General features: G+C 70.8%; 102 protein-coding genes and 2 tRNA genes (1 of these 104 cut by a window edge). 50 read left to right on the plus strand and 54 right to left on the minus strand.

Annotated features, from left to right (window positions below; genetic code table 11):
* Positions 1-82: 82 nt before the first annotated feature.
* Together dnaN and dnaA are read right to left on the minus strand one after the other, a co-directional pair.
* Positions 83-1,213: a DNA polymerase III subunit beta gene (gene dnaN, locus ACZ7FF_RS10435; RefSeq protein ID WP_208033201.1), complete on the minus strand. Its 1,131-nt coding sequence runs from the start codon at positions 1,211-1,213 to the stop codon at positions 83-85.
* A gap of 906 nt (positions 1,214-2,119) precedes the next feature.
* Positions 2,120-4,075 (minus strand): chromosomal replication initiator protein DnaA, encoded by a 1,956-nt coding sequence (gene dnaA / locus ACZ7FF_RS10440; RefSeq protein WP_470811112.1) that lies wholly within the window; start codon positions 4,073-4,075, stop codon positions 2,120-2,122.
* Between the two features lie 396 nt (positions 4,076-4,471).
* On the opposite strand from dnaA, the gene rpmH reads away from it, so the two are divergent.
* The 9 genes from rpmH (at position 4,472) to ACZ7FF_RS10485 (ending at position 11,461) form a co-directional block, all read left to right on the plus strand.
* On the plus strand, positions 4,472-4,609 hold the full coding sequence (gene rpmH, locus ACZ7FF_RS10445) for a 50S ribosomal protein L34 (RefSeq protein WP_003956500.1): 138 nt from the start codon (positions 4,472-4,474) through the stop codon (positions 4,607-4,609).
* 21 nt (positions 4,610-4,630) lie between these two features.
* Entirely contained in the window at positions 4,631-5,002 is a 372-nt protein-coding gene (gene rnpA, locus ACZ7FF_RS10450; RefSeq protein WP_470811114.1) for a ribonuclease P protein component, read from the plus strand.
* On the plus strand, positions 4,999-5,373 hold the full coding sequence (gene yidD / locus ACZ7FF_RS10455) for a membrane protein insertion efficiency factor YidD (RefSeq protein WP_470811116.1): 375 nt from the start codon (positions 4,999-5,001) through the stop codon (positions 5,371-5,373). The genes rnpA and yidD overlap by 4 nt, the downstream gene beginning before the upstream one ends.
* Before the next feature lie 3 nt (positions 5,374-5,376).
* Positions 5,377-6,687, plus strand: a complete 1,311-nt coding sequence (gene yidC / locus ACZ7FF_RS10460; RefSeq protein ID WP_470811118.1) for a membrane protein insertase YidC — start codon at positions 5,377-5,379, stop codon at positions 6,685-6,687.
* 15 nt (positions 6,688-6,702) lie between these two features.
* Positions 6,703-7,215: a Jag family protein gene (locus tag ACZ7FF_RS10465; protein WP_470811119.1), complete on the plus strand. Its 513-nt coding sequence runs from the start codon at positions 6,703-6,705 to the stop codon at positions 7,213-7,215.
* 118 nt (positions 7,216-7,333) lie between these two features.
* Positions 7,334-8,050: a 16S rRNA (guanine(527)-N(7))-methyltransferase RsmG gene (gene rsmG / locus ACZ7FF_RS10470; protein ID WP_470811121.1), complete on the plus strand. Its 717-nt coding sequence runs from the start codon at positions 7,334-7,336 to the stop codon at positions 8,048-8,050.
* Between the two features lie 290 nt (positions 8,051-8,340).
* Positions 8,341-9,414, plus strand: coding sequence for a ParA family protein (locus ACZ7FF_RS10475; RefSeq protein ID WP_470811457.1), 1,074 nt, complete (start codon positions 8,341-8,343; stop codon positions 9,412-9,414).
* A complete protein-coding gene (locus ACZ7FF_RS10480) occupies positions 9,411-10,511 on the plus strand; it encodes a ParB/RepB/Spo0J family partition protein (protein WP_470811123.1) in 1,101 nt (366 codons plus the stop codon). Before ACZ7FF_RS10475 ends, ACZ7FF_RS10480 begins: the two co-directional genes overlap by 4 nt.
* 332 nt (positions 10,512-10,843) lie before the next feature.
* A complete protein-coding gene (locus tag ACZ7FF_RS10485) occupies positions 10,844-11,461 on the plus strand; it encodes a GNAT family N-acetyltransferase (protein ID WP_470811124.1) in 618 nt (205 codons plus the stop codon).
* A 74-nt stretch (positions 11,462-11,535) separates the two neighbouring features.
* Here the strand turns inward: ACZ7FF_RS10485 and trxA are convergent, their stop codons facing one another.
* The 7 genes from trxA to ACZ7FF_RS10520 all read right to left on the minus strand — a co-directional run bounded on the left by trxA (position 11,536) and on the right by ACZ7FF_RS10520 (position 21,311).
* Positions 11,536-11,865, minus strand: a complete 330-nt coding sequence (trxA, locus tag ACZ7FF_RS10490) for a thioredoxin (protein ID WP_470811126.1) — start codon at positions 11,863-11,865, stop codon at positions 11,536-11,538.
* Between the two features lie 46 nt (positions 11,866-11,911).
* Positions 11,912-12,883, minus strand: coding sequence for a thioredoxin-disulfide reductase (gene trxB / locus ACZ7FF_RS10495; RefSeq protein WP_470811128.1), 972 nt, complete (start codon positions 12,881-12,883; stop codon positions 11,912-11,914).
* A gap of 153 nt (positions 12,884-13,036) precedes the next feature.
* Positions 13,037-13,924, minus strand: a complete 888-nt coding sequence (locus ACZ7FF_RS10500) for an anti-sigma factor family protein (RefSeq protein WP_470811129.1) — start codon at positions 13,922-13,924, stop codon at positions 13,037-13,039.
* Positions 13,921-14,670, minus strand: coding sequence for an RNA polymerase sigma factor SigM (sigM, locus tag ACZ7FF_RS10505; RefSeq protein ID WP_470811131.1), 750 nt, complete (start codon positions 14,668-14,670; stop codon positions 13,921-13,923). The genes ACZ7FF_RS10500 and sigM overlap by 4 nt, the downstream gene beginning before the upstream one ends.
* Positions 14,671-14,698: 28 nt before the next feature.
* The gene (locus tag ACZ7FF_RS10510) at positions 14,699-16,420 is read right to left on the minus strand and encodes a protein kinase family protein (protein ID WP_470811133.1); all 1,722 of its coding nucleotides are present in this window, start codon (positions 16,418-16,420) and stop codon (positions 14,699-14,701) included.
* A 118-nt stretch (positions 16,421-16,538) separates the two neighbouring features.
* Positions 16,539-18,899 carry a murein biosynthesis integral membrane protein MurJ gene (gene murJ, locus ACZ7FF_RS10515; protein WP_470811135.1) on the minus strand — a complete coding sequence of 787 codons (2,361 nt, stop codon included), beginning with the start codon at positions 18,897-18,899 and terminating at the stop codon, positions 16,539-16,541.
* 45 nt (positions 18,900-18,944) lie between these two features.
* A complete protein-coding gene (locus ACZ7FF_RS10520; RefSeq protein WP_470811137.1) occupies positions 18,945-21,311 on the minus strand; it encodes a DUF6049 family protein in 2,367 nt (788 codons plus the stop codon).
* A gap of 276 nt (positions 21,312-21,587) precedes the next feature.
* On the opposite strand from ACZ7FF_RS10520, the gene ACZ7FF_RS10525 reads away from it, so the two are divergent.
* Complete coding sequence (locus ACZ7FF_RS10525) at positions 21,588-23,030, plus strand: CCA tRNA nucleotidyltransferase (protein ID WP_470811139.1); 1,443 nt, start codon at positions 21,588-21,590, stop codon at positions 23,028-23,030.
* 74 nt (positions 23,031-23,104) lie between these two features.
* Here ACZ7FF_RS10525 and ACZ7FF_RS10530 read toward each other — a convergent pair whose 3' ends face one another.
* The 3 genes from ACZ7FF_RS10530 to ACZ7FF_RS10540 form a co-directional block, all read right to left on the minus strand.
* Positions 23,105-24,409, minus strand: coding sequence for an MFS transporter (locus ACZ7FF_RS10530; RefSeq protein ID WP_470811140.1), 1,305 nt, complete (start codon positions 24,407-24,409; stop codon positions 23,105-23,107).
* Between the two features lie 102 nt (positions 24,410-24,511).
* Positions 24,512-25,594 carry an inositol-3-phosphate synthase gene (locus ACZ7FF_RS10535; RefSeq protein WP_470811142.1) on the minus strand — a complete coding sequence of 361 codons (1,083 nt, stop codon included), beginning with the start codon at positions 25,592-25,594 and terminating at the stop codon, positions 24,512-24,514.
* 43 nt (positions 25,595-25,637) lie between these two features.
* Positions 25,638-26,321, minus strand: a complete 684-nt coding sequence (locus ACZ7FF_RS10540; protein WP_470811144.1) for a PadR family transcriptional regulator — start codon at positions 26,319-26,321, stop codon at positions 25,638-25,640.
* A gap of 395 nt (positions 26,322-26,716) precedes the next feature.
* On the opposite strand from ACZ7FF_RS10540, the gene ACZ7FF_RS10545 reads away from it, so the two are divergent.
* Positions 26,717-29,458, plus strand: coding sequence for a transglycosylase domain-containing protein (locus ACZ7FF_RS10545; protein ID WP_470811146.1), 2,742 nt, complete (start codon positions 26,717-26,719; stop codon positions 29,456-29,458).
* Positions 29,459-29,587: 129 nt separating this feature from the next.
* On the plus strand, positions 29,588-31,129 hold the full coding sequence (locus ACZ7FF_RS10550; protein WP_470811148.1) for a glycosyltransferase family 87 protein: 1,542 nt from the start codon (positions 29,588-29,590) through the stop codon (positions 31,127-31,129).
* A gap of 121 nt (positions 31,130-31,250) precedes the next feature.
* Here the strand turns inward: ACZ7FF_RS10550 and ACZ7FF_RS10555 are convergent, their stop codons facing one another.
* The 3 genes from ACZ7FF_RS10555 to ACZ7FF_RS10565 all read right to left on the minus strand — a co-directional run bounded on the left by ACZ7FF_RS10555 (position 31,251) and on the right by ACZ7FF_RS10565 (position 33,982).
* Positions 31,251-32,282, minus strand: a complete 1,032-nt coding sequence (locus ACZ7FF_RS10555; protein ID WP_470811150.1) for an alanine racemase — start codon at positions 32,280-32,282, stop codon at positions 31,251-31,253.
* An 84-nt stretch (positions 32,283-32,366) separates the two neighbouring features.
* Positions 32,367-33,488 carry a peptidoglycan bridge formation glycyltransferase FemX gene (gene femX / locus ACZ7FF_RS10560; RefSeq protein WP_470811152.1) on the minus strand — a complete coding sequence of 374 codons (1,122 nt, stop codon included), beginning with the start codon at positions 33,486-33,488 and terminating at the stop codon, positions 32,367-32,369.
* Positions 33,489-33,670: 182 nt separating this feature from the next.
* Entirely contained in the window at positions 33,671-33,982 is a 312-nt protein-coding gene (locus tag ACZ7FF_RS10565; protein ID WP_470811154.1) for a hypothetical protein, read from the minus strand.
* A gap of 264 nt (positions 33,983-34,246) precedes the next feature.
* On the opposite strand from ACZ7FF_RS10565, the gene rpsF reads away from it, so the two are divergent.
* The 4 genes from rpsF to rplI all read left to right on the plus strand — a co-directional run bounded on the left by rpsF (position 34,247) and on the right by rplI (position 35,959).
* Entirely contained in the window at positions 34,247-34,537 is a 291-nt protein-coding gene (gene rpsF / locus ACZ7FF_RS10570; RefSeq protein ID WP_009189556.1) for a 30S ribosomal protein S6, read from the plus strand.
* A gap of 75 nt (positions 34,538-34,612) precedes the next feature.
* On the plus strand, positions 34,613-35,200 hold the full coding sequence (locus ACZ7FF_RS10575) for a single-stranded DNA-binding protein (protein WP_470811156.1): 588 nt from the start codon (positions 34,613-34,615) through the stop codon (positions 35,198-35,200).
* Between the two features lie 57 nt (positions 35,201-35,257).
* Positions 35,258-35,494 carry a 30S ribosomal protein S18 gene (gene rpsR / locus ACZ7FF_RS10580; protein WP_003949403.1) on the plus strand — a complete coding sequence of 79 codons (237 nt, stop codon included), beginning with the start codon at positions 35,258-35,260 and terminating at the stop codon, positions 35,492-35,494.
* A gap of 18 nt (positions 35,495-35,512) precedes the next feature.
* Positions 35,513-35,959 carry a 50S ribosomal protein L9 gene (rplI, locus tag ACZ7FF_RS10585; protein ID WP_470811157.1) on the plus strand — a complete coding sequence of 149 codons (447 nt, stop codon included), beginning with the start codon at positions 35,513-35,515 and terminating at the stop codon, positions 35,957-35,959.
* A 98-nt stretch (positions 35,960-36,057) separates the two neighbouring features.
* On the opposite strand, the gene ACZ7FF_RS10590 is transcribed toward rplI, so the two are convergent.
* The gene (locus ACZ7FF_RS10590) at positions 36,058-37,395 is read right to left on the minus strand and encodes an MATE family efflux transporter (RefSeq protein ID WP_470811158.1); all 1,338 of its coding nucleotides are present in this window, start codon (positions 37,393-37,395) and stop codon (positions 36,058-36,060) included.
* Positions 37,396-37,877: 482 nt separating this feature from the next.
* Here ACZ7FF_RS10590 and dnaB point away from each other — a divergent pair, with 482 nt between their 5' ends.
* Together dnaB and ACZ7FF_RS10600 are read left to right on the plus strand one after the other, a co-directional pair.
* The gene (gene dnaB / locus ACZ7FF_RS10595; protein ID WP_470811160.1) at positions 37,878-39,356 is read left to right on the plus strand and encodes a replicative DNA helicase; all 1,479 of its coding nucleotides are present in this window, start codon (positions 37,878-37,880) and stop codon (positions 39,354-39,356) included.
* A gap of 52 nt (positions 39,357-39,408) precedes the next feature.
* Positions 39,409-40,794 carry a serine hydrolase domain-containing protein gene (locus tag ACZ7FF_RS10600; protein WP_470811162.1) on the plus strand — a complete coding sequence of 462 codons (1,386 nt, stop codon included), beginning with the start codon at positions 39,409-39,411 and terminating at the stop codon, positions 40,792-40,794.
* A gap of 70 nt (positions 40,795-40,864) precedes the next feature.
* On the opposite strand, the gene ACZ7FF_RS10605 is transcribed toward ACZ7FF_RS10600, so the two are convergent.
* Positions 40,865-41,317 (minus strand): GNAT family N-acetyltransferase, encoded by a 453-nt coding sequence (locus ACZ7FF_RS10605; RefSeq protein WP_470811164.1) that lies wholly within the window; start codon positions 41,315-41,317, stop codon positions 40,865-40,867.
* A gap of 9 nt (positions 41,318-41,326) precedes the next feature.
* Complete coding sequence (locus ACZ7FF_RS10610) at positions 41,327-41,785, minus strand: MarR family winged helix-turn-helix transcriptional regulator (protein ID WP_470811165.1); 459 nt, start codon at positions 41,783-41,785, stop codon at positions 41,327-41,329.
* A 142-nt stretch (positions 41,786-41,927) separates the two neighbouring features.
* Between ACZ7FF_RS10610 and ACZ7FF_RS10615 the strand changes: the two genes are divergently transcribed.
* A complete protein-coding gene (locus tag ACZ7FF_RS10615) occupies positions 41,928-43,136 on the plus strand; it encodes an MFS transporter (protein ID WP_470811167.1) in 1,209 nt (402 codons plus the stop codon).
* A 100-nt stretch (positions 43,137-43,236) separates the two neighbouring features.
* Positions 43,237-43,656: a GlcG/HbpS family heme-binding protein gene (locus tag ACZ7FF_RS10620; RefSeq protein ID WP_470811169.1), complete on the plus strand. Its 420-nt coding sequence runs from the start codon at positions 43,237-43,239 to the stop codon at positions 43,654-43,656.
* A 67-nt stretch (positions 43,657-43,723) separates the two neighbouring features.
* Here the strand turns inward: ACZ7FF_RS10620 and ACZ7FF_RS10625 are convergent, their stop codons facing one another.
* Positions 43,724-44,590 carry a GNAT family N-acetyltransferase gene (locus ACZ7FF_RS10625; RefSeq protein ID WP_470811171.1) on the minus strand — a complete coding sequence of 289 codons (867 nt, stop codon included), beginning with the start codon at positions 44,588-44,590 and terminating at the stop codon, positions 43,724-43,726.
* Positions 44,591-45,012: 422 nt separating this feature from the next.
* On the opposite strand from ACZ7FF_RS10625, the gene ACZ7FF_RS10630 reads away from it, so the two are divergent.
* The gene (locus ACZ7FF_RS10630; RefSeq protein ID WP_470811173.1) at positions 45,013-46,275 is read left to right on the plus strand and encodes a globin domain-containing protein; all 1,263 of its coding nucleotides are present in this window, start codon (positions 45,013-45,015) and stop codon (positions 46,273-46,275) included.
* Between the two features lie 5 nt (positions 46,276-46,280).
* Here ACZ7FF_RS10630 and ACZ7FF_RS10635 read toward each other — a convergent pair whose 3' ends face one another.
* The 5 genes from ACZ7FF_RS10635 to ACZ7FF_RS10655 all read right to left on the minus strand — a co-directional run bounded on the left by ACZ7FF_RS10635 (position 46,281) and on the right by ACZ7FF_RS10655 (position 50,119).
* Complete coding sequence (locus tag ACZ7FF_RS10635) at positions 46,281-46,763, minus strand: NUDIX domain-containing protein (protein ID WP_470811175.1); 483 nt, start codon at positions 46,761-46,763, stop codon at positions 46,281-46,283.
* A 124-nt stretch (positions 46,764-46,887) separates the two neighbouring features.
* On the minus strand, positions 46,888-47,793 hold the full coding sequence (locus ACZ7FF_RS10640) for a LysR family transcriptional regulator (RefSeq protein WP_470811177.1): 906 nt from the start codon (positions 47,791-47,793) through the stop codon (positions 46,888-46,890).
* Positions 47,794-48,049: 256 nt separating this feature from the next.
* Entirely contained in the window at positions 48,050-49,195 is a 1,146-nt protein-coding gene (locus tag ACZ7FF_RS10645; protein ID WP_470811179.1) for a cystathionine gamma-lyase, read from the minus strand.
* Positions 49,192-49,734, minus strand: a complete 543-nt coding sequence (locus ACZ7FF_RS10650; RefSeq protein WP_470811181.1) for a low molecular weight protein-tyrosine-phosphatase — start codon at positions 49,732-49,734, stop codon at positions 49,192-49,194. Before ACZ7FF_RS10650 ends, ACZ7FF_RS10645 begins: the two co-directional genes overlap by 4 nt.
* 7 nt (positions 49,735-49,741) lie before the next feature.
* The gene (locus ACZ7FF_RS10655; protein WP_470811183.1) at positions 49,742-50,119 is read right to left on the minus strand and encodes a phage holin family protein; all 378 of its coding nucleotides are present in this window, start codon (positions 50,117-50,119) and stop codon (positions 49,742-49,744) included.
* Positions 50,120-50,178: 59 nt separating this feature from the next.
* On the opposite strand from ACZ7FF_RS10655, the gene ACZ7FF_RS10660 reads away from it, so the two are divergent.
* From ACZ7FF_RS10660 to ACZ7FF_RS10675, 4 genes are all read left to right on the plus strand, one after another.
* A complete protein-coding gene (locus tag ACZ7FF_RS10660; protein WP_470811185.1) occupies positions 50,179-50,496 on the plus strand; it encodes a cupin domain-containing protein in 318 nt (105 codons plus the stop codon).
* 136 nt (positions 50,497-50,632) lie between these two features.
* Complete coding sequence (locus tag ACZ7FF_RS10665) at positions 50,633-50,845, plus strand: DUF5326 family protein (RefSeq protein WP_470811186.1); 213 nt, start codon at positions 50,633-50,635, stop codon at positions 50,843-50,845.
* A 198-nt stretch (positions 50,846-51,043) separates the two neighbouring features.
* Positions 51,044-51,928, plus strand: a complete 885-nt coding sequence (locus ACZ7FF_RS10670) for an IclR family transcriptional regulator (protein WP_470811188.1) — start codon at positions 51,044-51,046, stop codon at positions 51,926-51,928.
* Positions 51,929-52,027: 99 nt separating this feature from the next.
* Complete coding sequence (locus tag ACZ7FF_RS10675) at positions 52,028-52,465, plus strand: SsgA family sporulation/cell division regulator (RefSeq protein ID WP_470811189.1); 438 nt, start codon at positions 52,028-52,030, stop codon at positions 52,463-52,465.
* Positions 52,466-52,697: 232 nt separating this feature from the next.
* On the opposite strand, the gene ACZ7FF_RS10680 is transcribed toward ACZ7FF_RS10675, so the two are convergent.
* Complete coding sequence (locus ACZ7FF_RS10680; RefSeq protein WP_470811459.1) at positions 52,698-54,296, minus strand: YibE/F family protein; 1,599 nt, start codon at positions 54,294-54,296, stop codon at positions 52,698-52,700.
* A 250-nt stretch (positions 54,297-54,546) separates the two neighbouring features.
* On the opposite strand from ACZ7FF_RS10680, the gene thiC reads away from it, so the two are divergent.
* Positions 54,547-56,349, plus strand: coding sequence for a phosphomethylpyrimidine synthase ThiC (gene thiC / locus ACZ7FF_RS10685; RefSeq protein ID WP_470811191.1), 1,803 nt, complete (start codon positions 54,547-54,549; stop codon positions 56,347-56,349).
* Between the two features lie 112 nt (positions 56,350-56,461).
* Here the strand turns inward: thiC and ACZ7FF_RS10690 are convergent, their stop codons facing one another.
* The 3 genes from ACZ7FF_RS10690 to ACZ7FF_RS10700 form a co-directional block, all read right to left on the minus strand.
* On the minus strand, positions 56,462-57,325 hold the full coding sequence (locus ACZ7FF_RS10690) for a hypothetical protein (RefSeq protein ID WP_470811193.1): 864 nt from the start codon (positions 57,323-57,325) through the stop codon (positions 56,462-56,464).
* A gap of 181 nt (positions 57,326-57,506) precedes the next feature.
* Positions 57,507-58,586 (minus strand): metallophosphoesterase, encoded by a 1,080-nt coding sequence (locus tag ACZ7FF_RS10695; RefSeq protein ID WP_470811195.1) that lies wholly within the window; start codon positions 58,584-58,586, stop codon positions 57,507-57,509.
* A gap of 362 nt (positions 58,587-58,948) precedes the next feature.
* Positions 58,949-60,061 carry a LacI family DNA-binding transcriptional regulator gene (locus ACZ7FF_RS10700; protein ID WP_470811197.1) on the minus strand — a complete coding sequence of 371 codons (1,113 nt, stop codon included), beginning with the start codon at positions 60,059-60,061 and terminating at the stop codon, positions 58,949-58,951.
* A gap of 419 nt (positions 60,062-60,480) precedes the next feature.
* Here ACZ7FF_RS10700 and hisC point away from each other — a divergent pair, with 419 nt between their 5' ends.
* Positions 60,481-61,560: a histidinol-phosphate transaminase gene (gene hisC / locus ACZ7FF_RS10705; protein ID WP_470811199.1), complete on the plus strand. Its 1,080-nt coding sequence runs from the start codon at positions 60,481-60,483 to the stop codon at positions 61,558-61,560.
* 33 nt (positions 61,561-61,593) lie between these two features.
* Here hisC and ACZ7FF_RS10710 read toward each other — a convergent pair whose 3' ends face one another.
* The gene (locus ACZ7FF_RS10710; RefSeq protein WP_470811201.1) at positions 61,594-62,004 is read right to left on the minus strand and encodes a cyclophilin-like fold protein; all 411 of its coding nucleotides are present in this window, start codon (positions 62,002-62,004) and stop codon (positions 61,594-61,596) included.
* Between the two features lie 209 nt (positions 62,005-62,213).
* Between ACZ7FF_RS10710 and ACZ7FF_RS10715 the strand changes: the two genes are divergently transcribed.
* The 3 genes from ACZ7FF_RS10715 to cydD are packed head-to-tail and all read left to right on the plus strand — an operon-like array spanning position 62,214 to position 68,332.
* Positions 62,214-63,722 carry a cytochrome ubiquinol oxidase subunit I gene (locus ACZ7FF_RS10715; protein ID WP_470811202.1) on the plus strand — a complete coding sequence of 503 codons (1,509 nt, stop codon included), beginning with the start codon at positions 62,214-62,216 and terminating at the stop codon, positions 63,720-63,722.
* A 15-nt stretch (positions 63,723-63,737) separates the two neighbouring features.
* Positions 63,738-64,742 (plus strand): cytochrome d ubiquinol oxidase subunit II, encoded by a 1,005-nt coding sequence (cydB, locus tag ACZ7FF_RS10720; protein ID WP_470811203.1) that lies wholly within the window; start codon positions 63,738-63,740, stop codon positions 64,740-64,742.
* A 59-nt stretch (positions 64,743-64,801) separates the two neighbouring features.
* Entirely contained in the window at positions 64,802-68,332 is a 3,531-nt protein-coding gene (gene cydD, locus ACZ7FF_RS10725) for a thiol reductant ABC exporter subunit CydD (protein WP_470811205.1), read from the plus strand.
* Positions 68,333-68,358: 26 nt separating this feature from the next.
* Here cydD and ACZ7FF_RS10730 read toward each other — a convergent pair whose 3' ends face one another.
* The 6 genes from ACZ7FF_RS10730 to ACZ7FF_RS10755 all read right to left on the minus strand — a co-directional run bounded on the left by ACZ7FF_RS10730 (position 68,359) and on the right by ACZ7FF_RS10755 (position 74,739).
* Positions 68,359-69,246, minus strand: coding sequence for an HAD hydrolase family protein (locus ACZ7FF_RS10730; protein WP_470811207.1), 888 nt, complete (start codon positions 69,244-69,246; stop codon positions 68,359-68,361).
* A 79-nt stretch (positions 69,247-69,325) separates the two neighbouring features.
* Entirely contained in the window at positions 69,326-70,228 is a 903-nt protein-coding gene (locus ACZ7FF_RS10735) for an LLM class flavin-dependent oxidoreductase (RefSeq protein WP_470811209.1), read from the minus strand.
* Between the two features lie 116 nt (positions 70,229-70,344).
* Positions 70,345-70,893, minus strand: a complete 549-nt coding sequence (locus ACZ7FF_RS10740) for an RNA 2'-phosphotransferase (protein ID WP_470811211.1) — start codon at positions 70,891-70,893, stop codon at positions 70,345-70,347.
* Positions 70,894-71,015: 122 nt separating this feature from the next.
* Positions 71,016-71,963, minus strand: a complete 948-nt coding sequence (locus ACZ7FF_RS10745; protein ID WP_470811212.1) for a MerR family transcriptional regulator — start codon at positions 71,961-71,963, stop codon at positions 71,016-71,018.
* Positions 71,964-72,145: 182 nt separating this feature from the next.
* Positions 72,146-73,900 carry an SDR family oxidoreductase gene (locus ACZ7FF_RS10750; protein ID WP_470811214.1) on the minus strand — a complete coding sequence of 585 codons (1,755 nt, stop codon included), beginning with the start codon at positions 73,898-73,900 and terminating at the stop codon, positions 72,146-72,148.
* On the minus strand, positions 73,897-74,739 hold the full coding sequence (locus ACZ7FF_RS10755; RefSeq protein WP_470811216.1) for a M24 family metallopeptidase: 843 nt from the start codon (positions 74,737-74,739) through the stop codon (positions 73,897-73,899). The genes ACZ7FF_RS10750 and ACZ7FF_RS10755 overlap by 4 nt, the downstream gene beginning before the upstream one ends.
* 231 nt (positions 74,740-74,970) lie before the next feature.
* Between ACZ7FF_RS10755 and ACZ7FF_RS10760 the strand changes: the two genes are divergently transcribed.
* The 6 genes from ACZ7FF_RS10760 (at position 74,971) to ACZ7FF_RS10785 (ending at position 79,286) form a co-directional block, all read left to right on the plus strand.
* Positions 74,971-75,936, plus strand: coding sequence for an ABC transporter ATP-binding protein (locus tag ACZ7FF_RS10760; RefSeq protein WP_470811460.1), 966 nt, complete (start codon positions 74,971-74,973; stop codon positions 75,934-75,936).
* The gene (locus tag ACZ7FF_RS10765) at positions 75,926-76,834 is read left to right on the plus strand and encodes an ABC transporter permease (RefSeq protein WP_470811218.1); all 909 of its coding nucleotides are present in this window, start codon (positions 75,926-75,928) and stop codon (positions 76,832-76,834) included. The genes ACZ7FF_RS10760 and ACZ7FF_RS10765 overlap by 11 nt, the downstream gene beginning before the upstream one ends.
* Positions 76,831-77,742: an ABC transporter ATP-binding protein gene (locus tag ACZ7FF_RS10770; protein ID WP_470811220.1), complete on the plus strand. Its 912-nt coding sequence runs from the start codon at positions 76,831-76,833 to the stop codon at positions 77,740-77,742. The genes ACZ7FF_RS10765 and ACZ7FF_RS10770 overlap by 4 nt, the downstream gene beginning before the upstream one ends.
* Before the next feature lie 10 nt (positions 77,743-77,752).
* Positions 77,753-78,472 (plus strand): ABC transporter permease, encoded by a 720-nt coding sequence (locus ACZ7FF_RS10775; RefSeq protein ID WP_470811221.1) that lies wholly within the window; start codon positions 77,753-77,755, stop codon positions 78,470-78,472.
* Between the two features lie 98 nt (positions 78,473-78,570).
* The gene (locus ACZ7FF_RS10780) at positions 78,571-78,822 is read left to right on the plus strand and encodes an SGM_3592 family protein (protein WP_470811223.1); all 252 of its coding nucleotides are present in this window, start codon (positions 78,571-78,573) and stop codon (positions 78,820-78,822) included.
* Between the two features lie 376 nt (positions 78,823-79,198).
* A tRNA-Ser gene (locus ACZ7FF_RS10785) sits at positions 79,199-79,286 on the plus strand.
* A gap of 33 nt (positions 79,287-79,319) precedes the next feature.
* On the opposite strand, the gene ACZ7FF_RS10790 is transcribed toward ACZ7FF_RS10785, so the two are convergent.
* The 9 genes from ACZ7FF_RS10790 to ACZ7FF_RS10830 all read right to left on the minus strand — a co-directional run bounded on the left by ACZ7FF_RS10790 (position 79,320) and on the right by ACZ7FF_RS10830 (position 89,182).
* Complete coding sequence (locus ACZ7FF_RS10790; RefSeq protein WP_470811225.1) at positions 79,320-80,129, minus strand: HAD family hydrolase; 810 nt, start codon at positions 80,127-80,129, stop codon at positions 79,320-79,322.
* Positions 80,126-81,403: a serine--tRNA ligase gene (gene serS / locus ACZ7FF_RS10795; protein ID WP_470811226.1), complete on the minus strand. Its 1,278-nt coding sequence runs from the start codon at positions 81,401-81,403 to the stop codon at positions 80,126-80,128. Before serS ends, ACZ7FF_RS10790 begins: the two co-directional genes overlap by 4 nt.
* Positions 81,404-81,933: 530 nt before the next feature.
* Positions 81,934-82,866, minus strand: coding sequence for a prephenate dehydratase (gene pheA / locus ACZ7FF_RS10800; protein WP_470811228.1), 933 nt, complete (start codon positions 82,864-82,866; stop codon positions 81,934-81,936).
* Positions 82,867-82,982: 116 nt separating this feature from the next.
* Positions 82,983-84,263 carry an iron uptake transporter deferrochelatase/peroxidase subunit gene (gene efeB / locus ACZ7FF_RS10805; protein WP_470811230.1) on the minus strand — a complete coding sequence of 427 codons (1,281 nt, stop codon included), beginning with the start codon at positions 84,261-84,263 and terminating at the stop codon, positions 82,983-82,985.
* A gap of 7 nt (positions 84,264-84,270) precedes the next feature.
* Entirely contained in the window at positions 84,271-86,202 is a 1,932-nt protein-coding gene (locus tag ACZ7FF_RS10810) for a copper resistance CopC/CopD family protein (RefSeq protein WP_470811232.1), read from the minus strand.
* Positions 86,203-86,215: 13 nt separating this feature from the next.
* The gene (locus tag ACZ7FF_RS10815; RefSeq protein WP_470811234.1) at positions 86,216-86,695 is read right to left on the minus strand and encodes a copper chaperone PCu(A)C; all 480 of its coding nucleotides are present in this window, start codon (positions 86,693-86,695) and stop codon (positions 86,216-86,218) included.
* Positions 86,692-87,345, minus strand: coding sequence for an SCO family protein (locus tag ACZ7FF_RS10820; RefSeq protein ID WP_470811236.1), 654 nt, complete (start codon positions 87,343-87,345; stop codon positions 86,692-86,694). Before ACZ7FF_RS10820 ends, ACZ7FF_RS10815 begins: the two co-directional genes overlap by 4 nt.
* Positions 87,346-87,436: 91 nt before the next feature.
* Positions 87,437-88,186 carry a YcnI family copper-binding membrane protein gene (locus tag ACZ7FF_RS10825; protein ID WP_470811237.1) on the minus strand — a complete coding sequence of 250 codons (750 nt, stop codon included), beginning with the start codon at positions 88,184-88,186 and terminating at the stop codon, positions 87,437-87,439.
* A 144-nt stretch (positions 88,187-88,330) separates the two neighbouring features.
* Positions 88,331-89,182 carry a hypothetical protein gene (locus ACZ7FF_RS10830; RefSeq protein WP_470811239.1) on the minus strand — a complete coding sequence of 284 codons (852 nt, stop codon included), beginning with the start codon at positions 89,180-89,182 and terminating at the stop codon, positions 88,331-88,333.
* A 186-nt stretch (positions 89,183-89,368) separates the two neighbouring features.
* Between ACZ7FF_RS10830 and ACZ7FF_RS10835 the strand changes: the two genes are divergently transcribed.
* Both ACZ7FF_RS10835 and ACZ7FF_RS10840 read left to right on the plus strand, forming a co-directional pair.
* Positions 89,369-89,815, plus strand: coding sequence for an ATP-binding protein (locus ACZ7FF_RS10835; protein ID WP_470811241.1), 447 nt, complete (start codon positions 89,369-89,371; stop codon positions 89,813-89,815).
* 20 nt (positions 89,816-89,835) lie between these two features.
* Positions 89,836-90,399 (plus strand): GNAT family N-acetyltransferase, encoded by a 564-nt coding sequence (locus tag ACZ7FF_RS10840; protein WP_470811243.1) that lies wholly within the window; start codon positions 89,836-89,838, stop codon positions 90,397-90,399.
* A 22-nt stretch (positions 90,400-90,421) separates the two neighbouring features.
* On the opposite strand, the gene ACZ7FF_RS10845 is transcribed toward ACZ7FF_RS10840, so the two are convergent.
* The 4 genes from ACZ7FF_RS10845 to ACZ7FF_RS10860 all read right to left on the minus strand — a co-directional run bounded on the left by ACZ7FF_RS10845 (position 90,422) and on the right by ACZ7FF_RS10860 (position 96,274).
* Positions 90,422-91,636 carry an MFS transporter gene (locus ACZ7FF_RS10845; protein WP_470811245.1) on the minus strand — a complete coding sequence of 405 codons (1,215 nt, stop codon included), beginning with the start codon at positions 91,634-91,636 and terminating at the stop codon, positions 90,422-90,424.
* Positions 91,637-91,691: 55 nt separating this feature from the next.
* Complete coding sequence (gene pdxR, locus ACZ7FF_RS10850; protein ID WP_470811246.1) at positions 91,692-93,065, minus strand: MocR-like pyridoxine biosynthesis transcription factor PdxR; 1,374 nt, start codon at positions 93,063-93,065, stop codon at positions 91,692-91,694.
* A gap of 66 nt (positions 93,066-93,131) precedes the next feature.
* Entirely contained in the window at positions 93,132-94,616 is a 1,485-nt protein-coding gene (locus ACZ7FF_RS10855; RefSeq protein ID WP_470811248.1) for an aminopeptidase P family protein, read from the minus strand.
* A gap of 149 nt (positions 94,617-94,765) precedes the next feature.
* Positions 94,766-96,274 carry a PP2C family protein-serine/threonine phosphatase gene (locus ACZ7FF_RS10860; RefSeq protein WP_470811461.1) on the minus strand — a complete coding sequence of 503 codons (1,509 nt, stop codon included), beginning with the start codon at positions 96,272-96,274 and terminating at the stop codon, positions 94,766-94,768.
* A 492-nt stretch (positions 96,275-96,766) separates the two neighbouring features.
* Here ACZ7FF_RS10860 and ACZ7FF_RS10865 point away from each other — a divergent pair, with 492 nt between their 5' ends.
* Positions 96,767-97,432, plus strand: a complete 666-nt coding sequence (locus ACZ7FF_RS10865) for a bifunctional DNA primase/polymerase (RefSeq protein WP_470811250.1) — start codon at positions 96,767-96,769, stop codon at positions 97,430-97,432.
* A gap of 55 nt (positions 97,433-97,487) precedes the next feature.
* Positions 97,488-98,084, plus strand: coding sequence for a hypothetical protein (locus ACZ7FF_RS10870; RefSeq protein WP_470811252.1), 597 nt, complete (start codon positions 97,488-97,490; stop codon positions 98,082-98,084).
* A 244-nt stretch (positions 98,085-98,328) separates the two neighbouring features.
* Here ACZ7FF_RS10870 and ACZ7FF_RS10875 read toward each other — a convergent pair whose 3' ends face one another.
* The 3 genes from ACZ7FF_RS10875 to ACZ7FF_RS10885 form a co-directional block, all read right to left on the minus strand.
* Entirely contained in the window at positions 98,329-99,294 is a 966-nt protein-coding gene (locus ACZ7FF_RS10875; RefSeq protein ID WP_470811254.1) for a DUF5926 family protein, read from the minus strand.
* Between the two features lie 203 nt (positions 99,295-99,497).
* Positions 99,498-100,136: an ATP-binding protein gene (locus ACZ7FF_RS10880; RefSeq protein WP_470811256.1), complete on the minus strand. Its 639-nt coding sequence runs from the start codon at positions 100,134-100,136 to the stop codon at positions 99,498-99,500.
* Positions 100,137-100,219: 83 nt separating this feature from the next.
* Positions 100,220-101,047, minus strand: a complete 828-nt coding sequence (locus ACZ7FF_RS10885; RefSeq protein ID WP_470811258.1) for a glycerophosphodiester phosphodiesterase — start codon at positions 101,045-101,047, stop codon at positions 100,220-100,222.
* 317 nt (positions 101,048-101,364) lie between these two features.
* On the opposite strand from ACZ7FF_RS10885, the gene ACZ7FF_RS10890 reads away from it, so the two are divergent.
* Entirely contained in the window at positions 101,365-102,828 is a 1,464-nt protein-coding gene (locus tag ACZ7FF_RS10890) for a S1C family serine protease (RefSeq protein ID WP_470811260.1), read from the plus strand.
* A gap of 106 nt (positions 102,829-102,934) precedes the next feature.
* Positions 102,935-103,021 (plus strand) — tRNA-Ser (locus ACZ7FF_RS10895).
* An 82-nt stretch (positions 103,022-103,103) separates the two neighbouring features.
* Here ACZ7FF_RS10895 and ACZ7FF_RS10900 read toward each other — a convergent pair.
* On the minus strand, positions 103,104-103,388 hold the full coding sequence (locus tag ACZ7FF_RS10900; protein WP_470811261.1) for a hypothetical protein: 285 nt from the start codon (positions 103,386-103,388) through the stop codon (positions 103,104-103,106).
* Between the two features lie 160 nt (positions 103,389-103,548).
* On the minus strand, positions 103,549-104,421 hold the full coding sequence (locus ACZ7FF_RS10905) for a bifunctional DNA primase/polymerase (RefSeq protein ID WP_470811263.1): 873 nt from the start codon (positions 104,419-104,421) through the stop codon (positions 103,549-103,551).
* Positions 104,422-104,784: 363 nt separating this feature from the next.
* On the opposite strand from ACZ7FF_RS10905, the gene ACZ7FF_RS10910 reads away from it, so the two are divergent.
* The 8 genes from ACZ7FF_RS10910 (at position 104,785) to ACZ7FF_RS10945 (ending at position 112,582) form a co-directional block, all read left to right on the plus strand.
* Positions 104,785-105,096, plus strand: a complete 312-nt coding sequence (locus ACZ7FF_RS10910; RefSeq protein WP_470811265.1) for a hypothetical protein — start codon at positions 104,785-104,787, stop codon at positions 105,094-105,096.
* 211 nt (positions 105,097-105,307) lie between these two features.
* A complete protein-coding gene (locus tag ACZ7FF_RS10915) occupies positions 105,308-106,459 on the plus strand; it encodes an acyl-CoA dehydrogenase family protein (RefSeq protein WP_470811266.1) in 1,152 nt (383 codons plus the stop codon).
* A gap of 143 nt (positions 106,460-106,602) precedes the next feature.
* Entirely contained in the window at positions 106,603-107,451 is an 849-nt protein-coding gene (locus ACZ7FF_RS10920; RefSeq protein ID WP_470811462.1) for a bifunctional MaoC family dehydratase N-terminal/OB-fold nucleic acid binding domain-containing protein, read from the plus strand.
* Position 107,452: 1 nt separating this feature from the next.
* Entirely contained in the window at positions 107,453-108,478 is a 1,026-nt protein-coding gene (locus tag ACZ7FF_RS10925) for an acyl-CoA dehydrogenase family protein (protein ID WP_470811268.1), read from the plus strand.
* Positions 108,479-108,481: 3 nt separating this feature from the next.
* Entirely contained in the window at positions 108,482-108,898 is a 417-nt protein-coding gene (locus tag ACZ7FF_RS10930; protein ID WP_470811270.1) for a MaoC family dehydratase, read from the plus strand.
* A complete protein-coding gene (locus ACZ7FF_RS10935; protein WP_470811272.1) occupies positions 108,895-110,061 on the plus strand; it encodes a lipid-transfer protein in 1,167 nt (388 codons plus the stop codon). The genes ACZ7FF_RS10930 and ACZ7FF_RS10935 overlap by 4 nt, the downstream gene beginning before the upstream one ends.
* Positions 110,062-110,253: 192 nt before the next feature.
* Positions 110,254-110,811 (plus strand): SigE family RNA polymerase sigma factor, encoded by a 558-nt coding sequence (locus ACZ7FF_RS10940; protein WP_470811273.1) that lies wholly within the window; start codon positions 110,254-110,256, stop codon positions 110,809-110,811.
* A gap of 115 nt (positions 110,812-110,926) precedes the next feature.
* A complete protein-coding gene (locus ACZ7FF_RS10945) occupies positions 110,927-112,582 on the plus strand; it encodes a long-chain fatty acid--CoA ligase (RefSeq protein ID WP_470811275.1) in 1,656 nt (551 codons plus the stop codon).
* Positions 112,583-112,644: 62 nt separating this feature from the next.
* Here ACZ7FF_RS10945 and ACZ7FF_RS10950 read toward each other — a convergent pair whose 3' ends face one another.
* Positions 112,645-113,168, minus strand: the 3' end of a protein-coding gene (locus tag ACZ7FF_RS10950) for an MFS transporter (RefSeq protein ID WP_470811277.1). The gene runs 703 nt beyond the window's last position; 524 of the gene's 1,227 nt are visible here — the last part of the coding sequence; its start codon lies beyond the right edge, outside the window; its stop codon occupies positions 112,645-112,647.

Below are 113,168 nucleotides of genomic sequence, written 5' to 3' on the forward strand. Positions count from 1 at the left end.
CCCTCGGCCGTCCACAGCTGTGGACAGTGGTTCCGGGACCCGGCGCCGGCACCCACAGGGGGCACCGGCGCTGTGGACGACGTCAGCCGCTGAGCCGCACCGGCATGATCAGGTACTTGTAGGCGTCGTCCGCCTCCGCGTCCAGCGCCGGCTTGCCGCTCAGCAGCGCCGGCTTCGTGGAGGTGGTGAACGACAGCTGGGCCACCGGGGAGTCGATCGCGCTCAGACCGTCCAGCAGGAACGTCGGGTTGAAGGCGATCGAGATGTCGTCGCCCTCCAGCTGCGCGTCGACCCTTTCCACAGCCTGTGCGTCGTCGCTCGAACCGGCCTCGAGGATGAGCACGCCCTGCTCGAAGCTCAGCCGCACCGGGGTGTTCCGCTCGGCGACCAGGGCCACACGCTTGACCGCCTCCACGAAGGGCGCGGTCTCGATCACGGCGACGGAGTTGAACTCGGTCGGGAACAGCGTCCGGTACTTCGGCAGGTCGCCTTCCAGCAGCCGCGTGGTCGTACGGCGCCCGGCGCCCTCGAAACCGATCAGGCCCTCACCGGCACCGGAGCCGGACAGCGCCAGCGTGACGCTGTCACCGGCACCCAGCGACTTGGCGGTGTCCAGCAGCGTCTTCGCCGGGACCAGGGCGACCGCGGACGCGTCCGGGTTCTCCGGCTTCCACAGGAACTCGCGGACCGCGAAGCGGTAGCGGTCGGTGGACGCCAGCGTGACGGTGTCGCCCTCGATCTCGATGCGCACACCGGTGAGGACGGGCAGCGTGTCGTCACGGCCGGCGGCGATGGCCACCTGGGACACGGCGGCCGCGAACACCTCGCCGGGGACGGTGCCGGTCGCGTTCGGCATCTGGGGCAGCGCCGGGTACTCCTCCACAGGCAGGGTGTGGAGTGTGAACCGCGAGGAGCCGCAGACCACGGTCGCCCGTACACCGTCTGTGGAAATCTCCACCGGCCGGTTGGGGAGGGCGCGGGAGATGTCGGCGAGCAGGCGGCCGGAGACCAGGACGGTCCCCTCCTCCTCGACCTCGGCCTCGACGTTCACGCGAGCGGAGACCTCGTAGTCGAAGCTCGACAGGCTCAGCTGGCCGTCCTCGGCCTTCAGCAGCAGGCCGGCGAGGACAGGCGCCGGCGGACGGGCCGGGAGGCTGCGTGCCGCCCAGGCCACTGCCTCCGCGAGTACGTCGCGTTCCACCCGGATCTTCACCGTAAGCCGCCTCCTGCTGTTGCTACTGAGTCCTCCGACTCGATGTCACCGCCCACTGCGAAGGGCAGGACACCGGGGACCAGTCTGACGCACCGCACTGACAGTAGGTGCCCGTCGGGGTCAAGTCGGTCCGGGAGGCAGCCGGACGCGAAACCGCGAGTTGTGCACAGCCCCCGCTTCAAAGTGATTCCCGGACTCTCTCTAGTCGGGAGTAGTAGTAGGGGCTGTGGATACCGTGGATAACCACGTTTTCCCAGCTCAGCGCAGGAATTTTGTCCACCGGCCCTGTGGGTGGAGGCGGTGGACAACCCGGGCTCTCTGTGGAGAACGGAAAGTTCTGCACACCTCGCCCACAGCCCGAGGGTAGTTCTCCCCAGCTGTGTCCCCAGGAATACCCAGGTTTCCCACACCCCAACCCGGCACCTTCGTGTGACGGCTTTCACTCGACGCGGTGATCGGGTGCGTCGGGTTGCCGAACAGTGGACAGCCATGTGGAGAAGCCGGCCATCGCTGGGGACAACCGCCCCCAGCCTGTGGGTTGCCGGTGGACAACTCCGTGCACAGCCTGTGGATCCCCGCTTCGTCCACAGTCTGTGGAGATCGTTCGTCCACGATTCCACAGGGCACTGAGCTGGGCAGACGCCATATCGTGGGGCTCCCTGTGGACACCGTTCGGGACAACTTCGCAGTCCCCAGGATGTGGAGGGAAGAAAGTCACCGAATCTGTGGAGAGTGGCCGTAACCCGGCACTTAATCGAACAACCGGTGGCGGGCGGGGATCACTCCACCGCTCCGGGAGCGCCGCCCACAGGGCCCTGGACGGCCTGCGAGACCCCTTGAAAACGCCGGAGGGCGCCGCCGGGACCTGATCCCGGGGGCGCCCTCCGCGCGGTCGTGCGGCCGGCGTCAGCCGTTCTTGATGCGGTTCGTCAGCTCCGTCACCTGGTTGTAGATGGAGCGCCGCTCGGCCATCAGCGCGCGGATCTTCCGGTCGGCGTGCATGACGGTCGTGTGGTCCCGGCCGCCGAACTGCGCGCCGATCTTCGGCAGCGACAGGTCGGTCAGCTCACGGCACAGGTACATGGCGATCTGCCGCGCGGTGACGAGCGCGCGCCCGCGCGAGGTGCCGCACAGGTCCTCCACCGTCAGCCCGAAGTAGTCCGCGGTGGCCGCCATGATGGCCGTGGCGGTGATCTCCGGGGCGCTGTCCTCGCCGCCGGGGATCAGGTCCTTCAGCACGATCTCGGTGAGCCCGAGGTCCACCGGCTGCCGGTTGAGCGAGGCGAACGCCGTCACCCGGATCAGCGCGCCCTCCAGCTCACGGATGTTCCGCGAGATCCGGGAGGCGATGAACTCCAGCACCTCCGGGGGGGCGTTGAGCTGCTCCTGCACCGCCTTCTTGCGCAGGATCGCGATGCGCGTCTCCAGCTCGGGCGGCTGGACGTCGGTGATCAGGCCCCACTCGAACCGGTTGCGCAGCCGGTCCTCCAGCGTGACCAGCTGCTTGGGCGGCCGGTCGCTGGAGAGCACGATCTGCTTGTTGGCGTTGTGGAGCGTGTTGAAGGTGTGGAAGAACTCCTCCTGCGTCGACTCCTTGTCCGCGAGGAATTGGATGTCGTCGACGAGCAGGATGTCCATCTCGCGGTAGCGCTTGCGGAAGCTGTCGCCCTTGCCGTCGCGGATCGAGTTGATGAACTCGTTGGTGAACTCCTCCGAGCTGACGTACCGCACGCGCGTGCCCGGGTAGAGGCTGCGCGCGTAGTGCCCGATCGCGTGCAGCAGATGCGTCTTGCCGAGCCCCGACTCCCCGTAGATGAAAAGGGGGTTGTAGGCCTTCGCCGGCGCCTCGGCGACCGCCACGGCGGCCGCGTGCGCGAACCGGTTGGAGGCGCCGATGACGAACGTGTCGAAGAGGTACTTCGGGTTCAGCCGGGCCGTCGGCTCGGCGGGACCGCCCGCGGGCGCGGGCTGCGCGGCCAGCGGGCCGGGGGCACCCGCCGAAGGGGCGTCCGGCCGGCCGTGGCCCTGACGGTGCGCCGGGCCGCCGCCCATCGGCTGCTCCGGCGGCTCGCGCCGGACGGGGTCGCGCTGGTCGTACTCGGTCCGGGACGGCTCGTACTCGGAGCGCTGCGTCTCGTAGTCCCGGCGGGGCGGCTCGTAGTCCGCGCGCGGGTTGTCGTACTCGGAGCGCTGCTGCTCGTAGGAGGGGCGGTCCATGCCCCCCGGGCGGTAGTCCGGGGCGGGCTTGCCGTAGGCGTCCGCACCGGAGCCGTAGGGGTCCTGGGAGGAGGGCGAGGCATAGGGATCGCGCTCGGGGAAGCCGAGCCGCGGCTGCTGCCAGCCGTACTCGTCCTGCCCGGAGCGCGGCCAGGCGCCGGGCTCCGGACGCTGGTACTCGGACGGGTAGGCGGGCCGGGCCATGGGCAGCTGGTCGGAGCGCGACGGCGGCTCGGCGCCCGGGACCTGGTCGGCGCGGTGCCGGCCGTAGCCCTCGTACGACGACGGCCCGGAGGGCAGCTCCGGCTCCTCGTAGCGCGGCTTGGGGGCCTGCTGCGCGGGGGGCGCGGCGGGTGCCGGCGGCTCGCCCGCGGAGTCGTCGACGGTGATCGCGATGCGGATGGGGCGGCCGCACTCGCGGCTCAGCGTCTCGCTGACGATCGGCGCGAGACGGCCCTCCAGTACGTTCTTCGCAAATTCGTTCGGTACGGCGAGCAGGGCGGTGTCCGCGACCAGCGCCAGCGGCTGGCAGCGCCGGATCCAGTGCTCGTCCTTCGACTCGACGCCCTGTCCACGGCCCTCCCCGAGGAGCTGCTCCAGTACTCGTGGCCACACTGCGGCAAGATCGGCAGGTACGTCAGCCACAGGGCACGCTCTCTCACAGGTCCCACGAACGTGTGATCGCGGGACGGGTCGGGGTGTACGTCGGGTGCTCGGCGGGGCAAATCCGCCGGGGCGGGGGACAAAAGAACGAATGGGAGTTCAGCCACGGTAGTCAGCGCGGCCGGTAGGGTTCAAGTTGTTGTCCCCAGCCTGTGGATAGTGTCCCTCAGTGACCCCCGGTTTGACCGGATGGCGTAGCCCCGCGTACCGTGACCAGGTCGAGTTGTCGATGGCTGCTGCCGCCTGCCTCCGATGGGCACAGGTCACTTCAGGTGATTGGGAAGCGGTGCACTCGGGCGTGACGCGAGCTACTCGTGGGCGCACGGTGACAGCCAGGACGGCACCCCGCAACTACCGATTTATTTCTGGAGCCCCCGAGTGAGCAAGCGCACCTTCCAGCCGAACAACCGTCGTCGCGCGAAGACCCACGGCTTCCGGCTGCGTATGCGCACCCGTGCCGGCCGCGCGATTCTCGCGTCCCGCCGTAGCAAGGGTCGCGCCCGCCTGTCCGCCTGATCCCGATCAGGTCATGACGTCGTGCTGCCCACCGAGAACCGGCTGAGGCGGCGCGAGGACTTCGCGACCGCGGTACGACGAGGTCGTCGGGCAGGTCGTCCGACCCTCGTCGTCCACCTTCGTAGCGGTGCCACGGACCCGCACGCGCCTGGGGAGAGCGCTCCTCCGACGCGTGCGGGTTTCGTCGTGAGCAAGGCCGTGGGTGGCGCGGTCGTGCGCAACAAAGTGAAGCGCAGACTGCGCCATCTGATGCGTGACCGAGTCGTCCTGTTTCCCCCCGGTAGCCTGGTAGTCGTACGAGCGCTGCCCGGAGCGGGCGACGCAGACCACGCACAGCTGGCCCGAGACCTGGACGCCGCCCTGGAGCGGCTGATGGGAGGGGGCGCGCGATGAAGTACCCACTGCTGGCCCTGATCAAGCTGTACCAGTGGACGATCAGTCCACTGCTGGGGCCGGTGTGCAAGTACTACCCGTCGTGCTCCCACTACGGCTACACGGCCATCGACCGGCACGGTGCGATCAAGGGAACGGCACTCACCGCCTGGCGCATCCTCCGGTGCAATCCGTGGTCGCTCGGCGGTGTGGACCATGTCCCGCCGCGCAAGCGCCCGCGGTGGCACGAAATGCTGCGCGACGCCTGGCGCGCACGCAAGGGCGGGCCCTCCGCCGCCGAACCGGCCACCGAAGCGAAGCCCGGGGATTCCTCTTCCGAGCTTCCTGCGAGCCCGGCCGCAGAGACCTCGTCCCATGCCCAAGGAGCATGATTAGTGGACACGATTGCCAGCCTCTTCAGCTTCATCACGACACCTGTCTCCTGGGTCATCGTCCAGTTCCACACGGTGTACGGCGCCATCTTCGGCCCCGACACCGGATGGGCCTGGGGCCTGTCCATCGTGTCTCTGGTGATCCTGATCCGCATCTGCCTGGTCCCGCTCTTCGTGAAGCAGATCAAGGCGACCCGGGCCATGCAGACGCTCCAGCCCGAGATGAAGAAGATCCAGGAGCGCTACAAGAACGACAAGCAGCGTCAGTCCGAAGAGATGATGAAGCTGTACAAGGAGTCGGGTACCAACCCGCTCTCCTCGTGCCTTCCCATCCTGGCGCAGTCCCCGTTCTTCTTCGCCCTGTACCACGTGCTCAACGGCATCGCCTCGGGCACGACCATCGGCGTCATCAACGAATCGCTGCTCGCCAGCGCTCGTCAGGCGCACATCTTCGGTGCCCCGCTCGCCGCGAAGTTCAAGGACAGCGCCGCCACCGTCCACGCTCTGGGCGCCACGGTCACCGATGTGCGGGTCGTCACCGCGGTCATGATCATCATGATGTCGGCGTCGCAGTTCTACACGCAGCGCCAGCTGATGACGAAGAACGTCGACACCACGGTCAAGACGCCGTTCATGCAGCAGCAGAAGATGCTGATGTACGTCTTCCCGGTCATGTTCGCCGTCTTCGGCATCAACTTCCCGGTCGGTGTCCTCGTCTACTGGCTGACCACCAACGTGTGGACCATGGGCCAGCAGATGTACGTCATCCACAACAACCCGACCCCGGGTTCCAAGGCCCAGGCCTCCTACCTGGAGCGTCTGACCAAGCACGTCACGCACCACGGCAAGATCCGCCGGCGCAGCGAGAAGAACATCGTCAAGGCGATCGTCGCCAAGGGCCGCGACCGCAACGAGTTCGAGCGCAAGTTCATCAACTCCCTGAGCAAGGCCGGCCTCTCCGCCCAGGCGGACGGCACCGTGACGAAGAGCGTGGCCCAGACCGCCGAGCAGACCGAGGACGGCGAGGCCACCACCACCGCCACCGGTGCGGCCGCCCGGCGCCAGCAGCCCAAGCGTCAGTCCAAGGCCCAGCGTCAGTCCGGCGGGACCAAGCAGACGGGCGACTCCCCCTCCTTGGAGAAGTCCGACTCCGTGGAGCAGTCCGACTCCCTGGAGGAGTCTGACGAGCCGCAGGACACCAAGCCCGCCGCTGCCAAGCAGGCCGGGAAGCCCGCCTCCGGCACCCGCAGCAAGGCCCAGTCCGGCCAGCGCAAGGGTGGCCCGCAGCGGCCCAAGTCCCCGTCCAAGAAGTAAGAAGGAGCCCATCCCGTGACGGAAGGCACCACCTCCGCCGCTGCCGAGGGTGCAGACACCCTCTCCCGCCTCGAGCAGGAGGGTGAGATCGCGGCGGACTACCTGGAGGGTCTGCTGGACATCGCCGACCTCGACGGCGACATCGACATGGACGTCGAGGCCGACCGCGCCTCCGTGTCGATCATCAGCGACACCGGCGGCCGCGACCTGCAGAAGCTGGTCGGCCGGGAAGGCGAGGTGCTGGAGGCGCTGCAGGAGCTGACGCGCCTGGCCGTGCACCGGGAGACCGGCGACCGCAGCCGGCTGATGCTGGACATCGCGGGTTACCGGGCCAAGAAGCGGACCGAGCTGTCCGAGATTGGCGCCAAGGCCGCCGCCGAGGTGAAGAGCTCGGGCGAGCCCGTGAAGCTCAAGCCGATGACCCCGTTCGAGCGCAAGGTCGTGCACGACGCGGTCAAGGCCGCCGGACTGCGCAGCGAGTCCGAGGGCGAGGAGCCGCAGCGGTTCGTCGTCGTGCTGCCGGCCTGATCGGCCTCCTTTGTTTCACCGGCCCCGTCTGTTGAGCAGACGGGGCCGAACTTTGTCAGCCTGGTAGTTCTGGTGGCCGGTGCGCGAAGCGCCGGTGCTGTACGGAAGGACGGTTCCCGTGACGGAGGCAGCGGAGCTTCCCCCCGCGCCCGAGCAGGCGCGCGAAGTGTTCGGTGATCGTTTCGCCGATGCGGTCCGCTACGCGGAACTGCTCGCCGAGGCGGGCGTGCAGCGTGGCCTGATCGGCCCGCGGGAGGTGCCCCGGCTGTGGGAGCGGCACCTGCTGAACTGCGCGGTGCTCTCCGAGGCGGTTCCCGAGGGGGTGACGGTCTGCGACGTCGGCTCCGGTGCCGGACTGCCCGGCATCCCGCTCGCCCTGGTCCGGGAAGACCTGAACATCACGCTGCTGGAGCCCCTGCTGCGGCGCACCAACTTCCTCACCGAGGTCGTCGAGCTGCTCGGCCTGGACCACGTCACCGTAGTGCGTGGGCGGGCCGAGGAGGTCCTGGGGAAGCTGCAGCCGGTCCATGTGGTGACGGCCCGGGCCGTGGCCCCGCTGGACCGCCTGGCCGCCTGGGGGATCCCGCTGCTGCGCCCGTACGGCGAGATGCTGGCACTCAAGGGTGACACTGCCGAGGAGGAGCTGAAGGCCGCGGGGACCGCGCTCAGCAAGCTTGGTGCGGTGGAGACGTCGATCCTTCACGTGGGTGACGGCATCGTCGACCCGCTGTCGACGGTGGTGCGGGTCGAGGTCGGGGAGAGTCCCGGCGGGGTCCGCTTTGCCGCCAAACGGGCGAAGGCGGCACGAGCCGGGCGCGCTCGTCGCCGACGCTGAGTGAGTCGATGACGGCGCGGTCCTGATCCGTCCTGACGACGAGACGTACTCCACACAAGCTGCCAAACCTACGCAGACGGAGTGTCGCGAAGATCCGGTCGCCGCGGCTGTGCATCGTGTTTCACGTGAAACGTCGCTCACTGCTGCACGGCATCATCAGTCGGGGCCGCGCTGCGGCCGAACCCCGTGACCGGAAGCCTCTCGGCGCACTCGGAGAGGCCCCGGAGTTGTCCACAGAGGTGGATTTCTCCACAGAAGAACCGGCCTCACTGGTTCACGACCCCGAAGACATGGGAGGCTCTGTTCATTGCGAGCCTGAAGTCGAGGAGAGTGAATCCGTGCGGTCCGACGCCAACATCGCGGGACCGATGACCGATCCGGTCCCCGGTCCCCGTACCGAGTCGCTGGGGGTGGATGTTTCACGTGAAACACCGCCCCCGATGGACGACACTCCCATCGGTCGTGCGGCCCAACTGGCGGTTGAGGCTCTCGGCCGCGCCGGCGAAGGCCTGCCTCGGCCGGAGCAGACCCGAGTCATCGTTGTCGCCAACCAGAAGGGTGGCGTGGGCAAGACGACGACGACCGTCAACCTTGCCGCTTCGCTGGCTCTGCACGGCAGCCGTGTCCTGGTGATCGACCTCGACCCGCAGGGCAACGCGTCCACGGCCCTCGGGATCGACCACCACGCCGAAGTTCCCTCGATCTATGACGTGTTGGTGGAGAGTAAGCCGCTCGCCGAGGTCGTCCAGCCCGTTTCGGACGTCGAAGGCCTTTTCTGCGCCCCCGCCACCATCGATCTGGCCGGTGCCGAGATCGAGTTGGTGTCCCTCGTGGCGCGGGAGAGCCGCCTGCAACGCGCCATCCAGGCGTACGAGCAGCCGCTGGACTACATCCTCATCGACTGCCCGCCCTCGCTCGGCCTGCTGACGGTCAACGCGCTGGTCGCGGGCCAGGAGGTCCTCATTCCGATCCAGTGCGAGTACTACGCGCTGGAAGGCCTGGGTCAACTGCTGCGCAATGTCGACCTGGTCCGGGGGCACCTCAACCCCGACCTGCATGTGTCGACCATCCTGCTCACCATGTACGACGGCCGGACGCGACTTGCCTCCCAGGTCGCGGAAGAGGTGCGCAGCCACTTCGGTGACGAGGTGCTGCGGACGAGCATTCCCCGCTCGGTCCGTATCTCCGAGGCGCCGAGCTACGGGCAGACGGTGCTGACTTACGATCCAGGATCGAGCGGCGCCCTCTCGTATCTTGAGGCGGCCCGAGAAATCGCGCTGAAGGGCATCGGCGTCAGCTATGACGCGAGCCAGGCCCATATCGGCGCCCAGAACGATCCGAGCATGGTGGAGGGGATCCAGTGAGTGAGCGACGAAGGGGGCTGGGCCGTGGTCTCGGTGCGCTGATCCCTGCTGCCCCGGTCGAGAAGAACCCGGCTCCGTCCGCGATGGGGGGCGCAACGCCCACCTCTTCCGCAGGCACTTCGGTGCTGGCGACCGACCGCGGGGTGGCCGCCGCCAAGGTGACCACGCTGCCGCCTGTTGCCCAGGAGCCCGAGGAGTACCCGGCGAGCCCGGTCGTGGAGACGCCCGCCCCGCCGATGGGTGCCCATTTCGCGGAGATCCCCCTCGACGCCATCACGCCGAACCCTCGCCAGCCGCGCGACGTCTTCGACGAGGACGCCCTCCAGGAGCTGGTCACCTCCATCAAGGAGGTCGGTCTCCTCCAGCCCGTCGTCGTACGGCAGCTGGGCCCCGGCCGCTATGAGCTGATCATGGGCGAGCGCCGTTGGCGTGCGTGCCGTGAGGCCGGCCTGGAGGCCATCCCGGCGATCGTCCGGGCCACGGACGACGAGAAGCTCCTCCTGGACGCCCTGCTGGAGAACCTGCACCGTGCACAGCTGAACCCGCTGGAAGAGGCCGCGGCCTACGACCAGCTCCTGAAGGACTTCAACTGCACGCACGACCAGCTGGCCGACCGGATCGGGCGCTCCCGTCCCCAGGTCTCCAACACCCTGCGTCTGCTGAAGCTTTCGCCGACGGTACAGAAGAGGGTCGCCGCCGGAGTACTCTCCGCCGGACATGCCCGGGCTCTGCTGTCCGTCACGGATTCGGAGGAGCAGGACCGGCTGGCTCACCGCATCGTCGCCGAAGGGCTGTCGGTGCGGGCCGTCGAGGAGATCGTGACCCTCATGGGTTCGCGTCCCCAGAAGCCTCAGAGGGCCAAGGGGCCGCGCGCCGGCTCCCGGCTCTCCCCGGCCCTGAACGAGCTGGCGACGCGGCTGTCGGACCGCTTCGAGACCCGGGTGAAGGTCGACCTCGGGCAGAAGAAGGGCAAGATCACCGTCGAGTTCGCCTCTGTGGAGGACCTGCAGCGGATCCTCGGCACCCTCGCCCCGGGTGAGGGACCGGTGCTCCACAACGAGCTGCCGGACGACGAGGGGGAGGACCAGGACGACTGACCCCGTGCGACCCCGCTGGGTCGCCGTTCGGTCGTGCGGGAGCGGGCCGTGTTCCGGTGAGTACCGGAACACGGCCCGCCCTTTGCTTCAGGCGGTATCGAGTGAATCGCTTCGTGGATACGATGCGAACGGGTATGGCACATCCACCGGACAGCAGCTGCATCTCTGAATGGGGAGACCGGGGCCATGCAATCGATGAGCCGCACCGGACTGGTGAGCGCGGGCCTGAGCCTCGGAGCGGTCGGCGGATTCGTCGGCAGCCTGCTCAGGGAACGCAGCGCTCTGACAGCCGCGCGTGATGCGGCCGGCGAAGGAAGCGAGGAACAGCCTTCATGGGGCGTCGGCTCGTGCCGCTCACGCTGGACAACCTTCAGGACCTTCCCAGGCGGTGCCGCTCGTGTGTCTTCTGGGAGCTGGATCCTGTCAGCGGCGAGGCGGCTGTAAGAGCGGGAAGAGCGGCTGCGGAGAAGGAAGCCTGGATCTCCGCCGTGCTGCTCGACTGGGGATCGTGCGGCCGGCTGGTCTATGTCGATGACGTGCCGGTGGGATTCGTGCTCTACGCCCCTCCGGCCTATGTGCCGCGCTCGTCGGCCTTCCCCACCAGCCCGGTCTCCTCGGACGCCGTCCAGTTGATGACGGCCTTCGTCATGCCCGGATACCAGGGACAGGGGCTGGGCCGGGTGTTGGTGCAGACGGTCGCCAAGGATCTGCTGCGCCGGGGCTTCAAAGCCATAGAGGCGTTCGGTGACGCCCGCTGGAAGGAGCCGGCCTGTCTGCTGCCGGCCGACCATCTCTTGGCCGTGGGTTTCAAGACGGTCCGGCAGCACCCCACGCATCCCCGGCTGCGGCTGGAGCTGCGATCGACGCTCTCCTGGAAGGAAGACGTCGAGATGGCGATCGACCGGCTACTGGGCGCGGTCCAGAAGGAGCCGGTGCTGAGGCCGCTGTAGTCGACGCTCAGCGGAGGACATAAACGAATGGGCCAACCCGAGCGGGTTGGCCCATTCGTGTTTCACGTGAAACGTCACTCGGCGATGAACTCTTCGAGGTCCCGGACGATCGCGGCCTTGGGCTTGGCGCCGACGATGGTCTTGGCGACCTCGCCGCGCTGGTAGACGTTCAGCGTCGGGATGGACATGACGCCGTACTTGGCGGCCGTACCCGGGTTCTCGTCGATGTTGAGCTTGACGATCTCGATCTTGTCGCCGTACTCCTTGGCGATCGCCTCGAGCGAGGGCGCGATCTGGCGGCACGGACCGCACCAGGCAGCCCAGAAGTCCACCAGCACGGGCTTGTCGTTCTTCAGGACGTCCTGCTCGAAGGAGTCGTCGGTCACGTTCTTCAGGTCGGCCACGGCGGGCTCCTTTACTTGGTCGTGCAGTGGGGCGAGGAAGGGAAGGTCAGACGGCCGCGGTCTTCTCGGGCTCCGCCTTGTCCTCGTCCGCGAGAGCGGCGAGGAAGCGCTCGGCGTCCAGAGCGGCGGAGCAGCCGGTGCCGGCCGCGGTGATGGCCTGACGGTAGGTGTGGTCGACCACGTCACCGGCGGCGAAGACACCGGTGACGTTGGTGCGGGTGGACGGGGAGGCGACCTTCAGGTAGCCCTCCTCGTCCAGGTCCAGCTGGCCCTTGAAGAGCTCGGTGCGCGGGTCGTGGCCGATCGCGATGAACAGGCCCGTCACGGGGAGCTCGGACAGCTCTCCGGTCTTGACGTTCCGCAGCTTAAGACCCGAGAGCTTCTGCTCGCCCTGTACCTCGGCGACCTCGCTGTCCCACACGAACTTGATCTTCGGGTCGCCGAAGGCGCGCTCCTGCATCGCCTTGGAGGCGCGGAGCGTGTCACGGCGGTGCACGATCGTCACGGACTTGGCGAAGCGCGAGAGGAAGGTGGCCTCCTCCATCGCGGTGTCGCCGCCGCCGATCACGGCGATGTCCTGGTCCTTGAAGAAGAACCCGTCACAGGTGGCGCACCAGGAGACACCCCGGCCGGAGAGCGCGTCCTCGTTCGGCAGACCGAGCTTGCGGTGCTGGGAACCCGTGGCGACGATGATCGCCTTCGCCCGGTGAACCGTGCCTGCGGTGTCCGTGACCGTCTTGATCTCACTGGTGAGGTCGACCGAGACGATGTCGTCCGAGATCAGCTCGGCGCCGAAGCGCTCGGCCTGCGCCCTCATGTTGTCCATGAGGTCGGGGCCCATGATGCCGTCGCGGAAGCCCGGGAAGTTCTCCACCTCGGTGGTGTTCATCAGCGCGCCACCCGCGGTGACGGCCCCCTCGAACACCAGGGGCTTCAGCGACGCACGGGCGGTGTACAGCCCCGCCGTGTAGCCTGCGGGCCCGGAGCCGATGATGATCACGTTACGGACGTCGCTCACGGCTTTGTTCCTCGTCTCTGGTCTGCGTCAGTCGACCGGTGCGAGCCCCTTTCGAAGCTCTCACCCCACCCAACGGATCCTACGGGGCGCGCATTCCCACTGTGTCCGGGCACACGCGTGCGTGAGGACGACCGATCGAGTACGCGGTCGGACTCAGGGACGAGCGAAGGACTGCTCCGCAAGAACCTTGCCGGCAGATGCTGGCTGCAGCCGGATGCAGGACGCGTCGACGATGTATGCGGTGACGCGCGTGCTGTCGTCGGGGTCCGGGAGAACGACGAGGTAGGCGCTCTTCCCGCCGTAGGTGCCGACCTTCGCGGCCAGGGCCTGGTCGCCCCGGGGGATCGCGTGCCGGACGCAGGTGGGGACCGGGGGCTGGGTCTGCATCAGGGTGTTCGCGCTCTCTGGTGCCCCGGGGGTGTTCTGACCCGTGTCGGCACCGGACCGTGGGTGACTGCTGTAGCCCCGCTGGGTGCTCTTCCTCGCGTCCAGCAGGTCCCGCACCTGGTTCTGGACACTGGCGCCGGAGAAGGCGCTGACGGAGGCGCTCGGCCTGCCTTGAGCCGTCGTGCCGGACGTCCCCCCGCCGAGCGACTGGAACACCAGTGCTCCGGCTCCCAGGACGGCGGCCGTCAGGACACCGCCCAGGGCGATCGTCCTGCGGCGGCGGATCCGCCCACTCCTCTTACGCCCGGGTCCGGTAGCCACCTGCGGGCGTCCGGCAGGGCGGTCGACGGGAGTCGATGTTTCACGTGAAACATCGCCCGTGGTGACCTCTTCCCCGGGAGTACCGAGCAGTGCCTCGGCGGCGAGGGCGGCATCGATGCGCTGGGCCACGTCGAGCGGCATGGGCTCCGGTGCCGGGGCGGTCCCCAACAGCGCCCGGATCTCCTCCAGCGAGGCGTGGACGTCCGCACACGGCTCACACGCTTCCAGATGGCGCTGTATGTCGGTGCTGCGGTCCGGGGAGAGAAGGCCTTCGGTGAGGTCGGAGATCTCCGTGACATCCGGGTGCCCGGCCGTGTCTGTCGTCGACGTCACGCTCGCCCACCTCCGCCCTTCACCGCGGCTGAATCACTCGGTCCTGTGTCCTTGGGATCCCTGCCGGGAGACCCCGTTGCCGGTGGGACGGATGTCCCCTGCACCCGGTTCCGTCCCGGACCACTTTCTTTCGCGCGCCCGGAGCCGTCGAGCTGTGGATCTCCGGAGCCGCCCGGTCGCAGATGGGTGAGCAGTGGCAGAAGCCTGGCTCTGCCCCGGGCGCACCGGCTCTTCACCGTCCCCGTCGGCACATCGAGGATTCGAGCGGCCTCGGCGACGGGGTAGCCCTGCATGTCGACGAGGACGAGGGCCGCCCGCTGCTCCTGCGGAAGGGTGCCGAGCGCTTCGAGGAGCTGGCGGTGCACATCGTTGCGTTCGGCCGGTGCCGAGGCCGACTCGTGGGGCTCCAGCAGCTGCTCCAGCCGCTCGGTGTCGTCCACCGGAGCGGTCTTCCGGGAGGCAGCCTTGCGGGCACGGTCCAGGCACGCGTTCACCGTGATCCGGTGCAGCCAGGTCGTGACGGCCGACTGCCCCCGGAAGGTGTGGGCGGCCCGGTAGGCCGACACCAGGGCATCCTGAACCGCGTCGGCGGCCTCCTCACGGTCCCCCAGGGTCCGCAGTGCGACCGCCCAGAGCCGATCCCGATGCCGCCGCACGATCTCACCGAAGGCATCGGGATCGCCTTCCACATGGCGGGTGAGCAGAGCGTGGTCGCTCACACCGTCGTATCCGGCACCCTCCGCCATCTGCCCCCTCCGGTCCGGGTGAGAGATGTCAGCCCGTGAACTGCACTTCGCCGATGGCCTGCTTGTAGCCGGCCTGGCTGTACAGCGTGGAGTCGTATCCCGAATTCGGCACGGCGGTCAGCCAGACGAGGACGTACCGCGTCTTCACCGGCTTGCTGAGCTTCACCGTGGCGGTGTTGCCCGTCGTCGTGACACTGCCGATCTTGTGCATCGAGCCCAGCGACGGCGGGTTCAGCGAGTCGGCCGAGTACAGCTCGACCGTCGTGTGGTCACCGCCGTAGCGCATGTCGATGGTGGCCGTGCTGAGGTTCTTGCCCGGGCCGAGGTCGTAGACGATGCCGACGCCCGGCTTGTAGGGCGCGATCGTGGGACCTTCGTTGAAGCTCCTGGTCCGCCAGTAGGTGGACGCGTTCCCGTCGTATGTCTTCTGAACGTCGTCCGGGTGCTGGGGGTCGCCCGTGGCGACGAACTCCTGGCTCCCCTGGATCCTTATCGGCGCGGCCTTGATCTTTTGGGCGTTCTTGTCGCCGCCGTCCGTGGTCTGGCTCTTGTTGGTGTCGTTGGACTTGTCGCTCTGGCCCATCAGGGCGTCGGCCAACTGCCAGCTGCCCAGGCCGAGGGCGGCGATGAGGAGGGCGGAGACCGCCCACTTCAGGGCCTTGCCGGTACGGCTCTGCAACGGCGCGGGCGGGGGCGCGATCGGCTGGGTGGCGCCGGGATGCGGCGCCGGGCGGCCGTACGTGCCCTGCTGGTACGTCGTGCGCTGGTACTCCGGCGGTGCCGTGAACGCCGGCTCCGGCGGGCGGATGCGCGGCATCTCGCCGATCGCCTTCACCAGCTCCTCCGGAGTGGTGCAGGCGGCTTCGTGACGGGACGCGGTGGCGCCGTCGTTGACGAGGGCGCGCATGGTCAGTTCGGACAGGCCGCGGTGGATTCCGGCCCGTACCTGGTCCGGCGCGATGAGACCGATGGCCTTGGGCAGGCCCGACAGGCCGTAGGCGTCGTTCTCGTAGGGCCAGCGCTGGGTCAGCGCTGCGTACAGCAGGGCGCCGATCGCCTCGGTGTCGCTGCGCTGCGGGGTGTCGGAGCTGACGCCGCGCAGCGCGGCGTTCACGGCCAGCCCGCGGATGCGCCACTGGCCGGTCGAGGTACGCAGCACGGCGTTGGGGTTCAGCCGCAGATGGGCGAGGCCCTCGCGGTGCGCGGCCGCCATGGCGGAGGCCACCTGACTGACCATCTGGTACGCGTCATGCGGCTCCAGCGGGCCGGCCGCGAGCAGGGTGGTCAGTTCGGTGGCGTCGGGCAGCCATTCGTGCACGACGTAGACGAGGTCGTTCTCCTCGACGGCGTCGAGGACCTGCACGAAGCGCGGATCGCCGAGCAGCGCGGAGGAACGGGATGCAGCGAGGACCGAACGGGCTCGCGCATGGTCCGCCGGCAGCACATGGACGCCGACGGCACGACGGAGTTTCTCGTCGACCGCACGCCAACTGCTGAATCCGTCCAGACGGGTGACGCACTCCTCCAGCCGATAGCGTCTGGCCAGCTTGTGACCGCTGTGGAGTTCGGGAGGCGAGGCCTTCTCCGCGGGACTCGCGATTCCGCCGCTCCCCTGCGCCTCCTCGCTGTCCGTGTCCCGCTCCGGGTTCTTGGCCACCCCGTCGGCCGTGGACTGGTCCGCCTTGGCGGTCAGCGGCTCGTCACCGCTGTTGTCTGCCACGTCGACGGCAGCCGTGCTGCGTTCCGCCACCGTCGTCCCTGCCTCCCCATCCGTTGCACGCTGTCCGACGCCGAATCCAATTGTGCCCACAGTCCGCCGCTATGCACGACACACAGCGGCGGACGATGGTTGTGCGCCTACCCCCGCCTCAGCGACCCAGACGCCCGCGCACCATGCCCACGAGGGAGTTGAGTTCCTCGATCCGCATCCTCCGCGCGGCGACGAAGAAGATGCCGAGCAGAGCGGCCCCGCCCACGAGCAGACCCGCGAAGGAACCGACGACTCCCTGCCCGAGAGTGTGCCCGATGCCGTACACGGCCGCGCCGCTGACCACGGCCGCCGGCACCGAGGCGATGCACAGGCGCGCGTACGTCCGCAGCACCCGGGCACCGTCCAGGTCGCCGCCCAGGCGCTTGCGCAGCCGCCGCCAGGCGACACCCACACCGATCGCGTAGGCCAGACCGTAGGCGGCGGCCATACCGGCCACCGCCCAACGGGCCGGCAGCAGGAAGTAGCAGAGCGCCGAGGCGCCCGCGTTGACCGCGGCGACGATGACGGTGTTGTAGAAGGGCGTGCGGGTGTCCTCGTAGGCGTAGAAGGCCCGCAGGACGACGTACTGCACCGAGTACGGGATGAGGCCGAGGCCGAAGGCCATCAGCATGTAGCCCATGTTGGTGGCCTCGCCGGTGCCCGAGGAGCCGAAGATCAGGGTGCACATCGGGATGCCGAGCGCCAGGAACCCGAAGGCGATGGGGACGATGGCGACGGCCGTGGTCCGCAGGCCCTGCGAGATGTCGTCACGCACGGCGCCGCGGTCGCCCTCGGCCGCCGAGCGCGAGATGCGCGGCAGCAGGGCGGCCATCAGGGACACCGTGATGATGGCCTGCGGCAGGCCCCAGATCAGCTGCGCGTTGGCGTAGGCGGCGAAGCCGGTGCCCGCGGTGCCGGAGTCCTTGCCGGCCGCGGTGGACAGCTGGGTCACGATCATGGCGCCGGCCTGGTTGGCGAGGACGAACAGCACCGTCCACTTGGCGAGCATCGCGGCCTTGCCCAGACCGTGGCCCCGCCAGTCGAACCGCAGCCGGATACGGAACCCGGTCTCACGCAGATAGGGGATCATCGCCAGCGCCTGGACGACCAGACCGAGCAGCACACCTACGCCCAGCAGGCGTTGGCCCTCCGCCGGGATGCTCGTGACCGTCATGTGCGAGTTGGCGGCCGTGCCGTAGACCCAGATGAACATGCCCAGCGTCACGATGATGACGATGTTGTTCAGGACCGGGGTCCACATCATCGCGCCGAACTTGCCCCGGGCGTTGAGGATCTGACCCATCACCACGTGGATGCCCATGAAGAAGATCGAGGGCAGGAAATAGCGGGTGAAGGTGACAGCGACGTCGTTGGCCGCGGGGTTGGTGGCGACCGGGTTGGACAGCATGCGCACCAGCAGGGGCGCCGCGAACATCGCGAGGCCGGTCAGTGCGGCCAGCGCCACCATCACGAGGGTCAGCAGCCGGTTGGCGAAGGCCTCGCCCCCGTCGTCGTCCTCCTTCATCGCCCGCACCAGCTGCGGCACGAAGACCGAGTTCAGGCCACCGCCGACAGTGAGGATGTAGATCATGGTCGGCAGCTGGTAGGCGACCTGGAAGGAGTCGCCCAGGAAGCCGAGGCCGAGCGCGGAGACGATGAGCGCCGAGCGGACGAAACCGGTCAGGCGCGACACCATGGTGCCCGCCGCCATCACGGCGCTCGACTTCAGCAGGCCGGTGGCCTTGCCGCCCTTCTTCGCCGGAGCCGCGGGCGCCAGGGGCACCTCGGGCTGGGCGGAGGCGGACGGCCCGGCGGGATCCGGGGCCGCGGCCGGGGCCGGCACGGGGGACCCCAGCGGGTTCCCGGCGGCGTACGGGGCGGACCCGTACGCCGCCTCCGCGTACGGGTTCGGGTTCTGCTGCGGGTTCTGGCCGTAGACGGGCGGGTACTGCCCCACGGGCCCCTGCCCGGCGCCCGGTCCCGCGAAGGCCGTGGGATCGACCGGCGCGTGCCCACCGCTCTGCTGCTGGTCCTTGAAGAGATGCGCGAAGGCGTCCGGCTCGTGGTACTCCTCGCCGGAGTGGGAGACCAGGTCGTCCACGCCCACGAACTGGGTGGTGCGCGGATCGTCGCCGTACGGCATGCGCTGGGCAGCACTCTCCGGCTCCGGCGCCGGGGTCTGCGCCCACACGCGCGGGTCGGGGGCGTACGGCGACCCGGCGGGCGGGGCGTACAGCGGCTGCTGCTGGTCGTAGGCGCCAGGGGGCGGCGGCGGATGCGCGGCACGGTCGTAGAGCGCCTCGGCGACCGGGTCCTGGGCGGTCAGGTCGTGCGCCCGGTAGGGGTCCTGGTCATAGGCGTCCTGGAGATACATGTCAGCCGCGTGCTGCGGCGGCACCTGGCCGGGCTCGGGCGGCGTCTCGGGGTAGCCCGAGCCGGCCGCGCCCTGGCCGCGATCACCGTCGTACGGCGCGTTCATGCCTACCCCACCTCATCGTCCCGGGCCCACCGGCCACGACATCGCTCAACGGTCCACTCTCTCACCCGTCCCGGACGGGTCGGCGCTTTCCGGTGCGGTGTCCGGCGCAGGGTCACTCGGCTGCTCCGGGTCGTCTGCCCCGGAGGTCGAGGCGGACTCCCCCGGGAGACGTCCTCCGGGGGCGTCGGGGTTCCCAGGTTCGCCGGAGTCATCCCCCGCCGCGTCCCCGCCCTCCTCGGCCTGGCGGGCGGCCGCCCGCTTGCGCTGGGTGTACATCCGGAACCCGGCCAGGACCAGCAGGAGCACGCCGCCGCCGATGACCAGCATCACCGTGGGCGTGATCTCGGTGACCTTCACGTCGAAGGTGACCGCGTCGCCGTACTCCTGGCCGTCCTCGGTGTACAGCTGGGCGATGACCATGACCCGGCCGTTGGCGTTGGCCGAGGTGGTGAACTTCACGGACTGGGCGTGCCCGCCCGCGACGTCGACACGCTGCTCCGAGTACGCCTTGCCGCCGATCTTCAGACGGGTCGGCATGGTCGAGGTGAGGCGCAGCACGAGGTGGCCGACCGGCTGGACGAGGTTGTTCTGGACGGTCACCGGGATGGTGGCGCTGCGCCCGGAGAGCTTCGTCTCGGACTTGTCGATCAGCTTGACCTGCTGGTCCAGGTCGTCGAGCCATGCCTCGACGCCGCCTAGGTAGCTGTCCGCCTCACTGCTTCGGCCACGCCAGGACGTGGACATCTCGCGGTTTATGGCCCGCCCGAACGGGGTGACCACCCGGGACTGGTCGGAGAGGATCACCTGGAAGTTGTCGAGCTCGTCCTGGGTGCGCGCGATCTGCTCGAAGGCCGACCTCGGCAGCTCCTCCCGGCGCAGCGAAGAGGGGTAGAGCGTCGTCGACGGGATGTGCGTGGTCGCGTTCGGGTCGGGCTTGTCCTTGGCCGCCGAGGTCAGATCCTGGGCCTGGGACCACGTACCGCCCTGGAGCGCCTTCAGCGCCGCCGCCATCGCCTGCGCCTGGCTCGCCGTGGGCATGCGCTGCGGGGCGACGACGATGCTGCGCTGCTTGTCCGTCTGCGCGTTGATCTCGAGGCTCTGGGCCAGGAACTGCTGCACCGCGAGCGTGGCCGAGTTCGCCTTCGTCAGGTCGCCCTCGAAGGCGGTAGAGAGCCGGGCATCGGCGACCACCGCCGTGGTGCCCCCGCCGACCGGGCGGGCGGCGGAGGGCGTGTACGGCAGTCCTCCGTTCTCCTGGAGGCTGTCGCTGCGGGCGATCACCCGGTCTGCCCCGGCCGAGGTCGCGACCTTCATGATCGACGGGTCCACGGCGCCCTCGACAGGCCACGCGTAGTCCGTGCTCGGTGTGACATGAAGCACAGTCTTGACCGTGGTCGCGGCGACGTCGGTGGCGTCCTTCAGATGACTGAGGGAGCCGGTGACGCTGGTGCCGGTGTGCGCGAGGGAGGCCAGGTCGGGGTCGCCGAAGGGCAGCGCGACGACCTCCTTGCCCACCACCGCCTTCTGCAGGCTCGCCAGCCACTGCTTGGCGACCGCCTGATGATCCTTGGGACCGGGTGTCGTGGTGCCGTTCGGGCCCTGGAGTCGGTAGTTGCCCGTGGCCATCGCGTCCACCGAGGCCAGCAGGTCCGGGTCGATCACCCAGGTGATGTCCAGGTCCTTGCCCAGATCCACCATCTGCGCGAGTCGGCCGCCCGGTGCGAGCTCCTTGGCCAGGTCGTCGTCGAGGAACACCGGGGTCTGCAGCTCGCCGGCGCCCGTCTTGGCCGTCATGTGGCCGGTGGACATCAGCGGCCACAGGAACGTCGTCTTCGTCTTGGTGTCGGCGTCGGACGGCTGCCACGGCAGGAACGTCCGCTCCATGCCCAGGACCTGGTCCCAGGGCTGTGCGGAGGTCTGGCCGGACAGCGCGACACCGAACTCGTAGACCCCGTCCTCGCCGAGGTCGAGCTTGTCCACGGGGACGGAGATGCTGAAGTGCTCGGCGATGCCCGGAGCCAGCTTGGCGAACTTCTCCTCGTACTTGCCGCCGACCTCGGGGCCGCCGCTTTGCAGGTCGTCGGCGTGCTGGGCGATGCCGTCGATGGCCGAGCGGGTGTTCAGCAGCGGGCCGACCCGCAGGCCCACGTGGGCGCCGGTGACGGGCTGCTTGCCGTTGTTGGTCACCGTGCCGGAGACGGTCAGTGTGTCGCCGTCCGCGGGGGCGTTCGGGGTGAGCGAGTCGAGGGAGACGGAGACCGGGTCCGATGAGGCGGCCTGAGCGGGCGCCGCGGCGGGCAGCTGGAGCAGTCCGGCCAGCAGAGGCGCCCCGGCGAGCAGCGCTCCGGTGCGCCGGAGCCAGCGGCGCGCAGGTGAGGCACTGGTCCCCTGGATGTCAGCCGCCTCGGCCACGCGCTCGCCCGTCCCTCGTCGTCGTCAGTGGTCGTCGGAATGTGCGTCCACGCATGGTAACGATGCGCGCTGAGCGGAAGTGCCGCGGTCTCCGCGACAAGATCGGAGGACGGTGACGCCCCGTCCTCTATATCCAGTATCGCGGGAAGAGCGACCGAACGCCGCAAGAGCGGAGCTTGCAGGGGTATGGCGACGGCTGTCCGCGCCCCTCGCCGGGGGCGGCCCGGCCCTAATGGGGGCGCTCCGGATCGCCCGGTGCACGTACCCTCTTCTGTTGTGCCGAACCCCAACGAAGACACTCCCTCCGCCCTGAGCCAGGCGCAGCAGCGCGCGGTCAGCGAGCTGCTGCGTGTGGCGCCGGTCGCCGACGACCTCGCCCGCCGATTCCAGGAGGCAGGGTTCTCCCTCGCCCTGGTCGGCGGGTCGGTGCGCGACGCGCTGCTCGGCCGGCTCGGCAACGACCTGGACTTCACCACCGACGCCCGCCCCGAGGACGTACTGAAGATCGTCCGGCCGTGGGCGGACGCCGTCTGGGAGGTGGGGATCGCCTTCGGCACCGTCGGCGCGCACAAGGGCGGCTACCAGATCGAGATCACCACCTACCGGTCGGAGGCCTACGACCGCACCTCGCGCAAGCCCGAGGTGTCGTACGGCGACTCCATCGAGGAGGACCTCGTCCGCCGTGACTTCACCGTCAACGCCATGGCCGTGGCGCTGCCGGCGAAGGAGTTCATCGACCCGCACGGCGGCCTGGAGGACCTCGCGGCCCGTGTGCTGTGTACGCCGGGCACGCCGGAGGAGTCGTTCTCGGACGATCCGCTGCGGATGATGCGGGCCGCCCGGTTCGCGGCCCAGCTGGACTTCGAGGTCGCTCCCGAGGTCGTCACCGCCATGACGGACATGGCGGGGCGAATCGAGATCGTCTCGGCGGAGCGGGTCCGGGACGAGCTGAACAAGCTGATCCTCTCCGCGCACCCGCGCAAGGGGCTGAGCCTGCTCGTCGACACCGGTCTCGCCGACCATGTGCTGCCCGAGCTGCCGGCCCTGCGTCTGGAGAGAGACGAACACCACCGGCACAAGGACGTCTACGACCACACGCTGATCGTCCTCGAGCAGGCGATCGCGCTGGAGCAGGACGGCCCCGACCTCACCCTGCGGCTGGCCGCGCTGCTGCACGACATCGGCAAGCCGCGCACCCGCCGCTTCGAGAAGGACGGCCGGGTCTCGTTCCACCACCACGAGGTGGTCGGCGCCAAGATGACCAAGAAGCGCATGACCGCCCTGAAGTACTCCAACGATCTGGTGAAGGACGTCTCACGGCTGGTCGAACTTCATCTGCGCTTCCACGGCTACGGCACCGGGGAGTGGACGGACTCGGCGGTCCGCCGCTACGTGCGTGACGGTGGGCCGCTGCTGGACCGCCTGCACAAGCTGACCCGCTCCGACTGCACCACCCGCAACAAGCGGAAGGCGACCGCGCTGTCCCGGGCCTACGACGGCCTTGAGGAGCGCATTTCCCAGCTTCAGGAGCAGGAGGAGCTGGACGCGATCCGTCCGGATCTCGACGGTAACCAGATCATGGAGATCCTGGGCGTCGGACCGGGCCCGGTCATCGGCAAGGCGTACAAGCACATGCTGGAGCTGCGGCTGGAGCACGGCCCCATGGGGCAGGACGCCGCGGTCACCGCTCTCAAGGAGTGGTGGGCCGGGCAGGGCTGAACCGATCGGGCCCTGGGTGATGTTTCACGTGAAACATCACCCAGGGGTCGCCGACAGTGCCGAGGGTCGATGTTTCACGTGAAACATCGACCCTCATTCTGTTGTGCCGCTTCCCGATGCCGCCGCTCGAAGCGCGCCATGGCCACGGCCACCGCGCCGTAGATCGCTGCGACCAGGACCACCAGCACCGTCGACCTGCCGTCTGGCGGAAGCATCACGGCCGCGACCCCGGCGGCGCCGACGAAGGCCACGTTGAAGAGCACGTCGTACACCGAAAAGATCCGCCCGCGGAAGCCGTCGTCGACGGAGGCCTGGACGATCGTGTCGGTGGCGATCTTGGCGCCCTGGGTGATCAGTCCCAGGACGAAGGCCGCCGTCAGTAGTGGCCCGGTGGCGAAGGGCAGCCCCAGAGCGGGCTCCAGGATGGTGGCCACCGCGGAGCACACCACGATCCAGCGGAGGGGCCCGAGTCGTCCCGCCGCCCAGGGCGTCACCACGGCGGCCGCGAAGAATCCCGCACCGGACAGCGCCAGTGCCAGGCCAAGCAGCCTGAGGCCTTCCTCGGTGCTGGCGGACAGGGCGTAGCGGCACAGCATCAGCAGCAGGACGAGCAGCGCGCCGTAGCAGAAGCGCATCAAGGTCATCGCGCCCAGCGCCCAGGCCGCCTCCCTGCGCTGTCGGGCGGCCAGGTGCCGGACGGCGGCGATCAGGTCGCGCGCCGTCTCGGCGAGCGCGGTACCCAGGCGCGGCTGCGCCTCCCGCCGATCGGGACCGAGGAGTGCGGGAGGCATGCTCAGGCAGGCGAGACCCGCGCACAGATAGAGAAGGGCGCCCAGCAGCACCACGGCGGCGTCGGAGCCCGACGAGAGAAGCCGCACGGCGAAGGCGAGCCCGCCGCCGGCGGTCGCGGCGAGAGTGCCGGCCGTCGGAGACAGGGAATTGGCCAGCACCAGGCGTTCGGTGTCGACCACGCGGGGCAGCGAGGCGGACAGCCCGGCGAGGATGAAGCGGTTGACGGCCGTGACGCACAGCGCGGAAACGTAGAAGAGCCAGTCCGGGACGTGGACCACCATCAGCACGGCGGTGGCCGCGGCCAGCAGGGCGCGCAGCAGATTGCCGTGGACGAAGACCTGCCGGCGCCGCCAGCGGTCCAGCAGGACGCCCGCGAAGGGGCCCACGAGCGAGTAGGGGAGCAGCAGGACCGCCATCGCCGAGGCGATCGCGGCGGCCGAGGTCTGTTTCTCCGGCGAGAAGACGACGTAGGCGGCGAGTGCGACCTGGTAGACGCCGTCGGCGCCCTGGGACAGCAGGCGTACGTAGAGAAGGCGCCGGAAGAACCGCAGGCGCAACAGGACACGCAGGTCACGGACCACGGACATGAGTCAAAGCTTCACATATGCGGAAGGTCCCCGGGTCGGGAAACCCGGGGACCTTCACAGCCCTGGCAGGAGCGCTCTCGTGCGACCGAGGCCTTGGGCGCCTTAGCGCTCGACCTCGCCGCGGATGAACTTCTCGACGTTCTCGCGGGCCTCGTCGTCGAAGTACTGGACCGGCGGGGACTTCATGAAGTACGAGGAGGCGGAGAGGATCGGGCCGCCGATGCCGCGGTCCTTGGCGATCTTCGCGGCGCGCAGGGCGTCGATGATGACACCCGCGGAGTTCGGGGAGTCCCAGACCTCGAGCTTGTACTCGAGGTTCAGCGGAACGTCACCGAAGGCGCGGCCCTCAAGACGGACGTAGGCCCACTTGCGGTCGTCGAGCCAGGCCACGTAGTCGGACGGGCCGATGTGGACGTTCTTCTCGCCGAGGTCCCGGTCGGGGATCTGGGAGGTGACGGCCTGCGTCTTGGAGATCTTCTTGGACTCGAGGCGCTCGCGCTCGAGCATGTTCTTGAAGTCCATGTTGCCGCCGACGTTCAGCTGCATCGTGCGGTCCAGGATGACACCGCGGTCCTCGAACAGCTTCGCCATGACGCGGTGCGTGATGGTGGCGCCGACCTGGGACTTGATGTCGTCACCGACGATCGGCACGCCGGCCTCGGTGAACTTGTCCGCCCACTCCTTGGTGCCGGCGATGAAGACCGGGAGGGCGTTGACGAAGGCGACCTTGGCATCGATGGCGCACTGGGCGTAGAACTTCGCCGCGTCCTCGGAGCCCACGGGCAGGTAGCAGACGAGAACGTCGACCTGCTTGTCCTTCAGGATCTGGACGACGTCGACCGGCTCGGCCTCGGACTCCTCGATGGTCTGGCGGTAGTACTTGCCGAGGCCGTCGAGGGTGTGGCCGCGCTGCACGGTGACACCGGTGTTGGGCACGTCGCAGATCTTGATGGTGTTGTTCTCGGAGGCGCCGATCGCGTCCGCGAGGTCGAGGCCGACCTTCTTGGCGTCCACGTCGAACGCGGCGACGAACTCGACGTCGCTCACGTGGTAGTCACCGAACTGCACGTGCATGAGGCCGGGGACCTTCGACGCCGGGTCGGCGTCCTTGTAGTACTCGACTCCCTGCACCAGCGACGCTGCGCAGTTGCCCACGCCGACGACGGCTACGCGAACCGAACCCATTCCGGTTGCTCCCTGTGTGTACGAGTGAGGCCCTTACTGGGACTCACGTGGCGGTGTCGCCGGGCGTATCCGTCCGCGGGGTGTCCCCGGGACGGGGCAGGACGCCCGTCGATCCAGTGGTGGTGTCCTGCTGAGCGGACCCCCCGGAAACGGAACCCTTCAGGTCCCGCCCGGCCCGCTCGCTCTCGATGAGCTCGTTCAGCCAGCGCACTTCGCGCTCCACGGACTCCATTCCGTGGCGCTGGAGCTCAAGCGTGTAGTCGTCCAGGCGCTCCCGCGTACGCGCCAGGGAAGCGCGCATCTTCTCCAGGCGCTCCTCCAGGCGGCTGCGCCGGCCCTCCAGCACGCGCATGCGCACATCGCGCGAGGTCTGCCCGAAGAAGGCGAACCGTGCGGCGAAGTGCTCGTCCTCGTACGCGTCGGGACCGGTCTGCGAGAGCAGCTCCTCGAAGTGCTCCTTACCGTCCGCCGTCAGCCGGTAGACGATCTTGGCGCGGCGTCCGGCGAGCGGAGCGGCGAGGGCGTCCTCGTGGGTGCTTCCCGGCTCCTCGATCAACCAGCCGTTGGCGACCAGCGTCTTGAGGCAGGGATAGAGAGTCCCGTAGCTGAACGCCCGGAACACACCCAGTGACGTATTGAGTCGCTTACGAAGCTCGTACCCGTGCATCGGGGACTCGCGCAGCAGGCCGAGCACGGCGAACTCGAGGATGCCGGAACGTCGGCTCATCGTCGCCTCCCCTCGGTCCCGCGGGGCCTCCCGCAGGTCTCGTAGTGCCTCTCAGCGTCTTTATCTCGCGCTGATGTATCGACTCGATACATCATGACGATAGAACGGCCTCCCCCGCGCGACAAGAGGGACGATCGTGAACGGGATCACATCACCGATTCGTAGGAGGCAACTTGCCTGTTTTGGGGTGAACTTCAGTGCTCGGCAGGTTTTGGCGGTGCGTAGTCTGTGCGGCATGCGAAGCACCGGGAACCAAGTGATGCCTGGGGCGCGTCGTCGTCCTCGGTGCAGTACGGGTGAATGCAGGACCGACCACATCCGTACTTCGGGGGGACCGGAAACCAGCCGCCGTTCCAGGCGCGCAAGGGTGCGCCTGCCCGAGGAGTAATCGTTCGATGAGCGAGCACCGTCGCAAACCGCCGCCGCCGCAGGGAGGCGGACGTGCCGCGGGCCGACGCGGCCAGCCCGGCTCGTCCCCCGGCCGCCGCGCGGCACCGCGAGGCGCCAGCGGATCGCCTGCCGACTCCTATGGATCGGATTCTGGCTCCTACAGGTCGGGATCCGGTGGATCCGGCTCTTATGGGCCGGGTTCCCAGGAGTCGAGGGGCCACGGTCCCGGAGACGAGGCGCGGTCGCCCGGCGGCCGTGCCGAAGCCAGACGAGCGGCCCAGAGAGCCGGTGGCGGCCGCCGTCGGGCGCCCGGTCCCAGTGGCCCGACCGGACCCGGTCGCGGCCGAGGGCGCACGGCCCCGCCCGGCAAGAAGCGGTTCATCGACTACCCCCGCGCTGAGAAGTTCGGATGGGGCCGCTGGGTGCCGTCCTGGAAGCTCGTGACGGGCATGTTCATCGGCTTCCTCGGAAGCCTGGTGGCCGTGGCGGGCATCGGGTACGCGATGGTAAGCGTGCCCAACGTGGCGCAGACCGCTACAGCGCAGAACAACGTCTACTACTGGTCCGACAAGTCCGTGATGGTCGCCACCGGTGGTGAGATCAACCGCCAGATCATCAACTACTCGGACATCCCCAAGGAGATGCGCTACGCGGTCATCTCGCAGGAGAACAAGACCTTCGAGACCGACAGCGGCGTGGACCCGTCGGGCATCGCGCGCGCGGTCCTCAACATGGCCCGGGGCGGTCAGACGCAGGGTGGTTCCACGATCACCCAGCAGTACGTCAAGAACGCCATGCTCGACGACCAGTCACAGACGATCTCCAGGAAGTTCAAGGAGATCTTCGTCGCGATCAAGGTGGGTGCCACGGTGCCCAAGCCCGAGATCATGGCGGGCTATCTGAACTCGGCCTACTTCGGCCGGGGCGCCTACGGCCTGCAGGCGGCGTCGCGTGCCTACTTCAACAAGGACGCGAAGCAGCTGAACGCGGGCGAGTGCGCCTTTCTGGCTGCGATGCTGAAGGGCGCCACGTACTACGACCCGGCGGGTGCGACCTCGCTCGACCCGGCCGCCACCCCGGACGCGAACAAGAAGCGCGCGCTGGCGCAGATGCAGGACACCCTCGACAAGATGGTCAAGTACGGCCATCTGAGCGCCGCGGACCGGGCCAAGTTCACCTCCCTGCCGAATTGGCAGAACCCGCGGTCCAACAGTCGGCTCAGCGGCCAGATCGGCTACCTGGTCGACCTTGCCAAGTCCTACCTGGTCAACAACAGCAAGACGACCGGGATCACCGCGGACAAGCTGCAGCATGGCGGGTACCGGATCTACACGACCTTCGACAAGAAGAAGGTCAAGGCGCTCGAGACCGCGGTCACGAACGTCCAGAAGGCGAACATCAAGCCCAAGCTGCGGCCGAAGACCGACACCCACGTCCAGTTCGGCGGCGCCTCGGTGGATCCGACGTCGGGTGCCATCAAGGCCATCTACGGCGGTGAGGACGCGACCAAGCACTTCACCGACAACGCCGACTCGACGGGCGCCCAGGTGGGTTCGACGTTCAAGCCCTTCGTGCTGGCGGCAGCCATGAAGTGGGGCGTGCGAAACCCGGACCTGGGGCCCGAGCAGGCGCAGGACGAGCGAACGGTCGCCTCGCCCAAGAGTCTGTACAGCGGCCAGAACAAGCTCAAGATCCTCAACTACGACGGGTCGGTCTGGACGGACAAGAACGGCAAGGAGTGGCTCCAGACGAACGACGGCAATGAGTCCGTCGGCAGCCCGCCCAAGTACAAGATCGACCTCCGTGAGGCGATGCGGCTCTCGGTGAACTCCGCCTATGTCCAGCTCGGCATGGACGTCGGCCTGGACAAGGTCAAACAGACGGCGCTGGACGCGGGCATTCTGGAGGGCAGCCTCGCCAGCTCCAACTACCCGTCGTTCTCGATCGGTACCTCGGACCCGAGTGCGATCCGTATGGCCGGCGCCTATTCCACCTTCGCCGACAGCGGCAAGCAGAACGACCCGTACTCGGTCGAACGCGTCGAGAGTAAGGACGGGACCGTCTTCAGGCACACGGCGGCGCCGAAGGACGTCTTCGACCCGAACGTGGCGAACAACGTCACCGACGTCCTGAAGACGGTGGTCGACAAGGGAACGGGTACCAACGCCCAGCTGCCGGGCCGCGAGGTCGCCGGTAAGACCGGTACCACCGACGGCAACAAGTCGGCCTGGTTCGTCGGGTACACCCCGCAGCTGTCCACCGCGATCAGCATGTTCCGCCTGGACGACAACGCGAACAACAAGGCGCGCACGTTCCTGGAGATGTACGGAACCGGTGGTCAGGAGAAGATCCACGGTGCCTCGTTCCCGGCCGAGATCTGGCACGACTACATGGCCGAGGCGCTGAAGAACGCGCCGGTGCAGAGCTTCCCGACGCCCGATCCCATCGGCAAGGTGCTCAACGCCGAGCCGAGCCCGACGCCGACTCCGTCGGTCACCCAGAGCCAGACGACGAGCCCGTCGCCGACTCCGTCGCCGAGCAACACCTCGCCGTCTCCGAGTCCGTCGATCACCAACACCTGCGGCTTCTTCGGCTGCAACGGCAATGGTGGCAACGGAAACGGCGGCAACGGCAACGGAGGCACGGACGGAGGCCCCACGCCGACACCGACGATCACCGAGTCGACAGGCGGCGGCACCACCCGGGGCAACGGCAACGGCGGCTTCTTCGGAGGTGGGAACGGCTAGTCCGGCGCCCTGACCGGTTGACGGTCTTTTCGCCCGACAAGGGTGTTTCACGTGAAACACGGGCCGCCGCACCCGCGAGGTGCGGCGGCCCTCGGCGTTTTCCTAGACAGGTACGGCAGGATGTGGCACATGCCCAGTGCAGAGATGACGCCCGCGAGCATGCACGAGCCCGAGTCCGGGCGGCCCGCCGCGGCAGATCCGGTGCGGCCGACCAGGGAGGACGAGGTCGCCGCGGCCGGCAGTGAGCTGATCGGCGGTCCCATCGGGCGACGTGCCCTGCTCGGGACGTCCTGGTGGACGCCCGTCCGGATCGTCGCGCTCGTGGCGATCGGCATGTTCGCCCTCGGCCTGGTCCAGAAGGCGCCGTGCTACCACAGCGCCTGGTTCTTCGGTGCCAGCTCCCAGTACACCAAGGCGTGCTATTCGGACATTCCGCACCTCTATCAGGGCCGTGGCTTCGCCGACCACCTCGTGCCGTACTTCGACAGGCTCCCGGACAACCTCTCCGGCGGCATGAGCTACCTCGAATACCCGGTGCTGACCGGAGTGTTCATGGAGGTGGCGTCCTGGCTGACGCCGCACAGCGGCTCGATCCAGTCCCAGGAGCAGTGGTACTGGTTCGTCAACGCCGCGCTGCTGCTGGTGTGCACGGCCGTCATCGCCGTCTGCGTGGCCCGCACCCATCGCCGGCGTCCCTGGGACGGCCTGCTGGTCGCCCTGGCGCCCGCCTTCGTGCTGACTGCCACCATCAACTGGGACCTGCTGGCGGTGGCGCTCACGGCCGCCGCGATGCTGATGTGGTCCCGGAGCCGCCCGGTCGCCTTCGGCGTCCTCCTGGGGCTCGCCACGGCCGCCAAGCTCTATCCCGTCTTCCTGCTCGGCCCGCTGCTCGTGCTGTGCTGGCGCGCCGGCCGATGGCGGGAGTACTGGCAGGCCGTGGCCGGCGCGGTGGTCGCATGGATCCTGGTGAACCTGCCGGTGATGCTGTTCGCCTTCCACGGCTGGTCGAAGTTCTACACGTTCAGCCACGACCGTGGCGTCGACTTCGGCTCCTTCTGGCTGATCTGGGCGCAGAACTCCACCAACCCGCCCAGCACCGACTTCGTCAACACCTCCGCCTCGGTGCTGGTGGTGCTGGCCTTCCTCGGCATCGCGGCGCTGACGTTCACCGCCCCGCGCCGGCCGCGCTTCGCCCAGCTGGCCTTCCTGATGGTGGCGGCCTTCATCCTCACCAACAAGGTCTACTCGCCGCAGTACGTGCTGTGGCTGGTGCCGCTGGCGGTGCTGGCCCGGCCCAAGTGGCGGGACTTCCTGATCTGGCAGGCGTGCGAGGTGGCGTACTTCCTCGGCGTCTGGATGTACCTCGCCTACACGACCAGCGGAGACGCCCACAAGGGCCTGCCGACGCACGGCTACCACTGGTCGATCGTGCTGCATCTGCTGGGCACGCTGTACCTGTGCGCCGTCGTCGTACGGGACATCCTGATGCCGGAGCGGGACGTGGTGCGCCGGTCCGGCGACGACGATCCCTCGGGCGGGGTGCTCGACGGGGCGGAGGACGCCTTCGTGCTCGGCGCGGCGGCCCACCCCCCGAAGCACGCCGCCCACGACGCGCCCCAGGTGGACTGGGGCAGGCCGGAACGAGTGCCTCAGCGCGACGGTTCGCTCTGAGCGAACACCCTTCCGGGGGACCGCATTCCGGTGCCGTTCAGGCATGAAGAAGGCCGTACACGGCGTTCCGTGTACGGCCTTCTCGCCGTCCCGGGCGGGCGCCCGCCGGGTCGAACCGGTGTCAGCGGTCCACGAGACGGTCGAACTGCGTGGTGGTGTGCCGCAGATGGGCCACCAGTTCGTCACCGACGTGCGGCTCCGGGGCGTCCGAGGGCACGAAGAGGATCGACACCTGCATGTGCGGCGGCTCGGCGAACCAGCGCTGCTTGCCGCCCCAGACGAACGGAGAAAGGTTCCGGTTGACCGTGGCCAGGCCGGCCCGCGCCACGCCCTTGGCGCGCGGCATGACGCCGTGCAGGGCCTTCGGGGCCTCCAGACCCACTCCGTGCGACGTACCGCCCGCCACGACCACCAGGAAGCCGTCGGAGGCCGCCTTCTGCTGCCGGTAGCCGAACCGGTCGCCCTTGGCCACGCGGGTGACGTCCAGGACGGCACCGCGGTACTCGGTGGCCTCGTGGTCTCCCAGCCACAGCCGCGTGCCGATGCGGGCCCGGAACCGGGTCTGCGGGAACTGCTGCTGGAGCCGCGCGAGATCGTCCGCCTTGAGGTGGCTGACGAACATCGTGTGCAGCGGCAGCCGGGCCGCGCGCAGCCGGTCCATCCAGCCGATGACCTCCTCGACGGCGTCCGAGCCGTCGGTGCGGTCCAGCGGCAGGTGGATGGCGAAGCCCTCCAGCCGGACGTTCTCTATGGCCTGGTGCAGCTGCGGCAGGTCCTGCTCGCTGATGCCGTGCCGCTTCATCGAGGACATCACCTCGATGACGACACGGGCGCCGACGAGGCCGTACACGCCGTCGACCGAGGACACCGAGCGGACGACCCGGTCGGGCAGCGGAACGGGCTCCTCCCCGCGCCGGTAGGGCGTCAGTACCAGCAGGTCGCCGCCGAAGTAGTCCTTGATGCGCGCGGCCTCGTACGTCGTGCCGACGGCGAGCAGGTCCGAACCGAGCCGCGTGGCCTCCTCGGACAGTCGTTCGTGCCCGAAACCGTAGCCGTTGCCCTTGCAGACCGGGACCAGGCCCGGGAACTGCTCCTGCACGTGCTTGTGGTGCGCCCGCCAGCGCGCGGTGTCGACGTAGAGCGTGAGCGCCATGGCCGGACCCGGACCCTTTCTCGTGGCTGAGGTGTATCAGGGGTGTGAGAGCTGTGAAGCTCTATGGAACCAAACGCCCGCGGCTCAGCGGCGCGACATGTAGATGTCGAGCGCCTTGTGGAGCAGCTTGTTGAGCGGGAAGTCCCATTCGCCGAGGTACTCGGCGGCCTGTCCGCCCGTGCCCACCTTGAACTGGATGAGGCCGAACAGGTGGTCCGTCTCGTCCAGCGAGTCGGAGATGCCGCGCAGGTCGTAGGCGGTGGCGCCGAGCGCGTAGGCGTCGCGCAGCATCCGCCACTGCATGGCGTTCGAGGGACGGACCTCACGGCCGATGTTGTCGGAGGCGCCGTAGGAGTACCAGACGTGCCCGCCGACGATCAGCATCGTCGCCGCGGACAGGTTCACGCCGTTGTGGCGGGCGAAGTACAGCCGCATGCGGTTCGGGTCCTCGGAGTTGAGGGCCGTCCACATGCGCTGGAAGTACGACAGCGGGCGGGGCCGGAAGTGGTCGCGCACGGCCGTGATCTCGTACAGCCGCTGCCACTCGGCCAGGTCCTGGTAACCGCCCTGGACGACCTCGACGCCGGCCTTCTCGGCCTTCTTGATGTTGCGCCGCCACAGCTGGTTGAAGTTCTTGTGGACCTCTTCCAGGGACCGATTCGCCAGCGGCACCTGGAAGACGTACCGGGGCTGCACGTCACCGAAGCCGGCGCCGCCGTCCTCGCCCTGCTGCCAGCCCATGCGGCGCAGCTTGTCCGCGACCTCGAAGGCGCGCGGCTCGATGAAGTCGGCCTCCATGTCGCGCAGGCGCTTCACGTCCTGGTCCTGGATGCCCCTCTTGATGGTCTCCGCGTTCCAGCGGCGGATGATCACCGGCGGGCCCATCTTCACGGAGAAGGCGCCCTGCTGCTTGAGGTGCGCCAGCATCGGCTGGATCCAGTCGTCCAGGTTCGGCGCGAACCAGTTGATGACCGGGCCTTCGGGGAGGTACGCCAGGTAGCGCTTGATCTTGGGCAGCTGACGGTAGAGGACCAGGCCCGCACCGACCATCTCGCCCGTGCGCTCGTCGAACCAGCCGAGGTTCTCCGAACGCCACTCCGCCTTCACGTCGGCCCAGGCCGGGACCTGCATGTGGCTCGCCGACGGCAGGCTCTGGATGTAGGCCAGATGCTGCTCTCGGCTGATGGTCCTCAGGGTCAGGCTCATGTCGGGGCGCTCCTCGGGCTGGTGTGTCCCCATGGGTACAGGGGCTCCGGCTCTCGCGCCGAAGCCTACTGCGCCTTTCGAGCGCCCCGACTGGGCGTACGGCACCTTCGCCCCGGCCTGCGGGCCGCCGGGGAGTCAGGGGACGTCGGAGAGGGCGCTGTGCGGACGGGTGCCGGGGGTGGCTAGAGGAGCCCGCCGAACAGCCCGCCGTTCGACATGCCGATGAGAAGACCGATTCCCGAGGCGCCCAGCCCCAGCACCAGCCCGAAGCGCTCGCGCGTCGTCACCGAGATCCACTGCCCGTACGCGCCCACGAAGATCCCCACCAGGCCGGTCCACGAGGTGAGCAGGTGGAGGCCGGGGAAGAAGGCCGTGATGAAGGACGTCAGTCCGAGGGCCAGCGTCACCGCCATCAAGGCGTCCTGGAGCGGATGGGGCTTGCCGTCAGTGGCGAGTAGGGATCCGGCGGTATTGGGCTGCAATGCCTGTGCCATGGGGCACCTCCTGCGGAAGGCGGCGCATCGTAGCGCCGTACACACCCGACGTGTACAGATTGACGGCCCTCACGGCCGGATTTCAACCGGAAGCGGGTGTGCGGGTAGTCTGTACCCTCTGCACTGGTGTCTGCCCAGATCCGCGCCAGGGATTCCCGTCGGGATCCCTGATTGTCAGTGGCGGCCGATACCGTTGCGTACGCATCACAACCCTCCTGCCACGGAACGACCGTGGCCGCTGAGTCCAAAGGAGGTGGGTTCCACATGCGTCACTACGAGGTGATGGTCATCCTCGACCCCGATCTCGAGGAGCGTTCGGTCTCCCCGCTGATCGAGAACTTCCTGTCGGTCGTCCGTGACGGCGGCGGCAAGGTTGAGAAGGTCGACACCTGGGGCCGTCGTCGTCTCGCCTACGAGATCAAGAAGAAGCCCGAGGGCATCTACTCGGTCATCGACCTGCAGGCCGAGCCTGCGGTCGTCAAGGAGCTCGACCGCCAGATGAACCTGAACGAGTCGGTCCTCCGGACCAAGGTCCTCCGCCCCGAGACCCACTGAGCTCTCCAGCTCAGCTGATCTCGGGATTCGAGTAGCAGCAAGCAGCCAGCAGCAAACCCGCCGAGAGGTTCCCCCATGGCAGGCGAGACCGTCATCACGGTCATCGGCAATCTTGTCGATGACCCCGAGCTGCGCTTCACCCCGTCCGGTGCGGCGGTCGCGAAGTTCCGCGTCGCGTCCACTCCTCGCACCTTCGACCGCCAGACGAACGAGTGGAAGGACGGCGAAAGCCTCTTCCTGACCTGCTCGGTCTGGCGTCAGGCGGCGGAGAACGTCGCCGAGTCGCTCCAGCGAGGCATGCGCGTGATCGTGCAGGGCCGGCTGAAGCAGCGGTCCTACGAGGACCGTGAGGGCGTCAAGCGCACGGTCTACGAGCTGGACGTCGAGGAAGTCGGCCCCAGCCTGCGCAATGCCACGGCCAAGGTCACCAAGACCGCCGGTGGTGGCGCTCGCGGTGGCCAGGGTGGCTACGGCGGCGGTGGCGGCCAGGGTGGCCAGGGCGGCGGCTGGGGCGGAGGCTCCGGCGGCGGTCAGGGCGGCGCTCCGGCCGACGACCCGTGGGCTTCCGGCGCTCCCGCCGGTGGCAACCAGGGCGGCGGCGGCTGGGGCGGAGGCTCCGGCAGCGGCGGTGGCGGCGGCTACTCGGACGAGCCCCCCTTCTAAGCCTTCGGGCCGAGGGTGGGTCGTACCCAAACTTCTTGATCACACAGGAGAAACACCATGGCGAAGCCGCCTGTGCGCAAGCCGAAGAAGAAGGTCTGCGCTTTCTGCAAGGACAAGGTCACGTACGTGGACTACAAGGACACGAACATGCTGCGGAAGTTCATTTCCGACCGCGGCAAGATCCGTGCCCGCCGCGTGACCGGCAACTGCACGCAGCATCAGCGTGACGTCGCCACGGCCGTGAAGAACAGCCGTGAGATGGCGCTGCTGCCCTACACGTCCACCGCGCGCTAAGGGAAGGGTGACCGACTAATGAAGATCATCCTCACCCACGAGGTCTCCGGCCTCGGTGCCGCCGGCGAAGTCGTCGACGTCAAGGACGGTTACGCTCGCAACTACCTGATCCCGCGGAAGTTCGCTATCCGCTGGACCAAGGGTGGCGAGAAGGACGTCGAGCAGATCCGTCGTGCTCGCAAGATCCACGAGATCCAGACCATCGAGCAGGCCAACGCTGTGAAGGCCCAGCTCGAGGGCGTCAAGGTCCGCCTGGCCGTCCGCTCCGGCGACGCCGGTCGTCTCTTCGGTTCCGTCACCCCGGCCGACATCGCGTCCGCGATCAAGGCTTCCGGTGGCCCCGAGGTCGACAAGCGTCGCATCGAGCTCGGCACGCCGATCAAGACCCTGGGCGCCCACGAGACGTCCGTGCGTCTGCACCCCGAGGTTGCCGCCAAGGTCAACATCGAGGTCGTCGCGGCCTGACCGCTGCGCTCGGTTTGAGCAGCTCTGAAAGGGGCCGCACCCTTCGCGGGTGCGGCCCCTTTCGCATGAGCGGGTTCGGCGTGTTTCACGTGAAACGGTCAGCGGGTCGCGCCCGTCACGATCCAGTGGCCGAAGCGGGAACGCAGCCACAAGGTCAGCATCCGCACCGTCATCATCAAAATCATCGCCGCCCAGAGCGCGGTGAGGCCGCCACCGAGAACCGGGACGAGCAGCGCCACCGGGGCGAAGACGCCCAGCGTGACCAGCATGGCCCAGGCGAGATACGGCCCGTCGCCGGCGCCCATCAGAACGCCGTCCAGGACGAAGACCACGCCACAGATCGGCTGGGAGAGCGCCACCATCAGCAGCGCGGGCAGTGCCGTGTCCTTCACCAGGGAGTCGCTGGTGAACAGCGGCAGGAAGAGTGGCCGGGCCGCCACCACGAGCAGGCCGAGCACGACTCCGGTCGTGATGCCCCACTCGACCATCCGCCGGCAGGCCTGGCGTGCGCCCTGGGCATCGCCCGCACCGAGGTAGCGGCCGATGATGGCCTGCCCCGCGATCGCTATTGCGTCGAGCGCGAAGGCCAGCAGGCTCCAGAGGGACAGGACGATCTGGTGGGCGGCGATGTCGGCGTCACCGAGATGAGCGGCGACGGCGGTGGCGATCATGAGGATCGCCCGCAGCGAGAGAGTGCGGACGAGGAGCGGAACGCCTGCCTGGGCAGAGGCCCGGATACCGGTGGTGTCCGGGCGGAGAGAGGCCCCGTGCCGATGGGCTCCGCGGACGACCACGGCCAGATAGACGGCCGCCATGCCGCACTGTGCGATGACCGTGCCCCAGGCCGAGCCGGCGATGCCGAGTCCCGCGCCGTAGACGAGTCCGGCGTTGAGTACTGCGTTGGCGACGAAGCCCGCGACGGCGACGCAGAGCGGGGTTCTGGTGTTCTGCAGGCCACGCAGCACACCGGTGCTGGCGAGGACGATGAGCATCGCCGGGATGCCCAGTGATGAGATGCGCAGATATGTCGTGGCGTAGGGAGACGCGGTCGCGGAGGCGCCGAAGAGGTCCACGATGCCGGGAGCCAGCGGCAGTACGACGGCGATGACGGCGACTCCGAGGAGCAGCGCCAGCCAGATGCCGTCCATGCCCTGGCGGATGGCGGCCTGGAGATCACCCGCACCGACGCGGCGGGCCACGGCGGCCGTGGTGGCGTAGGCGAGGAAGACGAAGACACTCACGGCGGTGGTGAGAAGGGCGGAGGCGACGCCGAGACCGGCGAGTTGGGCGGTCCCGAGATGGCCGACGATCGCACTGTCCGCCATGACGAAGAGAGGCTCGGCGACGAGAGCACCGAAGGCCGGTACGGCCAGCGCGACGATCTCTCGGTCGTGCCGCCGGCGGGTGGCCTCGGGTATCGCGGGAGCCTGTGTCATGAGCACTAATCTAATCGTCCACAGGTAAGAGATACAAACGAGTTGCACCCCTTACCTGAGCTCCGGCCACGTGTCCTTTCGCATACCGTTCGACGCGATCTTGGTCCGAGTGGGGAAGTTTTTCTTCTGCACAGCCGGTGGATGCCAAAGCGGCAGGTCAGAAGCTTGCTTGAGTGGCGATCGAGGGCTTGTTCACAGGGCTGTCCACCGGGTCGTGCACAGGTTTCGGGGAGTTCTCCACAGCATCGGGGCCGTCGTCCACATGGCCTGTGGATAACCAGATTGGCTGACGGTGCCGAGGGGCCTACCGTTGTCCGGCGCCCGCTCCTTCCCCCCGGCCTCGGAGACGTCGTTTCCGCAGCTTGGGAAACGGCACAAAACCGACGCGCCAGAAGCGGAGTTGGGCCTCTCAGTTGTCAGTGTCGTGCCGTACAAAAGAGGACACGGCGAGGTCCGCCGTGCCGACGGGAGGAGGTGGCTCGGTGAGCATTTCCGAGCCCTTGGACGATCCGTGGGCCGACAGTGGACCCAGTGATCGTCTGCCCGCTTCCCGTCGCCGCAGCGACGGTGGCCGGGGTCGTGACGAGCAGCACGACCGGGGCCGGGAGAACAGCTCCTGGGACGGCGGCGGTTCGTCCTTCGAGCGGGTTCCGCCGCAGGACCTCGACGCCGAGCAGTCGGTGCTGGGCGGCATGCTGCTGTCCAAGGACGCCATCGCCGACGTCGTCGAGATCCTCAAGGGCCACGACTTCTACAAGCCCGCCCACGAGACGATCTACCAGGCGATCCTGGACGTCTACGCCAAGGGCGAGCCGGCCGACCCGATCACCATCGCCGCCGAACTCACCAAGCGCGGCGAGATCAACAAGGTCGGCGGCGCCGCGTATCTGCACACCCTCGTCCAGACGGTGCCGACGGCGGCCAACGCCGAGTACTACGCGGAGATCGTCCACGAACGCGCCGTCCTGCGCCGCCTGGTCGAGGCCGGCACCCGTATCACGCAGATGGGATACGCGGCCGACGGAGACGTGGACGAGATCGTCAACAGCGCCCAGGCCGAGATCTACGCCGTCACCGAGCAGCGCACCAGCGAGGACTATCTGCCGCTCGGCGACATCATGGAGGGCGCGCTCGACGAGATCGAGGCGATCGGCTCGCGCAGCGGTGAGATGACGGGCGTGCCCACCGGGTTCACCGACTTCGACTCGCTCACGAACGGTCTCCACCCGGGCCAGATGATCGTCATCGCGGCCCGTCCCGCCATGGGTAAGTCGACCCTCGCCCTGGACTTCGCCCGGGCCGCGGCGATCAAGAACAACCTGCCGAGCGTCATCTTCTCGCTCGAAATGGGCCGCAACGAGATCGCGATGCGTCTGCTGTCCGCCGAGGCCCGGGTCGCCCTGCACCACATGCGGTCCGGAACGATGACCGACGAGGACTGGACCCGGCTCGCCCGGCGCATGCCGGACGTCTCCGCGGCCCCGCTCTACATCGACGACTCCCCGAACCTGTCGATGATGGAGATCCGGGCCAAGTGCCGCCGCCTGAAGCAGCGCAACGACCTGAAGCTGGTCGTCATCGACTACCTCCAGCTGATGCAGAACGGCGGCTCCAAGCGGGCCGAGAGCCGTCAGCAGGAGGTCTCGGACATGTCCCGTAACCTCAAGCTCCTCGCCAAGGAACTGGAGATCCCGGTCATCGCGCTGTCACAGCTCAACCGTGGCCCCGAGCAGCGCACCGACAAGAAGCCGATGGTCTCCGACCTGCGTGAGTCCGGCTCGATCGAGCAGGACGCCGACATGGTCATCCTGTTGCACCGCGAGGACGCGTACGAGAAGGAGTCCCCGCGCGCGGGCGAGGCCGACCTGATCGTGGCCAAGCACCGAAACGGCCCCACGGCCACGATCACCGTCGCCTTCCAGGGCCACTACTCCCGCTTCGTGGACATGGCCCAGACCTGATCCACGGGGAAACGGATTCGACGGACGTCGTCCCAGCCGGTGGACTGGGGGCATGACGACACCTCAGGAAGCGCTGCTCCCCGCGACACGACGTGCACTGCTGCACCGGATCGCCGTCGCCCAGGCCGAAGGGCGGGCGCCGTCACTGGTCGCCGCCGTCGTGCGCGGCGGACGGGCCGTGTGGCACGGGGCGCGGACCTCGGTGGACGGACACGGCCCGGACGAGAGAGTGCAGTACAGGATCGGGTCCATCACCAAGACCTTCACCGCCGTTCTGGTGATGCGGCTGCGCGACGAGGGCGTGCTCGACCTCGGTGACCCGCTGGAGAAGCATCTGCCGGGCACCGGTGCGGGGGAAGCGACGATCGCCGAACTGCTCGCGCACACCGCCGGGTTGGCGGCCGAGTCGCCCGCACCCTGGTGGGAGCGGACGCCCGGCTCCCTGCGGCCCGAACTGAGCGATGTGCTCGGCAAGCAGCCGCTCCTGCACCCCGTCGGCAGGCGGCACCACTACTCCAACCCCGGCTACACGCTGCTCGGCGCTCTGGTGGAGGAGTTGCGCGGCGCCCCCTGGGAGGAGGTGCTCCGCGCCGAGATCCTGGTGCCGCTCGGTCTGCACCGTACGAGCGCCCAGCCGCAGGCCCCGCACGCGGGCGGGTGGGCCGTGCATCCCTGGGCCGACGCGCTGCTGCCCGAGCCGCTGGAGGACCTGGGCCGGATGGCGCCGGCCGGTCAGCTGTGGTCGACCACGGGTGACCTGGCACGGTTCGCCGCGTTCCTCGCCCGCGGCGACGAGCGGGTGCTGGGCGCCGAGTCGGTGCGGGAGATGCGGACGCCCGCGGCACCCGCCGAGCCGGCCGATGTGCTGGACGGGGCCGCCTACGGCCTCGGAATGCAGATCCTGCGCCGCGAAGGCAGGCTTCTCGTCGGTCACTCCGGTTCGTTGCCGGGCTTCCTGGCGAACCTCTCCATCAGCGTGGACGACGACGTGGCGGCTGTCGTGCTCGCGAACTGCACCAACGGACCGCTGCTGGGTGCGGTGGGCGCCGACCTGGTCCGGATCGTCGCCGAGGCCGAACCGCGAATCCCCGAGCCCTGGCGGCCGCTGGGCGTGGTCGATCGGGCGGTGCTGGAGCTGGTGGGGCAGTGGTACTGGGGTACCAACGCCTTTGGCCTGCGGGCGACAGCCGACGGGTTGCTCGCGCTGGGCCCACTGACCGGTGGCGGGCGTCGCTCCCGGCTTCGGTCGAACGGCGACGGCACCTGGACCGGACTCGAGGGCTACTGGGCCGGGGAGATCCTGCGGCCCGTTCGGGGCGCCGACGGCTCCGTGAGCCACCTCGACCTCGGCTCGTTCGTCTTCACGCGGCAGCCCTACGACCCCGACGCTCCGGTGCCCGGTGGAGTGGACCCGGACGGGTGGCGGGGCCTCGGCTAGAACGTAGAGGGTGGGGGTGTTTCACGTGAAACACCCCCACCGCTTGATCCGCCCGGCACTGGCCTGTACGTCAGAGCTGCAGCTTGAAGCCCTCGTGCGAGGCGCTGAATCCAAGCCGCTGGTAGAAGCGGTGGGCGTCGGTGCGCGACTTGTCGGACGTCAGCTGCACCATGCGGCAGTCGAGCCTCCGGGCGGTGTCGACGGCCCACTCGATGAGCAGGCTGCCCAGGCCGCTGCCGCGTTCGTCGGCGTGGATGCGGACGGCCTCGATGAGCGCCCGCGTCGCACCCTTGTGGGACAGCCCGGGAATGATCGTGAGCTGCAGTGTCCCGACCAGACGCCCCTCGCGCACGGCGACGACCAGATGCTGGTTCGGGTCCGCCTCCAGACGCTTCAGCGCCGCCCGGTACGGGGCCAGGTCGCCGGGTGACTCGCGCCGGGCGCCCAGTGCGTCGTCGGCGAGCATCGCGACGATCGCCGGCAGGTCGTCGGTCGACGCCGCTCGTATCTCCAGATCTCCCATGGCCGCACCCTATGCGGGGACGTTCAGGGACTCCACGACTCGAACCAGCGGAGCCAGTTCGGGGTTCCTGGACGCCTCGTCCAGGGCCTCACGGAGAGCGGCGTCATTGGTGGGCCGCGCCTCCTCGAGCAATTGCAGGCCCGCCTCGGTGACGTTGGTGTAGATGCCACGCCGGTCCGTGGGACACAGGTAGCGCTCCAGCAGGCCGCGGTCCTCCAGGCGGGTCACCAGGCGGGTGGTGGCGCTCTGACTCAGGACGACCGCGTCGGCCACCTGCTTCATCTGCAGGTGCCCGCCCTCGCCGTCGTGCTGCCGGCTCAGGACGTCGAGCAGCGAGTACTCGCGCACGCTGAGGTCGTGCCCGGCTTGGAGGGCGCGCTCGATGTGCGCCTCGATCCTTCCGTGCAGCGCAGAGAGGGCGCACCAGCCTTGGGCGAGGGCGGTGAGCGCGGGGTCCGTCGCTGTCATGGGGTTCTCCTCCGTCCCGGAGTGGCTGCATCAAGGGTAGAGCACTTCCGCAATTGTCAGCGCTTGCAAGTAGCCCGCGTCTGCAATTATTGTGAACGCACGCAAAGCGCTCCTGCAATCATCTGGGAAGGTGTACCCCCACATGCCTCTCGCGCTTCTGGCCCTCGCGATCGGGGCCTTCGGAATCGGCACGACCGAGTTCGTGATCATGGGCTTGCTGCCCGAGGTCGCGGGCGACTTCGGGGTCTCCATCCCCACGGCGGGCCTGCTCGTCACCGGCTACGCGCTCGGCGTGGTCATCGGTGCTCCGCTGATGACCGTGCTCGGCACCAAGGTCCCGCGCAAGCGGATGCTGATGCTGCTCATGGGCCTCTTCATCGCCGGAAACCTGCTCTCCGCGCTGGCCCCCACCTTCGCGGTCATGCTGATCGGCCGAGTGATCGCCTCGCTCGCGCACGGAGCCTTCTTCGGTATCGGCTCCGTCGTCGCTGCCGAGCTGGTCGCGCCCGACAGGAAGGCCGGCGCCATCGCCATGATGTTCACCGGTCTGACCGTCGCCAATGTCGTCGGCGTACCGCTGGGCACGATGATCGGCCAGCATGTCGGCTGGCGCGCCACCTTCGCGGTCGTCGCCGCTCTCGGCATCGTCGGTCTCGCCGGCATCGCCAAGCTGGTGCCCGAGCTGCCCCGGCCCGAGGGCGTGCACCTGCGGCACGAGCTGGCCGCCTTCAAGAACACTCAGGTGCTGCTCGCCATGGCGATGACGGTCCTCGGCTTCGGTGGCGTCTTCGCGGCCATCACCTACATCGCCCCCATGATGACCCACATCGCCGGCTTTGCCGGGGGCTCCGTCACCTGGCTGCTGGTCCTCTTCGGTCTCGGCATGGTCGGCGGCAACCTCGTCGGCGGCAGGTTCGCCGACCGCGCCCTGATGCCGATGCTGTACGTCTCCCTGGGCGCCCTGGCCCTCATCCTCGCCCTCTTCACGGTCACCGCGCACAACAAGCTCGCGGCCGCCGTGACCATCGCCCTGATCGGAGCCTTCGGCTTCGCCACCGTCCCGCCGCTGCAGAAGCGCGTCCTCGACCAGGCGCACGGCGCGCCCACCCTCGCGTCGGCCGTGAACATCGGCGCCTTCAACCTGGGCAACGCGCTCTCCGCCTGGCTCGGCGGCCTCGTGATCTCGGCCGGCCTCGGCTACACGGCCCCCAACTGGGTCGGCGCCGCCCTCGCCGCTGCCGCCCTGGTCCTCGCCGCCCTCTCGGCGGCCCTGGAGCGGAGGGACGGCACACGCAGCACCGTCATCGCCTCCGGCGCGCCCGCCGACCAGCGGACGGCCGTCCACCACTGAGCCGCCCGGGCCACCGCATCGTCAACTCGGTCGCCCAGTCGTCCGTACCGGATCCGCGGTACGGAGCACCCCACACACACAACATCCGAGGAGACCCTCCATGAGCACCACCGCCGTCGCCCCGCTCACCATCGAGGACGCCGAGCTGCTCGTCGCCACGGCCCGCCGGGCGGCCGAGGAGGCGGGAGTCACCGTCAGCGTCACCGTCCTGGACGCCGGCGGCCATCTGCTCGCCTTCCGCCGCGACGACCGGGCGGTGCTGATCTCCGGTGAGACCAGCACCCGCAAGGCCTACACCGCGCTCCAGCTGAACACCCCCACGGCCGAGCTGGTCGACGCCGTCCAGCCGGGCGGCCTCTTCTACACCCTTCCCACGGCCCTCGACCGGCCCCTGCTGTTCATCGCGGGCGGTGTCCCCGTCCACCGTGACGGCCGGCTGATCGGCGCCATCGGCGTCGGCGGCGGCGCGCCGGAGCAGGACCACGGCTTCGCCGCCGCGGCCGTACAGACACTCGTCTGAGCACCCTGGGACGGACCGCCGGCCCCACCGCTTCGAGCGGAGTGGCCGGCGTTCGGCGTGGGGCGATTCAGCCGGCTGCCACCGTCAGCGGGGCGAACCGACGTGTCCAGTCCCCCGGGAGGTCCGTGATGCCGTAGGTCATCACCGAGTTGAACGCCACGGAGGCCAGGCCACGTGCCTTGACCCACGTCAGCAGCTCCTCGTGGCGCACGTCGATGTCGGTGCGCAGCGGACGGTCCGTGAGGGCCGCCAGCGAGGCGATGAGCGCCTTGGCGGTCTCCGTGTCCCGGGCGATCAGCGGGCCGACGACGTGGGTGTCCATGTTGGGCCACGCAGCCGTGTAGCCGATGATCCGGCCTCCCTCCTCTGCCACCCGCAGCTGGTCGGCGAAGGCGGGCAGCCGGGTGATGAGGGGCGTGCGGTCGGTGCCGAACACCTCCTCGTCCAGCCGCAGGATGGAGGGAAGGTCCTCCGCGGTGGCGGCCCGCGTCAGCACCTCGGACTCCGCCCCGCCGGGGGCGAAGTGGCCCATGACCATCTCCGCGCGTCCCGTCACCTTGAAGCCCAGTTCCTCATAGAGAGGGCGGCCGTTGGCCGTGGCGTGCAGGGTCAGTGGAGTGGTTCCCATGGCCGACACCACGTGTCGCATCAGGCGGCGTCCGACGCCCTGACGAGCGTGACGCCCGGCCACCAGAACCATGCCGACGGCGCCGAGATCCGGCCGCTCCCACGGTCCGTACTCGGTGACCACACACGTGGCGACAAGACCCCCCTGAGGGTCATCGATCCCGAAGCCCTTCCCGGCGGAGAGAAGGAGCCCCCACTTGTGTTCCTCCCGTGGCCACCCCCGATCTTCGGACAGGTCGGCGCAGGCGGTGAGATCGCGCAGCGTCAGACGGCGGATGGACAGAGCGGAGAGGGGAGGAGTTGGCACGCAGGTCAGGCTGTCCGAACGGCACCCCCGGCGTCCACCCGTTTCCATGCAGCCGCACGCGCTTTTGGCCATGTCGTAGCCATCCGCACAGCTTGTGGACAGCCGTGCGTGTTTCACGTGAAACATCGGTCGTGATGAGTCGCGAATGAGTGAACTGTGCTCGCTCCTAAGGTAGTTGAGGGCCTCGGTGGTTCGTCCTCCGGTCGGGTCATGAGGGAGGGGCCGGGGGCCTTGTGTGCCTGGCCGTGGCCGGTATGGTCGGTTCCGGTTCGCGCGCGGGATCGCATGCACGCTCCCGCGCGGCCTGTGAGCCAGGCCGAGGGTCTGACGGAACGGAGAGATCGAAAACCCGGGGGACAGCGTGCACGCCTCCGAGCGGGGTATGCAGACCGACCGAGAGATGTTCGAGGCGAGGGCACACCATGGACGCTCCGACCACCACGTCGGGGGATAACGGCATGTCGGACGGGGGCGGCTGGTTCACGCCGCGCAAAGAGACCTCGGCTCCGTCTCCGGACGGCGGCCAGGAACACGTGCCCGTACAGCGACCGGCGCAGGCTGCCGCCCAGGCCTCGTCGGACGCGCTGCTCATCCGTCGCACGATGACCGAGATAGGTCCCGTCGCCGACGAGGTCACCTCCTACTTCTATGCGCTGCTCTTCGTCCGCCACCCCGAGCTGCGATCACTCTTCCCGGTCGCCATGGACGTCCAGCGGGACCGTCTGCTGAAGGCACTTCTCGTGGTGGCCGAGCACTTGGACGACACTCGGGTCCTCGTCGACTATCTGCGGAGTCTGGGCCGTGGCCATCGCAAGTACGGCACGCACGCGGGGCACTATCCGGCCGTGGGCGAGTGCCTGATCGGTGCGCTGAGTGCCTACGCCACCGCCGTCTGGGGTCCGGAGACCGAGGCTGCCTGGGTACGGGCGTACACGACGATGTCCCAGGTCATGATCGACGCGGCAGCCGCGGACGAACTGCGTGCCCCGGCCTGGTGGCAGGCCGAGATCGTCAGGCACGACCTGCGGAGGCCCGATGTCGCGGTCCTCACCGTCCGTCCGGACCAGCCGTATCCCTTCCGCGCCGGGCAGTACACGAGCGTCGAGACGCGGTGGTGGCCCAGGGCATGGCGGCACTACTCCTTCGCCTCCGCGCCACGCTCGGACGGTCTGCTGACGTTCCATGTGAAGGCCGTCCCGGCGGGCTGGGTCTCCGGTGCGCTGGTGCGCCGTGCGCGGCCGGGAGACGTCATACGGCTCGGCCCGCCCGTGGGCTCCATGACCGTCGACCACAGCACCGACAGCGGGCTGCTCTGCCTGGGCGGCGGCACCGGCATAGCCCCCATCAAGGCCCTCGTGGAGGATGTCGCCGAGCACGGCGAACGCCGGCCGGTCGAGGTGTTCTACGGTGCCCGAACCGATCACGACCTCTACGACATCGACACCCTGCTGCGGCTCCAGCGGAGCCACTCCTGGCTGTCGGTCCGGGCCGTCGTCGACCAGCAGGACCATCCCCGGCTCCCCGAGGCGGTACGGACTTCCGGGCCCTGGAACGAGTACGACGCCTACCTCTCGGGCCCGCCCGGCATGATCCGCAGCGGGGTCGGCGTACTGCGCGACATCGGCATTCCGCCGAGCCGCATACGGCACGACGCGGTAACGGACCTGCTGGTGGCCGGCGCCTGAGCGCGCTACCCCAGATCGGGAGCGTGCATGGCGCGCACGCCCTCGATGTTGCCGTCCAGGTAGTGGCGCAGCGACAGCGGGACGAGGTGGACGGAAGCGATACCGACACGGGTGAACGGGATCCGTACGATCTCGTACTCGCCGATCGGCTCGTCCACTTCCGGTCCGTGGCGCAGGGACGGATCCATGGACTCCAGCCTGCAGACGAAGAAGTGCTGCACCTTCACGCCGGTCGCGCCGCCGTCGTCGCCGATGTGCTCCACGGTGTCCACGAAACACGGCACCACGTCGGTGATCTTGGCGCCGAGTTCCTCGTATACCTCCCGGTGCAGAGCGTCCACGACGGTCGAATCACCGGGTTCGACCCCGCCACCGGGGGTGACCCAGTAGGGATCGACACCGGGCTTGGTGCGCTTGATGAGGATCAGGTCGTCACCGTCGAGGAGAACGGCACGGGCGGTGCGCTTGACCACGGGTCGGACGGTCATGGGAGAAATGTGGCCCGGCTGGTTCCACGTGAAACATCGCAAAGCGCCACCGCGTGACCGCAGTGCGTGCCCGCCCGCCGAAGCTGCCTGCCCGAAGCGCGTTCACCCTCAGGCCTACGAGGGTTCAGCACCAGGTCGCGGCCGACCTCAGGAGCCACTCATGAGCCCGCGCCACCGGCGGCATGGCGAGCGTGCCGGTGCGCACCGCCAGGAAGTACGTGCGCAGGGGCGGCACCGCCGGGTCGTACAGGGACACGACCGTGCCGCGATCGAGGGCCGGGGCGCAGAGGTAACGGGGCAGAACCGCAAGGCCGGCGCCCGCGACGGCGCAGGCCAGCACGGCCCGCAGATCGGGGACGATGACCGTGCCCGAGGCAGCCGGGCGGGAGTCGAAGACGGAGGCCCAGTAGCGCGACACGAAGGGCAGCGACTCGTGGACCTCGACGACGGGCAGATTCTCCAACGCCGGCGCCCCCTTCAGCCGCAGCGCGTTCGCGCCGATCCGTTCCGCCCAGCGGGGGGCGGCGACCAGCACATGCTCCTCGTCGCAGAGCGGAGTCGCGGTGAGCAGGGCGCCGCGCGGCCGGGCGGTACTGATGGCCAGATCATGGTGCCCGGCGGCCAGTCCCTCGAGAACCTCGTCCGCGGTGCCGAAGGAGGCGCGGAGCGCGAAGCCGTGTCCTTCCTCCCCGGTCAGCACCGTGAGAGCGGGCAGGGCCCGTTCGGCGGTGAACTCCGGCGGTCCGGCGAGATGCAGCGTCCTCAACGAGGACTCGTCGTCCAGTCCGCTCTCGGCTATCTCCACCAGGGCGTCGAGATGGGGCGCGGCCTTGTGCGCGAGTTCGTCGCCGATGCTCGTCGGGGTCACCCCGCGGGCTTGGCGGAGGAAGAGGGGCTTGCCCAGCTGGCGTTCGAGCGTGCGTATCTGCGAGGTGACGGCGGGCTGGGAGAGGCCCAGCAGGGCCGCGGCGCGGGTGAAAGAGCCGGCCCGGTGCACGGTGACGAAGGTGCGCAGCAAGGCCAGATCCATGGCGTGACTCTCCCCTGTCCCTGCCCTCCTCCGGCCCCCAGGCAGGCGTCAACTATAAATAAGTCGATAGGTCTCTGTCGCTAGCGTGATTGGACACTGACGCAGAGTCAACTAGCCTTGTTCGCGCGGTTCTTCGCGCGCGGAACCGTAGGCGGTCCGAGCCACGAGGGGGGAGGCTCGGACCGTCCCGCGTTCTCGGCCCGCGGACGCGTTGTCACCCGGCGGCTGCTCCTCACCTGGTGGAAGCGCCCCCGGCTCACGCGCCGGACTCGTCCAGGGCGCGCAGGACGTCCGCCACCAGGTCCTCGGGGTCCTCGGCGCCGACGGACATGCGGATGAAGCCCTCCGGGACCGCGTCCCCGCCCCAGCGGCCACGCCGCTCCGCCGTGGAGCGCACCCCGCCGAAGCTCGTCGCGTCCTCCACCAGGCGCAGGGCTTCCAGAAAACGCTCCGCACGCGCGCGCGTGGGCAGAGTGAAGGAGACGACGCAGCCGTAGCGGCGCATCTGCCGCGCGGCGACCCCGTGCGAGGGATCGCCCGGCAGTCCCGGGTAGCGGAGTCCGGCCACCTCCGGCCGCTGCCGCAGGGCCTCCGCGACGGCGAGCGCGGTGGCGTTCTGCCGGTCGACGCGCAACTGGAGCGTGGCGATGGACCGGTGTGCCAGCCAGGCCTCCATGGGCCCCGCGATCGCCCCGACGATCTTCCGCCAGCGGCGCACGGCGGCCATCGCCTCCGCGTCCCGGCCGGCGACGTAGCCCAGCAGGAGGTCCCCGTGCCCGGTCAGCTGCTTGGTGCCGCTGGCCACGGAGAAGTCGGCGCCCAGCTCCAGCGGGCGCTGCCCGAGCGGGGTGGCGAGGGTGTTGTCGACGGCCACCAGGGCGCCCTGCGCGTGCGCCGCGGCCACCAGACGCCGGATGTCGCACACGTCGAGGCCGGGGTTCGACGGGGACTCGATCCACAGCAGCCGGGCGCCGTCGAGGACGTTCAGCTGGGCGTCCCCGCCGGTGGGCGCGGTGCGCACCTCGACGCCGAAGGCCTCGAGCTGGGCACGGACCAGAGGCAGCGCCTGGTAGCCGTCGGACGGCAGCACGACCGCGTCCCCCGCGCGCAGCTGGGAGAACAGCACGGCGGAGATCGCGGCCATGCCCGAGGCGAACACCAGCGTCTCGACGTCCCCCCGTCCGGGCGCCTCCAGTTCGCCGATGGCGCTCTCCAGCAGCGTCCAGGTCGGGTTGTCGTCACGGCCGTAGGAGTACGGTCCCGTCACCTCGCCCGGCAGATGGAAGTGCGCGGCGAAGACGGGCCCGGGCAGGGTCGGCTCGTGCTTGACCGGTTCGGGCAGGCCGGCCCGTACCGCGCGCGTGCCGTCGCCGGTGGGGCGCTCGTCCCTGGCGTCGCTCATGCGGCCCGTCCCTCCAGGTGTGCCCGTACAGCGGCGAGCAGCCCGGTGCTCGCCTCCTCCACCATCTCCAGACACTCCTCGAAGCCGTCCAGGCCGCCGTAGTACGGGTCCGGTACGTCGAGGTCGTCTCCGGCCGCCCCGTCCGGGGCGGGGGAAGCGCCGGCCGGGGCGTCGGGGTCGGGTGAAGGGCGGCCGTACGAGCGCAGCAGGCGGACCTTGCGCGCGTCCTCCTCGGTGGGCGCCAGACGGCGCAGGGCCTTGAGATGGCCGGTGTCCAGGGCGATCACGAGGTCGAGGCGGGCGAACCACGACGGCTGGAACTGGCGCGCGACGTGGTCGCAGTCGTAGCCGTGCGCGTCGAGTACGGAGACGGCGCGCGGGTCGGCGCCCTCGCCCTCGTGCCAGCCGCCGGTGCCGGCGCTGTCGACCGCCACCCGGTCCTCGAGCCCGGCCTCCGCCACGCGCGCGCGGAGGACGGACTCGGCCATGGGCGAGCGGCAGATGTTGCCGGTGCACACGAAGCAGACGCGGTAGGTCATGACGTGCTCAGTCCTCGTCGGGCAGGACGATGTGCAGCGCCCAGGACACGATCGAGATGATCAGGCCGCCGATGACGGCCGTCCAGAAGCCCTCCACATGGAAACTCAGATGGAGTTTGCCGCAGACCCAGGAGGTCAGCAGCAACATCAGCGCGTTGACGACAAGAGTGATCAGGCCGAGGGTCAGAATGAACAGCGGGAAGGTGAGCACCTTCAAGATCGGTTTGACCAGCCAGTTCACCAGGCCGAAGATCAACGCGACCACGATCAGGGTGCCGGCCTTCTTGGCGGTGCTCGTACCGGTCAGGGTGATCTTGTCGAGCAGCCACACGGCGACAGCCAGGGCGCCTGCGTTGGCGATCGTCTTGACTACAAAATTCTTCATGTGTCTGATCGTGGCAGACCGGATCGGCAGCGGGCAGTGAGACGAGGGCGGCAAGGGCGATGAAGGCATTCCGGCTGGACGAACTGGAGGCGGAACGGGCCGCCAACGAGGGTGCCTACCTGCAGTTCCTGCGGGAGCGGAACATGTCGGTCGGTCTGTACGCGCTCGACGCGGGCGAGCACGACCCGCAGAAGCCGCACAACCAGGACGAGGTGTACTTCGTCGTCAGCGGCCGGGCGTCGATCACGGTCGGCCTGGAGACGACCGAGGTGGCGCGCGGCAGCGTCGTGTACGTCCCCGCGGGGGTCGCGCACAAGTTCCACCACATCAGCGAGGATCTGAGGGTCCTGGTGCTCTTCTCTCCGCCCGAGGCGTGAGCCCCGACCTCGGGGTTCCCTAGGGGACGCGTCAGGGGAGGACAAGGGCTGCGAGGCCCCCGCGGGGCCCCTCGGCGGCCCTAGCATTCGAGTGCAGGACATCGACAGCGCACGAGAGACGAAAAGGACGAGGGCGATGCGAGAGATCTTCGCGGGACTTCCGTGGTGGGTGAAGTGGGTCGCGGTGCCGGTCATCGCCCTGGTCGTGTTCGGCGGCCTGATAGCGACCGTCATCGGGTTCGTGATCGGGCTTCTGTTCAAGGCGCTGATCTTCGTGGCCCTGGTCGGCGGACTGATCTACATCGTCCGCAAGTTCATGTCGAACTCCTCGTCGCGCAGCGACTGGTGAGGAACGCGGGAGCCGGTGACCGATGAGGTGTCGCCGGTTCCCTCGGGGGAGGGAAGTTTCCCCGTGAGACCGTCTGCACGCGGTGGTGGGCGGTTAGAGTCCGGAACTCCCCACGGGGTCCGGCTCCGTGGGTGGCGCAGACCCCCATCCGTGCTCTTTCCCTCGCACGGGCTGCCCCTCGCGCTTCGGGAGTACCCCTTGGCCACGGTCGACACCGCACCCGCCGAACCCCACGCACCCTCGGCTCCGACACGCCCCTGCAAACCCCCCGTCCAGCGGCCGCCCACCGTGGCCGTCCAGGGCCGGCCGCACCCCGACGCGGCGGGACCGTCGTCCGCGGCGACCCTCATCGGCTCGGTACAGCGCGCCATGCGCCTGCTGGAGACCGTCGCCGCCCATCCGTACGGCGCCCCCGCCAAGCAGCTCGCCCGCGAGACCGGCCTGGCCCTGCCGACGACGTACCACCTGCTGCGCACCCTCGTGCACGAGGGCTATCTGCGCCGGGAGAGAGGGCTGTTCTTCCTCGGCGAGGCGGCCGAGCGGCTGAGCAGCAGCGGGGCGCAGCAGAAACGTCGCAGCACGGTGGCCGACACGCTCGCCCACTGGCGCGATTCCATCGGTGCGCCGGTGTACTACGCGACGTACCGCGACGGGGAGATCGAGGTCGTCTGCGTCGCGGACTCCCGCGAGGCCCCCGCGGCCGAGGAGTGGGCCGACTTCCGTGAGACCGGCCACGCGCACGCCATCGGCCAGTGCCTGCTCTCCCAGCTGGACGAGGACGCCCGGCGCGATCACCTCGCCCGCTATCCGGTGCAGGCCATCACGCCGTACACCGTGCGGGACAACGACGCCCTGCTGCGGCGGCTGGCCCGGACGCGCCGCATGGAGCCGGTCGTGGAGCGCCAGGAGTACGCGCTCGGCACGGTCTGCGCGGCGGTCCCGATCACGGTCGGTACGACCGCGGCCAGCATCGCGCTCTCGCTTCCCGCCCACCAGGCCGACCGGCTGCTGCCCGCGGCCCACTGGTTGCAGGCCGAGATCGGGCGCCGCTTCGGGTCTCACACACTCTCTATCAGTATCTGAAAACTTACTCCTTGTGATCTGCTGTGCACTTTCAGCAAGATTTGACCACGGTCAGAGGGATCAATCCCGGCCAGTCGACGTCATACGACGGGGTAGGCGATGCGCGAGTCCGTACAGGCAGAGGTCATGATGAGCTTTCTCGTGTCGGAGGAGCTCTCCTTCCGCATTCCGGTGGAGTTGCGCTACGAGACCGGTGATCCCTACGCCGTGCGGCTCACCTTCCATCTGCCCGGCGATGCCCCGGTCACCTGGGTCTTCGGGCGTGAACTGCTGATCGACGGGGTCGGGCGGCCGTGCGGGGAGGGGGACGTGCGCATCGCCCCCGTCGAGGCCGAGGTGCTGGGCGAGGTGCTGATCAGGCTTCAGGTCGGCGCCGACCACGCCCTCTTCCGCTCGTCGGCGCCGCCGCTCGTGGCCTTCCTCGACCGTACGGACAAGCTGGTGCCGCTCGGTCAGGAGGGTGCGCTGGCCGATTTCGACGCGCATCTCGACGAGGCCCTGGACCGGATCCTGGCCGAGGAGCAGAGCGCCGGCTGAAGCGTTACGGCAAGGGCGCCGGGCGCCCCGCCTCGCACGCCACGGTGCAGGAACGCTTCTGCAGAAGGCGGCCGACGGTCGGGGCGCACGGGGCTCGTGGCCCGCTCCCGGGCCCGCCGGGCCGGTATGTCTCGGCCGGGTTCGCCCGGGTCCCTTCGGCCGGGTTCGCCTCGTTCGGTTTCGTTCCGGTCGGGCTCGCCGCTGCGGGACCGCTCCCGCAGCGCCCCGCGGCTCACCGTTTCCGGCGCCGCCCCCGGCCGCCGCGCACCGGTGCGGACTGGGCGGCGGCGGGAGCCGGAGCGTCCTGTCCGGGCCGGTCCGCCGCCACCACCAGGGCGGCGAGAAGCGTGGTGACCGGGACCGAGGCGACCAGGCCGATCGATCCGACCAGCGTGCGGACGATCTCCTCGGCGACCAGTTCGCTGTTGGCAACCGTGCCCACGCCGCTCTGCGCGATCGAGAAGAGCAGCAGCAGGGGGAGGGCGGCACCGGCGTAGGCGAGGACCAGGGTGTTGACCACGGACGCGATGTGGTCGCGGCCGATGCGGATGCCCGCCCGGTACAGCCCGCGCCAGCCCATGGACGGGTTGGCCTCGTGCAGTTCCCACACGGCCGAGGTCTGGGTCACGGTCACGTCGTCCAGGACACCGAGCGAACCGATGATGACGCCGGCCAGCAGCAGACCGCTCATGTCGATCTTCGGAAAGAGGCCGTGGATCAGGCCGGTGCTGTCGTCCGTGTTGCCGGTGAGCGCGGCCCAGCCGATGAACTCCGAGCCGAGGATGCCGATGAGCCCCAGCGAGACCAGCGTGCCGAGTACCGCCACCGACGTACGGGCCGACAGGCCGTGGCACATGTACAGGGCGATCAGCATGATGGCGCTTGCCCCGACCACCGCCACGAGCAGGGGGTTCGAGCCCTGCAGGATGCCGGGCAGGATGAACAGGGTCAGCACCAGGAAGCTCACGGCCAGGGCGACGAGCGCCATGACACCGCGCAGCCGGCCCACCACCACGACGGCGAGCGCGAAGATCCCCGCGAGCAGCGCCATCGGGAACTTCCGGTTCACGTCCGCCACCGAGTACTGCAGGTCCTTGGGCGCCGATGGTTCGTAGGCGGCGACGACCTTCTCGCCCTGCGACAGTTGCCGGGGCTGGTCGGGCTGCACGACCTCGGTGAACGTACGGCCCTTGTCCTTGCCGGTGTCGACCCTGACGGTCGCCTTCTTGCAGGTGCCGCCCGCTCCCTGGTCCGGCGAGCTGTTCCCGGCGGCGGAGGTGTCGCCGGTCGGGTCGCCGCCGCCGCCGGCGTTCACCGACTTGCAGCTCACCTCGACCACTCTGGTGACCGTGGCCTGCTGCGTCTGCCGGTCGAAACCGACGCCGGAGTGCTTGTGGGACGGGGCTCCCCCGGGCCAGAGCACCACCAGTCCGACCACCACCGCCGCGGTGAACGGGACCAGGATCGCGGCGATCACCTTGCGCAGATGCAGGGACACGGGCGCCGCCGGCCCGTGGCTGTGCGAGTGGCCGTGGCCGTGCGAGGAGCCAGGTTCCTGTCCGGTGTCCCCACCCGGGCCCGATCCGTGGTGGTGGCCGTCGTGGCCGCCCGGCCCGGACCTGTGTTGGTGTCCCTCGTCGGTACCGGAACGGGGCCTGCGGTGGCCGTCGTCCGGGCCGGGAGACATCCGGCCGTGGCCGTTCCCCGGGGCGGCCTGGGGGTGCCCTGGGCCCTGCCGGGGGACCGCACGGCCGTCATGGACGTATCCGCCGCCTTCACCCGAGCCGTCCCGACGGCGCGGCTCGGGTGGCTGGTGCGGGTACTGCTCCATCCTGGTCACCGCCCGATCATCGCAAGAACAGCGAGGGGCCCACTGTTCACCGCGCCACATATGACGCTAGCGTGGAGGCACCTTTGCACACGCGGGAGCTCGGAGCACCGGGCTGAGAGGGCGCTGACCTCCGTACACACGATGTTTCACGTGGAACAAGAGATGTTCTGCGGGAAACGTCACACACGGAAACCGCTGCGTCGACCGCCGAACCTGTTACCGGGTAATGCCGGCGTAGGGAGTAGGTCTGATGACCAACAAGGACGCACGCACGCCTGCCTCCGTCCAGGACGACGCGTCCCAGGAGGCCGGGAAGTCCATCGGCTGGCACAAGGTGTACGTCGAGGGTTCGCGCCCTGACCTGCGCGTGCCGGTCCGTCAGGTGCACCTCACCAACGGGCAGTCGGTCACGCTGTACGACACGTCGGGCCCGTACACCGATCCGCTCGTCGACACCGATGTCCGCAGGGGCCTGTCGCCGGTGCGGGAGAACTGGATCGTCTCCCGTGGCGACACCGAGGAGTACGCGGGCCGTCCGGTCCGGCCCGAGGACGACGGCATCAAGCACACCTCGCCGCGCGGTGGGCTGCGCAACCTGGACGCGGTCTTCCCGGGCCGGCCGCGCCAGCCGCGTCGGGGCCGGAACGGTGAGGCCGTGACGCAACTCGCGTATGCCCGCCGGGGCGAGATCACTCCGGAGATGGAGTTCGTGGCCGTCAGGGAGAACGTCTCTCCCGAAGTGGTGCGCGAGGAGATCGCGGCGGGCCGGGCGGTGCTGCCCGCCAACGTCAACCACCCGGAGATCGAGCCGATGATCATCGGCAAGCGGTTCCTGGTGAAGGTCAACGCCAACATCGGCAACTCGGCGGTGACGTCCTCCATCGAGGAGGAGGTCGAGAAGATGACCTGGGCGACCCGGTGGGGCGCCGACACTGTCATGGACCTGTCCACCGGCCGCAACATCCACACCACCCGCGAGTGGGTACTGCGCAACTCCCCCGTCCCCATCGGCACGGTGCCGCTCTACCAGGCCCTGGAGAAGGTCGACGGCAGGGCCGAGGAACTGACCTGGGAGATCTACAAGGACACCGTCATCGAGCAGGCCGAGCAGGGCGTGGACTACATGACGGTGCATGCCGGCGTCCGGCTGCCGTACGTGCCGCTCACCGCCAACCGCAAGACCGGCATCGTCTCGCGCGGCGGCTCGATCATGGCCGCGTGGTGCCTGGCGCACCACAAGGAGTCCTTCCTGTACGAGAACTTCGAGGAGCTGTGCGAGATCCTCGCCGCCTACGACGTCACGTACTCGCTGGGTGACGGCCTGCGCCCCGGCTCCATCGCGGACGCCAACGACGAGGCGCAGTTCGCGGAGCTGCGCACGCTCGGGGAACTCAACCGGATCGCCAGGCGTTTTCACGTACAGACCATGATCGAGGGCCCGGGCCATGTCCCGATGCACAAGATCAAGGAGAACATCGACCTTCAGCAGGAGATCTGCGATGAAGCTCCGTTCTATACGCTCGGCCCGCTGACCACGGACATCGCGCCGGCGTACGACCACATCACCTCCGGCATCGGTGCCGCGATGATCGCCTGGTGGGGCACGGCGATGCTCTGCTACGTCACGCCCAAGGAGCACCTGGGCCTGCCCAACCGGGACGACGTCAAGACCGGTGTCATCACCTACAAGATCGCCGCTCACGCGGCCGACCTCGCCAAGGGGCACCCGGGTGCGCAGGAGTGGGACGACGCACTGTCCGACGCGCGCTTCGAGTTCCGGTGGGAGGACCAGTTCAACCTCGCGCTGGACCCGGTCACGGCACGGGAGTTCCATGACGAGACCCTGCCGGCCGAGCCCGCCAAGACGGCCCACTTCTGCTCCATGTGCGGGCCGAAGTTCTGCAGCATGAAGATCAGCCAGAGCATCACGGAACGGTTCGGTGGCGCGGCGGCAGAGGGGGCGTCGTCGGAGGAGATCGCCGAGGGCATGCTCCAGAAGTCGAAGGAGTTCGCCGAGTCCGGCAACCGGGTGTACCTGCCGATCGCGGACTGAGGCACGGAGATCCCGGAGCGCGCCGAACTCGCCGTTCCAGCGGGCCGGTTGCGGTCGGCTCGTTGGACGGCGGGGCCGGTCGGCGGGGCGTCCTCGGAGGGCGCACCCGGGGTCATTCGGGCTGGTGCTCCGGGCCGCCGAAGTCCGGGCTCGTGTAGTCGGGACTGGTGAAGCTGGGGCGGCCGGAGGCGGAGCCGTCCTCGGGGCTGCTGAAGCCGGGGCGGTCGTAGCCCAGACGGGGCATGCGGCCGGTCGGGGTGGGCGGGGTGGTGCGCCCCAGCGTGGCCGGGTCGGGCTCGGCGAGTGCCTCCCGCAGGAACGGCAGGATGCCGCGCTCCAGCAGGGCGTCCCGCCAGGCCTCTCTGGCCGCGGTCAGTTCCTCGGTGGCCGCCTCGCGCGCCCGCGCCTCGGGTGAGGCGCTGTTGCGCAGGGCGGTGAGCAGCAGACCGGCGCCGGCGACGAGGATCGCCGCCGCGGTCAGGCCGCCGAACACCCAGCCGGCGGTGAGCATGGTCTGGGCGAAGGACTGCCCGGGATCCAGCATCTTCAGGATGTAGCCGACGAGCAGAAAGATCGCCGCCGCGGTTCCGGAGAGGACGGGAGCCAGCACGGCGACGACCGCGATGGCGCCCGCGCCGGTGGTCTCGGCACTCTCGCCGAGTGTGGCGGCGAGGTCCGACGCGGCCGGGACCGGGCCCGTGGAGGCGGAGTCGCCCGTGGCCGACGGTGCGGACAGCGCGGGGTGGCGCAGTTCGTCGCGGATCTTCACGTAGTGCTGGTACTCCGCCGCGGCGGCCGCGGTGATGAGGGCCGTGGCGTTCAGGGCCATGGTGCGCAGTTGTTCGGAGTTGAGTCGCTGACCGACAGCGGCCAGTTCCGGTCGGTGTGGTGCGGAGCGCAGCGCCGCATCGAGGAGCCGCTCGAATTCCTGGCGGTCCTCGCTCTGCAGGTGCTGCGGAACGCTGTTCATGTGCATCCCCCGATGCTCCGTAGGGCTTGTGGCTCGCACGCCGGCGAGCCGTCGGGCAGAAACGGAGGGGAGCCTGCTACGGATAAGCCGATGGTAGAGCCGCGACGGCGCGCGGTGACAGGGGATTGCCGGAAATTGCGTTCCGGCCTGCGCGTACTCCGCCGGGTGTCGTCTGCCCGCGGAACGCTCAGTTATCCAGGGGAAGTTGCTGGACCAGTAGCTTTCCGGCCATGGTCACGCCGCCGTCCATGGCGATGGCGAGCCCGTCGGCGTAGACGTGCGGTCCCTCGACGACCGGGCCGGCGCTGTCCTCGCCGTCCTCGGATCCGACCTCGCCCAGCAGGTAGGGGATGGGGCTGTGACCGTGGACGATCCGGGAGCCGCCGTAGGTGTCGAGGAGGGAGCGCACGGCGTCGGCCCCGCCCTCGTCGCGGAAGGAGAAGCGCTTGGTGAACTTGCGGAACAGGTCCCAGACCTCGTCGGCGTCGTTGCGGGTCAGCGTCTCGCGGACGGTGTCGTTGACGGCCTCGATCGAGTCGCCGTAGTCGAGGTAGGCGGTGCTGTCGGAGTGGACGAGCAGATAGCCGTCCACCTCCTCGATGGCGTCCAGGCGGGCCATCCACTGCAGATGGTGGTCCTGGAGGCGGTCCATGTCGGTCTTCTGCCCGCCGTTGAGCAGCCAGGCCGCCTGGAAAGTGGCGGTGCCCGCACCGGAGTTGACGGGGGTGTCGACGAACCGTTTGGCGCCGAGCAGCAGCAGCTCGTGGTTGCCCATGAGGGCCTTGCAGTAGCCGCCGGCCGCGGCCGCCTCGGCGGACAGTCGCATCACGAGGTCGATGACGCCGATGCCGTCCGGGCCGCGGTCGGTGAAGTCGCCGAGGAACCACAGCCGGGCGGTGCCGGCGCACCACTGGCCCGAGGCGTCGATCAGGCCCTGCTCCTGCAGGGCGGCCATCAGTTCGTCGAGGTAGCCGTGGACGTCGCCGACGACGTACAGCGGGCCGGGGCCGGCCGCGGGCTGCGGGACCGCGGCGGCGGGAACCGGCTCGACGGGGACCTGGAGCGTGTCGCCGCGGTTGACGACGGGAAGGTCGCGCTGGGTGGGCGTGTACCCATCGGGGTACGTCTCCTCGACGGGCGCAGCGGTGTCGCCCGGGTGGACGTGCTGGACGTACGGACCGGTCTCGTTGACGTACGCGGGTACCCGGAAGTCGCGCAGCGTCGCCGTCCGCTCCGCCTCGGGTCCCTGACCGGCCCCCTGAGTCATCAGACCCCTCCACCATCGCGCCGCAACTGCACCGCTTCGGACTGCCTGGTCGCAGCGGTCCACGGTGTCGTGGGCCCATCATAGGAATGCGCGTCGCGCCATGTGATGACCCAGGGGTGGTGAATCGGAACAAGACTCCAGTTCATCGCGGCTTTCGCCCCGTTTGGGCCGGTGTTCGGCCGACGGCGAAGTGGGCGACGAGGCGGGCGGCGGCCCGGTGGAGTCCGGCCGCCGTCGTGGACGACCGGTTTCCGGGGGTGCGCCGAGCACCGCGCGGTGGCCGACCGTGCCGGGCCGTTCGGGCCGGGCCCCGCCGGTGAGCGCGCGCCGCACACGGGCGCGCTCACCTGTCGCCCCCGGTGTCACTTCCCGTCCGGTGAGCGCGGCGGGCTGACCGTCGTGCGCGGAAGGCGTCGCTGGGAGGAGGTGCGCACGATCAGCTCGGTCGGTATCACCTGCTCGACCGGGTGGTCCGACTCGACGCCCTCGATGGCGTCGATGAGCAGCTGGACGACGGCCGTGCCGATGCGGCGCGGTTTCAGGGAGAGCGTGGTGATGGGGGGCTCGGTGCTGGCGTACACGGTGGACTCGCTGCAGCACACCAGGAGCAGGTCGTCGGGGACGCGGAGCCCGTAGCGGCGGGCGGCGGCGAGCAGGTCGGTGCCGTTGGGGTCGAACAGGCCGTAGACGGCGTCGGGCCGGTCGGGCCGGGCGAGCAGCCGGTCGGCGGCCACGGCTCCCGCACACGGGTCGTGCGCGGGGTAGGCCTCGTAGACCGGGTCCTGGCCGACCCGCTCGCACCAGCGCAGGTAGGCGGTGGTCGACAGATGGGTGTACGTGTCCGTCGTCGTGCCCGTGAGCAGGCCGATACGACGGGCGCCGGCGTCCGCGAGGTGGTCGAGGATGCCGAGGACGGCGGCCTCGTGGTCGTTGTCGACCCAGGCCGTGACCGGGAGCGAGCCGGCCGGGCGGCCGTCGGAGACCACGGGCAGGCCCTGCCGGACCAGCTCGCTGACCACGGGGTCCTGGTCGGAGGGGTCGATCACGACCGTGCCGTCCAGGGCCACGTTGGACCACACGTCGTGGCGGGAGGTCGCGGGCAGGATGACCAGGGCGTAGCCGCGGGCCAGCGCGGCCGAGGTGGCTGCCCGCGCCATCTCGGCGAAGTACGCGAACTCGGTGAAGGTGAAAGGTTCATCCCCGTACGTCGTCACGGTCAGGCCGATCAGCCCCGACTTGCCGGTACGGAGGGTGCGGGCCGCGGCCGAGGGGCGGTACCCCAGCCGGTCGGCGACCTCGCGGACATGGCGCCGGGTGGCATCCGGGAGCCGCCCCTTGCCGTTGAGGGCGTCGGAGACGGTCGTGATGGAGACCCCGGCGGCGGCGGCCACGTCTCTGATGCCCGCCCGGCCTGGCCGACTTCCTCGACGTGAGGTTTCCGCGCGGCTCACCTGGTGCTTCCCTGCTGCTGTCATGGCGAGCCGATAGTAGGGCTCATGCGGTGGGGTAGTGCGGACGCATATGCACGCGTTGACAGGCACGTTTCTGCATGATCAAAAATGGGCAACTGCCTAAGGATGCAAGGCAGTTGAGCGCTCCCATGGTGAGACGTATCGTGGCGACGCGCATGGGCCTGCCAAGTGCCCGATGTTTCGAAGAGGTCTCAACTCACCTTCACGGGTGACGCGCGCTACGGCGTGAGCCACCGGCGCGTAGATATATGTACGGCGCGCCCCCTGATACATGCACCTTCCTGTCGTGATGCCCGTGATGCCGGTGTGACGGACGAGCTTTGCTCTCCGTCAGTACTCAGCGGTGCCGAATCCTCATAAGGTGAGGAGTATTGGAAGCCGGCGGCGTAGACGGCCCGCCGGTGGTCGCGAGGAGGACTGTGGTGAGCGAGACGAGCCCCAAGCTGCGCGCCGAGCTGGAGGGGATCCCCACCTACAAGCCGGGCAAGCCGGCCGCGGCCGGCGGGCCGGTCGCCTACAAGCTGTCCTCCAACGAGAACCCGTACCCGCCGCTGCCCGGCGTGATGGAGAGCGTGACCGCTGCCGCCTCCTCCTTCAACCGGTACCCGGACATGGCCTGCGGCGGTCTGATGCAGGAGCTGTCGGAGCGCTTCGGCGTCCCGGTGTCCCACCTGGCCACCGGCACCGGTTCCGTGGGCGTCGCCCAGCAGCTGATCCAGGCCACCAGCGGCCCCGGTGACGAGGTGATGTACGCCTGGCGATCCTTCGAGGCGTATCCGATCATCACGCAGATCAGCGGTGCCCGGTCGGTGCAGGTGCCGCTCACGTCCGGCGATGTGCACGACCTGGACGCGATGGCGGACGCGATCACCGACCGGACGCGCCTGATCTTCGTCTGCAACCCGAACAACCCGACCGGCACGGTGGTGCGGAGGGCCGAGCTGGAGCGCTTCCTCGACCGGGTGCCCGGAGACGTCCTGGTGGTGCTGGACGAGGCCTACCGTGAGTTCATCCGCGACCCCGAGGTGCCCGACGGCGTCGAGCTGTACCGCAGCCGGCCCAACGTCTGCGTCCTGCGGACCTTCTCCAAGGCGTACGGCCTCGCCGGGCTGCGCGTGGGTTTCGCGATCGCCCACGAGCCGGTCGCCGCGGCACTGCGCAAGACGGCGGTGCCGTTCGGCGTGAGCCAGCTGGCGCAGGAGGCGGCGATCGCCTCGCTGCAGGCCGAGGACGAGCTTTTGGGCCGGGTCGGCTCGCTGGTGTGCGAGCGCACGCGCGTGGTCGACGCGCTGCGCGCCCAGGGCTGGACGGTGCCGGAGACGCAGGCCAACTTCGTGTGGCTGCGGCTCGGCGAGCGTACGGTCGCGTTCGCTCAGGCCTGTGAGGAGCACGGTGTGGTGGTCCGGCCGTTCCCGGGCGAGGGTGTGCGGGTCACGGTCGGTGAGACCGAGGCGAACGACATCTTCCTCAAGGTCGCGGAGGGGTTCCGTAAGGAGCTCTGAGCCTCGGTGACAAGGGGCTGCGGCTCCTGAGGGTCAGTCCTGGTCGGCCGTCAGCTCCACGCGGACGGGGTCGCCGTTCCGTACGGTCGCCAGGACCTGGGGGTCTTGGTCGAGGCGCCCCAGGATGTTGCACGGACTCGCGAGGCGGCACTCTCCCCCGAACTCCGTTCGGGGGAGGCCCCAGCCTTGCGAGATCGGCGTGGGGCCGTAGGGGAGGGCGAGAGCGTCGCCGTCCGTCCAGAAGGCCACCGTGCCCGGTTCCACGATCTGTCGGGCGTCCGTTTCACGTGAAACCGAGATGCCTGTGTCGAAATAGACCTCCTCGCCCCAGGTGTGTGCGGTGGAGGCGAGAGGCAGTGCCTTCGCCAGGGCCTGCGCGGTCGGTGTGGTGCTGTCGAGAGTCGCGGTGACGTTGCCCGCGGGCCAGGAAATGCGTATCTGCATGGCGCGCAATTCAACAAGATGTTGAAGTCGCTGCCAAGGTCTTGACTCCACGGCGATAGGACCACCCCCACCTTCCGGACCGAAAATCAGTGCGTCATAATGGCTTGTGAATGTGAACGCGTTCACAAGCGCGTCTCGTTTGCCCCGTATGTACGTGACAGGCGGGGCGAATCGCCGCAGTACCACGGCGTAGTGAGGAGAGTGACGACGTGGACCTGGCTCTGGCGCCGGAGACACTGGCGCGCTGGCAGTTCGGCATCACCACCGTCTACCACTTCCTGTTCGTCCCGCTGACGATCTCCCTGGCCGCGCTGACGGCCGGGCTGCAGACGGCCTGGGTGCGCACGGAGAACGAGAAGTACCTCAGAGCCACCAAGTTCTGGGGCAAGATCTTCCTGATCAACATCGCGATGGGTGTGGTCACCGGCATCGTGCAGGAGTTCCAGTTCGGCATGAACTGGTCGGACTACTCCCGCTTCGTCGGTGACATCTTCGGTGCCCCGCTCGCCTTCGAGGCGCTGATCGCGTTCTTCTTCGATTCCACGTTCATCGGCCTGTGGATCTTCGGCTGGGACAAGCTGCCCAAGAAGATCCATCTGGCCTGCATCTGGATGGTCTCGATCGGGACGATCCTCTCGGCGTACTTCATCCTCGCGGCCAACTCCTGGATGCAGCACCCGGTCGGCTACAAGATCGACAAGGCGAAGGGACGCGCCGAGCTGACCGACTTCTGGGCCGTGCTGACCCAGAACACCGCCCTCACCCAGGCCTTCCACACGCTGTCCGCGGCCTTCCTGACCGGTGGCGCCTTCATGGTGGGCATCGCCGCCTACCACCTGGCCCGCAAGAAGCACATCCGTGAGATGAAGACCTCGCTGCGGCTCGGGCTGATCACCGTGGTCATCGCCGGTCTGCTCACCGCGGTCAGCGGCGACACCCTCGGCAAGGTCATGTTCAAGCAGCAGCCGATGAAGATGGCCGCCGCCGAGGCGCTGTGGGACGGCCAGAAGCCGGCACCGTTTTCGATCTTCGCCTACGGCGACGTGGAGAAGGGCCACAACACCGTCGCGGTCGAGATACCGGGCCTGCTGTCCTTCCTCGCCGACGACGACTTCACCTCGTACGTGCCCGGCATCAACGACGTCAACAAGGCCGAGCAGCAGAAGTTCGGGCCCGGCGACTACCGGCCCAACATTCCCGTGGCCTTCTGGGGCTTCCGCTGGATGATCGGCTTCGGCATGGCCTCCTTCGCCATCGGCATGGCCGGACTCTGGCTGACCCGCAAGAGGTTCATGCTGCCGCAGCACCTGAGGGTCGGCGAGGACGAGGTGCCGCATCTGGTGCTGTTCAGGAACAAGGCGCTCAGCCCGAAGCTGACGCACTGGTACTGGCGCATCGCGACCTGGACCCTGGCCTTCCCGCTGATCGCCAACTCCTGGGGCTGGATCTTCACCGAGACGGGCCGCCAGCCGTGGGCCGTCTACGGCGTCCTGCAGACCCGGCACGCGGTCTCCCCCGGTGTCTCCCAGGGTGAGGTCCTCACCTCGCTGATCGTCTTCACCTCGCTGTACGCGATCCTCGCCGTGGTCGAGGTCAAGCTGCTCGCGAAGTACGTCAAGGCCGGCCCGCCCGAGCTCACCGAGGCCGACCTGAACCCGCCCACGAAGATCGGCGGCGACACCCGTGACGCCGACAAGCCGATGGCCTTCTCGTACTAGGCCGAGGGGACAGTCATGGAACTTCACGACGTCTGGTTCGTCCTGATCGCCGTCCTGTGGACCGGCTACTTCTTCCTGGAGGGCTTCGACTTCGGGGTCGGCATCCTCACCAAGCTGCTGGCCCGGAACCGGCCCGAGCGCCGGGTGCTCATCAACACCATCGGCCCCGTGTGGGACGGCAACGAGGTGTGGCTGCTCACCGCGGGCGGTGCGACCTTCGCTGCCTTCCCCGAGTGGTACGCCACCCTCTTCTCCGGCTTCTATCTGCCCCTGCTCGTGATCCTGGTCTGCCTGATCATCCGGGGTGTTGCCTTCGAGTACCGGGCGAAGCGCCCCGAGGAGAACTGGCAGCGCAACTGGGAGACCGCGATCTTCTGGACCTCCCTGCTCCCGGCGTTCCTGTGGGGCGTGGCCTTCGGGAACATCGTGCGGGGCGTGAAGATCGACCAGCACTTCGAATACGTCGGCACCGTGTGGGACCTGCTCAACCCCTACGCCCTGCTGGGCGGCCTGGTGACGCTCACGCTGTTCACCTTCCACGGGGCGGTGTTCACCGCGCTCAAGACCGTCGGCGACATCCGGGTGCGGGCACGGAAGCTGGCCCTGTGGGTCGGTCTCGTCACCGCCGCGCTGGCGGCCGGCTTCCTCCTGTGGACGCAGGCCGACAGCGGTGACGGCACGAGCCTGGTCGCCCTGGTCGTGGCGGTCGTCGCCCTGGTGGGTGCCCTGGTGGCGAACCAGGCAGGGCGCGAGGGATGGGCGTTCTCGCTGTCCGGCGTCACCATCGTGGCCGCCGTGGCGATGCTCTTCCTGTCGCTCTTTCCGAACGTCATGCCCTCCACCCTCAATGCGGACTGGAGCCTGACGGTCGGCAACGCCTCGTCGAGCCCGTACACCTTGAAGATCATGACCTGGCTGGCGGTGATCGCCACCCCGCTCGTCCTGCTCTACCAGGGCTGGACCTACTGGGTGTTCCGCAAGCGGATCGGCACACAGCACATAGCCGACGCCGCACACTGAGTCCGCCGAGGGTGCGTTTCACGTGAAACGCACCCTCTGGACCGAAGGGCATGTTTCACGTGAAACCAATCGATCCGCGTCTGTTGCGATACGCCCGCGCCACCCGCTTCTTCCTCGTGGCGGTCGTCGGCCTGGGGGTCGTCGGTGCCGGGCTGGTCATCGCCCAGGCGATGCTCATCGCCGAGGTGGTCGTCGGAGCCTTCCAGCACGGGCAGTCGGCCGCCGAACTGCGCACCCCCCTGCTGCTGTTGGCAGCCGTGGCCGTGGGTCGAGCAGCCGTGGCGTGGCTCACCGAACGTGCCGCCCACCGCGCGAGCGCCGCGGTGAAGTCCGAGCTGCGGGGCCGGCTTCTCGACCGGGCGGCCGCACTCGGCCCCGGGTGGCTGAGCGGGCAGCGGACCGGATCCCTGGTCACCCTGGCCACGCGTGGCGTGGACGCCCTCGACGACTACTTCTCGCGCTACCTGCCGCAGCTGGGGCTCGCGGTGGTCGTGCCGGTGGCGGTGCTGGCGCGGATCGTCACCGAGGACTGGGTGTCGGCGGCGATCATCGTCGGCACCCTGCCGCTCATTCCGCTCTTCATGATGCTGATCGGCTGGGCCACGCAGTCCCGGATGGACCGTCAGTGGCGGCTGCTGTCCCGGCTGTCCGGTCACTTCCTGGACGTGGTCGCGGGCCTGCCCACGCTGAAGGTGTTCGGCCGGGCGAAGGCCCAGGCCGAGTCCATCCGCCGGATCACCGGCGAGTACCGCCAAGCCACGATGCGGACCCTGCGGATCGCCTTCATCTCCTCCTTCGCCCTGGAACTGCTCGCCACACTCTCGGTCGCGCTGGTGGCCGTGACGATCGGCATGCGGCTCGTCCACGGCGACATGGATCTGTACATCGGGCTGGTCATCCTGGTGCTGGCGCCCGAGGCCTATCTGCCGCTGCGGCAGGTGGGCGCGCAGTACCACGCGGCGGCCGAGGGACTCGCCGCCGCGGAGGAGATCTTCACCGTGCTGGAGACGCCGGTCCCGGCGTCCGGGAGCGGTGCGGTGCCGGCGGGCGCCCTGGCCTTCGACGAGGTCACGGTCCGCTACCCCGGCCGCTCCATGGATGCACTGACCGACGTGTCGTTCACGGTCGAGCCCGGTGAGACCGTCGCGCTGGTCGGGCCGAGCGGCGTCGGCAAGTCGACGCTGCTGAACGTGCTGCTGGGCTTCGTCCGGCCCTCCGGGGGTCGGGTGCGGATCGGGGAGGCCGATCTCGCCGGGCTTGACCTGGAGGAATGGCGGTCACGGATCGCGTGGGTGCCGCAGCGGCCGCATCTGTACGCGGGAACGATCGCGGAGAACGTGCGGCTGGCCCGGCCCGGCGCGGACGACGACGCCGTACGCCGGGCACTGCGGGACGCGGGCGCGCTGGAGTTCGTGGACGCGTTGCCCGAAGGCGCCGAGACGGTGCTCGGAGAGGACGGCTCCGGTCTGTCGGCCGGTCAGCGGCAGCGGCTCGCCCTCGCCCGGGCCTTCCTCGCCGACCGGCCGGTGCTGCTGCTGGACGAGCCGACGGCCGCGCTGGACGGCGCGACGGAGGAGGAGGTCGTGGCGGCGGTGCGGCGGCTCGCCGCGGGGCGGACGGTGCTGCTGGTGGTGCATCGGCCCGCGCTGCTGGGGGTTGCCGACCGGGTGGTGCGGGTCGCGGAGCCGGGAGCCGGGGAGCACACGGCGCCTTCCCCGGACTCCCGTACGGACCCGGCCGCCACCCGGCTCGGTCGGCTGGAAGACGGCCCCGCGGAGCCGGAGGATGCGACCGCGGTTGCGCCCGGAAGCGGCTCCGGCGAGGTGGCCGCGGCTCGTCCGCGGCGAGTGCTCGGCCGGGTCCGGGAACTTGCGGGGGCCCAGCGGGGGCGGATGGCGCTCGCGCTGCTGCTCGGCAGTCTGGCGCTCGGGTGTGCCGTCGGCCTGATGGCCACCTCCGGCTGGCTGATCTCGCGGGCCTCCCAGCAGCCGCCGGTGCTGTATCTGATGGTGGCCGTCACGGCGACACGGGCGTTCGGGATCGGGCGGGCCGTCTTCCGCTACGCGGAGCGGCTGGTTTCGCACGACGCGGTGCTCCGTGTGCTGGCCGACACCCGGGTCGCGGTCTACCGGCGCCTGGAGCGGCTCGCGCCCGCGGGACTGCGCACCGCCCGCCGCGGTGACCTGCTCACCCGGCTGGTCACGGACGTCGACGAACTCCAGGACTACTGGCTGCGCTGGCTGCTGCCCGCGTCGGTCGCCCTCGTCGTCTCCGCCGCGACCGTCGGCTTCACGGCCTGGCTGCTGCCGGAGGCGGGGGCCGCGCTCGCGGTCGGCCTCCTGGCGGCCGGGGTCGGCGTGCCCCTCGTGACCGCGACCGCGGCCCGGCGCACCGAGCGGCGGCTGGCGCCCGCCCGGGGCGCCCTCGCGATCCGCGTGACCGACCTGCTGACCGGCACCGCCGAGCTGACCGTCGCCGGGGCGCTGCCCGTTCGCGCGGGCGCTGCCCGGCGGGCGGACGGCACACTGACCCGGATCGCCTCGCGGGCCGCCGCCGTCACCGCGCTCGGCGACGGGCTCACCGCGCTGATCTCCGGCCTGACCGTCACGGCCACGGCGCTGCTCGGCGCCCAGGCGGTGGCCGCGGGCCGGCTCGGCGGTGTGGCGATGGCCGTGGTCGTCCTCACCCCGCTGGCCGCCTTCGAGGCCGTGCTCGGGCTGCCGCTCGCCGTCCGCCACCGGCAGCGGGTGCGGCGCAGCGCGGAGCGGGTCCACGAGGTCCTGGACGCCCCGGAGCCGGTGCGCGAGCCCGAGAGGCCCCGGCAGGCGCCCGCGGCACCGTTCCCCCTGGTCCTCAAGGGGCTGGCCGCCCGGCACGAGGGGCAGCGGCGAGAGGCGCTGGCCGGACTCGATCTCACCCTGGAGGAGGGCCGCAGGATCGCCGTGGTGGGCGTCTCCGGCTCCGGCAAGACCACCCTCGCCCAGGTGCTGCTGCGGTTCCTGGACCCGGAGGCCGGCACGTACACGCTCGCCGGGGTGGAGGCGTACGCGCTGGCCGGTGACGACGTGCGCCGGCTCGTCGGGCTGTGCGCGCAGGACGCGCACCTCTTCGACAGTTCGGTGCGCGAGAACCTGCTGCTGGCCAGGAAGGACGCCACCGAGGCCGACCTGCGCCGGGCGCTGGCCCGGGCCCGGCTGCTGGACTGGGTGGACGGGCTGCCCGACGGGCTGGACACGCTCGTCGGCGAGCACGGGGCGCGGCTGTCCGGTGGCCAGCGGCAGCGGCTGGCGCTGGCCCGCGCGCTGCTGGCCGACTTCCCCGTCCTGGTGCTCGACGAGCCCGCCGAACACCTGGACCTGCCGACGGCCGACGCGCTCACCGCCGATCTGCTGGCCGCCACGGAGGGCCGTACGACGCTGCTGATCACGCACCGGCTCGCCGGTCTGGCCGACGTGGACGAGGTGGTCGTGCTCGACGCCGGCCGGGTGGTGCAGCGCGGCCCGTACGCGGAGCTGGCCGCGGTGGACGGGCCGCTGGGGACGATGGCGCGACGGGAGGCGGAGGCGGAGTCGCTGGTCGGGTCGCGGTGACCCGGCACGCGGCCCGGGCCGCCGAACTACAGGTGCTGCGCGAGCAGTTGCTCGATCACGACCGCCACGCCGTCCTCGTTGTTGGCGACGGTGCGGCCCGACGCCGCGGCGACGGCGTCCGGGTGGGCGTTGCCCATCGCGTACGACCGGCCGGCCCAGGTGAGCATCTCGACGTCGTTGGGCATGTCGCCGAAGGCGACGACCTCCTCGTGTGAGATGCCGCGCTCGGCGCAGCACAGGGCGAGGGTGCTGGCCTTGGAGACGCCGGGGCCGCTGAGCTCCAGCAGGGCGCTGGGGCTGGAGCGGGTGACGTTGGCGCGCTCGCCGATCGCGAGGCGGGCGAGCCCGAGGAAGGCGTCGGGGTCGAGGGTGGGGTGGTGAGCGAGGATCTTGAGAACGGGCTGGTCGGCGTCCGGGCCGTCGGGCGCGAGCAGTTCCTCGGCCGGCCGCAGGTTGTCGGGCGTCTCCATGTGCAGCTTGGGATAGGCCGGTTCCTGGTGGAAGCCGTACGTCTGCTCCACCGCGAACTTGGTGCCGGGCGCGGCCTCGCGCAGCAGCCGCACGGCGTCCAGGGCGTTCCCCCGGGCCAGTTCGCGCACCTTCACGAAGCGGTGGGCGCCGGGGCCGCCGTGCAGGTCGACGACGGCCGCGCCGTTGCCGCAGATCGCCAGGCCGTGCCCGTGGACGTGGTCGCTGACGACGTCCATCCAGCGGGCCGGGCGGCCGGTGACGAAGAAGACCTCGATGCCGGCCTCCTCGGCGGCGGCCAGGGCGGCGACGGTCCGTGGGGAGACCGACTTGTCGTCGCGCAGCAGGGTGCCGTCGAGGTCGGTGGCGATCAGCCGCGGGCGTATCGCGGCGGCTGGGGTCCCGGGCTGTCTGGTCGCTGAGGTCACCGGGTCATTCTCGCGCATATGCCCGCACGGCCGTGCGGGACTGCGCACAGATGAGACACAGATGACGCCCGGCGGGCTCCCCGCACGGCGCCGGGCCTCAGCCCAGCTGTGCGCGGGCCTCCATGGCGATCCGCTCGAAGACCTTCTCGTCCGCGGCGAAGTCGGAGTCCGGGATGGGCCAGTGGATGACGATCTCGGTGAAGCCCAGGTCCCGGTGGCGGCCGGCGAAGTCCACGAACGCGTCCAGGGACTCGAGCGGCCGGGTGCGGTCCGGGGTGAAGCCGGTGAGCAGGATCCTGTCCAGATCCGTCCCGTCCCTGCCGACGGCCGCACACGCCTCGGAGAGCTTGCCGAGCTGTCCGCGCAGCGCCTCCACGGACTGCTCCGGGGTGCCGTTCTCGTACAGCTTGGGGTCGCCGGTGGTGACCCAGCCCTGGCCGTGGCGGGCGGCGAGCCTCAGACCGCGGGGGCCGGTGGCCGCGACCGCGAACGGAAGCCGGGGGCGCTGCACGCAGCCCGGGATGTTCCGCGCCTCGTGCGCCGAGTAGAACCGGCCCTCCTGCGACACCGCGTCCTCGGTGAGCAGCCGGTCGAGCAGGGGCACGAACTCGGCGAACCGGTCGGCACGCTCGCGCGGGGTCCAGGGTTCCTGGCCGAGGGCGGTCGCGTCGAAGCCCGTACCGCCGGCGCCGATGCCGAGGGTGACCCGGCCGCCGGAGATGTCGTCGAGGGAGATCAGTTCCTTGGCGAGGGTCACCGGGTGCCGGAAGTTCGGCGAGGTGACCAGGGTGCCGAGGCGGAGGCGCTCGGTGGCGGCCGCGGCGGCGGTCAGCGTCGGGATCGCGCCGAACCAGGGGCCGTCGCGGAAGCTGCGCCAGGAGAGGTGGTCGTAGGTGTACGCGGTGTGGAAGCCGAGCTGCTCGGCCCGCACCCAGGCCGAACGGCCGCCCTCGCTCCAGCGGCGGTACGGCAGGATCACGGTGCTCAGGCGCAGAGTCATGCGTCCGAGAGTAAGCGGCCCGACCGGCGAGGGACGAAACGGTCACCGACGGTGGCCGCGCAGCCACACGCGGGGCGGCCCGGGGCTCCCGGCGGGTCTCCGTCCGGGCCCGGGCCTCAGCGGGGGCCGGGGAAGCGCAGGTATTCCGGGGGCACGGCCGCCGTCAGCCAGACGCCGTTGGCGCTGATGTGGAACACATGGCCGTCGCGGTGCATGGCGCCGGCGTCGACGGAGAGGACGACCGGGCGGCCGCGGCGGGCGCCGACGCGGGTGGCGGTCTCCCGGTCCGCGGACAGGTGCACGGCGTGCCTGCTCATGGGCCTGAGGCCGGTCGAGCGGATCGCGTCCAGGGCGGCGGCGACGGTGCCGTGGTGCAGGAACGGCGGCGGGGTCGCCGGGGGCAGGCCGAGGTCGACGCCGATGCTGTGGCCCTGGCTGGCGCGGATCCTGGTGCCCTCGACCGCGAAGCGCTGCTTGTCGTTGGTGGCCACCACATGGTCCAGCTCCTCGCGGGTGAACCGGAATCCGTGGTCGGCGGCCGCGGCGATCAGTGCGTCGATCTCCACCCAACCGCCCGGGTCCAGGGCGAGCCCGATGCGTTCCGGCTGGTGGCGGAGGTGTTTCGAGAGGTACTTCGACACCTTCACGGTGCGTCTTTCGTCCATGGGTCCAGCGTGTGGGAGAGACCTGGATCACGCAGGTTATTTTTGGCCCGCAGGTTTGGTCCACAGCCAAGTTGAGTTATCCACAAGGGAATTGGCGAAGTTGTGGACAACCAGCCTGAGTTTTAAGGTGATTCGCGAACTTCCTGATCACGCAGGGCGGATTCCGCCAGGTCATCCAAGATCCTTGCGCTTACCTCTCGTTCGGCCGCATGCGCGACGAACTCGGCAATCCTCTCCCGGCCAACCAGCCTTTCCACGGCGTCGATCGTCTCGGCCGGGAGTGGTACGGGACGTGTGCCAGGACGTGGTGCGGCCGGTCCCTCGGTGCCCAGGTGCGCGCGGAGGTGACGGGTGGCCAACGTGCGCATGGCGCGGCCGAGTTCGGCGTCCACCGTCTGCTGGGCGAGGGGGCGCAGCCGGCGTACGAGAGAGGCCCCCTCCGCCGCGTGCGCGTCCGTGCGACGCTCCGGGCCCTCCAGGTACCGGGCGAAGACGTGCTCGGCGGTGAACTCAAGTAAACGCGCGGCGATGTGCTCCACCTGCGTCCTCAACTCCCGCAGGTGGCACGAGATCGCGGACAGCGGGACTCCCGCGGCGTGCAACTCCGCGGCCACCGCGAGTTCTTGGGGGCTCGGGACGAGGAAGGTGCCCGGTTCGCCGTCGACGGGTTCCAGCACGCCCAGTTCGAGCGCCTCGGTCACGGCGTCCTCGTCGGGGGCGCCGCCGAAGAGGGCCTCCAGTTCGGCGCGGGTGACGCGGTCGGGCCGCTCGTTCGTCCACGGGCCTTCCACCTCGGTGACCAGGCCGAGGACCCCACCCAGGCCGCGGCCGGTGTCCCAGGCGTCGAGGAGCTCCTTGATCGAGGCGAGGGTGTAGCCGCGGTCGAGGAGGTGCGCGATCTGGTGGAGGCGGGTGATGTGGGCCTCGGAGTAGAGGTTCGCCCGGCCCCGGCGCTCGGGGCGGGGGAGCAGGCCGCGGTCCTGGTAGGCGCGGATGGTCCGCACGGTGGTGCAGGTCTGGTGGGCCAAGTCTTCTATGCGGTAGGCCTTTTGGGCGGAGGTGTCCGTCATGTCGGAGGTCCTTGGCTGGTGGGCGGTGCTGCGGCTGGGAGGGGGCCTGGCGTCGCCGGCCCCCGTTCGCGGGATGCCGCGCCGGAGCGGCGAGTACCCCCGGAGTCGTCCAGAGCGGCACGACCGCCCGCGGCTGCGGGGGAGCGCGTCCTCCGGCGATCTCGCCGCTCAGGCCCCGCCGTTCACAGCCTCGGTTCCACGCGGGCGACGCGCCGCAGGGCTCCCGGCAGGAATCGGGACATCAGGTGGGCGCCGCGGGCCTCCGGCGTGACCGGCACGACCGCCTTGTTGCGGACCACGGCGTCCAGGACCGCCTCGGCCACCTTCTCCGGCGGGTAGTTGCGCAGGCCGTACAGGCGGGCCGAGTTCCTCTGGCGTCGGCGTTCCTCGGCCTCGTCGACGCCGGCGAAGCGGGCCGTGGAGGTGATGCCGGTGTTGACGATGCCGGGACAGATCGCCGTGACCCCGATGGACTGCGAGGCCAGTTCTGCGCGCAGGCACTCGGAGAGCATCAGGACCGCCGCCTTGGAGGTGCTGTAGGCGGGCAGGGCCCGGGAGGGCTGGAACGCCGCCGCCGAGGCGATGTTGACGATGTGGCCGCCCTGCCCGCGCTCGGCCATGCGCGCGCCGAAGAGCCGGCATCCGTGGATGACGCCCCACAGGTTCACGTCCAGGACCTTGCGCCAGTCGTCGGCCGTCGTGGCGAAGAAGGATCCCGACAGGCCGATGCCCGCGTTGTTGACCAGCACGTCCAGCACGCCGTACTCGCGGTGGACCTTCTCGGCGAGCTTCTCCATGGCCTGCTCGTCGGAGACGTCGGCCGTCTCGGCCCAGGCCCCGGGAGCGCCGATCAGCCGGGACAGCTCCGCGGTGCGGGCGGCGGCCTCGGCGTCGCGGTCGACGGCGACCACACGCGCGCCGGCCTCCGCGAAGGCGAACGCCGTCGCCCGGCCGATGCCGCTGCCGGCACCGGTGACCAGCACCAACTGCCCGCCGAAACGGTCGGCGTGGCGGCCGGTGGCCTTCGGCTCGGGACGGCCGCCCTCCACGGACATGACGAATTCCTCGATCCAGGCGCACAGTTGGTCGGGCCGGGTGCGCGGTACCCAGTGCTTGGCGGGCAGGGTGCGGCGGGTCAGCCGGGGCACCCACTGCTCCAGGTCGTCGTAGAGGCGCTCGGACAGGAACGCGTCCCCCTGGGGCGTGATGAGCTGCACCGGCGCGTGTGCGTACGCGTCGGGGCGCGGCCTGCGCAGCCGGGCGCGGACGTTGTCGCGGTAGAGCCAGGCGCCGTGCGCCGCGTCGGAGGGCAGGGAGGCGGTCGGGTAGTCGCCGCCGGGCACCTTCTCGACCCGCTCCAGGATCTTCGGCCAGCGCTTGCCGAGCGGGCCGCGCCAGGCCAGCTCCGGCAGGCCGGGCGTGTGCAGCAGGTAGACGTACCAGGACTTGGCGCCCTGGCCGAGGAGCTGGCCCACCCGGCGGGGCGTCGGACGCTGCACGCGCGCGTTGATCCAGTGCCCGAAGTGGTCGAGGGAGGGGCCCGACATGGACGTGAAGGAGGCGATGCGGCCCTCGGTGCGGCCGACCGTGGCGAACTCCCACGACTGCACCGAGCCCCAGTCGTGCCCGACGAGGTGGACCGGCCGGTCCGGGCTGACCTCGTCCACGACGGCGAGGAAGTCGTCCGTGAGCTTGGCCAGCGTGAAGCCGCCGCGCAACGGCCGGGGCGCGGTGGAGCGGCCATGGCCCCGGACGTCGTACAGGACCACGTGGAAGCGGTCCGCCAGCCGGACGGCGACCTCCGACCAGACCTCCTTGCTGTCCGGGTAGCCGTGCACCAGGACCACCGTCGGCTGTTCCGGATCGCCCAGCTCGGCCACGCACAGCTCGACCCCGCCGGTCCGCACCCGGCGCTCGCGCGCACCCTTCAGTGTCACTTCTCCTCCGCCCAGCGCCGCACGTGCGGCAGATCGTCGTCCAGCCAGAACGCGCTCTCCCCGGGGTCCCTGGAGTCGGTGACCACGAGGATCTCCTCGAACTTCGCGCCCGTCCCCCGGAAACCGAGGTGCGGCTCGACCGCCCACAGGCCCGGCTGCGGCGGATGGTCCGAGAAGCGGTACGGGGACCACAGGGGCGACCAGCCCTCGCGGTGGCCGTGCAGCGCGTCGGCGGCCAGGCCCTTCAGGGACTGCGTGCCGAACCCGAACAGGTGCGGGGACCAACGGCGTTGCCGTACCCGGTCCACCTTGTGCGCGATGACGCCGAACGGGTACGCCCGGTGCCGGTTGGCGTAGCCCTGGCGGACCATGAGCCGGTCCACGTCCTCGTAGATCTCGCGCAGCGGGCGCCGCTCGCGCACCTCGCCGAGGATCAGCTCCCGGTGTGCCTCCAGGTCGGCCATCAGCCGGTCCTGCACGGGGTTCACGCCGAGCGAGCCCGAGTAGCCGATGTCCGCCGTGTATCCCTCGTGGACGGGGGCCATGTCCAGGATGAACGGCATCCCGGGCTCCAGCGCGCGGTCGGTGGGGAAGAACTGCAGCGGCAGGCGGAAGTTCACGAAGGCCGTGCGGTCGCCGAACCAGGCGAAGGGGAGGTGGAACCAGTCGCGCACCCCGCGCTCGCGCAGCCACTCCCGCTGCATCCGCGCCGCCTCGCGCTCGGTCACGCCCGGCTCCAGCCGCGCCGCGACCGCCTCGGCGCACTCGTAGGCGAGGCGCTGCACCCTTCTGAACCCCGCGAGCTCCGCGGAGAGTGCGCTGTTCACTGCCGTCCTCATGCCGCCCCGTCCCGTCGTCGTGTCGGCTGCGGTACGCGTCCGTAACTTGACACTGGCGAATGTGACAGTTGTTAGAGGCGGCGTCAATAGGCGGGTCGCGGCTGTGGACAACTCCCGGTAACTCTCAGGCAGGGCATCCCTTAGGGCCCGTAATACCTGGGTCTGACGTGAAGACGGCTCTGAGGTCTGACGACCCGCGTGGCCCGAATCACTACCGTCGTGGATGTGACTGTGATCGCGACCGAAAGCCTGAGCAAGCGGTTCCCCCGGGTGACCGCTCTCGACCGGCTGTCCGTGGACATCGGGCCCGGTGTGACCGGACTCGTCGGAGCCAACGGCGCCGGCAAGTCCACCATGATCAAGATCCTGCTGGGTCTGTCCCCCGCCACGGAGGGCCGGGCGCAGGTGCTCGGCCTGGACGTCGCCACCGAGGGCGCCGCCATCCGCGAGCGCGTCGGGTACATGCCGGAGCACGACTGCCTGCCACCGGACGTCTCGGCCACCGAGTTCGTCGTCCACATGGCGCGCATGTCCGGCCTGCCGCCCGCCGCCGCCCGCGAGCGCACCGCGGACACCCTGCGCCACGTCGGGTTGTACGAGGAGCGCTACCGGCCCATCGGCGGCTACTCCACCGGCATGAAGCAGCGCGTGAAGCTCGCCCAGGCCCTGGTGCACGACCCGAAGCTGGTCTTCCTGGACGAGCCGACCAACGGCCTCGACCCGGTCGGCCGTGACGAGATGCTCGGCCTGATCCGCCGTGTCCACACCGACTTCGGCATCTCCGTCCTGGTCACCTCCCACCTGCTGGGCGAGCTGGAGCGCACCTGCGACCACGTGGTCGTCATCGACGGCGGCAAGCTCCTGAGGTCCAGCTCCACCACCGACTTCACCCAGACCACGACCACCCTCGCGATCGAGGTCACCGACAGCGACGAGCACCCCGACGGAACCCACGCGGTCCGCGAGGAGCTGCAGGCGCGCGGCGTGGAGACCCGCCCCGAGGGCGCGGGCCTGCCCGGCGCGGGACACATCCTGCTGCTGACCGCCGAGGGCGAGCAGACGTACGACCTCGTGCGGGACGTGGTCGCCGAACTCGGCCTCGGCCTGGTGCGCATGGAGCAGCGCCGGCACCACATCTCCGAGGTGTTCACCAGCAGCGACGAGCAGCGGAAGGAGGCCGTCGGCCATGGCGGTTGAGCAGCCCCTGATCTCGCCCTCGGGCGACCAGTCCCGTATCCACGACATCGGCTACCGCGGCTACGACGGCCCCCGCCTCGGCCGTGCCTACGCCCGCCGCTCGCTGTACTCGCAGTCCCTGCGCGGCTCCTACGGCCTCGGCCGCTCGGTGAAGTCCAAGGTGCTGCCGATGCTGCTGTTCGCGGTGATGTGCGTGCCGGCCGCCATCATGGTGGCCGTCGCGGTCGCCACCAAGGCGCACGAACTGCCGGTGGCCTACACCCGCTACGCGATCATGATGCAGGCCGTGATCAGCCTGTACGTCGCCGCGCAGGCACCCCAGTCCGTCTCCCGCGACCTGCGCTTCAAGACGGTGCCGCTGTACTTCTCGCGGCCCATCGAGACCGCGGACTACGTGCGGGCCAAGTTCGCCTCGCTGGCCTCGGCGGTCTTCATCCTCACCGCCGCTCCCCTCCTCGTGATGTACGTCGGCGCCCTGCTGTCCAAGCTGGGCTTCGCCCACCAGACGAAGGAGTTCGCCGAGGGACTGGTCTCCGTGGCCCTGCTCTCACTGCTGTTCGCCGGCATCGGCCTGGTCATCGCCGCCGTCACCCCCCGCCGCGGCTTCGGCATCGCCGCCGTGATCGCGGTGCTGGTCATCTCCTACGGCGCGGTGTCCACCCTGCAGGCCATCGCCGACGCGCACGGCAACACCGGCGCCATCCCGTGGATCGGTCTGTTCTCGCCGGTCACCCTGATCGACGGGGTCCAGTCGGCCTTCCTGGGCGCGACCGCCCGCAACCCCGGAGCGGTCTCCCCGTCGACCGGACAGGGCGTGGTCTACGTCCTCGTCGTCCTCGGGCTGATCGCCGCGACCTACGGCCTGCTGGTGCGCCGCTACAAGAAGGTGGGACTGTGACGACCCTCAGCATCGACCACGTCTCTCGCTGGTTCGGCAACGTGGTCGCCGTCAACGACATCACCATGACCATCGGCCCCGGTGTCACCGGCCTGCTCGGCCCCAACGGCGCGGGGAAGTCCACGCTGATCAACATGATGGGCGGCTTCCTCGCCCCGTCCACCGGCTCGGTCACCCTTGACGGGGAGCCGGTGTGGCGCAACGAGCGGATCTACCGGCACATCGGCATCGTCCCCGAGCGGGAGGCGATGTACGACTTCCTCACCGGCCGCGAGTTCGTCGTCGCCAACGCGGAGTTGCACGGACTCGGCGCCAAGGCGGCCCAGCGGGCCCTGGCCACGGTCGAGATGGAGTACGCGCAGGACCGGAAGATCTCCACCTACTCCAAGGGCATGCGCCAGCGCGTGAAGATGGCGAGCGCCCTGGTGCACGACCCGTCCCTGCTGCTGCTCGACGAGCCGTTCAACGGCATGGACCCGCGCCAGCGCATGCATCTCATGGACCTGCTGCGGCGAATGGGCGACGAGGGCCGCACGGTGCTGTTCTCCTCGCACATCCTCGAGGAGGTCGAACAGCTCGCCCGGCACATCGAGGTCGTCGTCGCCGGACGGCACGCGGCCAGCGGCGACTTCCGCCGGATCCGCCGCCTGATGACCGACCGGCCGCACCGCTACCTGGTGCGCTCCAGCGACGACCGCGCCCTCGCGGCCGCGCTGATCGCCGATCCGTCGACCTCGGGCATCGAGGTCGACCACACCGAGGGCGCGCTGCGCATCCAGGCCGTCGACTTCGGCCGCTTCACCGCCCTGCTGCCGAAGGTCGCCAGGGACCACGGCATCCGGCTGCTCACGGTCTCGCCGTCGGACGAGTCCCTGGAGTCCGTCTTCTCGTACCTGGTCGCGGCGTAGGAGGCCGAAAATGTACGACCCCACCGTCGCCCGGCTCACCTACCGGGCCCTGCTCGGCCGCCGCCGGGCCCTCATCCTGGGGGCGCTGCCCCTGATGCTGATCGTGATCTCCGCGGTCGTGCGCGGCCTCACCGGAGCCGACGACCAGACCGCCGCGGACGTGCTCGGCGGCTTCGCGCTCGCCACGATGGTGCCGATCATCGGTGTCATCGCGGGCACCGGCGCGATCGGCCCGGAGATCGACGACGGCTCCGTCGTCTACCTGCTGGCCAAGCCGCTGAAGCGGCCGACGATCATCTTCACCAAGCTGATCGTGGCCATCGCCGTGACCATGGTGTTCTCGGCGGTGCCGACGATGATCGCGGGCCTGATCCTCAACGGCAACGGCCAGCAGATCGCCGTCGCCTACACGGTCGCCGCGCTGGTCGCCTCCATCGCCTACTCGGCGCTCTTCCTGCTGCTGGGCACCGTCTCCCGGCACGCGGTGGTCTTCGGGCTCGTCTACGCGCTGGTCTGGGAGGCGCTGTTCGGCTCCCTGGTGCCCGGCGCGCGCACGCTGAGCGTCCAGCAGTGGTCGCTGGCCGTCGCCCACAAGGTGGCGGGCGGGGACCTGGTGACCTCCGACGTCGGCCTCACGACGGCCACCGTGCTGCTGGTGGCGGTCACCGTGCTGGCCACCGGGTACGCCGGCCAGAAGCTGCGGACGCTGAAGCTGGCCGGCGAGGAGTAGGCCCGCGGTGGGTCCCTGTCCGGCCCCCGCGGCCTTGACAGGGGCTTCACCTGTGTCCGGGCACACTGGGCAAAGCGGATACGGCTAGGAGGCCGGAGATGGCAGAGGAGATACGGCGGGACGACGGGCGCGGCCGGTGCGGCGGGGACGCCGCCGGCGTCTGGGACGAGGTCGTGCTGGACCAGGACTTCATACGCGCCGCCGAGACCTCCGAGCCGTCCGCCCGCGCCCGGATGCTCGCCGCCCGCTGGCGCGCCGAGTCGCCCGAGCCGCAGCCGTGGCGCTCGGACGATCCGCCGGCGGGCTGGTTCTTCAGCAAGGCACGCCGCCGCAGGTGGCGGCGCCGCTAGGGCCTGTCTGACCATTCCCGTCTGCCGCGCGACGCCATGCACGCCGAGAGCACGCACCTGACGCCGCGCGGCCCCCTTTCGGGCAACGACGCGAATGGTCAGCCAGCCCTAGTACCGCCCCGGCGGCCGGTTAATTCGCTGGCGCCCAAGTCGGCGGCCGGGCAGAGTGGTTGTGCCCCGTCCGCCGGGATCGTCCCGGCGCCACGCACCGGGAGGGGAGGTGGGCGATGCCCATGCACGGCAGTACGTCCAGCTCCCGACAGGGCGGCCCGAGGCCGGCTCCGGAGTGATCGCCACTCCTCCGTGACGCCCGTGGGAGCTGCCCGGGGCGGCCGCTTCGAGCACGCGATGTCGCTCTCGCGTGGGCCGCCCACCCGGAGGATTGGCCGAGTGGTAAGGCACTGGCTTGCTAAGCCATGGTCGGGCCTGAACAGCCCGCGCACGTTCGATCCGTGCATCCTCCGCAAGACGTCGCCATCTGGGCTCGGCCCGCGTGGTTACCGGCCCGGCTCGCCCAGCAACCGCTCCAGCACCACCGCGATGCCGTCCTCCTCGTTGGAGGCCGTCACCTCGTCGGCCACGGCCCGCAGTTCCTCGTGGGCGTTGGCCATCGCGACCCCACGGGCGGCCCAGCCGAACATGGGGATGTCGTTGGGCATGTCGCCGAAGGCGATCGTGTCGGCGGCCTTCAGGCCGAGACGGCGGGCCGCCAGCGACAGTCCCGTCGCCTTGGACAGGCCGAGGGGCAGCAGCTCCACGATGCCCGCGCCCGCCATGGCGACCGAGACGAAACCGCCGGCCGCCTGCCGGGCGGCCTCCGCCAGTTCGTCGTCGCCCAGCGTCGGGTGCTGGATGTAGATCTTGTTCAGCGGGGCGGTCCAGAGGTCGGACGCGTCCGTGAAGGGGGTGGCGGGAAGCGCCCCGGTGACCGCGTAGCCGGGGCCCACCAGCACCTCGCCGTCGAGTCCGTCCCGGCTGGCCGCCAGGTAGAGCGGGCCCACCTCGGCCTCTATCTTGGCCAGGGCCACGCCCGCCAGCTGCCGGTCCAGGGTGACCGAGGTCAGCAGGCGGTGCGCCCCGGCGTCGTAGACCTGCGCGCCTTGGCCGCAGACGGCGAGGCCGTGGTAGCCGAGGTCGTCCAGGATGTGCCGGGTCCAGGGGACGGCACGACCGGTGACGACGATGTGCGCGGCGCCCGCCGCGGTGGCCGCGGCGAGCGCCTCACGGGTGCGCTGCGAGACCGACTCGTCGGAGCGCAGCAGCGTTCCGTCGAGGTCGGTGGCGACGAGCCCGTAGGGGAAGCTCACCGGGTCACCGGCTCCAGGACCTCCCGGCCGCCCAGGTAGGGGCGCAGCACCTCGGGGACCCGGACGGAGCCGTCGGCCTGCTGGTGGTTCTCCAGGATCGCCACGATCGTGCGCGGGACGGCGCACAGCGTGCCGTTCAGGGTGGCGAGCGGCTTGACCTGCTTGCCGTCGCGGACCCGGATCGACAGCCGGCGGGACTGGAACTCGGTGCAGTCCGAGGTCGAGGTCAGCTCGCGGTACTTGCCCTGGGTCGGGATCCACGCCTCGCAGTCGAACTTGCGGGCGGCGGAGGAGCCGAGGTCACCGGTGGCGACGTCGATCACGCGGAACGGCAGCTCCAGCGAGGTCAGCCACTGCTTCTCCCACTCCAGCAGGCGCTGGTGCTCGGCCTGGGAGTCCTCGGGAGCGACGTACGAGAACATCTCGACCTTGTCGAACTGGTGCACGCGGAAGATGCCCCGCGTGTCCTTGCCGTGCGAGCCGGCCTCGCGGCGGAAGCAGGGCGAGAAGCCCGCGTACCGCAGCGGCAGCCGGTCGGCGTCGATGATCTCGTCCATGTGGTAGGCCGCGAGCGGCACCTCGGAGGTGCCGACCAGGTACAGGTCGTCCTTGTCGAGGTGGTAGACGTCCTGGGCCGCCTGACCGAGGAAGCCGGTGCCCGCCATGGACTGCGGGCGGACCAGCGCCGGGGTGAGCATCGGCGTGAAGCCGGCCGCGGTGGCCTGGCCGATGGCCGCGTTCACCAGTGCCAGCTCCAGCAGGGCGCCGACGCCGGTGAGGAAGTAGAAGCGGGAGCCGGAGACCTTGGCGCCGCGCTCGACGTCGATGGCGCCGAGCAGCTGGCCGAGCTCCAGGTGGTCCCTGGGCTCGAAGCCCTCGGCGGCGAAGTCGCGGATGGTGCCGTGCGTCTCCAGCGTGGCGAAGTCCTCCTCGCCGCCGACGGGGACGTCGGGGTGGACGAGGTTGCCGAGCCGGAGCAGCAGCTCCTGGGTCTCGGCGTCGGCCGCGTCGCGCTCGGCGTCGGCGGCCTTGACGTCGGCCTTCAGCTGCTCGGCACGCTTGAGCAGCTCGGCCTTCTCGTCGGCGGAGGCCTTGGGGATGAGCTTGCCGAGCTGCTTCTGCTCGGCGCGCAGCTCGTCGAAGCGGACGCCGGAGGACCTGCGCCGCTCGTCGGCAGACAGGAGGGAGTCGACGAGCGCGACGTCCTCTCCACGGGCGCGCTGGGACGCGCGCACACGGTCGGGGTCCTCACGAAGCAGGCGAAGGTCAATCACGGGGCCAAGGCTACCGGTGCCGGGTTGCCGCTCACGAATCACTATTACGGCGCGTTCTGATTCGCGACTTACGTTCCGTTATGCGCTAATTGCCGAGAGTGTCAAGGGAAAGTGTCTCACTCCCTGGGACGGGGCATGCCCCGGGCGCCGGGTTGACCGGATTCCCTTGTGGAGAACGGGACTTGGCGGGGCGGTTGTCCACAGAAATCCACACACCCGGAAGAGTTATCCACAGGCTGTGTGGAAGACCTGTGGAAGCTGGAATTGATCACTCCGGAACTGTCGAACGGACGGAAGAATTCCACGGTCAAACTGGATCGACACCCACTTTCGGGTGGAAAACGGTCGCCCTAAAAGATGAACCAAAGGAAACGGGTGGACGAAGGGTGATCCAGGCGGCGGTTACCCCGTCTGGGCGCTGTAGGGCGATTTGTCGACTGAGTGACCCTTCGCTGTCGACTTGTCCCCAGGTCGAGAAGGGCACCTGTGGATAACGCCTGTGGATAACGATGATATGCAGGTAGGACTGGCTAGAAGCGGCCGTCCTGGCAGCGGGCCACCCAGTCCGCCGCCGCCATGAACTCCTCGTCCGAGGTCCCCGGATGCGTCGGCCGGGCCGCGTCCGGCCCGATGTCGGCGCGCGGGTACGAGCCGAGGTAACGCACCTGCAGACAGATCCGCTTCAGCCCCATCAGCGCCTCCGCCATCCGCCGGTCGGAGATATGGCCCTCGGCGTCGACGCAGAAGCAGTAGTTGCCGATGCCGGCCCCGGTCGGCCGGGACTGCAGCAGCATCAGGTTGATACCGCGCGAGGCGAACTCGCCGAGCAGGTCGCGCAGGCCGCCGGGATGGTCGTCGCGCTGCCAGAGCACCACCGAGGTCTTGTCGGCGCCGGTCGGCGCGGCCGGCCGGGCCGGCCGGCCGACCAGGACGAACCGGGTCTGCGCGTTCTCCGCGTCGTGGATCTCGGTCTCCAGGGCCTCGAGGCCGTACCGCGCGGCGGCGAACTCGCCCGCGAAGGCGGCGTCGTAGCGGCCCTCCTGGACCAGGCGGGCGGCGTCCGCGTTGGAGGCGGCCGACTCCCAGGTCGCGTCCGGGAGGTTGGCCCGCAGCCAGTTGCGCACCTGCGGCTGCGCCGCGGGGTGGGCGGAGACCGTCTTGATGTCCGCGAGCTTCGTGCCGGGCCGGACCAGCAGCGCGAAGGTGATGGAGAGCAGCACCTCGCGGTAGATCATCAGCGGTTCGCCCGCGACCAGCTCGTCCAGGGTGGTGGTGATGCCGCCCTCGACGGAGTTCTCGATCGGCACGAACGCGGCCTCGGCCTCGCCGGCCCGCACCGCGTCCAGCGCGGACTGCACCGACACGTACGGGATCAGCTCACGGGTGGCCGTCTCCGGAAGGGTGCGCAGGGCCACCTCGGTGAAGGTGCCCTCCGGGCCGAGATACGCATAGCTCGCTGGCATGTCCCTCACCCTAATGGCCCCAGGACGCCGAGGCTCGGGTGTCTCACGACAACCACTCGACCGGGTGGTTTAAACCGTTCCGGCAGTCCGGGGCCAGGCTTCGAACAAACCTCTGATCAGCCCTCCAGCAGCCGCTGTCCCACGTACTCGCCCTCGGCGGCCCCGCCCGGCACCGCGAACAGCGCGCTCGCCTCGTGCCGGATGAACTGCGACAGCGCGTCGCCGCGGTCGAGCTTGCGCTGGACCGGCACGAAGCCGCGCAGCGGGTCGGCCTGCCAGCAGACGAAGAGCAGACCGGCGTCCGGTGTGCCGTCCGCGTCGAAGCCGTCGTGGTAGGAGAACGGGCGCCGCAGCATGGCCGCACCGCCGTTCTGGTCGGGCCGGGTGATCCGGGCGTGCGCGTTGACCGGGACGACGTACCCGCCCTTGGCGTCGGTCTTCTCCAGGTTCATCGCGGTCGTCTCGTCGCCCCCGGACAGCGGCGCCCCGTTGGCCTTGCGGCGCCCGATGACCTGCTCCTGGGCGGTCGGCGACAGCTTCTCCCAGTCGTCCAGGAGCATGCGGATACGCCGTACGACGGCGTAGGAGCCGCCCGCCATCCACGCGGGTGCGCCCGAGGAGGGCACGAAGATGCGCCGGTCGAAGTCGGCGTCGGCCGGCTTCGGGTTGCGGGTGCCGTCGAGCTGGCCCATGAGGTTGCGGGCCGTCATGGGGTGGGCGGTGGCGCCCGGGGTGCGGTTGAAGCCGTTCATCTGCCAGCGCACACGTGCCGCGCCGCCCGCGTCCTTCTGGATCGCGCGCAGGGCGTGGAAGGCGACCAGGGCGTCGTTCGCGCCGATCTGCACCCAGAGGTCGCCGTCGCTGCGCGCCTTGTCCAGGTGGTCGGAGGAGAAGTCCGGCAGCGGGTCCAGGGCACCGGGCCGCTGCTTCTCCAGACCGGTCCTCCCGAAGAAGCTGTGGCCGAAGCCGAAGGTGACCGTGAGCGCCGAGGGGCCCGCGTCCCGGGCCACGTCGGTGTCGTCGTGCGGCGCGGCCTCGCCGGCCATCAGCCGCTCCGCCGTCGCCGACCAGCGGCGCAGCAGGGCCGCTGCCTGGGTGCGGCCCGCGCCCGCCACCAGGTCGAAGGCGACGAGGTGGCCGCAGGCCTGGAGGCCCTCGGTGATACCGGGCTGATGTTTCCCGTGAAACATCGCCCGCTCGGAGCCCACCGAGGTCAGCGGGGCGGCCGGGGCGGGCGCGGCGGCGTAGCCCAGGGCCCCGCCGGCCGCGCCGAGCACGAGCCCGGTGGCGCCCGCGGTGCCGATCAGCGTCCGGCGAGAGACGCCGGCCGCTTCGCCACGGGGCTCCGGTGTGGCTGCCCGGGGGGTGCGGGCCTGCGGAATGGACTGGTCGGGCATGGGTCGTTCAGCCGATCTGCGCGTTCTTGGAGACGGTCACCTGGTCGATGTCGGAGGTGCGCACGGTGACGGCGATCTTCCAGTCGCCGGCCATGGGGATCTGCACCTTGTCCGCCGACCAGTGGCCGGTGGTGATGTGCTCGGGGGTCACCGGAAGCGGGCCGATCTTCTTCGCCTCCAGGGTGAAGTCGGCCTTCACCTCCGGGATGTCGAAGGCCTGGCCGCTGGGGTTCTGGACGAACACGTGCATCTCGTTGGTGCCCGCGCGGGCGGGGTCGAGGTCGACGCTGACGACGCCCTTGCCGTTGGTGCCTCCGGTGTCGAAGGGCATGTCCAGGGTCAGCGCGCCGTTGGAGGCCGTCGCGGCGGAGCCGGTGGCGGAGGTGGCCGCCTTGGCCTCCAGCTCGGTGCGGCCGGGCTCGGTCTGGGTCAGCGCGGTGGTGACGGCGAGCAGGACCACCGCGACACCGGCCTCGGCGAGGACCGAGCGGCGCAGCCCGAAGCGGTTCGCGTCGGCGTCCCGCAACCGCTTCTGCCGGGCGGTGTCCACCGCGGCCCGCTGCCGGGCGAGCTGCGCGGCGCGCTTGGAGTCCCCGGAGCCGCCCCCGCCGGCCGCCTTCGACGCGGGGACGTGCTCCTTCTCGCGCGCCTCCTCGTGCTCCTCGCCGGACTTCCCGGACTTCCCCGCCTCGCCGGTGACGGAGGCGGGGTCCGCGAGCCGGCCGGTCCAGCGCCGGGAGACCGAGGCGATGCCGACCATCAGGGCGACGAGCCCGATCTTGACCAGCAGCAGCTGCCCGTACCGGGTCTCGGTGAACGCCGACCAGGAGCCGAGCTGGCGCCAGGACTGGTAGACGCCGGTCGCGACGAGCGCGACCACGGAGCCGAAGGCCGCCCGGGAGAAGCGGCGGACGGCGGCGGCCCCGACCGGGGTGTCCGAGGGAGCCCGGTACAGGGCGACCAGCAGGGCGGTGAGCCCGCCCAGCCAGCAGGCGACGGCGAGCAGGTGCATCACGTCGACGGGCATGGCGATGCCCGGCTGGAGCCCGACCGAGGCGTGCTCGGCCATCGCCCAGCTGGCCGCGAGCCCGGCCGCGACGACCACGCCGCCGACCGCGAGCCCGAAGGTCAGGTCCCGCTTCTCCTGCTCCTCCTCGCGGCGGTTGTAGGCGCCGAAGAGGACGGCGATGAACAGCGCGGCGGCGGCGAGCAGCAGCAGCCGGGAGACCAGGGTGGCCCCCGTCTTGGTCTGCAGCACCTGGCCGAGCAGGCCGAGGTCGAAGACGTCGGCGAACCTGCCCGAGGTGGTGTACGAGCCGCGCAGGAGCAGCAGCCACAGGGTGGCCGCGGTGAGCGCCAGCCAGCCGCCCACGACCAGCCGCTGCAGGGCCCGTACGCCCGCGCCGGGCCGCCAGCAGGCGAGCACGAAGGCCGCGCCGCCGGCGAGCACGATGAAGCCGGCGTACGACACGTACCGCCCGACGGCGTACAGCCAGCCCACGACTCCGCCGCCGGCGGTCGGTCCGGTGCCGGAGACGACCGTCTGGGAGGGCGCCCCGATGGAGAAGGTGTAGGCACCGGAGACGGGGTGGCTGTCGGCCGAGACGACCTGGTAGGTGACGGTGTAGGTGCCCTTGCCGAGCCCGCTCCTGAGCTGCACGGCGTAGGTCGTCCCGCTCACGTTGTCGGGCTTGCCGGTCTGGACGGGCTTGCCCCGCGGGTCGAGGACGCGCAGGGAGTCGTCGTTCATCGCCACCTTCTCGGAGAAGGTGAGCGAGACCTGGCTGGGCGCCTGTTTGACCACCACCCCCTGCGCGGGGTCGCTGCCGGTCAGCGCGGCGTGCGCGGAGGCCGGTGCGGCGCCCGCGAGCAGCGCGCCGGCGACGGCGAGGATCAGCAGCACCAGGGTCCGCAGTCGGGGGGTGGTGGTCGGGGTCACGGTGGTCCCTCCCTCAGTGTCCGGTCGTCGGGTTGTACGTGGCGGACTTCACCGGCATCTCGACGGTGAGGGGCCCGGATTTGGCGAATCCGAGTTTCAGGGTGATCGTCTGGCCCTGTTCCGGCCTGCGCCTCAGCTTCTCGAACATCAGATGGTTGCCACCGCTTTTGAACACGAGTTGACCGTGGGGCGGGACGGCGAAGGAGGACTTCTCCTGCATGGCGCCGCCGACGGTGCTGTGCATGGTGATCTCGCCCGCGGCGGCACTGGTGACCGAGGTCAGCTCGTCGCGCGCCGCGCCCCTGTTGGTGATCGTCAGGAAGCCGGCGGCCATGTCGGCGGAGACCGGCTGGGGCATGTAGGAGGCGCTGACGGACAGTTCGGCCCGGCCGGACGCGGAGTCCGAACCGGCCCCGGAGTCCGAGCCCGAGCAGCCCGTGAGGGCGAGGGTGCCCGCGAGCGCGCCCGCTGTCAGGAGGGCACGGCGCCTCACGGGGTCTCCCCCTTGACGATCTTGGGCAGGTCCTTGGTGTAGTCGTCGACCGTGGCCGCCTCCTTGTAGAAGACGCGGCTCTCGTCGTTCTTCGGCGAGAACGCGAAGACCTGGGTGCCGTGCACGGAGACGAGCTTGCCGTTCTTGTCCTTGGTGGTCGGCTCCACGGAGATGCCGAGGGCGCGGGCACCCGCCTGGATGGTGGCGAAGTTCCCGGTCAGGCCGATGAACTGCGGGTCGATGCCCTTGAGCCACTTGCCGAGCTCCACCGGGGTGTCGCGGCCGGGGTCGGTGGTGACGAACACGACCCGGAGGTCGTTCTGCTCGGCCTGGGGCAGCGCCTTCTTGGCGACGGCGATGTTGCTCATCGTCGTCGGGCAGATGTCGGGGCAGTGCGTGTAGCCGAAGTAGATCAGGGTCGGGTGGCCCTTGGTCTCCTCGCGGAGGTCGTACTTCTTGCCGTGCGTGTCGGTGAGGACCAGGTCCGGCTTGTCGAAGGGCTGGTCGAGGACGGTGGCGGCCCTGCCCGAGCCGGACTCCTGCGAGACCGCGGAGACCGGCGACTTGTCGTCGTTCCCGCTGCCGCACGCGGAGAGGGTCAGGGTGGCGGCGGCGAGCAGTACGGCCGCGGCGAACGTCTTCTTGCGCATAGAAAAATGTCCCAGTTGTGAGAACTCCGGCGCGCACCGGGGTCGTACGAGAGCCTCGCACGCCCCGGTGCGCGGTGCAGAACGGTGGGGCTCAGACGGTGCGGCGGCGGCCCGCGAGGACGCCGTACGCGACGCCCGCGGCGCCGACGACGATGCCGGCGACGCCGAGCACGCGCGCGGTGGTGTCACTGCGGCCACCCGGGTTCGCGGCGGCGGCCGTCGTCCCCGTCTTGTCGGAGGCGTCCTCGGCGTTCGCCGCCGTGCCGTGGTGGTCGTCGGCGGCCGTGGACAGCTGCAGCACCGGGGCCGGGTTCTGCGGCTCGTCCTGGCCGGACTTCGGCACCTCGATCCAGCGCACTACCTCCTTGTCGGAGTACGTCTGGAGCGCCTTGAACACCAGCTGGTCGGTGTTGTCGGGCAGGGCGCCGACGGAGAGCGGGAACTTCTGGAAGTAGCCGGGCTCGATGCCCTTGCCGTCGGCGGTCCAGGTGACCTTGGTGACGGCCTCGTCGATCTTCTCGCCGTGCATGGTCAGCGGCTTGTCCAGCCTGGACTTGGTGACCTGCACCTTCCAGCCGGGGACCGGCTGGGCCATGACGGAGGCCAGCGGATGGTCGGCGGGGAGGTCTACCTCGACCTTGGTGGTCGAGGCGTTGTCGCGCTCGTTGGGGACCTTGAAGTCCACGACCGCGTAGCCGCCCTTGGCCGCGGTGCCCTCGGGCTGCACGGTGACGTGCGCGAAGGCCGGGGCGGACAGGGCGAGGACGGCCGTGCCCGCTACGGCGGCGGTGGCGGCGATCCGGGAGACCGTACGACGAGAGGCGATACGGGAAACCTGCATGGCAGGAGCACTCCACTGTGAGAGTTCCGGTGATGGAGGAGGTGCGCGTGCGCGTGGCCGTGCCGTTCGGCCGGGCCACGGCGGGCACGCGCGTGCCGCGCGACGGCGGCCCCTGCCCACCGGCGGTGGAGTGGTCGCGTCGCGTCAGGCGGCGAGGAGGAGCGCGGCGGCGGGCGGGCCGCGCCTGATCACCGTGTGCTGGAGTGCGGTGGTCCCCGGGGCGGGTACCTCGTCCCGGTCGGTACGGGGGCCGCGTGGACCGGGTTCGGCGGCGGGCAGCAGCCCGGCGCACAGGGCGCGCGCCAGCGCGAGCGCCGCGCGCAGGGAACGTACGAGCGCCCCCTCGGCGACTCCGTGCGCCGACAGGTCGAGCAGCCGCAGCACGGCCAGGTCGCCGCGGCGCAGCACCCAGCCGGTGGCGACGGCCGCGAGGACGTGGCCGAGCAGCATCGGCAGCGAGGGCAGCATCGCCGCGGACGGCCCGGTGACGTCGTGGGCGTGGGGCATCGGGCCCATGGCGGCCAGGGGCTGGCCCGAGCGGTCTATGAGGTGCGCGGCGAGCAGGACGTGGAAGGCGCGTCCCGGGGTGAGGGCGGCGGCGCTGGACCCGCACAGCAGCCGCGTGGCCTCCTCGACCAGCGTGGCGCCGCTGAGCGAGGAGCCGCCGCTCCCGGAGGTGCCCATGGGCATGGACATGGTGCCGGCCGCCATCGCGGTCCCGTGCCCGCCCAGCCCGAACAGGACGTGCAGCACCGTCTGCCCGAGCGCGAGGAGCGCGGCGATGCCCGGCAGCGAGCGGGCGCGCCCGGCGAGCGGTGCCACGAGCAGCAGGGAGCCGAGGAAGCCCGCGCCGAGCGTCCACAGCGGCACGCGCGCGCAGGAGGCCAGGGTGTGCCCGGCCGCGGCCAGCACGACGCAGACCGCGGCGAAGACCGCGGCCCGCAGGATCCGGAGCGCGGCTCCGGGACGCGCCGTGCGCGGGTGGGGGGCAGACATGGCGCGCTCATCATCGCACTGCGCTTACGGACGTCCTACGGCAGGGCCGAGGGTACGTCCCTCATACACCGATTCCTCCCGGAGCGCATCGACCGTATGGGCGGAGACACATCGACGGAGTGCTTACGGCCACCTACGCGCGGCAATACGTAACGGTATGTCGAGCCGCAGCCAGGAGGCTGGAGCATGAGCATCTGGTGGTCACTCCATCTGCGGTGCGAGGCCGCGAGTGTGCCGCTCGCGCGGCGGCTGCTGATCGGCACCATGGAGACGGCCGGCGTGGACCCGGAGATCTCCTACGACCTGTCCGTCGCCCTGACCGAGGCCTGCGCGAACGCCGTCGAGCACGGCGGGGGCGCCCCCGGCGGCGGCTTCTCGGAGGCGTACCGGGTGACCGCGTACCTCGACGGCGAGAAGTGCCGTATCGAGGTGGCCGATTCCGGACCCGGTCTCACCCGCACCCAGGAGATCCGGCCCGCCCGCACGGACTCCGAGCACGGTCGCGGGCTCTGTCTGATCCGGGAACTCGCCGACCACGTCCACATCGGCGCCAAGCCCGGCCGCAGCGGGACGGTGGTCAGCTTCGACAAGATCCTCAAGTGGAAGACGGATCCTTCGCTCCTCACGGCGTGACGGCCGGGCATAGTGGCGGCATGCGCATCGAGGACGGGGAGATATCGGCCGGTGTGACGCTGCGGCTCCTCGCCGCCGCCGACGCGGGAGCGCTGGCCGCGGCCTACACCGAGAGCCGCGCCCATCTCAGGCCGTGGGAGCCGGTCAGACCGGACTCCTTCTTCACCGTCCAAGGGCAGCGGGAGCGCGTCGAGGGGCTGCTGCGGCAGTTCGCCGAGGGGGCCGCGGTGCCCTTCGTGTTCGAGGCGGCGGACGGCCGGATCGCCGGGGCCGTGACCCTGACGGGGATCTCCCGGGGCCCCTTCTGCAGCGCGTACCTGGGGTACTGGGTCGCCGTCGACCGGCAGGGGCGGGGGCTGGCGAGTGCCGCCGTGGAGCGGGTCTGCCGGGTCGCGCGGGACACGGTGGGGCTGCACCGGATCGAGGCCTCCACGCTGGTGGACAACGCCGCCTCGCAGCGGGTGCTGGTGAAGTGCGGGTTCGAGCGGATCGGCATGGCCCCGAACTACCTGCACATCGACGGGAAGTGGCGCGACTGCCGGCTCTTCCAGCGCATCCTGCACGACCGCGACCCCGCCCTCTGAGTCCAAGTCCGGCGGCCGGGCGTCACACCCGCGCGGGCAGTTCCGCGGCGGGCGCGGGCACGCGGTGGCGGGCCGCCCGGCGCGCGGCCGGACCCATGGCCCAGGACGCCGCCGGCATCAGCGCGCCGAGCAGCAGCCAGCCGGGGGTGCCCCAGCCGAGGAGCAGGGACGTGACCACCAGCGGGCCGAGGGTGCGGGCGACGGTCACACCGGTGCCGAAGAAGCCCTGGTACTCGCCCATGCGGTCGGCCGGGGCGAGATCGAAGGAGAGCTGCCAGGCGCCCGCCGACTGCTGCATCTCCGCCACGACCTGCAGCACGGCACCGGCCACCAGGGCGGCCGCGGCGGGCCACGCGGAGCGCCCCGCCGAGAGTGCGAACACCGCGCAGGACGCGAACATCACCAGCCCGGACCGGCGCAGCACCCGCACGGCGCTGCCCAGCCCCGTCACGGAACGGGCCGTCCGCACCTGGAACAGCGTCACCGCACCGGTGTTGAGGACGAACAGCGCCGAGGCCAGCCAGGCCGGTGCCCCGGTGCGTTCGGTGATCCACAGCGGCAGCGCCAGGCTGAGCAGCGGCAGCCGCAGCAGCAGGACGGCGTTGAGCGACGCGACCAGCGTGTACGGCCGGTCGCGCAGCACCGCGAGCCGACGGCCACCCCCGGTGGCGCCGGCGGCCGACACCCCGGGCAGCCGCAGCACAAGCAGCGCGCACACCAGGAAGCACACCGCGTCGAGGGCGAACACCCCCCGGTAGGCCGCCGCCGTCCCGGCGCTCAGCGCGAGCCCGCCGAGGGCCGCGCCCACCGCGAGCCCGCCGTTCAGCGTCGACTGCAGCCGCGCCAGCAGCCCCGTCCGCTCCCCGGCCGGCACCAGCCCCGCCAGCAGTGCCTGCCGGGCCGCGGCCAGACCCGACTGCGCGGCGGCGTAGCCGCAGGCGGTGAGGACGAACGGCACGAAGCCCCGCACCAGGAGGAACGAGCCGACCGCCGCCGAGGTTCCCAGCGCCAGCAGCACCGACGTGCCGCGCGGTCCGCGCCGGTCGGCGAGCCGCCCGAGCGGCACCCCGACCAGTGACCCGAACGCCCAGGCGAGGGTCAGACCGAGCCCCACGCGCGCGGCGGCGAGCCCGGCGACCTGGGTGAAGTACAGCGCCGAGGTCACGTAATAGGCGCCGTCGCCGACGGAGTTGGCGAGCTGGGCGAGGGCCAGGAGACGCTGCGGACGGTTCGTCATACCGAGGACGTTAGGAGGCCTGTGGACCCTTGGTGAGTCCCAATCCACGGCTGTCTCAGTGGCCCATTTCCAGCACCTTCGCCAGCACCTCCAGCGCCTGTGGATACGCCCGTTCGCGGGGCGTGCCGTAGCCGACGACCAGGCCCTGCGGGCGGCCGGGGCCGGGCGCGTGCCAGTGGTCGCCGAGGGCGCCGAGCGCGAGGCCCTCCGCCCGCGCGCGGGCGAGCGCCCCGGCCTCGTCGGGCACCTCGATCAGCGCGTGCAGCCCCGCCGCGATCCCGCGCACGCCCCGGGCGGGGCCGAGCCGGTCCAGCAGCTGGTCGCGGCGGCGCCGGTAGCGGAGCCGGCAGGCGCGCACGTGCCGGTCGTAGGCGTGGCTGTCGATCAGTTCTGCGAGCGCGAGCTGGCCGATGGTCTCGGTGTGGTGGTCGCTGTGCAGCTTGGCGTCGGCGACGGCGTCGACGAGGTGGGGCGGCAGCACCATCCAGCCGAGCCGCAGCGCGGGGCCGAGCGTCTTGGAGGCGGTGCCCAGATAGACGACCTGGCCGGGCGCCATGCCCTGCAGCGCGCCCACGGGCTGGCGGTCGTAACGGAACTCGCCGTCGTAGTCGTCCTCGACGATGAGCCCGCCCCGCGCGCGTGCCCAGTCGCCGAGCGCCCGCCGCCGCTCCGGATGCAGGGTGACCCCGGTCGGGTACTGGTGGGCCGGGGTGACCACCACCGCGGCCGCCTCGGCGAGGTCCCCGGCCCGCACTCCGCGGGCGTCCACCGGCACCGGCAGCACGGTCCCGCCGTTGCGCCGCACCACCTCCCGGTGGAACGCCAGCCCGGGGTCCTCCATGGCGACGCCCGCGCCGTCCAGCACGCGCGTGAGGAGCGCGAGACCCTGCACGTACCCGGAGGTGATGACGATGCGCTCCGGGGGCGCGAGCACCCCGCGGGCCCGGCCCAGGTAGCCGGAGAGCGCCGTGCGCAGCTCGATCCGGCCGCGCGGGTCGCCGTAGTCGTACGCCAGTGACGGCGCCGTCGCGATGGCCCGGCGCAGGGCGCGCAGCCAGGCCGCCGCGGGGAAGGCGCCGACGTCCGGGCTGCCGGGGCGCAGGTCGAAACGCGGGGCACGCGCGTCTGCGTCCGTCCGCGGCGCCTCGGCGTCCGGCGAGGCGGGCAGGGCGGCGACCCGGGTGCCGGAGCCCTGCCGCGCGGTCAGGTATCCCTCCGCCACCAGCTGGTCGTACGCCGCTTTCGCGGTGCCCCGCGAGACACCGAGGTCGGCCGCGAGGCGCCGGGTGGCCGGCAGCCGGGTGCCGGGCGCGAGCCGGCCGTCCCGGACGGCGTCCCTGAGGGCCCGTTCGAGCCCCGCCCGGCGTCCGTCCGCCGAGTCCGGTTCCAGATGCAGGTCGACGCCGACACCGGACCAGAAGTCCTCCACGAGAAGCCTCCCCCTGGGCACGCGAATGGCCGGGCACCACACGGGTGCCCGGCCATCAGTGTCGTATCAGCCCTTCAGCGACGCCATCCACGCCTCGACCTCGTCGGAGCGGCGCGGCAGGCCCGCCGAGAGGTTCCGGTTGCCGTCCGCGGTGACGAGGATGTCGTCCTCGATGCGGACGCCGATGCCCCGGTACTCCCGCGGCACCGTCAGGTCGTCGGCCTGGAAGTACAGGCCCGGCTCGACGGTGAGCACCATGCCCGCCTCCAGCGTGCCGTCCACGTAGCTCTCCACGCGGGCGGCCGCGCAGTCGTGGACGTCCATGCCGAGCATGTGGCCGGTGCCGTGCAGGGTCCAGCGGCGCTGCAGGCCCAGTTCCAGGACGCGCTCGACCGGGCCCTCGACCAGGCCCCACTCCACGAGCCTCTCGGCGAGCACGCGCTGCGCGGCGTCGTGGAAGTCGCGGTACTTGGCGCCCGGCTTCACGGCCGCGATACCGGCCTCCTGGGCGTCGTACACGGCGTCGTAGATCCTCTTCTGGATCTCGCTGTACGTGCCGTTGACCGGCAGCGTGCGCGTGACGTCGGCGGTGTACAGCGTGTGCGTCTCCACGCCCGCGTCGAGCAGCAGCAGGTCGCCGGAGCGGACCGGGCCGTCGTTGCGGACCCAGTGCAGGGTGCAGGCGTGCGGGCCGGAGGCGCAGATGGAGCCGTAGCCGACGTCGTTGCCCTCCACGCGGGCGCGGAGGAAGAACGTGCCCTCGATGTAGCGCTCGGAGGTGGCCTCGGCCTTGTCGAGGACCTTCACCACATCCTCGAAGCCGCGGACCGTCGAGTCGACGGCCTTCTGCAGCTCGCCGACCTCGAACTCGTCCTTGACCAGGCGGGCCTCGGAGAGGAAGACGCGCAGCTCCTCGTCGCGCTCGGCCGTGACCTTGTCGGTCAGGGCCGCCTCGACGCCGGCGTCGTGGCCGCGCACCACGCGGACCGGTCCGGTGGCCTCGCGCAGCTGGTCGGCCAGCTCGCGCACGTCGGCGGCGGGGATGCCGAGAAGCGCCTCGGACTCGGTGAGGGAGTGGCGGCGGCCGACCCACAGCTCGCCCTGGCCGGAGAGCCAGAACTCGCCGTTCTCGCGGTCCGAGCGGGGAAGCAGGTAGATCGTGGCCTCGTGGCCCTCGCCGCGGGGCTCCAGGACCAGGACGCCGTCCTCGGTCTGGTTGCCCGTGAGGTACGCGTACTCGACGGAGGCGCGGAAGGGGTACTCGGTGTCGTTCGAGCGGGTCTTCAGGTTGCCCGCGGGGACGACCAGGCGCTCGCCCGGGAAGCGCGCGGAGAGCTCGGCGCGGCGGCGGGCGGTCTCGGCGGCCTGCGCGATCGGCTTCAGGTCACGCAGCTCGGTGTCGGCCCAGCCGGACTTCATGTTCTCGGCAAGCTCGTCGGAGACGCCCGGGTACAGGCCGTTCTTCCGCTGCTTGATGGGCTCCTCGGCCTCGGTCTCCGGACCCTCCGCGGTAGCGGTGTCGGGTACGACCGGGTTGAGCTCGTCGGACACGTGATCCTCCTCGATACGCCTGCTGATCTCCCCCGGGGCCCGCGGCGCTCCTGCTTGTGGCCGAGCGGGGACCACCATCATCGTACGGTCGTACCGGGGCGTGACCCGGGCCGGATGCCCTGTTATGCCTGCTCATGCCAACCGGGGCGTCAGTCGAAGCGTGCCGCCAGCAGGACGACGTCCTCCTCGCTGTCGGCGCTGTCCAGGCCGTTCGGCAGGACCGTGCGCAGCACGTGGTCGGCGACGGCGCCGGGATCCTGGCGCAGCGCGCGCGGGACGCTCCCGGCGGCGGCGTGCAGCCGTGTGAAGGCGCGGTCCATCGGGTCGCCGGTGCGGTGCAGCAGCCCGTCGGTGTAGAGCAGGACCGTCTCGCCCGGCTCGGCCTGGATCTCCACGCTGGGCGCCTCCCAGCAGGCGAGCATGCCGAGCGGCGCGGACACGGAGGTCTCGGCGAACCCGGTGCGGCGGTCGCCGATCAGCAGCGGCGGGCTGTGCCCGGCACCGGCCAGGGTGACCTTGCGCAGGGCGGGCTCGCAGTAGGCGAACAGCGCGGTGGCCGAGCGGGCCGGCTCGGTCAGCCGCAGCAGCAGCTCCAGGTCGGACAGGACGGCGACCGGGTCCTCGCCCTCCATGACGGCGTACGCGCGCAGGGAGGCCCGCAGCCGGCCCATGGCGGCCACCGCGCTCGGTCCCGAGCCGGTGACGGAGCCGACGGACAGGCCGAGGGCCGCGTCGGGCAGCGGCAGGGCGTCGTACCAGTCGCCGCCGCCGCGCGAGCCGGTGCGGTGCCGGGCGGCGAGCTGGACGCCGGCCACGCGGGGCAGCCGGGAGGGCAGCAGTTCCTCGGCGATGGTCGCCATGCACGCGCGCGTGCGCTCCACCTCCAGCAGCCGGGCGAGGTGCTCGGCCGCGTGGCGGACGTAGAGGCCGGCGAGGTGGCGCCGGCGCTCGTCCGGCGCGGCGGGCTCGTCGTAGAACCAGACGGCGGCGCCGAGGCGGCCGGCGGACTCGCCGGCGAGGGGCAGGGCGTAGCTGGCGGCATAGCCGAGGCGGGCGGCCACCTCGCGGTGCCGCGGGTCCAGGCCGTCCTCGGCGAACAGGTCGGGGTGGACGATCTCCCCGGCCGTCCCGGAGTCGTACGGCAGCGCGCCCGGCGGGACGGTCTCGATGTGGCCGAGGTCGGCGCGGCCGAGGCCCAGACCGAGGGAGGTGGTGGGGCCGAGCCCGTCGTCCGGCTCCAGCACGACGAGCCCGCGGCGGGCGCCGACGAGGGCGGCCCCGGCGCGCAGCAGCTCGTCGAGGGCGGGCTCCAGGGTGCTGGTGCGGGCGAGCCGCTCGGTCAGCTCGTGGAGGGTCGTCAGGTCCGAGACCCAGCCGGCCAGTCGGTCCTGCAGGACGGTGCCGGGTGCGGGGGCGTGCGGGGCGGGGACCGCGGCGGCGGCCGGGGCGGGGTTCGGTGCGGGGGAGGGCGCGACAGTGTGTGCGGGCGTCGGAACAGCCGGATCGATTCCAGCCACTTTCGGAGGGTGCGGGGCGTTCATGGCGTCCGGCTTTCGGACCGGTGCGTATTGCTGAAAAGCATCGCAAACCCCCATGTCATTCTGCACCGCTAGCAGTGTCTCCACATGTACACGCACTCGAGAGGGGATGTCCAGCATTGTCCTGCGGGGATTCCCGGTGTCCATGGTGCCGACGAGGGTTTTGCCGGAACCCCTTGCCTTACTGCCAAGTTGGCTGAAAACTGCCTCAGGTATCGGTTCATTGCGGTCGACTGGCCTTGCTCCACGGAGCGTCACAGCGGTCGTGATGGGTACGTACTCGGAGAAGGCCAGGGGTGGTTGGGGACCACCCGGAACCTGGCGACGGACCCGGGCGTCATAGCCACCGACGGCCGAGCCCCATCCTCCCGTGGCGGAGGCGGAGAGAAACACGCGCGACGGAAAACGCCATACTTCGCCACCCCACGCCGCACCCGTGCTTTTGGCAGACGCACCATGGACGCGGACGCGGCCTACGCTCGACCCCTTGGGGACCCCATGCCGTGCGCAGGGGTGTGATGCGCCAACAGGTACGCACAGTGAAGTGATCGACACATGACGTGATGTGGACCACGGTGTTGCCAGCGGTGCAACGGAAAGGAACGAGCGCTCATGCGCGAGATCCTCGGAAGGCGACGCAGGCTCCTGTCCAGGCGGAACGACGGGAGGCCTGAGCTGATCAGCGCGGCCCTGACCTTCGCGACGGAATGGCAGTGGCCCGTACTCCCGGGTGTGGCCCCGGACCCGCAGGGCCGGGCCCGCTGCGGCTGCCCCGACCCGGAGTGCACGGTGCCCGGCGCCCACCCCTTCGACCCCGGCCTGCTCGCGGCCACGACCGACGCGCGCATGGTGCGCTGGTGGTGGACCAACCGGCCGGGCGCGCCGATCGTGCTGGCCACCGGGGGCGAGGCGCCCTGCGCCGTCAGCCTGCCGGCGCTGGCCGCCTCCCGGGCCCTCGCCCTGCTCGACCGCCGTGGCATGCGCCTCGGCCCAGTGATCGCCGCGCCCACCCGCTGGGCGCTGCTCGTGAAGCCGTACTCCATGGAGCAGTTGGGCGAACTGCTGTACGCCAAGGACTTCGTCCCCGGCTCCCTGCGCTTCCACGGCGAGGGCGGCTACATCGCCCTGCCCCCCTCCGAGACCGGTCAGGGCGCCGTCCGCTGGGAGCGTGCCCCGCTGCCGGGCTCGGCCGCGCCCTGGGTGCCCGACGTCGAGGCCGTGGTGGACGCGGTGGTCGACGCCCTCACTCGTACGGGTGTGAGCGCGCCCGAGTTGTAGGGGTGTCGGGCGCGCGCGGGGCGGGCGGGCGCCCCGCGCTCGTTATCTTCCGCTCATGCTGCGATTTCCTGGGGGACACGGCACCCGGCGGGCGCCCGGCGGCGGGCCCGACCCCCGAAGGCTGCGCCTGCTCGCCCTCGCGGGCGTCGTGACGGCCGCGGTCGTGCTGCCGCTGGCCGTGGCGTTCGCGGGGCAGGTGGGCGACGGGGGCCGGACCCCCGCGCCCGCGGCCCCGCGCAGGGGCGACGCCAAGGACCCCACCGCCACCCCCGGCAGGTCGCCCCTCCTGCTCGGCCTGGGCCTCGCCACCGCCGCCCGCTGCGGCCCCGGACTCAGCTCGCCCGACGGCATCGAGGCGCAGACCTGTGTGCTGACGCAGGGCACGGACACCTGGGCGCGCACCTACTACCGCAACGCCACCGGCGAGTCGCTGGACTCCGTGCTCACCCTCATGGGACCGGGCGGCCACACCGTGGAGACGCGCTGCGACACGGGAGCCGACGACGAGCCCGCCACCTGCGAGACGCCGCGCGAACACAGCCGGGGCGGACCGGACGCCTACACGGCCGTGGCCGAGTTCGCCGAGCGCGGCCGCGACGGCGCGCTGCTGTTGCGCTCGGGAAGCAACTCCGACGGGCCGAACGGGAGTTGACACCGGGCCGCGCGTTGTACGCCGGACGCGGACATGGAAAGACCCGGTTGCTGGCGACGGGGGATGCACCAGCAACCGGGCTACTGGAACGGTAACAAGAGATCGGCGGTTCGCAAATTCCGTCTCAGCCATTCGGCCACCGATTTCCCTGTCGGAACGGGGAGTTGTGACAGGAGTCACCTGCCCGGCGGCCCGGTGTCACGGCTGACCGACCGTTCAGCCGTGACACCCGCGCGCGGGGGCGTCAGCTGAGGGTGACCTGGCGGTTGGTCAGCCCGCCGCGCGCCCGGCGCTCGTCCGCCGTGAGCGGCTCCGTGGCGGCGAGGGCGGCGGCGAGACGCTCGGCGAACTCGGCGGCCGGCTTCTCCACGTCGTCCGCCGTGACCTCGCTCGGCAGGTCCCAGACCGGCACGGTGAGGCCGTGAGCACGGAAGGAGCCCACCAGCCGGGTGCCCTCGCCGAGGCTGGAGCGGCCCGCCGCGTGCAGCCGGGCGAGAGCGTCCAGAAGCTGTTCCTCCGGATGCGGCATGACCCAGCGCAGGTGGTTCTTCTCCGGGGTCTCGCACCAGTACGCGGCGTCCACGCCGGACAGCCGGACGGTCGGGATCGCGGCGGCGTTGGCCCGCTCCAGGGAGGCGGCCACCTCCGGGGTGGCGTTGTCCGCGTCCGGCACCCAGAACTCGAACCCGCTGTGCACCACGGGCTCGAAAGCCGCGCCGGCGTCGATCAGGTCCTGCAGCCGGGGCGCCTCGGCGGGGGCCCGGCGGCCCTGCACCGGGGTGCCGGGCTCGGCCTGGAGCGCCCGCTGGAGCGTGTCGCCGAGGTCGCGGCTGATGTCGCCGGACGCCGTGTCGTTCTGCAGGCCGAGCAGGACCGAGCCGTCGTCGCGGCGGAGCGCGGGCCAGGCCATCGGCAGCACGGTGGCGAGGCTGACGGACGGGACGCCCTCGGGCAGGCCGCCCTTGAGGGTCAGCTCGACCGTCGCGGCGGGCACCAGCTCGCGCAGCGCCACCCAGTCGCACTCGCCCGGCAGTCCCTCGAACGGGCGCTGCACCAGCTCGGTCACGGCGTGCGCGGCGGCCCGGCCGTGGCACGCCTTGTATCGCCGGCCGCTGCCGCAGGGGCAGGGCTCGCGTGCGCCGACAACCGGGATCTCTCCGTCCGTGAGCTGCGGGCGCTCGGCCTTCGTCTGAGGTCGCTTCTTGGCCATCGTGGGTGTCTCCCGGTTACGGCTCTTCTGGTACGGCGGGAGCCTAGCCGTTCAGGCCACCTGCGACGGGAACCTGTGGACAACGCACGCGCGCTCGACGCCGGTGGTGTGAACCTGTGGACGGTCCCGGCGTGTACCGGCCGTCTCTCTGGGGTCCAGCAGGGTTCAGCCCAGGTCCTCGAAGGCGTCCGTCTCTCTGGGGTTCAGCCCAGGTCCTCGAAGGCGTCCGCGAAGTCCAGGCCGGCCGGCTCCGGCAGCGAGGGGGCGGTGACGCGCGTAGCGAAATGGTCGCGGCGGCACCTCGCGTCGGGATCGTGGACGTCCCCGTTGACCACCACCCAGACCGTCACCTCGCCGCGGACGTCGTCGCGGACGCCCCAGTCGTCGGCGAGGGCCGTGACGATGTTCAGTCCCCGGCCGCCGTGCGCGGTCACCGACGGGGTTGCCGGAGCCGGGCGGGTGGGACCGCCGCCGTCCGTCACCTCGACGACGAGCCGGCCCCGTGGGTCGACCCGCCACGCGGCGAGCACGTCACCGTCCCCGGCCGGCACGTCGCCCAGTGGCCGCCCGTGCTTGCAGGCATTGCTCAGCAGTTCGGAAAGAATGAGTACGGCATCGTCGATCACCGATTCCGACACGCCGCCGCCGCGCAGCTGCGCGCGCATCCGGCGCCTCGCCTTCCCCACGCCCGCCGGGCCATGGGGTACGGCCATGCTCGACGACGTGGGCACCTCCTGTGCCACCACCAACGCCACCCCCGAGACCTCCTTTGCCCCACGCCACGGTGTGGATGCCCCATCGGCCTGAACCGGAAACCGGCCAATCCCCTTCCGGTGACGCATTCGAAACGGCCGCACACGGAGCGAACGCGCCGGAGCACACCCTGTGACGAAGCGCTCACGCGCGGCTGCCGAACGGCCGGATCTCAGCGGCCGAGCCGGTCCAGTACCGCGCGCGGGCGGTTGGTGATGAGGGCGTCGACACCGAGCCGGACGCACAGGTCGACGTCCTCGGGCTCGTTCACGGTCCACACGTGGACCTGGTGGCCGGCCCGCTTCAGCCGCTCCACGTAGCCGGGGTGGCTTCGCACGATGCGGATCGACGGCCCCGCGATCCCCACGCCCGCGGGCAGCCGCCCGTCGCGCAGCCGGGGCGAGAGGAACTGCACCAGGTAGACCGTGGGCAGGGTCGGCGCCGCGGCACGCACGCGGTGCAGCGAGCGCGCCGAGAAGCTCATGATCCGGACCGGGGACTCGGCGGCCGAGGCGGGGGCGTCCAGCCCGAACCGCTTGAGCAGGGCCAGCAGCCGCTCCTCGACCTGGCCGGCCCAGCGCGTCGGGTGCTTGGTCTCGATGGCCAGCTCCACGCGCCGGCCGGCGTCCGACACCAGTTCCAGCAGTCGTTCCAGGGTCAGTACGGAGGTCTCCTCGCGGTCCTCGGGCCGGTGCTCCCAGTCGGGCTCCTCGTCCCGGCCGCGCCAGGCGTCGCGGCTCTTCCAGGAGCCGAAGTCCAGGGCGGCGAGATCGGCCAGCTCCAGGGCTGAGACGGCGCCGCGGCCGTTGGAGGTACGGTTCACGCGCCGGTCGTGGACGCAGACCAGGTGGCCGTCGGCCGTCAGCCGCACGTCGCACTCGAGGGCGTCCGCGCCGTCCTCGATCGCCTTCTTGTAGGCGGCCAGGGTGTGTTCGGGCGCGTCCTCGGAGGCGCCCCGGTGGGCGACGACCTGGACGGAGAGGTGTGGTGCGTGGGTCACCGCGTCATGGTGCCACCGTCACGGGGTACGCGTGGCGGCGCTCATGCGTCCGCGCGACGAACCCGGACGTGCACGCTAGTCATTTATATAATTTTTGCCCGTAATGCCCTATGTAAAGGGTGGCCCTGGACCCACAGCCACCGCTTATGGTGCTCTGACGGCCCGTGGGAAAAGCTGACTGCATACAAACTGGAACACGGAACACATGCGCAGCGACATCGCGACGGGCCACGAGAAGCGTGACCGCCCCCGCCGATCGTGAACGAGCGTGACCGAGTGCGACCGAGAAGAACAGTCGTGGATCGAGGAGAAGAGCTGTGAGCACCGAGAACGAGGGCAACGCGGTACCCCCGGCCCCGTCCGCACCTCCCGTGCCGGTGGCCTCCTCCGACGCGTCCCCGCAGGGCTCCGCGCCCGGCGGGCACGAGCCGACGGCTCCCCTCCCGCCGGTACCCGGCAGCGCCCCGGCGGCGCCCCCGCAGGGCCCCGTGCCGACCGCGCACGCCCAGGAGGCTCCGGGCGGCCACCAGCCGCCGCCCGCCGGTCCTGAGGGCGCCTGGCCGCCCCCGCCCCCCGGCACGCCCGCCTACGGCGACCCGGGCAGCGGCGGCGCGGGCGGCGGCTGGGGCGCGTCGTACCACCAGCCCGCTCCCAAGCCGCGCAACGGGCGCGGCGGCCTGGTCGCCGCGGTCCTGGTGGCCGCGCTGGCCGCGGGCGGTCTGGGCGGCGGCATCGGCTACACCCTGGCCAGGGACAACGACAACGGCGGGTCCACCACCGTCTCCGCCTCCGACAACAGCGCCGCGCAGGTCAAGCGCGCGCCCGGCACGATCGCCAACGTGGCCGCCCGGTCGCTGCCCAGCACGGTCACCATCGAGGCCGAGGGCACCAACGGCGAGGGCGGCACGGGCACCGGGTTCGTCTTCGACACCCAGGGACACATCGTCACCAACAACCACGTGGTGGCGGACGCCCTCGACGGCGGCAAGCTGAGCGCGACGTTCCCGAACGGCAGGAAGTACGACGCCGAGGTCGTCGGCCACGCCCAGGGCTACGACGTTGCGGTCATCAAGCTGAAGAACCCGCCCTCGGACCTCAAGCCGCTGGCGCTCGGCGACTCCGACAAGGTGGCCGTCGGTGACGAGACCATCGCCATCGGTGCGCCCTTCGGTCTGTCCAACACGGTGACGACCGGCATCATCAGCGCCAAGAGCCGCCCGGTGGCCTCCAGCGACGGCAGCTCCACGAGCAAGGCGTCGTACATGAGCGCGCTGCAGACCGACGCGTCCATCAACCCGGGCAACTCCGGCGGCCCGCTGCTGGACGCCTCCGGCGCGGTCATCGGCATCAACTCGGCCATCCAGTCCACCAACAGCGGCAGCTTCGGCGGCGGCCAGTCCGGCTCGGTCGGCCTCGGCTTCGCCATCCCGATCAACCAGGCCAAGTACGTGGCCCAGCAGCTGATCAAGACCGGCAAGCCGGTCTACGCGAAGATCGGCGCGTCCGTCTCGCTGGAGGACTCCACCAACGGCGCGAAGATCACCGACCAGGGCGCGGGCGGCGCCTCCGCGGTGGAGTCGGGCGGCCCGGCCGACAAGGCCGGCCTCAAGCCCGGTGACGTGATCACCAAGCTCGACGACTCGGTGATCGACAGCGGTCCCACGCTGATCGGCGAGATCTGGACCCACAAGCCCGGCGACAAGGTCACGATCACCTACAAGCGGGGCGGCCAGGAGCACACGGTCGACCTGACGCTGGGCGCCCGGGTCGGCGACAGCTGAGCCCGGCCGGCGCGCGAACTACGGTCGCGCGCCGCGGCACCGGGCCACCGCGGCCGGGCCCGGGCCGGTAATGTGTACCCGCGCTGCCGGTCCGCGGCAGCCGCGGGGAGGCGTGCCCGAGCGGCCTAAGGGAACGGTCTTGAAAACCGTCGTGGCAGCGATGTCACCGTGGGTTCAAATCCCACCGCCTCCGCGGAGTTTGGCGGGTCTCACGGCCCGGAAGGGGTGCCTCGGTTCACGAGGTGCCCCTTCTTCGTGCGTGCGGCCCGCGGTCGCTACAGCTCGCGGTCCCGGGCCAGTTCCTCCCAGGGGAGTGCGCGCAGACCGGTCACCGCGGTGTCGCCGCAGGGGGCGTTCGGGGTGGACTGGAACCAGACGACGGTGAGCACGGAGCGGTGGAGGACCGGGTCGTGCTCCGACGCAGCCACGGGCGGCAGCTTCTCCACCGGCCCGAAGGTGCCGGCCTGCCCGTCCGGGTACGCGCGCGGCGGCGGGACCAGGTGGACGGGCGCGCCGGCGGCGGCCCGCTCCGCGGAGCGCAGCAGTCCCGTGATCCGCATCTCGCCTGAGCGCCTTGCAGGGGCAGCCCTCCAGCAGCCCGCCGTAGGTGGACGACAGGTGCAGCTCGGTGAGGTCGAGGGACCGTCCCGAGGTGAGGACCACGCTGGTCAGGGTCATGGGCCCACCCCAGGCGGGCACATGCGCCCGGGACCTGGGGATTTACGGCTGGTGGCCCGTCATCCGGGCCGCCGAGGCGATCGTCGCGCGGGCCTCGCGTTCGGTCAGGCCGGTGTGCCGGGCCGCCTCGGTGAGCGGGTCGGTCAGCGCGGGGCCGAGCCCGTTCTCGTAGGCGCGGCAGGCGGCCCAGAACAGCCGGGTGTTGCGCTGGCCCTCGTGGGCGGTCAGGACGAAGTGGACGAGGCCGCGGCCGTGGTCGCCGGGTGGCGCCGGGGCGTGCCGGCCGCTCCGGGTCGGGGGCACGAGCAGGCGCAGCAGGGCCGGCGGGCAGACGGCGGGGGGCAGGTGCGCGGTGCCGGGGGCGGTGCCGTAGACACCGTGGTCGGTGCGGGAGCCGGGGCCGACGAGGTAGCCGCCGGCGCCCCGGATGTCGATGCCGGGGGCGAGCCGGCTCGCCGAGTTCGGTACGGCGACGTCCGGCGGGCCGGTCAGCCACAGGTGGCGGCCGCCGCTCGGCGTGAGCACGACGACCGTCTCGGGGATCGTGAACAGATGGCGCAGGGCCAGCTCGCGCAGGGCGACGGAGGAGTCCGTACCGCACTTGGTGTCCAGGTCGACGCCGATCAGGTGGTACGGGGGCAGGCCGCAGGCGATGCCGTAGCCGGTGGCCCAGGGCGCGGCGGCGAACATCTCGCGGATGCGGACCGGGTCGGCCGAGGCGTCGTACACGCCGTGGCCGAAGCGGCCGCACTCGCCGTGGCAGGGCGGTCCCGCGGGGCCGGGGCGGTCGCGGTGCGGGGAGCGCAGGGCCGGGAGCTTCGTCCGGGACAGGGGGATGACGGCCAGGCCGCGTTCGGCGGCTGACAGGGCGTGTGCGAGGGCCAGCGTCGTGGCCTGCCGGTCGGTGGTGGCCATGACTCCATGTTCGTACGTATGTTCGAAAAAGGGAAGTGGAGGACGCCGGCGACGCGCCCGTACGGGGAGATTGGCCGGAATTGCGCGGGAACGATTCGCCCCTTGTGTCGCTTGGCTGCCGAACGCCTGTGCCATGGGTCGTGGGGCTTGAGATGCCCAAAAGGTGGCGTCAGGGGTTTATCGACTTGTCATCACGCTTGCGTGCGAATCGCGGCTTTCCGGGTGGTTCGCCGGTGATCCGCTGGGCAACTCTGGAGCGCGACGTCGTCCACGACAGTCGAGGCGGCCGGCCAACCGCCCCGAGACAAGCCGTAGTTCACGTACGGGCCCTAGGGCCTGAGTCCTTGGTTCTGGAGGAACAGCATGGCAAGCATCCGTACCGCCCGCGTTCTCGCCGCCGTCGCCGCTCTCCCGCTGGCAGCCGCCCTCTTCGGCGGCGTCGCGGCGGCGAACAACGGCGCCTTGTCGGGCGACGGATCGAACGCGGGCGTGGCGAGCGTCAGCGGCAGCGGGGTGGGCCTCGACAACAACGGGAACTCGTCCACCACGCAACAGAGCGCGGTCGGCTCGGGCGCGACGAACCAGAACAACACCGCCCAGGTCAACGGCTCCGCGTTCACGGGCATCCAGCAGGGCAACGGGAACGTGGCCGTCCACTTCACCCGCCTGTGGTGAGCGGGGGCGGGGGTTCCTCGCGCTGAGGGCCCTCGGGGGGTGCTTCGGGGGGGCTTCGGGGAGTGTGCTTCGGGGTCGCGACACGTCCGCGCGGCGGTGCTTCGGTACCGCCGCGCAGGCGTGTGCGGGGGCACCTTGACACCTCCCAGGTAACTGACGGACAGTCAGATACCTGCTCACGCACGTCCCTCCGAGGCCGGGAGGCTCCGCCGTGCACCTCGCCCCCACCGAACGCCAGCAGCGGCTGCGCGCCGAACTGCGCGCCTACTTCAGGGCGCTGCGGGACAGCGGGCCCGAAGCGGGCGACGACCGCGCCCTGTTGCGTCGCATCGGGGCCGACGGCTGGCTGGGGATCGGCTGGCCGGCCGAGTACGGCGGCCAGGGGCGGGGCGCGGACGAGCAGTTCGTGTTCTTCGACGAGGCGTACCGGGCCGGCGCCCCGGTCTCCATGGTCACGCTCAACACGGTCGGACCCACCCTCATGCGGCACGGCAGCGCGTGGCAGAAGGCCCACTTCCTGCCCCGGATCCTCGCCGGCGACCTGGTCTTCGCGATCGGCTACACCGAGCCCTCCGCCGGCACCGACCTCGCCTCGCTGCGCACCCGGGCCGTGCGCGAGGGCGAGGGCTGGCGGATCGACGGGCAGAAGATCTTCACCTCGGGCGCCCAGCACGCCGACTGGATCTGGCTCGCCTGCCGCACCGACCCGGACGCCCCGCGGCACCGGGGCATCTCCGTCCTCCTCGTGCCCACCGACGCCCCGGGCTTCTCCTGGACGCCGATCGAGACGGTCGGCGGGCAGACGACGACGGCGACCTACTACGACGGCGTCCGCGTCCCGGCCGTCGGCCTGGTCGGCGAGGAGAACGGGGGCTGGGCGCTCATCACCGGCCAGCTGAACCACGAGCGGGTCGCGCTGGCCGCGCTCGGCATGCAGGCCGAGGACTTCCTCGCCGCCGCGCTCACCGCCGCCCGTTCACCCGATCCGGTGACGGGCCGGCGCCGGATCGACGAGCCCTGGGTGCGTTCTCTGGCGGCCGAGGCGCATGCCCGGATCGCGGCGTCGCGCCTGCTCAACTGGCGTCTGGTGAGCGATGTGGGGGCGGGCGGGCCGGCCCCGGGGGACGCCAGCGCGGTGAAGGTCGCGGGAACGGAAATGGCTGTCACGACGTATCGCATGTGTCAGGAGATCGTCGGGGATGCCGGACTGATCCGCTCCGGTTCCCCGGGGGCGTTCGGGGACGGCGAGCTGGAGCGGCTGAACAGGGCGGCGCAGATCAACACGTTCGGGGGCGGGGTGAGCGAGGTGCAGCGGGAGATCGTCGCGACGACGCGGCTCGGGCTGGCGAGGGGGCGCAGGTGACCGGGCGGCCGGACGCGGAGGAGCGGCTCAGGGCGTTCGAGGGGCGGCCGGACGCGGAGGAGCGGCTCAGGGCGTTCGAGGGGCGGCCGGACGCGGAGGAGCGGCTCAGGGCGTTCGAGGGGCGGCCCGCCGCCGTCACCGGCGTGGGCCGGGACCCGGTCAACCTGCCCATGATCCGGCACTGGTGCGAGGCGATGGGCGACACCAACCCGGCGTACTCGGGGCCCGGCGCCGTCGCCCCGCCCACCATGCTCCAGGCGTGGACGATGGGCGGCCTGTCCGGGCACGAGGGCCGCACCGGCGCCTACGACGAACTGCTCGGCCTGCTGGACGGCCTGGGCTGTACGTCGGTCGTCGCCACCGACTGCGAGCAGGAGTACCTGCGGCCCCTGCGGCCCGGCGACGAGGTCACCTTCGACGCGGTGATCGAGTCGGTCTCCGCCCGCAAGACGACGAAGCTGGGCACGGGCCACTTCGTCACGACCCGCATGGACGTGCGGGTCGGCGGCGACCTGGTGGGTACGCACCGCTTCCGCATCCTCAAGTACGCCCCGGCCCCCCGGGAACCCCGGGCCGCCCGCCCCCGCCCGGTGGTCAACCGGGACAACGCCGGATTCTGGCAGGGCGTGGCCGAGCACCGGCTCCTGGTCCAGCGCTGCACGGACTGCGGCCTCCTGCGCCACCCCTGGCTGCCGGGCTGCAACGGCTGCGGCTGCCCGGACTGGGACACGGTCGAGGCGAGCGGCGAGGGCACCGTCCACTCGTACGTCGTCATGCACCACCCGCCCTTCCCGGCCTTCGACCCTCCCTACGCGGTCGCCCTCGTCGAACTCGCCGAGGGCGTGCGGATGGTGAGCAACGTGGTGGGGGTCCCCCACGACAAGGTGCGCATCGGGCTGCCCGTGCGCGTGGAGTTCCGGCGGTACGACGACGAGGGCCCCGAGGGTCCCCTGGTCCTGCCGGTCTTCCGGGCCGTGGAAGGCGAGGGGTGAGATGGACTTCACGCCCACCGAGGCCCAGGCCGGGGCCCGCGGACTGGCCGCACGGATCCTCGGCGACCTCACCGGCCACGAGCGGTTGGCGGCCGCCGGCACCGGCAGCGACCCGGAGCTGTTCAAGGCCCTGTGCGCGGCGGGCCTGACCGCCGCCGTCGAGGAGCTGGGCCTGCTCGGCCTGGTGCTGCTCCTGGAGGAACAGGGCCGCACGACCGCCCAGGTGCCGTACGCGGCGACCTGTGTGTACGGCGTCCTGGCGCTCGCGGCCCACGGCACGCCGGAGCAGCGGGACCGGCTGCTGGCCGCCCTCGGGGCCGGCTCGGCGGTGGTGACCGGGGCGTTCCCGGCCCGGAGCGGGGTGCGGGCCACGGGGCCGGGCGCTCTCACCGGCACCGTCCCGGCCGTGCCCTGGCTGAGGGACGCCACCCATGTGCTCGTCGCCGACGCGGACCGGCGCCTGTGGCTGGCCACGCTCGGCGAGGGCACCGGGATCACCCCGGTGGAGCTGACGGCGCCCTGGTCGGCCGCCCGCCTCACCCTGGATCGGGCACCGGCGGAGCCGCTGGGCGGGCCGGACGCCTACGCCGACGTCCTCGCCACCGCCCGCACGGCCTTCGCCGGGCTGCAGGCCGGGGTGTGCGCGGGGTCGCTCGCGCGGGCCGTGGCGCACGTCAACTCCCGGGAGCAGTTCGGGCGCCCGCTCGCCACCCGCCAGGGGGTCCAGCTCCGCGCCGCCGACGCCCATCTGGACACCGAGTCGATCCGGGTCACGGCGTACGAGGCCGCCTGGCGGCGGGACGCCGGGCTGCCGTACGCCGGCCACGCGCTGACGGCGGCCTGGTGGGCCTCCGAGGCGGGCCGGCGGGTGGTGCACACCGGTCAGCATCTGCACGGCGGGGCCGGAGCCGATCTCGGCCATCCGGTGCACCGGCACTTCCTGTGGGGCCGGCAGCTGGCCGGCCACCTGGGCTCGGGCAGTGAACTGCTGCAGGAACTGGGGGAGTTGATCGCGAGTGGGGAGTGAGGAATGACGACGGCACCGACGGCGGGCACCGAACTGCCCGCGCTGGAGATCCCGGTGACGCGCACGCTGATCGTGGCGGGGGCGATCGCCTCCCGGGACTACCAGGACGTGCACCACGACGCGGAGCTGGCCCGGCAGAAGGGCTCGCCGGACGTCTTCATGAACATCCTGACGACGAACGGCCTGGTCGGCAGGTACGTCACCGACCACTTCGGCCCGACGGCGGTGCTCCGCCGGGTCGCCATCCGGCTCGGCGCGCCCAACTACCCGGGGGACACGATGGTGCTCACCGGCAGGATCGAGGAGGTCGACGGCGACACCGCCACCGTGCGCGTCGTCGGCGCCAACGGCATCGGCAGACATGTGACCGGCACGGTGACGGTCACGGTCCCGGCACCCGGCCCGGAGGACGCGTCATGAGCCTGCGCACCAGCGACACCCTCGGCGGGCGCACGGCGATCGCCGGGATCGGGGCCACCGAGTTCTCCAAGGACTCCGGGCGCAGTGAACTGCGGCTGGCGGTGGAGGCGGTGCACGCGGCGCTCGACGACGCCGGGCTCACCCCGGCGGACGTGGACGGCCTGGTGACGTTCACGATGGACACCAGCCCGGAGATCACCGTCGCCCAGGCCTGCGGCATGGGTGAGCTGTCCTTCTTCTCCCGGGTGCACTACGGGGGCGGGGCGGCCTGCGCCACCGTGCAGCAGGCGGCGCTGGCCGTGGCGGCGGGCGTGGCGGAGGTGGTGGTCTGCTACCGGGCCTTCAACGAGCGCTCGGGCCGCAGGTTCGGCGCCGGGGTGCAGCACCGGGAGCCCTCGGCGGAGGGGGTGGCGCTCGGCTGGGTCCTGCCGTTCGGGCTGCTCACCCCGGCCTCCTGGGTGGCCATGGCGGCCCAGCGGTACCTGCACACCTACGGGCTGGCACCGGAGGTCTTCGGGCACGTGGCGGTGGCCGGCCGCGGGCACGCGGCGACCAACCCGGCCGCGTACTTCCACGGCCGCCCCATCACCCTCGCCGAACACGCCGCGTCCCGCTGGATCGTGGAGCCGCTGCGGCTGCTGGACTGCTGCCAGGAGACCGACGGGGGGCAGGCGGTCGTCGTCACCTCCGTGGAGCGGGCCCGGGACCTGCCGAAGCCGCCCGCCGTGATCGCGGCGGCCGCCCAGGGCGCGGGCCGGGCGCAGGAGCAGATGACCGGCTTCTACCGGGACGACCTGACCGGACTGCCGGAGATGGGCGCGGTGGCCCGGCAGCTGTGGCGCACCTCGGGACTCGGCCCGGGGGACATCGACGTGGGGATCCTCTACGACCACTTCACCCCGTTCGTGCTGATGCAGCTGGAGGAGTTCGGGTTCTGCGGAAGGGGGGAGGCGGCGGACTTCGTGGCCGCGCGGGGGCTGCCGCTCAACACGCACGGGGGCCAGCTGGGGGAGGCGTACCTGCACGGGATGAACGGCATCGCCGAGGGGGTGCGCCAGGTGCGCGGCACTGCGGTGAACCAGATACCGGGGGTGGCCAGGACCCTGGTGACGGCCGGTACCGGGGTGCCGACGTCGGGCCTGGTCCTGGCCGCCGACCGCTGAGGCCACGGCCCCGTGCGGCCCCCGGGCGGGGCCGGGAACCGCACCCGGCTCAGGGTCGGACCCGGAGACGGTGTGCACCCGCAGTCCACCTTCAGGAGGTGGAGCGGACCCCACCCCTACAACCTGAGGGGGACCTTGCTTCGGGACCTGCGGCCGATCCGCCGGTGCGCGGCCCGCTCATAGCGTGGAGCCATGACCACACCCGTCTGCACCAGCGCCTCGGCCGCCGCCGCACCAGCGCGGCAGACCCTCACGTACCCCTCCTTCACCTCGTATGTGCGGGCCCGTCAGCCGGTCCTGCTGCGTACCGCGCGCTCGCTGACCGCCAACCCGAGCGATGCCGAGGACCTGCTGCAGACCGCCCTGGCCAAGACCTACGCGGCCTGGGAGCGGATCGAGGACCAGCGGGCGCTCGACGGCTATGTGCGCCGTGCGCTGCTGAACACGCGGACCTCCCAGTGGCGCAAGCGCCGGGTGGACGAGTTCGCCTGCGAGGAGCTGCCCGAGCCGGAGCCCGTGCCCGGCGGCGACGACCCGGCCGAGCGTCAGGCGCTGCGCGACGCCATGTGGCGGGCGATAACGAAACTCCCTGCGCGGCAGCGGGCGATGGTCGTCCTGCGGTACTACGAGGACCTCAGCGAGGCCCAGACCGCCGAGGTGCTCGGGGTGTCGGTGGGCACGGTGAAGTCGGCGGTGTCGCGCGCGCTGGGGAAGCTGCGCGAGGACCCCGAGCTGGTGCTGGCGCGGTAGAGCCGCGCTTTCCTGCCCGGAGTGACATACCGCCTAGTGACATACCGCGCGGTATGTGCGCAGAATCAGCGGAGCCCTTACCACCGCGTAGGCGACGCCGCCCCGGGAGGACTCCGTGCTGAGCACCATGCAGGACGTACCGCTGACCGTCACCCGTATCCTCGAACACGGAGTGCTGGTACACGGCCGGTCCCAGATCACCACCTGGACCGGGGAGGCCGAGCCGCAGCGGCGCAGTTTCGCCGAGGCCGGGGCCCGTGCGGTGCAGCTGGCGAACGCCCTCAGGGACGAGCTGGGCATCCGTCCCGACGACCGGGTCGCCACGCTGATGTGGAACAACGCCGAGCACGTCGAGGCGTACTTCGCGATCCCGTCGATGGGCGCGGTGCTCCACACCCTCAATCTGCGGCTGCCCGCCGAGCAGCTGGTGTGGATCGTCAACCACGCCGCCGACCGCGTGATCATCGTCAACGGCTCCCTGATCCCGCTGCTCGCCCCGCTGCTGCCCGAGATGCCCACGGTCGAGCACATCGTGGTCACCGGTCCCGGTGACCGCACCCCGCTGGCGGGCACCGCCGCGCGGCTGCACGAGTACGAGGAGCTGCTCGCGGGCCGTCCCACCACCTACGACTGGCCCGAGCTGGACGAACGCCAGGCCGCCGCCATGTGCTACACCTCCGGCACCACCGGCGACCCCAAGGGCGTGGTCTACAGCCACCGTTCGATCTACCTGCACTCCATGCAGGTCAACATGACCCAGTCGATGGGCCTGACCGACGAGGACACCTCCCTGGTGGTGGTCCCCCAGTTCCACGTCAACGCCTGGGGCCTGCCGCACGCCACGTTCATGACCGGCGTCAACATGCTGATGCCGGACCGCTTCCTGCAGCCCGCGCCGATCGCCGAGATGATCGAGCGGGAGAGGCCGACCCACGCGGCGGCCGTGCCCACCATCTGGCAGGGCCTGCTGGCCGAGCTGAAGGCGAAGCCCCGGGACGTCTCCTCGCTCACCCAGGTCACCATCGGCGGCTCGGCCTGCCCGCCCTCGCTCATGGCGGCCTTCGACGAACTGGGCATGCGGGTCTGCCACGCCTGGGGCATGACGGAGACCTCCCCGCTCGGCACGGTCGCCCGCCCGCCGGCCCACGCGGTCGGCACGGACGAGGAGTTCGCCTACCGCCTCACCCAGGGCCGCTTCCCGGCCGGCGTCGAGGCCCGGCTCACCGGCCCCGGCGGCGAGCGCCTGCCCTGGGACGGCGAGTCGGCGGGCGAGCTGGAGGTGCGCGGCAACTGGATCGCGGGCGCGTACTACAACGGCCCCGACGCCGAGCCCCTGCGCCCGGCGGACAAGTTCAGCGAGGACGGCTGGCTGAAGACCGGCGACGTCGGCACCATCTCCCCCGACGGGTTCCTCACCCTGACCGACCGGGCCAAGGACGTCATCAAGTCCGGCGGCGAGTGGATCTCCTCGGTCGAGCTGGAGAACGCGCTGATGTCCCACCCCGACGTCGCCGAGGCCGCCGTCGTCGCCGTGCCCGACGAGAAGTGGGGCGAGCGCCCGCTGGCCACGGTCGTCCTCCGGGAGGGCGCCAGCGCGGACTTCGAGACCCTGCGCACCTTCCTCGCCGAGGAGGGCCGCATCGCCCGCTGGCAGCTGCCCGAGCGCTGGACGATCGTGGAGGCGGTGCCGAAGACCAGCGTCGGCAAGTTCGACAAGAAGGTCCTGCGCAGGCGGTACGCCGACGGGGACCTCGACGTCACCAGCCTGTGACGCCATTGTGTGCGCCGGGGCGGGGACACCCGCCCCGGCGCACACCTGCGGCGGCCGGTCCCTCAGCGTCCCGCCCGCCCGAGGGCGGGCAGCGCCGTGGCCGCCCAGCCCAGTGCCAGCCAGACGCCGGCCACCAGGCACACTCCGCCCCAGCCCCAGGTGTCGTAGGCCGGGGCGGCGAGGGCGGAGGCCAGGGCGCCGCCCGCGAAGCTCGCCACCACGTAGGCGGTGTTGGCGGTCGCGGGCGCCGAAGTGGTGGTCAGCGCCAGGGTCTGGTTGGCGACGTGCGCGGCGACCAGGGCCGCGTGGACGGCGACGGCACCGGCGAAGAGCGCGGCGAGCACATGCCCGCCCAGCCAGAACAGCGGGACGCAGACGGCGGCCAGGAGGTACGCGGAGCGCACGACCCTGGAGGCGCCGAAGCGGTCGACGAGACCGCCGGCGAGCGGGGCCACCACGCTCGCCGACAGCCCGAACAGTCCGAACAGCCCGGCCACCGCGGTCGACATCCCGTACCGGGGTCCGGTCAGCAGCAGTGCCAGGGAGGTCCACAGGGCGCTCCAGGCGCCGTACATCCCGGCCTGCC

It is taken from the genome of Streptomyces sp. NPDC037126 (assembly GCF_055605965.1).

What these genes read in the sequence shown, in the direction of transcription:
- yidD (WP_470811116.1), top strand. Translation starts at nt 4,999, where the DNA reads ATGAAGTACCCACTGCTGGCCCTGATCAAGCTGTACCAGTGGACGATC.
- ACZ7FF_RS10475 (WP_470811457.1), top strand. Translation starts at nt 8,341, where the DNA reads ATGGGAGGCTCTGTTCATTGCGAGCCTGAAGTCGAGGAGAGTGAATCC.
- ACZ7FF_RS10485 (WP_470811124.1), top strand. Translation starts at nt 10,844, where the DNA reads ATGGGGCGTCGGCTCGTGCCGCTCACGCTGGACAACCTTCAGGACCTT.
- sigM (WP_470811131.1), bottom strand. Translation starts at nt 14,670, where the DNA reads ATGGCGGAGGGTGCCGGATACGACGGTGTGAGCGACCACGCTCTGCTC.
- murJ (WP_470811135.1), bottom strand. Translation starts at nt 18,899, where the DNA reads ATGAACGCGCCGTACGACGGTGATCGCGGCCAGGGCGCGGCCGGCTCG.
- ACZ7FF_RS10530 (WP_470811140.1), bottom strand. Translation starts at nt 24,409, where the DNA reads ATGTCCGTGGTCCGTGACCTGCGTGTCCTGTTGCGCCTGCGGTTCTTC.
- ACZ7FF_RS10535 (WP_470811142.1), bottom strand. Translation starts at nt 25,594, where the DNA reads ATGGGTTCGGTTCGCGTAGCCGTCGTCGGCGTGGGCAACTGCGCAGCG.
- ACZ7FF_RS10540 (WP_470811144.1), bottom strand. Translation starts at nt 26,321, where the DNA reads ATGAGCCGACGTTCCGGCATCCTCGAGTTCGCCGTGCTCGGCCTGCTG.
- ACZ7FF_RS10545 (WP_470811146.1), top strand. Translation starts at nt 26,717, where the DNA reads ATGAGCGAGCACCGTCGCAAACCGCCGCCGCCGCAGGGAGGCGGACGT.
- ACZ7FF_RS10550 (WP_470811148.1), top strand. Translation starts at nt 29,588, where the DNA reads ATGCCCAGTGCAGAGATGACGCCCGCGAGCATGCACGAGCCCGAGTCC.
- ACZ7FF_RS10555 (WP_470811150.1), bottom strand. Translation starts at nt 32,282, where the DNA reads ATGGCGCTCACGCTCTACGTCGACACCGCGCGCTGGCGGGCGCACCAC.
- femX (WP_470811152.1), bottom strand. Translation starts at nt 33,488, where the DNA reads ATGAGCCTGACCCTGAGGACCATCAGCCGAGAGCAGCATCTGGCCTAC.
- ACZ7FF_RS10565 (WP_470811154.1), bottom strand. Translation starts at nt 33,982, where the DNA reads ATGGCACAGGCATTGCAGCCCAATACCGCCGGATCCCTACTCGCCACT.
- rpsF (WP_009189556.1), top strand. Translation starts at nt 34,247, where the DNA reads ATGCGTCACTACGAGGTGATGGTCATCCTCGACCCCGATCTCGAGGAG.
- ACZ7FF_RS10575 (WP_470811156.1), top strand. Translation starts at nt 34,613, where the DNA reads ATGGCAGGCGAGACCGTCATCACGGTCATCGGCAATCTTGTCGATGAC.
- rpsR (WP_003949403.1), top strand. Translation starts at nt 35,258, where the DNA reads ATGGCGAAGCCGCCTGTGCGCAAGCCGAAGAAGAAGGTCTGCGCTTTC.
- rplI (WP_470811157.1), top strand. Translation starts at nt 35,513, where the DNA reads ATGAAGATCATCCTCACCCACGAGGTCTCCGGCCTCGGTGCCGCCGGC.
- ACZ7FF_RS10590 (WP_470811158.1), bottom strand. Translation starts at nt 37,395, where the DNA reads ATGACACAGGCTCCCGCGATACCCGAGGCCACCCGCCGGCGGCACGAC.
- ACZ7FF_RS10600 (WP_470811162.1), top strand. Translation starts at nt 39,409, where the DNA reads ATGACGACACCTCAGGAAGCGCTGCTCCCCGCGACACGACGTGCACTG.
- ACZ7FF_RS10605 (WP_470811164.1), bottom strand. Translation starts at nt 41,317, where the DNA reads ATGGGAGATCTGGAGATACGAGCGGCGTCGACCGACGACCTGCCGGCG.
- ACZ7FF_RS10610 (WP_470811165.1), bottom strand. Translation starts at nt 41,785, where the DNA reads ATGACAGCGACGGACCCCGCGCTCACCGCCCTCGCCCAAGGCTGGTGC.
- ACZ7FF_RS10615 (WP_470811167.1), top strand. Translation starts at nt 41,928, where the DNA reads ATGCCTCTCGCGCTTCTGGCCCTCGCGATCGGGGCCTTCGGAATCGGC.
- ACZ7FF_RS10620 (WP_470811169.1), top strand. Translation starts at nt 43,237, where the DNA reads ATGAGCACCACCGCCGTCGCCCCGCTCACCATCGAGGACGCCGAGCTG.
- ACZ7FF_RS10630 (WP_470811173.1), top strand. Translation starts at nt 45,013, where the DNA reads ATGGACGCTCCGACCACCACGTCGGGGGATAACGGCATGTCGGACGGG.
- ACZ7FF_RS10635 (WP_470811175.1), bottom strand. Translation starts at nt 46,763, where the DNA reads ATGACCGTCCGACCCGTGGTCAAGCGCACCGCCCGTGCCGTTCTCCTC.
- ACZ7FF_RS10640 (WP_470811177.1), bottom strand. Translation starts at nt 47,793, where the DNA reads ATGGATCTGGCCTTGCTGCGCACCTTCGTCACCGTGCACCGGGCCGGC.
- ACZ7FF_RS10645 (WP_470811179.1), bottom strand. Translation starts at nt 49,195, where the DNA reads ATGAGCGACGCCAGGGACGAGCGCCCCACCGGCGACGGCACGCGCGCG.
- ACZ7FF_RS10650 (WP_470811181.1), bottom strand. Translation starts at nt 49,734, where the DNA reads ATGACCTACCGCGTCTGCTTCGTGTGCACCGGCAACATCTGCCGCTCG.
- ACZ7FF_RS10655 (WP_470811183.1), bottom strand. Translation starts at nt 50,119, where the DNA reads ATGAAGAATTTTGTAGTCAAGACGATCGCCAACGCAGGCGCCCTGGCT.
- ACZ7FF_RS10660 (WP_470811185.1), top strand. Translation starts at nt 50,179, where the DNA reads ATGAAGGCATTCCGGCTGGACGAACTGGAGGCGGAACGGGCCGCCAAC.
- ACZ7FF_RS10665 (WP_470811186.1), top strand. Translation starts at nt 50,633, where the DNA reads ATGCGAGAGATCTTCGCGGGACTTCCGTGGTGGGTGAAGTGGGTCGCG.
- ACZ7FF_RS10675 (WP_470811189.1), top strand. Translation starts at nt 52,028, where the DNA reads ATGCGCGAGTCCGTACAGGCAGAGGTCATGATGAGCTTTCTCGTGTCG.
- ACZ7FF_RS10680 (WP_470811459.1), bottom strand. Translation starts at nt 54,296, where the DNA reads ATGGAGCAGTACCCGCACCAGCCACCCGAGCCGCGCCGTCGGGACGGC.
- thiC (WP_470811191.1), top strand. Translation starts at nt 54,547, where the DNA reads ATGACCAACAAGGACGCACGCACGCCTGCCTCCGTCCAGGACGACGCG.
- ACZ7FF_RS10690 (WP_470811193.1), bottom strand. Translation starts at nt 57,325, where the DNA reads ATGCACATGAACAGCGTTCCGCAGCACCTGCAGAGCGAGGACCGCCAG.
- ACZ7FF_RS10695 (WP_470811195.1), bottom strand. Translation starts at nt 58,586, where the DNA reads ATGACTCAGGGGGCCGGTCAGGGACCCGAGGCGGAGCGGACGGCGACG.
- ACZ7FF_RS10700 (WP_470811197.1), bottom strand. Translation starts at nt 60,061, where the DNA reads ATGACAGCAGCAGGGAAGCACCAGGTGAGCCGCGCGGAAACCTCACGT.
- ACZ7FF_RS10710 (WP_470811201.1), bottom strand. Translation starts at nt 62,004, where the DNA reads ATGCAGATACGCATTTCCTGGCCCGCGGGCAACGTCACCGCGACTCTC.
- cydB (WP_470811203.1), top strand. Translation starts at nt 63,738, where the DNA reads ATGGAACTTCACGACGTCTGGTTCGTCCTGATCGCCGTCCTGTGGACC.
- ACZ7FF_RS10730 (WP_470811207.1), bottom strand. Translation starts at nt 69,246, where the DNA reads ATGCGCGAGAATGACCCGGTGACCTCAGCGACCAGACAGCCCGGGACC.
- ACZ7FF_RS10735 (WP_470811209.1), bottom strand. Translation starts at nt 70,228, where the DNA reads ATGACTCTGCGCCTGAGCACCGTGATCCTGCCGTACCGCCGCTGGAGC.
- ACZ7FF_RS10740 (WP_470811211.1), bottom strand. Translation starts at nt 70,893, where the DNA reads ATGGACGAAAGACGCACCGTGAAGGTGTCGAAGTACCTCTCGAAACAC.
- ACZ7FF_RS10745 (WP_470811212.1), bottom strand. Translation starts at nt 71,963, where the DNA reads ATGACGGACACCTCCGCCCAAAAGGCCTACCGCATAGAAGACTTGGCC.
- ACZ7FF_RS10755 (WP_470811216.1), bottom strand. Translation starts at nt 74,739, where the DNA reads ATGAGGACGGCAGTGAACAGCGCACTCTCCGCGGAGCTCGCGGGGTTC.
- ACZ7FF_RS10765 (WP_470811218.1), top strand. Translation starts at nt 75,926, where the DNA reads ATGGCGGTTGAGCAGCCCCTGATCTCGCCCTCGGGCGACCAGTCCCGT.
- ACZ7FF_RS10775 (WP_470811221.1), top strand. Translation starts at nt 77,753, where the DNA reads ATGTACGACCCCACCGTCGCCCGGCTCACCTACCGGGCCCTGCTCGGC.
- ACZ7FF_RS10780 (WP_470811223.1), top strand. Translation starts at nt 78,571, where the DNA reads ATGGCAGAGGAGATACGGCGGGACGACGGGCGCGGCCGGTGCGGCGGG.
- pheA (WP_470811228.1), bottom strand. Translation starts at nt 82,866, where the DNA reads ATGCCAGCGAGCTATGCGTATCTCGGCCCGGAGGGCACCTTCACCGAG.
- efeB (WP_470811230.1), bottom strand. Translation starts at nt 84,263, where the DNA reads ATGCCCGACCAGTCCATTCCGCAGGCCCGCACCCCCCGGGCAGCCACA.
- ACZ7FF_RS10820 (WP_470811236.1), bottom strand. Translation starts at nt 87,345, where the DNA reads ATGCGCAAGAAGACGTTCGCCGCGGCCGTACTGCTCGCCGCCGCCACC.
- ACZ7FF_RS10825 (WP_470811237.1), bottom strand. Translation starts at nt 88,186, where the DNA reads ATGCAGGTTTCCCGTATCGCCTCTCGTCGTACGGTCTCCCGGATCGCC.
- ACZ7FF_RS10830 (WP_470811239.1), bottom strand. Translation starts at nt 89,182, where the DNA reads ATGTCTGCCCCCCACCCGCGCACGGCGCGTCCCGGAGCCGCGCTCCGG.
- ACZ7FF_RS10835 (WP_470811241.1), top strand. Translation starts at nt 89,369, where the DNA reads ATGAGCATCTGGTGGTCACTCCATCTGCGGTGCGAGGCCGCGAGTGTG.
- ACZ7FF_RS10840 (WP_470811243.1), top strand. Translation starts at nt 89,836, where the DNA reads ATGCGCATCGAGGACGGGGAGATATCGGCCGGTGTGACGCTGCGGCTC.
- ACZ7FF_RS10845 (WP_470811245.1), bottom strand. Translation starts at nt 91,636, where the DNA reads ATGACGAACCGTCCGCAGCGTCTCCTGGCCCTCGCCCAGCTCGCCAAC.
- ACZ7FF_RS10860 (WP_470811461.1), bottom strand. Translation starts at nt 96,274, where the DNA reads ATGCTGGACATCCCCTCTCGAGTGCGTGTACATGTGGAGACACTGCTA.
- ACZ7FF_RS10865 (WP_470811250.1), top strand. Translation starts at nt 96,767, where the DNA reads ATGCGCGAGATCCTCGGAAGGCGACGCAGGCTCCTGTCCAGGCGGAAC.
- ACZ7FF_RS10870 (WP_470811252.1), top strand. Translation starts at nt 97,488, where the DNA reads ATGCTGCGATTTCCTGGGGGACACGGCACCCGGCGGGCGCCCGGCGGC.
- ACZ7FF_RS10875 (WP_470811254.1), bottom strand. Translation starts at nt 99,294, where the DNA reads ATGGCCAAGAAGCGACCTCAGACGAAGGCCGAGCGCCCGCAGCTCACG.
- ACZ7FF_RS10880 (WP_470811256.1), bottom strand. Translation starts at nt 100,136, where the DNA reads ATGCGTCACCGGAAGGGGATTGGCCGGTTTCCGGTTCAGGCCGATGGG.
- ACZ7FF_RS10900 (WP_470811261.1), bottom strand. Translation starts at nt 103,388, where the DNA reads ATGCGGATCACGGGACTGCTGCGCTCCGCGGAGCGGGCCGCCGCCGGC.
- ACZ7FF_RS10905 (WP_470811263.1), bottom strand. Translation starts at nt 104,421, where the DNA reads ATGGCCACCACCGACCGGCAGGCCACGACGCTGGCCCTCGCACACGCC.
- ACZ7FF_RS10910 (WP_470811265.1), top strand. Translation starts at nt 104,785, where the DNA reads ATGGCAAGCATCCGTACCGCCCGCGTTCTCGCCGCCGTCGCCGCTCTC.
- ACZ7FF_RS10925 (WP_470811268.1), top strand. Translation starts at nt 107,453, where the DNA reads ATGGACTTCACGCCCACCGAGGCCCAGGCCGGGGCCCGCGGACTGGCC.
- ACZ7FF_RS10930 (WP_470811270.1), top strand. Translation starts at nt 108,482, where the DNA reads ATGACGACGGCACCGACGGCGGGCACCGAACTGCCCGCGCTGGAGATC.
- ACZ7FF_RS10935 (WP_470811272.1), top strand. Translation starts at nt 108,895, where the DNA reads ATGAGCCTGCGCACCAGCGACACCCTCGGCGGGCGCACGGCGATCGCC.
- ACZ7FF_RS10940 (WP_470811273.1), top strand. Translation starts at nt 110,254, where the DNA reads ATGACCACACCCGTCTGCACCAGCGCCTCGGCCGCCGCCGCACCAGCG.